111 protein-coding genes, 2 tRNA genes and 1 pseudogene (1 of these 114 running past the window's edge) are annotated in these 112,004 nt (G+C 57.5%); 50 read left to right on the top strand and 64 right to left on the bottom strand.

All coding sequences use genetic code 11. From position 1 onward, the window contains the following. The 3 genes from ACTRW9_RS13575 to ACTRW9_RS13565 all read right to left on the bottom strand — a co-directional run. Window positions 1–581 carry the 5' portion of a hypothetical protein gene (locus ACTRW9_RS13575; protein ID WP_442429758.1) on the bottom strand. The gene continues 451 nt to the left of window position 1, outside the view, so the window shows 581 of its 1,032 coding nt (coding positions 1–581); the start codon lies at window positions 579–581; its stop codon lies off the left edge, out of view. A 227-nt stretch (window positions 582–808) separates the two neighbouring features. Beyond that, window positions 809–1,009, bottom strand: coding sequence for a hypothetical protein (locus ACTRW9_RS13570; protein WP_442429757.1), 201 nt, complete (start codon window positions 1,007–1,009; stop codon window positions 809–811). 181 nt (window positions 1,010–1,190) lie between these two features. Beyond that, window positions 1,191–1,964, bottom strand: a complete 774-nt coding sequence (locus ACTRW9_RS13565) for a tetratricopeptide repeat protein (protein WP_442429756.1) — start codon at window positions 1,962–1,964, stop codon at window positions 1,191–1,193. A 581-nt stretch (window positions 1,965–2,545) separates the two neighbouring features. Here ACTRW9_RS13565 and ACTRW9_RS13560 point away from each other — a divergent pair. The 3 genes from ACTRW9_RS13560 to ACTRW9_RS13550 all read left to right on the top strand — a co-directional run bounded on the left by ACTRW9_RS13560 (window position 2,546) and on the right by ACTRW9_RS13550 (window position 6,161). Continuing rightward, window positions 2,546–3,961, top strand: coding sequence for a TerC/Alx family metal homeostasis membrane protein (locus ACTRW9_RS13560; protein ID WP_442429755.1), 1,416 nt, complete (start codon window positions 2,546–2,548; stop codon window positions 3,959–3,961). Between the two features lie 116 nt (window positions 3,962–4,077). Further along, window positions 4,078–5,328 (top strand): hypothetical protein, encoded by a 1,251-nt coding sequence (locus ACTRW9_RS13555; RefSeq protein WP_442429754.1) that lies wholly within the window; start codon window positions 4,078–4,080, stop codon window positions 5,326–5,328. Between the two features lie 8 nt (window positions 5,329–5,336). After that, on the top strand, window positions 5,337–6,161 hold the full coding sequence (locus ACTRW9_RS13550) for a mechanosensitive ion channel family protein (protein ID WP_442429753.1): 825 nt from the start codon (window positions 5,337–5,339) through the stop codon (window positions 6,159–6,161). Window positions 6,162–6,168: 7 nt separating this feature from the next. On the opposite strand, the gene ACTRW9_RS13545 is transcribed toward ACTRW9_RS13550, so the two are convergent. The 5 genes from ACTRW9_RS13545 to ACTRW9_RS13525 form a co-directional block, all read right to left on the bottom strand. Continuing rightward, on the bottom strand, window positions 6,169–7,017 hold the full coding sequence (locus ACTRW9_RS13545) for a pirin family protein (protein WP_442429780.1): 849 nt from the start codon (window positions 7,015–7,017) through the stop codon (window positions 6,169–6,171). 58 nt (window positions 7,018–7,075) lie between these two features. After that, entirely contained in the window at window positions 7,076–7,900 is an 825-nt protein-coding gene (locus ACTRW9_RS13540) for a dienelactone hydrolase family protein (RefSeq protein WP_442429752.1), read from the bottom strand. Between the two features lie 112 nt (window positions 7,901–8,012). After that, a tRNA-Glu gene (locus tag ACTRW9_RS13535) sits at window positions 8,013–8,084 on the bottom strand. Window positions 8,085–8,090: 6 nt separating this feature from the next. Then, window positions 8,091–8,582: a hypothetical protein gene (locus tag ACTRW9_RS13530; protein ID WP_442429751.1), complete on the bottom strand. Its 492-nt coding sequence runs from the start codon at window positions 8,580–8,582 to the stop codon at window positions 8,091–8,093. A gap of 27 nt (window positions 8,583–8,609) precedes the next feature. Next, window positions 8,610–8,683: transfer RNA gene (locus tag ACTRW9_RS13525), tRNA-Gln, on the bottom strand. A gap of 154 nt (window positions 8,684–8,837) precedes the next feature. Between ACTRW9_RS13525 and rsmD the strand changes: the two are divergent. The 3 genes and pseudogenes from rsmD to ACTRW9_RS13510 form a co-directional block, all read left to right on the top strand. Beyond that, window positions 8,838–9,416 (top strand): annotated as a pseudogene (rsmD, locus tag ACTRW9_RS13520) (16S rRNA (guanine(966)-N(2))-methyltransferase RsmD); the annotation flags it as partial. Between the two features lie 3 nt (window positions 9,417–9,419). Then, window positions 9,420–10,520 (top strand): tRNA 2-thiouridine(34) synthase MnmA, encoded by a 1,101-nt coding sequence (gene mnmA, locus ACTRW9_RS13515; protein ID WP_442429750.1) that lies wholly within the window; start codon window positions 9,420–9,422, stop codon window positions 10,518–10,520. Then, the gene (locus ACTRW9_RS13510; protein WP_442429749.1) at window positions 10,517–11,314 is read left to right on the top strand and encodes an inositol monophosphatase family protein; all 798 of its coding nucleotides are present in this window, start codon (window positions 10,517–10,519) and stop codon (window positions 11,312–11,314) included. Before mnmA ends, ACTRW9_RS13510 begins: the two co-directional genes overlap by 4 nt. Window positions 11,315–11,320: 6 nt before the next feature. On the opposite strand, the gene speA is transcribed toward ACTRW9_RS13510, so the two are convergent. Beyond that, complete coding sequence (speA, locus tag ACTRW9_RS13505; RefSeq protein WP_442429748.1) at window positions 11,321–13,225, bottom strand: biosynthetic arginine decarboxylase; 1,905 nt, start codon at window positions 13,223–13,225, stop codon at window positions 11,321–11,323. A 205-nt stretch (window positions 13,226–13,430) separates the two neighbouring features. On the opposite strand from speA, the gene lysA reads away from it, so the two are divergent. Further along, entirely contained in the window at window positions 13,431–14,672 is a 1,242-nt protein-coding gene (lysA, locus tag ACTRW9_RS13500; RefSeq protein ID WP_442429747.1) for a diaminopimelate decarboxylase, read from the top strand. Window positions 14,673–14,702: 30 nt separating this feature from the next. Here the strand turns inward: lysA and ACTRW9_RS13495 are convergent, their stop codons facing one another. From ACTRW9_RS13495 to ACTRW9_RS13465, 7 genes are all read right to left on the bottom strand, one after another. Next, complete coding sequence (locus tag ACTRW9_RS13495) at window positions 14,703–15,017, bottom strand: 4a-hydroxytetrahydrobiopterin dehydratase (RefSeq protein ID WP_442427659.1); 315 nt, start codon at window positions 15,015–15,017, stop codon at window positions 14,703–14,705. Window positions 15,018–15,326: 309 nt separating this feature from the next. Continuing rightward, on the bottom strand, window positions 15,327–15,578 hold the full coding sequence (locus ACTRW9_RS13490; protein ID WP_442429746.1) for a glutaredoxin family protein: 252 nt from the start codon (window positions 15,576–15,578) through the stop codon (window positions 15,327–15,329). Between the two features lie 19 nt (window positions 15,579–15,597). Further along, window positions 15,598–16,659: a cytochrome b gene (locus ACTRW9_RS13485; RefSeq protein ID WP_442429745.1), complete on the bottom strand. Its 1,062-nt coding sequence runs from the start codon at window positions 16,657–16,659 to the stop codon at window positions 15,598–15,600. A 38-nt stretch (window positions 16,660–16,697) separates the two neighbouring features. Further along, window positions 16,698–17,216, bottom strand: coding sequence for a hypothetical protein (locus tag ACTRW9_RS13480; RefSeq protein WP_442429744.1), 519 nt, complete (start codon window positions 17,214–17,216; stop codon window positions 16,698–16,700). A gap of 14 nt (window positions 17,217–17,230) precedes the next feature. Then, a complete protein-coding gene (locus tag ACTRW9_RS13475; protein ID WP_442427663.1) occupies window positions 17,231–17,821 on the bottom strand; it encodes a peroxiredoxin family protein in 591 nt (196 codons plus the stop codon). Next, window positions 17,822–18,292, bottom strand: a complete 471-nt coding sequence (locus ACTRW9_RS13470; protein ID WP_442429743.1) for a CYCXC family (seleno)protein — start codon at window positions 18,290–18,292, stop codon at window positions 17,822–17,824. Window positions 18,293–18,380: 88 nt separating this feature from the next. Continuing rightward, entirely contained in the window at window positions 18,381–19,058 is a 678-nt protein-coding gene (locus tag ACTRW9_RS13465; RefSeq protein WP_442429742.1) for a TIGR04283 family arsenosugar biosynthesis glycosyltransferase, read from the bottom strand. A 307-nt stretch (window positions 19,059–19,365) separates the two neighbouring features. On the opposite strand from ACTRW9_RS13465, the gene ACTRW9_RS13460 reads away from it, so the two are divergent. Further along, entirely contained in the window at window positions 19,366–20,160 is a 795-nt protein-coding gene (locus ACTRW9_RS13460) for an arginyltransferase (protein ID WP_442429741.1), read from the top strand. Between the two features lie 155 nt (window positions 20,161–20,315). Here ACTRW9_RS13460 and ACTRW9_RS13455 read toward each other — a convergent pair whose 3' ends face one another. Continuing rightward, window positions 20,316–21,110 (bottom strand): hypothetical protein, encoded by a 795-nt coding sequence (locus tag ACTRW9_RS13455; protein ID WP_442429740.1) that lies wholly within the window; start codon window positions 21,108–21,110, stop codon window positions 20,316–20,318. Between the two features lie 176 nt (window positions 21,111–21,286). On the opposite strand from ACTRW9_RS13455, the gene ald reads away from it, so the two are divergent. Continuing rightward, a complete protein-coding gene (gene ald, locus ACTRW9_RS13450; RefSeq protein ID WP_442429739.1) occupies window positions 21,287–22,399 on the top strand; it encodes an alanine dehydrogenase in 1,113 nt (370 codons plus the stop codon). A 45-nt stretch (window positions 22,400–22,444) separates the two neighbouring features. After that, window positions 22,445–25,909, top strand: coding sequence for a DNA polymerase III subunit alpha (gene dnaE, locus ACTRW9_RS13445; protein ID WP_442429738.1), 3,465 nt, complete (start codon window positions 22,445–22,447; stop codon window positions 25,907–25,909). Here dnaE and ACTRW9_RS13440 read toward each other — a convergent pair. Beyond that, window positions 25,896–26,552, bottom strand: coding sequence for a hypothetical protein (locus ACTRW9_RS13440; RefSeq protein ID WP_442429737.1), 657 nt, complete (start codon window positions 26,550–26,552; stop codon window positions 25,896–25,898). The genes dnaE and ACTRW9_RS13440 overlap by 14 nt on opposite strands. Window positions 26,553–26,632: 80 nt before the next feature. Here ACTRW9_RS13440 and ACTRW9_RS13435 point away from each other — a divergent pair, with 80 nt between their 5' ends. After that, entirely contained in the window at window positions 26,633–27,946 is a 1,314-nt protein-coding gene (locus tag ACTRW9_RS13435; protein WP_442429736.1) for a M16 family metallopeptidase, read from the top strand. Between the two features lie 112 nt (window positions 27,947–28,058). After that, the gene (locus tag ACTRW9_RS13430) at window positions 28,059–28,769 is read left to right on the top strand and encodes an ethylbenzene dehydrogenase-related protein (protein WP_442429735.1); all 711 of its coding nucleotides are present in this window, start codon (window positions 28,059–28,061) and stop codon (window positions 28,767–28,769) included. 9 nt (window positions 28,770–28,778) lie between these two features. On the opposite strand, the gene ACTRW9_RS13425 is transcribed toward ACTRW9_RS13430, so the two are convergent. The 10 genes from ACTRW9_RS13425 to ACTRW9_RS13380 form a co-directional block, all read right to left on the bottom strand. Continuing rightward, window positions 28,779–29,705, bottom strand: coding sequence for a hypothetical protein (locus tag ACTRW9_RS13425; RefSeq protein WP_442427673.1), 927 nt, complete (start codon window positions 29,703–29,705; stop codon window positions 28,779–28,781). A 175-nt stretch (window positions 29,706–29,880) separates the two neighbouring features. Continuing rightward, a complete protein-coding gene (gene ilvD, locus ACTRW9_RS13420) occupies window positions 29,881–31,572 on the bottom strand; it encodes a dihydroxy-acid dehydratase (RefSeq protein ID WP_442427674.1) in 1,692 nt (563 codons plus the stop codon). 100 nt (window positions 31,573–31,672) lie between these two features. Beyond that, entirely contained in the window at window positions 31,673–33,313 is a 1,641-nt protein-coding gene (locus ACTRW9_RS13415) for a DUF4080 domain-containing protein (protein ID WP_442429734.1), read from the bottom strand. Window positions 33,314–33,352: 39 nt separating this feature from the next. After that, entirely contained in the window at window positions 33,353–34,171 is an 819-nt protein-coding gene (mutM, locus tag ACTRW9_RS13410) for a bifunctional DNA-formamidopyrimidine glycosylase/DNA-(apurinic or apyrimidinic site) lyase (RefSeq protein ID WP_442429733.1), read from the bottom strand. A gap of 16 nt (window positions 34,172–34,187) precedes the next feature. After that, complete coding sequence (gene grpE, locus ACTRW9_RS13405) at window positions 34,188–34,793, bottom strand: nucleotide exchange factor GrpE (RefSeq protein ID WP_442429732.1); 606 nt, start codon at window positions 34,791–34,793, stop codon at window positions 34,188–34,190. 16 nt (window positions 34,794–34,809) lie between these two features. After that, a complete protein-coding gene (gene hrcA, locus ACTRW9_RS13400; protein ID WP_442429731.1) occupies window positions 34,810–35,844 on the bottom strand; it encodes a heat-inducible transcriptional repressor HrcA in 1,035 nt (344 codons plus the stop codon). 154 nt (window positions 35,845–35,998) lie between these two features. Further along, complete coding sequence (gene argB, locus ACTRW9_RS13395) at window positions 35,999–36,883, bottom strand: acetylglutamate kinase (RefSeq protein ID WP_442429730.1); 885 nt, start codon at window positions 36,881–36,883, stop codon at window positions 35,999–36,001. An 11-nt stretch (window positions 36,884–36,894) separates the two neighbouring features. Next, window positions 36,895–38,310, bottom strand: a complete 1,416-nt coding sequence (gene hslU / locus ACTRW9_RS13390) for an ATP-dependent protease ATPase subunit HslU (RefSeq protein ID WP_442427680.1) — start codon at window positions 38,308–38,310, stop codon at window positions 36,895–36,897. Between the two features lie 3 nt (window positions 38,311–38,313). Next, complete coding sequence (hslV, locus tag ACTRW9_RS13385) at window positions 38,314–38,853, bottom strand: ATP-dependent protease subunit HslV (protein ID WP_442429779.1); 540 nt, start codon at window positions 38,851–38,853, stop codon at window positions 38,314–38,316. 73 nt (window positions 38,854–38,926) lie between these two features. Further along, window positions 38,927–39,871 carry a tyrosine recombinase XerC gene (locus tag ACTRW9_RS13380; protein WP_442429729.1) on the bottom strand — a complete coding sequence of 315 codons (945 nt, stop codon included), beginning with the start codon at window positions 39,869–39,871 and terminating at the stop codon, window positions 38,927–38,929. 200 nt (window positions 39,872–40,071) lie between these two features. On the opposite strand from ACTRW9_RS13380, the gene ACTRW9_RS13375 reads away from it, so the two are divergent. After that, window positions 40,072–40,620, top strand: a complete 549-nt coding sequence (locus ACTRW9_RS13375; protein ID WP_442429728.1) for a hypothetical protein — start codon at window positions 40,072–40,074, stop codon at window positions 40,618–40,620. A 7-nt stretch (window positions 40,621–40,627) separates the two neighbouring features. Here ACTRW9_RS13375 and ACTRW9_RS13370 read toward each other — a convergent pair whose 3' ends face one another. From ACTRW9_RS13370 to ACTRW9_RS13345, 6 genes are all read right to left on the bottom strand, one after another. After that, on the bottom strand, window positions 40,628–40,789 hold the full coding sequence (locus ACTRW9_RS13370) for a hypothetical protein (protein WP_442427683.1): 162 nt from the start codon (window positions 40,787–40,789) through the stop codon (window positions 40,628–40,630). Between the two features lie 70 nt (window positions 40,790–40,859). Beyond that, window positions 40,860–41,369 (bottom strand): hypothetical protein, encoded by a 510-nt coding sequence (locus ACTRW9_RS13365; RefSeq protein WP_442427684.1) that lies wholly within the window; start codon window positions 41,367–41,369, stop codon window positions 40,860–40,862. Between the two features lie 185 nt (window positions 41,370–41,554). After that, window positions 41,555–41,893 (bottom strand): hypothetical protein, encoded by a 339-nt coding sequence (locus tag ACTRW9_RS13360; RefSeq protein WP_442427685.1) that lies wholly within the window; start codon window positions 41,891–41,893, stop codon window positions 41,555–41,557. Between the two features lie 281 nt (window positions 41,894–42,174). After that, window positions 42,175–42,699, bottom strand: a complete 525-nt coding sequence (locus ACTRW9_RS13355; protein ID WP_442429727.1) for a hypothetical protein — start codon at window positions 42,697–42,699, stop codon at window positions 42,175–42,177. 249 nt (window positions 42,700–42,948) lie between these two features. After that, window positions 42,949–43,590: a VWA domain-containing protein gene (locus ACTRW9_RS13350; protein ID WP_005009410.1), complete on the bottom strand. Its 642-nt coding sequence runs from the start codon at window positions 43,588–43,590 to the stop codon at window positions 42,949–42,951. Beyond that, window positions 43,587–45,095 (bottom strand): hypothetical protein, encoded by a 1,509-nt coding sequence (locus tag ACTRW9_RS13345; protein WP_442427687.1) that lies wholly within the window; start codon window positions 45,093–45,095, stop codon window positions 43,587–43,589. Before ACTRW9_RS13345 ends, ACTRW9_RS13350 begins: the two co-directional genes overlap by 4 nt. On the opposite strand from ACTRW9_RS13345, the gene ACTRW9_RS13340 reads away from it, so the two are divergent. Next, entirely contained in the window at window positions 45,094–45,384 is a 291-nt protein-coding gene (locus ACTRW9_RS13340) for a hypothetical protein (RefSeq protein ID WP_442429726.1), read from the top strand. The genes ACTRW9_RS13345 and ACTRW9_RS13340 overlap by 2 nt on opposite strands. Window positions 45,385–45,501: 117 nt before the next feature. Here ACTRW9_RS13340 and ACTRW9_RS13335 read toward each other — a convergent pair whose 3' ends face one another. Both ACTRW9_RS13335 and ACTRW9_RS13330 read right to left on the bottom strand, forming a co-directional pair. Then, on the bottom strand, window positions 45,502–47,034 hold the full coding sequence (locus tag ACTRW9_RS13335; protein WP_442429725.1) for a YifB family Mg chelatase-like AAA ATPase: 1,533 nt from the start codon (window positions 47,032–47,034) through the stop codon (window positions 45,502–45,504). A 209-nt stretch (window positions 47,035–47,243) separates the two neighbouring features. Further along, window positions 47,244–48,257, bottom strand: a complete 1,014-nt coding sequence (locus ACTRW9_RS13330) for a Vgb family protein (protein WP_442429724.1) — start codon at window positions 48,255–48,257, stop codon at window positions 47,244–47,246. A 193-nt stretch (window positions 48,258–48,450) separates the two neighbouring features. Here ACTRW9_RS13330 and ACTRW9_RS13325 point away from each other — a divergent pair, with 193 nt between their 5' ends. From ACTRW9_RS13325 to ACTRW9_RS13265, 13 genes are all read left to right on the top strand, one after another. Beyond that, window positions 48,451–48,642: a hypothetical protein gene (locus tag ACTRW9_RS13325; protein ID WP_442429723.1), complete on the top strand. Its 192-nt coding sequence runs from the start codon at window positions 48,451–48,453 to the stop codon at window positions 48,640–48,642. A gap of 23 nt (window positions 48,643–48,665) precedes the next feature. After that, on the top strand, window positions 48,666–48,869 hold the full coding sequence (locus ACTRW9_RS13320) for a YgaP family membrane protein (RefSeq protein ID WP_442429722.1): 204 nt from the start codon (window positions 48,666–48,668) through the stop codon (window positions 48,867–48,869). A gap of 32 nt (window positions 48,870–48,901) precedes the next feature. Beyond that, window positions 48,902–49,219, top strand: coding sequence for a quaternary ammonium compound efflux SMR transporter SugE (gene sugE / locus ACTRW9_RS13315; RefSeq protein ID WP_005009418.1), 318 nt, complete (start codon window positions 48,902–48,904; stop codon window positions 49,217–49,219). Between the two features lie 41 nt (window positions 49,220–49,260). Further along, window positions 49,261–49,734 carry a DUF2269 family protein gene (locus ACTRW9_RS13310; RefSeq protein WP_442429721.1) on the top strand — a complete coding sequence of 158 codons (474 nt, stop codon included), beginning with the start codon at window positions 49,261–49,263 and terminating at the stop codon, window positions 49,732–49,734. A 3-nt stretch (window positions 49,735–49,737) separates the two neighbouring features. Next, window positions 49,738–50,244, top strand: coding sequence for a pentapeptide repeat-containing protein (locus ACTRW9_RS13305; RefSeq protein ID WP_442429720.1), 507 nt, complete (start codon window positions 49,738–49,740; stop codon window positions 50,242–50,244). Next, window positions 50,244–50,657, top strand: a complete 414-nt coding sequence (locus tag ACTRW9_RS13300; protein ID WP_442429719.1) for a pentapeptide repeat-containing protein — start codon at window positions 50,244–50,246, stop codon at window positions 50,655–50,657. The genes ACTRW9_RS13305 and ACTRW9_RS13300 overlap by 1 nt, the downstream gene beginning before the upstream one ends. Window positions 50,658–50,928: 271 nt before the next feature. After that, window positions 50,929–51,213, top strand: a complete 285-nt coding sequence (locus ACTRW9_RS13295; protein ID WP_442429718.1) for a hypothetical protein — start codon at window positions 50,929–50,931, stop codon at window positions 51,211–51,213. 333 nt (window positions 51,214–51,546) lie between these two features. Beyond that, a complete protein-coding gene (locus tag ACTRW9_RS13290; protein WP_442429717.1) occupies window positions 51,547–51,807 on the top strand; it encodes a hypothetical protein in 261 nt (86 codons plus the stop codon). A 339-nt stretch (window positions 51,808–52,146) separates the two neighbouring features. After that, window positions 52,147–52,485 (top strand): hypothetical protein, encoded by a 339-nt coding sequence (locus tag ACTRW9_RS13285; RefSeq protein ID WP_442429716.1) that lies wholly within the window; start codon window positions 52,147–52,149, stop codon window positions 52,483–52,485. Window positions 52,486–52,599: 114 nt separating this feature from the next. Then, window positions 52,600–52,890, top strand: coding sequence for a hypothetical protein (locus ACTRW9_RS13280; RefSeq protein WP_442429715.1), 291 nt, complete (start codon window positions 52,600–52,602; stop codon window positions 52,888–52,890). 129 nt (window positions 52,891–53,019) lie between these two features. Next, window positions 53,020–54,426 (top strand): glycosyltransferase family 87 protein, encoded by a 1,407-nt coding sequence (locus ACTRW9_RS13275; RefSeq protein ID WP_442429714.1) that lies wholly within the window; start codon window positions 53,020–53,022, stop codon window positions 54,424–54,426. 377 nt (window positions 54,427–54,803) lie between these two features. Further along, window positions 54,804–56,072: an ATP citrate lyase citrate-binding domain-containing protein gene (locus tag ACTRW9_RS13270; RefSeq protein ID WP_442429713.1), complete on the top strand. Its 1,269-nt coding sequence runs from the start codon at window positions 54,804–54,806 to the stop codon at window positions 56,070–56,072. A gap of 31 nt (window positions 56,073–56,103) precedes the next feature. Further along, window positions 56,104–58,818, top strand: a complete 2,715-nt coding sequence (locus ACTRW9_RS13265) for a CoA-binding protein (protein ID WP_442429712.1) — start codon at window positions 56,104–56,106, stop codon at window positions 58,816–58,818. A 74-nt stretch (window positions 58,819–58,892) separates the two neighbouring features. Here ACTRW9_RS13265 and amrA read toward each other — a convergent pair whose 3' ends face one another. Continuing rightward, the gene (amrA, locus tag ACTRW9_RS13260; RefSeq protein ID WP_442429711.1) at window positions 58,893–59,411 is read right to left on the bottom strand and encodes an AmmeMemoRadiSam system protein A; all 519 of its coding nucleotides are present in this window, start codon (window positions 59,409–59,411) and stop codon (window positions 58,893–58,895) included. An 81-nt stretch (window positions 59,412–59,492) separates the two neighbouring features. Continuing rightward, entirely contained in the window at window positions 59,493–60,506 is a 1,014-nt protein-coding gene (locus tag ACTRW9_RS13255; RefSeq protein ID WP_442429710.1) for a polyprenyl synthetase family protein, read from the bottom strand. Between the two features lie 263 nt (window positions 60,507–60,769). On the opposite strand from ACTRW9_RS13255, the gene ACTRW9_RS13250 reads away from it, so the two are divergent. The 5 genes from ACTRW9_RS13250 (at window position 60,770) to ACTRW9_RS13230 (ending at window position 67,242) form a co-directional block, all read left to right on the top strand. Further along, window positions 60,770–61,678, top strand: coding sequence for a glycosyltransferase family 2 protein (locus ACTRW9_RS13250; protein ID WP_442429709.1), 909 nt, complete (start codon window positions 60,770–60,772; stop codon window positions 61,676–61,678). Further along, the gene (locus ACTRW9_RS13245; RefSeq protein WP_442429708.1) at window positions 61,662–62,822 is read left to right on the top strand and encodes a HEAT repeat domain-containing protein; all 1,161 of its coding nucleotides are present in this window, start codon (window positions 61,662–61,664) and stop codon (window positions 62,820–62,822) included. Before ACTRW9_RS13250 ends, ACTRW9_RS13245 begins: the two co-directional genes overlap by 17 nt. Before the next feature lie 100 nt (window positions 62,823–62,922). Further along, on the top strand, window positions 62,923–63,645 hold the full coding sequence (locus ACTRW9_RS13240) for a ZIP family metal transporter (RefSeq protein ID WP_237100676.1): 723 nt from the start codon (window positions 62,923–62,925) through the stop codon (window positions 63,643–63,645). A 73-nt stretch (window positions 63,646–63,718) separates the two neighbouring features. After that, window positions 63,719–65,470: an ABC transporter ATP-binding protein gene (locus ACTRW9_RS13235; protein ID WP_442429707.1), complete on the top strand. Its 1,752-nt coding sequence runs from the start codon at window positions 63,719–63,721 to the stop codon at window positions 65,468–65,470. Then, window positions 65,467–67,242 carry an ABC transporter ATP-binding protein gene (locus tag ACTRW9_RS13230; RefSeq protein WP_442429706.1) on the top strand — a complete coding sequence of 592 codons (1,776 nt, stop codon included), beginning with the start codon at window positions 65,467–65,469 and terminating at the stop codon, window positions 67,240–67,242. Before ACTRW9_RS13235 ends, ACTRW9_RS13230 begins: the two co-directional genes overlap by 4 nt. Window positions 67,243–67,273: 31 nt before the next feature. Here ACTRW9_RS13230 and ACTRW9_RS13225 read toward each other — a convergent pair whose 3' ends face one another. Continuing rightward, on the bottom strand, window positions 67,274–69,034 hold the full coding sequence (locus tag ACTRW9_RS13225; RefSeq protein ID WP_442429705.1) for a DUF2339 domain-containing protein: 1,761 nt from the start codon (window positions 69,032–69,034) through the stop codon (window positions 67,274–67,276). A gap of 156 nt (window positions 69,035–69,190) precedes the next feature. Here ACTRW9_RS13225 and ACTRW9_RS13220 point away from each other — a divergent pair, with 156 nt between their 5' ends. Then, window positions 69,191–69,871, top strand: coding sequence for a septal ring lytic transglycosylase RlpA family protein (locus tag ACTRW9_RS13220; RefSeq protein WP_442427736.1), 681 nt, complete (start codon window positions 69,191–69,193; stop codon window positions 69,869–69,871). A 15-nt stretch (window positions 69,872–69,886) separates the two neighbouring features. Here the strand turns inward: ACTRW9_RS13220 and ACTRW9_RS13215 are convergent, their stop codons facing one another. From ACTRW9_RS13215 to cysK, 6 genes are all read right to left on the bottom strand, one after another. Continuing rightward, window positions 69,887–70,777 carry an SDR family oxidoreductase gene (locus ACTRW9_RS13215; protein WP_442429704.1) on the bottom strand — a complete coding sequence of 297 codons (891 nt, stop codon included), beginning with the start codon at window positions 70,775–70,777 and terminating at the stop codon, window positions 69,887–69,889. A gap of 43 nt (window positions 70,778–70,820) precedes the next feature. Then, a complete protein-coding gene (locus ACTRW9_RS13210) occupies window positions 70,821–71,144 on the bottom strand; it encodes a (2Fe-2S) ferredoxin domain-containing protein (protein WP_005009439.1) in 324 nt (107 codons plus the stop codon). 23 nt (window positions 71,145–71,167) lie between these two features. Next, window positions 71,168–72,163: a PLP-dependent cysteine synthase family protein gene (locus tag ACTRW9_RS13205; protein WP_442429703.1), complete on the bottom strand. Its 996-nt coding sequence runs from the start codon at window positions 72,161–72,163 to the stop codon at window positions 71,168–71,170. A 313-nt stretch (window positions 72,164–72,476) separates the two neighbouring features. Next, entirely contained in the window at window positions 72,477–72,755 is a 279-nt protein-coding gene (locus ACTRW9_RS13200; RefSeq protein WP_442427733.1) for a MoaD/ThiS family protein, read from the bottom strand. A 16-nt stretch (window positions 72,756–72,771) separates the two neighbouring features. Further along, window positions 72,772–74,010, bottom strand: coding sequence for a threonine synthase (gene thrC / locus ACTRW9_RS13195; protein ID WP_442429702.1), 1,239 nt, complete (start codon window positions 74,008–74,010; stop codon window positions 72,772–72,774). Between the two features lie 13 nt (window positions 74,011–74,023). Further along, the gene (gene cysK, locus ACTRW9_RS13190) at window positions 74,024–74,959 is read right to left on the bottom strand and encodes a cysteine synthase A (RefSeq protein ID WP_442429701.1); all 936 of its coding nucleotides are present in this window, start codon (window positions 74,957–74,959) and stop codon (window positions 74,024–74,026) included. 278 nt (window positions 74,960–75,237) lie between these two features. Here cysK and ACTRW9_RS13185 point away from each other — a divergent pair, with 278 nt between their 5' ends. From ACTRW9_RS13185 to ACTRW9_RS13165, 5 genes are all read left to right on the top strand, one after another. Further along, a complete protein-coding gene (locus ACTRW9_RS13185) occupies window positions 75,238–75,597 on the top strand; it encodes a hypothetical protein (RefSeq protein ID WP_442427730.1) in 360 nt (119 codons plus the stop codon). Window positions 75,598–76,210: 613 nt separating this feature from the next. Further along, window positions 76,211–76,651, top strand: a complete 441-nt coding sequence (locus ACTRW9_RS13180; protein WP_442429700.1) for a hypothetical protein — start codon at window positions 76,211–76,213, stop codon at window positions 76,649–76,651. 79 nt (window positions 76,652–76,730) lie between these two features. Beyond that, the gene (locus tag ACTRW9_RS13175) at window positions 76,731–77,918 is read left to right on the top strand and encodes a hypothetical protein (RefSeq protein ID WP_442429699.1); all 1,188 of its coding nucleotides are present in this window, start codon (window positions 76,731–76,733) and stop codon (window positions 77,916–77,918) included. Beyond that, window positions 77,915–78,640: an OmpA/MotB family protein gene (locus ACTRW9_RS13170; RefSeq protein WP_442429698.1), complete on the top strand. Its 726-nt coding sequence runs from the start codon at window positions 77,915–77,917 to the stop codon at window positions 78,638–78,640. Before ACTRW9_RS13175 ends, ACTRW9_RS13170 begins: the two co-directional genes overlap by 4 nt. Then, window positions 78,637–79,473 (top strand): hypothetical protein, encoded by an 837-nt coding sequence (locus ACTRW9_RS13165; RefSeq protein WP_442429697.1) that lies wholly within the window; start codon window positions 78,637–78,639, stop codon window positions 79,471–79,473. The genes ACTRW9_RS13170 and ACTRW9_RS13165 overlap by 4 nt, the downstream gene beginning before the upstream one ends. A gap of 32 nt (window positions 79,474–79,505) precedes the next feature. Here the strand turns inward: ACTRW9_RS13165 and ACTRW9_RS13160 are convergent, their stop codons facing one another. After that, window positions 79,506–80,849 carry a radical SAM protein gene (locus tag ACTRW9_RS13160; RefSeq protein WP_442429696.1) on the bottom strand — a complete coding sequence of 448 codons (1,344 nt, stop codon included), beginning with the start codon at window positions 80,847–80,849 and terminating at the stop codon, window positions 79,506–79,508. A 130-nt stretch (window positions 80,850–80,979) separates the two neighbouring features. On the opposite strand from ACTRW9_RS13160, the gene ACTRW9_RS13155 reads away from it, so the two are divergent. The 4 genes from ACTRW9_RS13155 to ACTRW9_RS13140 all read left to right on the top strand — a co-directional run bounded on the left by ACTRW9_RS13155 (window position 80,980) and on the right by ACTRW9_RS13140 (window position 84,376). Then, a complete protein-coding gene (locus ACTRW9_RS13155; RefSeq protein WP_442429695.1) occupies window positions 80,980–81,753 on the top strand; it encodes a hypothetical protein in 774 nt (257 codons plus the stop codon). A gap of 162 nt (window positions 81,754–81,915) precedes the next feature. Then, window positions 81,916–82,326 carry an FxsA family protein gene (locus ACTRW9_RS13150; RefSeq protein WP_442429694.1) on the top strand — a complete coding sequence of 137 codons (411 nt, stop codon included), beginning with the start codon at window positions 81,916–81,918 and terminating at the stop codon, window positions 82,324–82,326. A gap of 19 nt (window positions 82,327–82,345) precedes the next feature. Then, entirely contained in the window at window positions 82,346–83,065 is a 720-nt protein-coding gene (locus ACTRW9_RS13145; protein ID WP_442429693.1) for a methyltransferase domain-containing protein, read from the top strand. Further along, window positions 83,066–84,376, top strand: a complete 1,311-nt coding sequence (locus ACTRW9_RS13140; protein WP_442429692.1) for an NAD(P)/FAD-dependent oxidoreductase — start codon at window positions 83,066–83,068, stop codon at window positions 84,374–84,376. A gap of 13 nt (window positions 84,377–84,389) precedes the next feature. Here ACTRW9_RS13140 and ACTRW9_RS13135 read toward each other — a convergent pair whose 3' ends face one another. Next, complete coding sequence (locus tag ACTRW9_RS13135; RefSeq protein ID WP_442427721.1) at window positions 84,390–84,617, bottom strand: YdcH family protein; 228 nt, start codon at window positions 84,615–84,617, stop codon at window positions 84,390–84,392. Between the two features lie 33 nt (window positions 84,618–84,650). Then, window positions 84,651–85,334, bottom strand: a complete 684-nt coding sequence (tsaB, locus tag ACTRW9_RS13130) for a tRNA (adenosine(37)-N6)-threonylcarbamoyltransferase complex dimerization subunit type 1 TsaB (RefSeq protein ID WP_442429691.1) — start codon at window positions 85,332–85,334, stop codon at window positions 84,651–84,653. Window positions 85,335–85,810: 476 nt separating this feature from the next. Between tsaB and ACTRW9_RS13125 the strand changes: the two genes are divergently transcribed. Together ACTRW9_RS13125 and rnd are read left to right on the top strand one after the other, a co-directional pair. Next, window positions 85,811–86,023, top strand: a complete 213-nt coding sequence (locus tag ACTRW9_RS13125) for a hypothetical protein (RefSeq protein WP_005009460.1) — start codon at window positions 85,811–85,813, stop codon at window positions 86,021–86,023. 156 nt (window positions 86,024–86,179) lie between these two features. Next, the gene (gene rnd, locus ACTRW9_RS13120) at window positions 86,180–87,361 is read left to right on the top strand and encodes a ribonuclease D (protein WP_442429690.1); all 1,182 of its coding nucleotides are present in this window, start codon (window positions 86,180–86,182) and stop codon (window positions 87,359–87,361) included. Window positions 87,362–87,394: 33 nt separating this feature from the next. Here rnd and ACTRW9_RS13115 read toward each other — a convergent pair whose 3' ends face one another. Then, a complete protein-coding gene (locus ACTRW9_RS13115; protein ID WP_442429689.1) occupies window positions 87,395–88,000 on the bottom strand; it encodes a TPR end-of-group domain-containing protein in 606 nt (201 codons plus the stop codon). A gap of 110 nt (window positions 88,001–88,110) precedes the next feature. On the opposite strand from ACTRW9_RS13115, the gene mutL reads away from it, so the two are divergent. Continuing rightward, window positions 88,111–90,042, top strand: coding sequence for a DNA mismatch repair endonuclease MutL (gene mutL / locus ACTRW9_RS13110; RefSeq protein ID WP_442429688.1), 1,932 nt, complete (start codon window positions 88,111–88,113; stop codon window positions 90,040–90,042). Window positions 90,043–90,100: 58 nt separating this feature from the next. On the opposite strand, the gene ACTRW9_RS13105 is transcribed toward mutL, so the two are convergent. The 10 genes from ACTRW9_RS13105 to ACTRW9_RS13060 all read right to left on the bottom strand — a co-directional run bounded on the left by ACTRW9_RS13105 (window position 90,101) and on the right by ACTRW9_RS13060 (window position 99,534). Further along, on the bottom strand, window positions 90,101–90,622 hold the full coding sequence (locus ACTRW9_RS13105; RefSeq protein ID WP_442427716.1) for a helix-turn-helix domain-containing protein: 522 nt from the start codon (window positions 90,620–90,622) through the stop codon (window positions 90,101–90,103). Window positions 90,623–90,827: 205 nt separating this feature from the next. Beyond that, on the bottom strand, window positions 90,828–91,613 hold the full coding sequence (locus ACTRW9_RS13100) for a tetratricopeptide repeat protein (protein WP_442427715.1): 786 nt from the start codon (window positions 91,611–91,613) through the stop codon (window positions 90,828–90,830). Further along, a complete protein-coding gene (panD, locus tag ACTRW9_RS13095) occupies window positions 91,610–91,999 on the bottom strand; it encodes an aspartate 1-decarboxylase (protein WP_005009469.1) in 390 nt (129 codons plus the stop codon). The genes ACTRW9_RS13100 and panD overlap by 4 nt, the downstream gene beginning before the upstream one ends. After that, entirely contained in the window at window positions 91,981–92,847 is an 867-nt protein-coding gene (gene panC / locus ACTRW9_RS13090) for a pantoate--beta-alanine ligase (RefSeq protein ID WP_442429687.1), read from the bottom strand. The genes panD and panC overlap by 19 nt, the downstream gene beginning before the upstream one ends. A gap of 19 nt (window positions 92,848–92,866) precedes the next feature. After that, window positions 92,867–93,718, bottom strand: a complete 852-nt coding sequence (panB, locus tag ACTRW9_RS13085) for a 3-methyl-2-oxobutanoate hydroxymethyltransferase (protein ID WP_442429686.1) — start codon at window positions 93,716–93,718, stop codon at window positions 92,867–92,869. 246 nt (window positions 93,719–93,964) lie between these two features. Further along, on the bottom strand, window positions 93,965–94,603 hold the full coding sequence (locus tag ACTRW9_RS13080; RefSeq protein ID WP_442429685.1) for a deoxynucleoside kinase: 639 nt from the start codon (window positions 94,601–94,603) through the stop codon (window positions 93,965–93,967). A gap of 57 nt (window positions 94,604–94,660) precedes the next feature. Then, window positions 94,661–95,026, bottom strand: a complete 366-nt coding sequence (locus ACTRW9_RS13075) for a response regulator (RefSeq protein ID WP_442427711.1) — start codon at window positions 95,024–95,026, stop codon at window positions 94,661–94,663. A 63-nt stretch (window positions 95,027–95,089) separates the two neighbouring features. Then, the gene (locus tag ACTRW9_RS13070; protein WP_442429684.1) at window positions 95,090–97,033 is read right to left on the bottom strand and encodes a GAF domain-containing protein; all 1,944 of its coding nucleotides are present in this window, start codon (window positions 97,031–97,033) and stop codon (window positions 95,090–95,092) included. A 25-nt stretch (window positions 97,034–97,058) separates the two neighbouring features. Further along, window positions 97,059–98,528, bottom strand: a complete 1,470-nt coding sequence (gene glgA / locus ACTRW9_RS13065) for a glycogen synthase GlgA (protein WP_442429683.1) — start codon at window positions 98,526–98,528, stop codon at window positions 97,059–97,061. A 1-nt stretch (window position 98,529) separates the two neighbouring features. Beyond that, window positions 98,530–99,534: a galactose-1-phosphate uridylyltransferase gene (locus ACTRW9_RS13060; protein ID WP_442429682.1), complete on the bottom strand. Its 1,005-nt coding sequence runs from the start codon at window positions 99,532–99,534 to the stop codon at window positions 98,530–98,532. A 193-nt stretch (window positions 99,535–99,727) separates the two neighbouring features. On the opposite strand from ACTRW9_RS13060, the gene coaBC reads away from it, so the two are divergent. Next, complete coding sequence (gene coaBC / locus ACTRW9_RS13055; protein ID WP_442429681.1) at window positions 99,728–100,933, top strand: bifunctional phosphopantothenoylcysteine decarboxylase/phosphopantothenate--cysteine ligase CoaBC; 1,206 nt, start codon at window positions 99,728–99,730, stop codon at window positions 100,931–100,933. A 31-nt stretch (window positions 100,934–100,964) separates the two neighbouring features. Here coaBC and ACTRW9_RS13050 read toward each other — a convergent pair whose 3' ends face one another. Further along, on the bottom strand, window positions 100,965–101,720 hold the full coding sequence (locus ACTRW9_RS13050; protein ID WP_442429680.1) for a formylglycine-generating enzyme family protein: 756 nt from the start codon (window positions 101,718–101,720) through the stop codon (window positions 100,965–100,967). Between the two features lie 287 nt (window positions 101,721–102,007). Here ACTRW9_RS13050 and ACTRW9_RS13045 point away from each other — a divergent pair, with 287 nt between their 5' ends. Next, entirely contained in the window at window positions 102,008–102,415 is a 408-nt protein-coding gene (locus ACTRW9_RS13045) for a hypothetical protein (RefSeq protein ID WP_442427705.1), read from the top strand. A gap of 12 nt (window positions 102,416–102,427) precedes the next feature. Here the strand turns inward: ACTRW9_RS13045 and ACTRW9_RS13040 are convergent, their stop codons facing one another. Next, window positions 102,428–103,228 (bottom strand): cyclase family protein, encoded by an 801-nt coding sequence (locus ACTRW9_RS13040; RefSeq protein ID WP_442429679.1) that lies wholly within the window; start codon window positions 103,226–103,228, stop codon window positions 102,428–102,430. A 110-nt stretch (window positions 103,229–103,338) separates the two neighbouring features. Here ACTRW9_RS13040 and ACTRW9_RS13035 point away from each other — a divergent pair, with 110 nt between their 5' ends. Continuing rightward, window positions 103,339–105,825 (top strand): heavy metal translocating P-type ATPase, encoded by a 2,487-nt coding sequence (locus ACTRW9_RS13035; RefSeq protein WP_442429678.1) that lies wholly within the window; start codon window positions 103,339–103,341, stop codon window positions 105,823–105,825. Here ACTRW9_RS13035 and ACTRW9_RS13030 read toward each other — a convergent pair whose 3' ends face one another. Both ACTRW9_RS13030 and ACTRW9_RS13025 read right to left on the bottom strand, forming a co-directional pair. Next, window positions 105,826–106,848, bottom strand: coding sequence for an FAD:protein FMN transferase (locus ACTRW9_RS13030; protein ID WP_442429677.1), 1,023 nt, complete (start codon window positions 106,846–106,848; stop codon window positions 105,826–105,828). A 1-nt stretch (window position 106,849) separates the two neighbouring features. Further along, entirely contained in the window at window positions 106,850–108,610 is a 1,761-nt protein-coding gene (locus ACTRW9_RS13025) for a chloride channel protein (protein ID WP_442429676.1), read from the bottom strand. 243 nt (window positions 108,611–108,853) lie between these two features. Between ACTRW9_RS13025 and rpe the strand changes: the two genes are divergently transcribed. After that, window positions 108,854–109,501: a ribulose-phosphate 3-epimerase gene (rpe, locus tag ACTRW9_RS13020; RefSeq protein WP_442427700.1), complete on the top strand. Its 648-nt coding sequence runs from the start codon at window positions 108,854–108,856 to the stop codon at window positions 109,499–109,501. 28 nt (window positions 109,502–109,529) lie between these two features. On the opposite strand, the gene ACTRW9_RS13015 is transcribed toward rpe, so the two are convergent. Next, window positions 109,530–111,512, bottom strand: a complete 1,983-nt coding sequence (locus ACTRW9_RS13015) for a tetratricopeptide repeat protein (protein ID WP_442429675.1) — start codon at window positions 111,510–111,512, stop codon at window positions 109,530–109,532. A 357-nt stretch (window positions 111,513–111,869) separates the two neighbouring features. Between ACTRW9_RS13015 and tatA the strand changes: the two genes are divergently transcribed. Beyond that, on the top strand, window positions 111,870–112,004 hold a 135-nt coding region (gene tatA, locus ACTRW9_RS13010; protein ID WP_442427768.1), incomplete at its 3' end, for a twin-arginine translocase TatA/TatE family subunit.

Raw genomic sequence — 112,004 nt, 5'->3', positions numbered from 1 at the left:
GTCACCCGGTATTTGCCGGAGGTGCTGTCTGCGTCGTCCGTATCGAATTTTTTAAGTTCCTTTTTATTTTCGGCAACGGCCTGTTTGAAGCGCTGGCGCACCTCGTCGCGCAGGTAGCGGTCCAGATGCTGAACAAATCCCTTTCCCTTCTGGATGATCTGCGCGCCTTCGGCGAACACCAGCGCATTGGCGCCACTGCCGTCTTCCACATAGAATCCCTCGTCGGAATGAAGAGTGTCGATGGTCACCCAACGGGAGGAGTTGCGACTCCGCACCAGTTTTTCGATTTCCAGCGCGTAGAACACGCAGGCATCGCCGCTCATCGGGGCGGTCAGCAGGCGGTCGTCATCACATACGATTTTCCCGGAAATCTCGACGTCCGTTCCTACTGCGCCGGTGGCGATGCGGGAGGTGGGGATGTCTTCCACCGTCCTTTTGGTTTTGAGGTCGCGGAATCCCTTGAAGAAAAAATAAATCCCCGCGAAAAACCCCATCACCGTGTACATCACCAGTTCCAGGTCCACCCGGACCTCGCTGGATGTGGCGGACATAATGATGTGGGCCACATACCCCGAATTCATCAAAAGCGCTCCGGTTCGTTAACTCATTAATAAGGATAACGGCTTGATCGAAAATTTGAACTGTTTTGTGAGTTGGGGTCCGCCGGGAAAACCGGTATGACGGGAACGAGGAATCATACGAAGTCGAGAACAATTTGAAATTCCGCAGGTAAGGTCAAATTGGAGGCCCGGCCCGGAAGGTCGGACACGGTCCGCCTTCGCGGGCCGCCGTGGGAGATGGAATTCGATCAGGAATAATATGCGCCGTAGCGGTAGATCCGGAGTTCGCGGCGAATTTCTTCCTGGTCCGGCTGGGAAGCGGGTGCGGGTTGTTTGGACTGTGCATCGGTGAAACCGCGGGTATCGGGAACGTGTTGGCGGCCGGGGTCCGGGGTGTCCACCGAATACCGGTTGTTGGCAAACTTTTCGTTTTCAATGGTTGCGGTCATAGGCAAAAACCTCCTGAATTTTTTTTGGTCGATCATGCCAGGGTTTATTTGACCCGGTATCAGGCAATGGATTGAGCCTTGGGAGAGGGGCTCTCCCATCCGGGTAGGAAAAAATAAAATCGCTGGGGGAGGGAGGCAAGTTTTGCCTCAAAAAATTATATGTAAAGTGGGACCCGTGGGCTCAGGAGGTGGGTTTCCAACTGGCCACCCAGGCATCGGCTTTTTGTTTCTTGGAGGTTTTGATGCGCGGGGTGATGAATTCCAGGCTTCTTTGGGCGTCCTTGTTGCCCCTGGTGGCAGCCAGCGAATACCACTGGTACGCCTGCACAATGTCCTTTTTCACCACGTCGCCGTTTTCGTACATCATGGCGAGGTTCATCTGGGCCAGCGGATGCCCCCTCTCGGCGGCGGGTTTCAGGTAAGTGTGCGCCTTTTTATCATCGATGACCACGCTGGTGCCGTGATAATACATGTCCCCCAGAATCGCCTGCGAATCCAGGTGACCCTGGTCCGCCGCCAGGATAAGCCACTCGCGGGCCTTGTTGAGGTCCTTATCGGTACCGGTGCCTTCCATGTAAGCTAGTGCGGCATGATATTGACCCATCACATACCCGCCCTTACCGGATTCTTCGAACCACTTGAGGGCGGTGGGCGCGCTGCGTTTGAATCCACCGGTTCCGTTTTTGTAATACCAGCCAATTTCAAAAAGGGCCCACGGTTGTTTCTCCTGGGCGGCTTTCTTGAACCATTCCACCGCCGTTGCGACATCGCGCTCCACGCCCCGGCCGTTTTGATACATGTTGGCGACGTACCACATGGCCTCCGGGTTGCCGCGTTTGGCGAGAACCATGAAGTGGGCCATGGCGGTTTTGAAATCGCCCCGCATGAAGGCCTGTTCTCCCAATCCGTAATCCACCTTGGCCCTGAACGGATTCGGTATGTAATCGAGAAACATGGCCGCACCGGTGACCACGACGAGAAACAGTGTGGCGAGGGCCAGGGTCGTTTTCCTGTTCCGGGTCTTGTCAGGTGAAGAAGGTTGGGGTGTCTCTCGAGTTGCAGAGGAAACAGAACGCGTGGGTTTGCCGGAAGGGGAGGGACCTGCTTGGGAACCCTGTGTCGGGGGCCGGGGGGCCGGACGTTTCTGTGGCGACGGTTTTTGGGGAGTTCCTTTGGGTTCCGGTTTGGGGACACCCCCCGCTCGGGGGGCATTGGCCGGAGCCGACGCCGGCGGAGGACGCCGGGGTGGCGGTTTGGGTTTTTTGTTTTTCTCGGGTTCCTTGGGCATGGCTCCCCTTCTCCCCTCAGATTTTCAGGAAACACATTCCTGGAAAAAATCCTCATCAATTATATCGGATTGCTGGAACATTGCAAAAAAAGTCATAAAAAACAAGGGGGATTTCCCCTCTGAACCCTGTCGATGGGATAAAAAAAGAAACCCCGGCCGGGAAATCACTTTGAATTTTGCCGGATAAAAAAGCGAAGGAGGGAAGGGGGGAGTGACTGAAAAATTTTAAGCCATCGAGTGGTCCGGAGATGGAATCCAGCAGAAAAAACTTCACTTACCGCTACTTTTCCTTTCCCGGTTTCCTTATCCTGATTGTTGAAGAGCGGGTGTCTTTCCTGAAAACGGATTCGATCGTTTCGTACCGCCGAATTCGAATTGAAAAATTGCTACTGAAGATTGGGAGTCTGTTCGTGGTCTGGGTCTATTTGCTTTTCCTGCTGTTTGTGCTTTTGATGTTGGCGCTGGATCTTGGCGTGTTTCACCGGGATGCGCATGAGATCAATATCCAGGAAGCTTTGTTCTGGACCGGAGTCTGGGTGGCCTGTGCCCTGGTGTTCAACATGCTGGTTTATTTTTTGTACGAATACCAGTGGCTGGGTGTGGGTGTTGATCCGCGATACCAGAAATCCGGAGCGCAGGCGACGCTTCAGTTTTTTGTCGGGTACCTGTTGGAAAAATCGCTCAGCCTGGATAACGTGTTCGTCATCGCGCTCGTCTTCACCTATTTCAAAGTGCCACTGCGTTACCAGCACCGGGTTTTGTACTGGGGTATCCTGGGGGCCCTGGTGCTTCGCGGTCTGATGATCGGTCTGGGCACGGTTCTGATTCAGCGGTTCGACTGGATCGTGTATGTATTCGGCCTGCTGTTGCTGTGGACCGCGGTCAAGATGTTGATCGAGCGTCACGACAACCTCGATCCGGAAAAAAATCCGCTGATCCGCTGGGTCAAAAAGAAACTGCCGCTGACCGATGATTTTGAAGGCGACCGGTTTCTGGTGAAGCGCGAAGGCCGATGGATGGCCACGCCGCTGTTCCTCGCGCTGGTGCTGGTGGAAAGCTCCGATTTGCTGTTTGCGGTGGATTCCATTCCCGCCATCTTTGCAGTGACGCACGATCCGTTCATCGTGTTCACGTCCAACATTTTCGCCATCCTGGGACTGCGTTCGTTGTATTTCGCACTGGCGGAGTTGCTGGAGAAATTCCGCTACATGAAAATGAGCCTCACCTTCCTGCTGGCGTTCATTGGAGTGAAGATGATGCTGTCGCACACGCATCCGATTCCGAACCTGGTGTCGCTGGCGGTGATCATCGGCATCCTTGGCGTGGGGGTGGTGGCCTCGATACTGGGGGCCCATCGCGACACCGCGCCCCTGGTTTCCCCAGTCGCCAAAAACCTGAAACAACTGGTGGGCTGGACGTACGACGGGGTGCTTCGACTGTTCATCATCCTGGTGGGCATCACGGTTCTGCTGACGGGGATAGTGATGATCATCCTGCCGGGCCCGGCAATCCTCGTCATTCCCGCCGGACTCGCCATCCTGGCGACGGAGTTCGCATGGGCGCGCTGGTTGTTGAAAAAATTCCGCAACAAGTCGAGCGCCCTGATGGAAAAGCTGCCGCGAATGCTGAAACGGAATGTGGAGAAGGACGAAGGATTGCGTTAGTGCGGAACCCACTCTAAAGCGGTCGATGAAAATGGAAATGGTTTCAAATCCACCAAGCCTGGGCTAAGATGAATCGTCCACAAGTGCAGTCCCTTATTCACCGACAGGCGGTGATCATGACAGAGGACAATCCGGTATCCGTGCCCACCGACAGTCAGGCGGACCCCACCCCGCTCTGGCAGTTCGTGCGTCCGGATGAATATAACTTGCCTGTCACCGCTGTTGCGAGCACAGCCCTCCGCAAATGGACCGCGTTCAAACAGCTTTTCATCAAAAACGGGGAAAACGGCGACAGCCCGTTCAGGGCCGAAGTCGAACTGAAAACACTTCCGGAAGTGCGCCTGCGCCATTTGGTCCCACCCATCGACTGGAATGAGGTGGCAGGAGTCCTCGACGCAGAACTGGAGGATTGGCTTGATGAGCATTCGCCGGACGTTCCGGTTCAGTTTGTTTTGTTCCAGCCCCATACCGGACAGGAGGCCCTGTTGCGCCATTGGGCCGATCTCCATGATGCGCTTTGGCTCGAGCCGCCGACACCGGAACAAATTCTGAAAGCCGATCCCCACTGGTTGGGAAAATGGCCCAACACCGACCGGGTTTGGGTCCTGCCGCACCTCGAACACTGTTTCCTGCGGCATGCGAACGGACTGGAACTGGCCCGCCGGTTTCTGGAGTGGACTGCATCCGGCAGGCTGGGTCGCGGTCTCATCGGTTGTGACAGCTGGGGCTGGGCCTACCTGCAACGCGTCGGGCCGCCTTCACAGGTGAATCCCCTTATCCTGCAGGCATTCGATGGCGAACGGCTGTCGCGGCTGTTTTCAAAAAAGAGAGACACAGGGGGCCGCAACAACCGGGTGCGTTTCCTGAATGCCAAAACAGGAAAAACAATTTTGTGTTCGCAATCCGGTCAGGATTACGAAATCAGTTCGGAATTGAACCAGCTGGCCGCCCGGTGCCGGGGTAATTTTGGAACGGCCCTCGCTTTCTGGAGCCGCCGGTTGCGGGCCGAACCGGATGAAGAAGAAGCGCCTGCTGTGGAAGACGAGAATGGCCCGGATGCCCCTGGGAGTGCGAAGGAAGAGTCCGTCTGGGTTGCCCAGATGCCAGAGGAGTTGACCCTTCCCACGGAAAAAGACGAAAGCGTTGCCTTTGTATTGCACACCCTGCTTCTTCACAACGGATTGACAGCGGCGCTTCTCAGCGATTTGTTGTCCATTCCGGATTTTCGCATTGCATCTTTGTTGCGCCGCCTGCAGGCATTGGGTGCGGTGGATGAAGAAGCGGGACACTGGAAAGTGACCCCCCTGGGTTATTCCACCGTCCGGGAGTATCTGAGTGCACGGGATTATCTGCTGGATGGGTTTTGAGGGCGGTTATGGATAACGAAAAAATCTCTCAAGTGTTCAAGACGCTCGATACGGTCGCGATGATTGAGCTGGTTCTGATTGTAATCGGAGCGGTTGTACTCATCCTGATCACTCAGAGCCTGCTGCCCTGGGTGGCCAACCGCCTGCATGGCAGGTTGCGGTTGTTCCTGCTGGCCATGACCCCGCTGTTGCGGCTGGTATTCATACTGGCTGCATTCGTCCTGAGCGTGCCCCTGGTCATAGAACCGTCCCTGCAGAACATGGTGGCGGTGCTGGGTTCGGTCGGACTGGTGCTGGGGTTTGCACTCAAGGATTACGCGAGCAGCCTGGTTGCCGGGGTGGTTGCGGTGGGCGAACGGTTGTACCGCAACGGCGACTGGATCGAGGTGAACGGGGTGTATGGCGAAGTGACGCACGTGGGGGTGCGCACGGTGCAGATCGTCACGGCGGACGACACGGCGGTGTACATTCCGCATCACAAACTTTGGACCGAGCTGATCTCCAACGCCAACAACGGCACGCCGCACCTGCAATGCGTGGCGCATTTTTACCTGCATCCTCAACACGATGCCGCGGAGATCCGGCAGGTACTGCATGACGTGGCGCTAACCAGTCCTTACCTGTACTTCGATTTGCCCGTTTCGGTGGTGGTGGTGGAAAAACCGTGGGGCACGCATTATCGCCTGAAGGCATATGCGGTCGATCCCCGCCATCAGTTTCGGTTCATCACCGACCTCACCGTGCGCGGCAAAACCGCGCTGATCGAACGCAATATCAAGTTTGCGCTGACTGCCGGGCAGGCCGGGCAGGATGCCCCCACGGCCACCGGTTGAGCGCGACTCACCCCATCAAACCCTTGCGGTAATCGTCGAACGCCTGCACCAGTTCCGCTTCCGTATTCATCACAAACGGACCTTCCCCGGCGATGGGCTCGGCAATGGGTTCTCCGGAAAGCAGCAGCAACCGGGTTTCTTCCTGAGCGGATAAATGAATGGCCTCGACTTCGCGGGAGAACCGCACCAGTTGCGCGGCACGGGCGGTCTCGCTCTGATTGGCCTTCACCGTGCCCGTCACCGGCACCACGGCGGTGGTGTGTCCGGCGGGCAGGGACAGTTCCATCTCTCCCCCCGCCCGCAGGGTGATGTCCCAGATATTGATTGGCGTGAATGTGAGTGCGGGGCCGCGTGTTCCGTTGTACTCCCCGGCAATGACGCGAAGCTGGCTGCCGTTCACCTCAACAGTGGGAATGCGCGAGGAAGCGATGTCCTGGTAGCGCGGCGGCGACATCTTGTCTCTCGCGGGCAGGTTGACCCACAACTGCACGGCATGGAACGTACCGCCTTTTTCCGTGAAGGACTGGGAGTGGAATTCCTGGTGGACGATACCGGAGGCGGCGGTCATCCATTGCACGTCGCCGGGCTCAAGGTGGCCGCTGTTGCCCGCGAGGTCCTTGTGCTCCACCTCGCCTTCATAGACGATGGTGACCGTTTCGAACCCGCGGTGCGGATGCTGGCCCACGCCGCGCGGTTTGGACGCAGGCGGGAACTCCGCGGGACCGGCGAAGTCGAACAGCAGGAACGGGCTCAGCGCTTCGCCGTGGGTGTCGTATGTGAACAGGGTGCGAACGGGAAACCCGTCGCCCACCCAGTGTTGGCCGGGTGTGTTTAAAATTTCCTCGATCTGTTTCAATTGGGCCATGATGCCTCCTTCGGATGGATGAAAGCCAGCCCCCCTCGTAATCAGACTATCATTGAAACACCCGGTCGAAAAACGCCTGCATGGATTTCCACGCGCGTTCGTCCGCCTGCTTGTCGTACACCAGGCTGTCGATGTTGAATTTCTGGCGGAACTCGTCGGCCTGCGGGTTGGTGTAGCTGTGTTTGACGCCTTGCAGGTTGATGTAGGTCAAATCGACATTGGCCTCGAACATTTCCTTCATGAACCCGGCCACCCGGTCGGCGGGCAGGAAGCCGTCTTCCGAGCCGTTGATGACGAGGATCGACGCCTTGACGTCGCCCTTGCTCACCGGCGGCTGGTCCGGCAGGGCGCTGTGGAACGCCACCACGGCGTCGAGGTCCGCGCCGCTCCGCGCCATGCGGATGGACACCGCACCGCCGAAACAGAACCCGATGGCGCCGATGCGGTCCGCGTCCACCGTCGGCTCCGACTTCAGGATTTCCAGGGCGCGGTTGAACTTCGCCTGGCTGCCTTCCCAGTCCTTGAACGCCGCGTTCATGAACTCACCCGCTTTTTTCGGGTGATCGGCCAGCTTGCCGTCGCCGTACATGTCGAGCGCCAGCGCGGTGTAGCCCAGCTCCGCCAGCATGTGCGCGCGGTTCCGCGCGTGTTCGTTGTGCCCCCACCACTCGTGCACGACGAGGATGCCGGGGCGTTTGCCCTCGACTGCGTCGTTCCAGGCGACGAAGGCTTTCAGTTCGACGCCGTCCAGCTTATGGGTGATCTCCTTGGTCTGGACACCCGCATGAGCGGGCAGGGCGATCAGCACGCAGGCCAGCGCCAGCGCGGTGAAGGAAATCGTTTTCAGGAAACGTTGAGTTTGGAATCGGAACACGTTATCTTGCCTCCAGAAGAGATGATTGAAGGCCCCCTTCCCCGAAGACCGTGGGGAACGAAAAGGGATGGCTTGGTGCAAACCGGGTTCCTTCCCTGTGGAAGGGAAAGAGTAGCCCCAAGGGGAATCGAACCCCTGTTTCCGGCGTGAGAGGCCGGCGTCCTAACCGCTAGACGATGGGGCCGCGCTGTCAGATACCGCCGCCGTCCCTGTTGATCAGGGGCGGACCACTGCTTTTTCGCTGCTTCTTTTTCTCCTGCCGGATGCGCTCTTCGGCTTCCAGGTCGCGCTTGTTGAGGCGGCTGACCAGGTACACCATCAGGAAGTACGAAGGCACGCCCATCACCACCCAGGTGATGAAAAACTTTCCGGCGGGGGAGACCGGGGCGGAATCCGCCTCGGTGGTCGGGGCTGCGAACAGCATGTTGATGGCCCACATGATGAGGCCGAACACGATGCCGAGAAGCGACGCCACCGCCGTTTTGTGCATCAGCTCGTTGGGGTACAGGCCGGACAGGATGTGGAAGTCCGTCACATACGCGCCCAGGATGCCGAGCGTGGCGAAAATGAACATGGTGAACAGAAGGAAGTCGCTGACCACGGCCACGGTCCCCACCAGGTTGTAGGCGGGGGCGCACAATCCAAGCAGAAACGGGTTGCGGTAAATACTGGCGGCCGGCATTCACTCCTCCTGTGAAAAACAAAAAAATGGCTCGGGTACAAGGATTCGAACCTCAACCTTCAGAGCCAGAATCTGACGTCCTACCATTAGACGATACCCGAGCGTTGAACCTATTGTATGAATTAAACCTTCCGGTTTCAAGGTGATTTGACAAAAGGGGTAGAGAATAATAAAACACCCGCGGTTGCCGGGTCAATGGGGGAATGAATTGATTTTTCATGATTTTATTACAGACGGAATCCTGCCGGGGCGGCTGCTGTGCGGGTGATCGGCGGGAGCCTGAGGGGCACGCGGCTGAATCCGCTGAAAGGGCTCGATATCCGGCCCACGCTGGACCGGGTGCGCGAGTCCCTGTTCAACATTGCGGGCAGCGGCATCGAAGGCGCGCGGGTGCTGGACCTGTTCGCAGGCAGCGGTGCGGTGGGCATCGAAGCCCTCAGCCGGGGAGCAAAACGGGTGGTGTTCGTGGAGGCCAGAGCCAAAGTCCGCGATCTCCTGCAGGGCAACCTGAAAAAATGCCGCCTGCTGGAGCCGAACGCCGATTCAGCGGACTGGACCCTGCTTTCCGCCACAGCCCGGCAGGCCATCGACCGGCTCGCCCGCCAGGGGGAGGTGTTCGACTGGGTGTACGTGGATCCGCCGTTCGAGGCCGATCTGTACACGGAAACCCTGACGGCGCTGGCGGAATCCGGCATCCTCGCCCCGGAGGCGGAGGTGGTGGCCGAGCATTTTCACAAAACCGCCCTCGCTGAAAACTATGTTAGACTGAAAAAACGTGAAACCCGGCGGACAGGCGACACCTGTTTGTCTTTTTTTTATTTGGAAAACGGTTGATCCATGACGGAACTCCAGACAGTTGAGATCGGCACCGACTGCAAGGTCGTCGTCGCCATGAGCGGCGGGGTGGACAGCTCCGTCGCCGCCGCCCTGCTGAAGGAACAGGGATTCGACCTGGTCGGCATCTCGCTCCAGTTGTGGAACTACAGCTGGGATACGGACAACCGTTTTGGCACCTGCTGTTCGCTCGATGACCTGGGCGACGCCCGCCGCGTGGCGGAGCGGGTCGGCATCCCGTTCTACATCCTCAACCTGGAAAAAGAATTCCGCGAGGGCGTGGTCGATTACTTCGTCGACGAATACCTGAAGGGCCGCACGCCCATCCCCTGCACCGCCTGCAACAAGAAGCTCAAGTTCGACGAGCTCATGCACAAGGCAGAGGTTTACGGTTACGACTACATCGCCACCGGCCACTACGCTTCGGTAGTGAAGGACGCAAGCGGACGCTACACCGTGCGGCGCGGTCGCGACGCCTCCAAGGACCAGAGTTATTTCCTGTTCAACCTGTCGCAGGAGCAGTTGTCGCGCCTCGTGTTCCCGCTGGGCGACATGGAAAAGAAGGAAGTGCGTGGCCTCGCCGAGAAGTACCGCCTGAACGTCGCGGGCAAGGCGGAATCGCACGAAATCTGTTTCATCCCCGATAACGATTACGCCAAGTTCATTGAAAACGAAGTGGACGCGGCGCTGTTTCGTCCGGGCAACATCGTCAATGCCGACGGCGACGTGCTGGGCACACACAAGGGCTATCCGGCCTACACCATCGGCCAGCGCAAGGGACTCAACCTGGGCGGCCTGCCGGAACCGTACTACGTGACCGCCATCGATACGGTCAATAACGAAGTCGTCGTGGGACCGAAGAACGACCTGTTCCGCGAAGAGTTCACGGTGAGCGACGTGACGTGGCAGTTGGATCACTGCGAGGCGTTCGAGGCGGAAGTGCAGATCCGTTACCGTCACCAGCCGGTGGCCTGTGTGGTGACGCCGCTTCCGGGCGAGCGCGCGCGCATCCAGCTGGAACATCCCCAGCCCGCCATCACGCCGGGTCAGTCCGCTGTGCTTTACACGGACGACTGCATTGTCGGCGGGGGGTGGATTGAATGACCGCTCCCCTGCAGGTGGCCGTGGAGGCGGCGCGGGCGGCGGGTCGCATCCAGAAAGAACGCGCCGACTGCATCGGTGAAATCCGCTACAAGGGCGACATCAACCCCGTCACCGAAGTCGACCTTCTCTGCGAAAAAGAAATCATCGACCGCATCCAGAAAACGTTTCCCGATCACGCTGTGCTGGCCGAGGAATCCGGCGAGACCGTCGGCCACGCCGATCACCTGTGGGTGATCGATCCGCTGGACGGCACCATCAACTACGCGCACGGCTACCCCTGCTACTGCGTGTCCATCGCTTACCGTCACGAAAACGAAACTGTGGTCGGGGTGGTGTACAATCCCAGCCTCGACGAGTTGTTTGTCGCCGAAAAGGGAAAGGGCGCGACGATGAACGGCAAACCCATCGCCGTCTCGCCTCTCGCCAACCTGAAGGAAAGCCTGCTGGTGACGGGTTTCGCCTACGACATCCATACCGCGACGCACAACAACCTGGACCACTTCATCAACTTCATCAGCGCCTGCCAGGCGGTACGCCGCGCCGGGTCGGCCGCCCTCGATCTGTGCTACACGGCGATGGGGCGGTTCGAAGGGTTCTGGGAATTGAAGTTGAATACCTGGGACTACGCGGCGGGTGTGCTGATCCTCGAAGAAGCGGGTGGCCGGGTGACGCGGTTCGACGGCACGCCGTTTCAGTATGGTGACCGCGAGATTCTGACGTCGAACGGACTCATCCACGACGCCATGATCGCCGTCCTCGAAAAAGGCAGCAGCCGCGGTACGTTGATGAAATGACCCCGTTTATTTGTCCGGTTTGATGAGGTAGGTGTAGCCGGACAGGCCTTCCTTGTACAGGTTGAGAAACTGGTCGGCTTCTTCCTGCGAAAGCCGGCCGTTCTGCACGCTGTGGAACAGGAATCCCGCCATGCGTCCCGCCAGCTCTTCCGCGCGGAACTGCACGTAGTCGAGCACGTCCGTGACGTCCTCCCCCTCGATGATCTGCTCGTACTTGAGCGTCCCGTCCTTTTTCAATGACACGTGAACGGTGTTGGTGTCGCCGAACAGGTTGTGCAGGTCGCCCAGGATTTCCTGGTATGCGCCGGTGAGGAAGATGCCGATTCGGTACGGCTCGCTGTTCACCGGATGCAGGGGCAGGGTGCGTTCCATGTTGTGGTTGCCGATGAATGTGTCGATCATCCCGTCGGAGTCGCAGGTCAGGTCCATCAGCGTTGCCTCGCGCGACGGATGTTCGTTCAGCCGTTGCAGGGGAACGATGGGAAACACCTGGTCGATGGCCCACGAGTCGGGGAGCGACTGGAACACGGAGAAGTTGCAGAAGTACTTGTCGGCGAGACGCTGGTTGAGCGTTTTGAGTTCGTCCGGCATGTACTTGAGGCGTGACGCCAGGTCCTGAATTTTCCGGCAGATGCCCCAGAACAGCTTGTCGGCAATGGCCTTGTCCTTGAGCGATATCATGCCCAGTGAAAACTGGTTCTGCGACTGGTCCTTGAGGTCCAGCGCGTCGTGCCAGGATTCGGTGATGTTCTTGTTCGACGCCTGTTCGAGGACGTAGTGCAACTCCTGCACCACGCTCGGTGCGTCGTCGTCGATATCGAAATCGTGATCCGAGTCCGGGAACGAGGCCACCTCCAGCACGTTGAACACGAGAATGGAGTGGTACGCCGTCATGGCCCGGCCGGATTCCGAGATGATGTTCGGGTGCGGCAGGTTTTCCTCCTCGCAGATTTCCGAGAGGTGGTAGATGACGTCGTTGGCGTATTCCTGCACCGTATAGTTGGTGCTGGAGGCGAAGGTGGACTTCGATCCGTCGTAATCCACGCCCAGCCCGCCGCCGACGTCGATGAATTTCAGGTTGCACCCCATCTTCATGAGTTCGGAGTAATACCGGCCGACTTCCTTCAGGCTGTTCTTGATGCGGCGGATGTTGGTGATCTGGCTGCCTAGGTGGAAGTGAATGAGCTGGATGCAGTCCAGCGCCCCCTCCTTGCGGGCGATCTCCACCGCCTCCACGGTTTCCATCGGGCTCAGTCCGAACTTCGAGTATTCGCCGCCGGAAGACGCCCAGCGTCCGGCTCCCGCGGAGAACAGCTTGATGCGCAGGCCGATGTTCGGCGTGACACCGATTTCCTCCGCCACACGGAGGGTCATGGAAAGTTCCGACAGGCGTTCGACCACGATGAACACACGCTTGCCCAGCTTCTGGCCCATCAGCGCGAGGCGGATGAACGACTCGTCCTTGTAGCCGTTGCAGATGAGCAGGGCCTCCGGGTTGTCCATGATGGCGAGGATGGCGTGGAGCTCGGGCTTCGACCCGGCTTCGAGGCCGATGTTGTGGTCCCGGCCGAACTTCACGATCTCTTCCACCACCTGTCTCTGCTGGTTGACCTTGATCGGGTACACGCCGTGGTACTCGCCGGTGTAGTTGTGGTCCACCGCGGCTTTCCGGAACGCATGGGCCAGTTTGGCGATGCTGGATTTGAGGATGTCGGAGAAACGGATCAGGACCGGCAGGGAATAGCCCTTGGCCTTGATGTCGTCCACCAGCAGTTTCAGGTCGACCGTGTGCTCGTTGGTCTGGTCCGGGCGGACGATGATGTGCCCTTTTTCGTTGATGCCGAAGTAGCCGCACCCCCAGCCGTCGATGTTGTACAATTCCCTCGATTTTTCAATGGTCCATTTCTGCATTCCGGATCGGTGTCCTCTGGTGCGGGTTCTTTGGAAAATGAGTGTATTCGTTCAGTTTTAAAAGACACCCCCGGACGATGTCAAACAGAAAACAGGGGTGGGGGTGGCGGGCGGTTCAAAAGCGGTTTTTGCCGGTCGGCGATTTGTGTTATAAAGGCCGGACCTCGTTTCCCAATCCCATGGTAACACCCTTTCAGGAGAGAGCATGAAAATCGAAGATGTGGACGTCCGCGACATCGCCCGGCAATACGGCACCCCGGTGTACGTGTACAGCCTGAAAACCCTGCGCGCCGCCATCGCGGAGATCAAAACCCTCGCGCCGGTGGTGCGTTACGCCATGAAGGCGGAATCGAACCGCGTCATCCTGCAGGAAATGAAGAAGCAGGGGATTCACATTGACGCCGTCAGCGTGCTGGAAGTCCAGCGGGCCCTGCGTGCGGGTTTCGACGCCTCGGAGGTCTGCTTCACCAGCGACGTGTTCTTTCACGCTTCGGACGCGGAGTACTGCATCGAGAACAACGTGTACACCAACTGCGGCACGCTGGGGATGCTTCGCGAGTACGGGCAGACACTGAAACGGCTCGGCAAGGGATCGAACAAGGTCTCCATCCGCATCAACCCGGGAGAGGGCGCGGGCCATTCCAAGAAGACCAACACCGGCGGCCCCTACAGCAAACACGGCATCTGGCACCAGAGCCTCGACGAGGCACGCGCCATCGCGAAGGAATACGGCCTCATCATCAACGGCGTGCACATCCACATCGGTTCCGGCGGCGACATGGAGCACCTGAAACGGCTGACCGGCAAGCTGGTCGAGTTCGCCAGGCAGTTCGACGATGTGGAGGTGATCAATTTCGGCGGGGGCCTGCCATACCAGTACCGTGAAGGTCAGCCGGAGGCCGATGTCTCCGCCTACAAACCGATCCTGGAGGAACGCCTCGCCATCCTGGAAAAACATTTCGGCCGCAAGATCCGCTGTGAGATCGAGCCCGGCAGGCGTTTCGTCGCCGGGTGCGGGTACCTGCTGGGTGAGGTGCGGGCACTCAACCACACGCTAGACGAAAACGGCAGGCGCCTCGACTACGTGCTGGGCAACATCGGTTTCTGTCATCTACTCAGACCGATGGCCTACGGCTCGTACCACGCCATTCAGTTTGTGGGTGACAATCTGGGCCCGGAGCAGGACGTGATCGTCGCCGGGCCGGTGTGCGAGTCGGGAGACGTGCTCACTCAGGAAAATGAGGAACCCGTAACGCGCAAACTGCCCTTGCCCAATCCGGGCGACATCATGGTGGTGGGGGGCGCCGGGGCGTACGGCTTTGTCATGTCGTCGAACTACAACACCCAGCCCTTGCTGCCGGAAGTGATGGTGGACGGCGGTAAGTGCATCCTCGCCCGCCGACGCCAGACCCTCGACGACATCCTGAAGGAAGAGGAAGAGGTTTAAGAAGTCCGCTTCCGCCCTGCGGCCGTCACTTTATTCTTTCTCGAACAGCGGGTCGATTTGCTGGGCCATCTCCACGTCGGCCAGGGTGACGCCGCTCACGGTGTGCGTCCAGTAACGCACGGTGATGCGTTTGTAGTGGATCAGGATGTCGGGGTGGTGGTTTTCCTTCTCCGCTTCCTCGGCCACCTGCCGGACGAAGTCGATCCCTTTCAAATACTCTTTGGCGCGGTACACGCGGTAGATGAAGGGCAGGCCCTTCTCGTTTTTATCGACCTTCCATTCCGGCGCCATCTCTTTCAGTTTCTGCTGAAGCTCGTCGTCGCTCAATGCGGTTTTCTGTACCATGATTCGTCCCCCATCTATTCAAGAAGACCGTGAGGTCTTGGTTTTAAATTAACACATAGATTCTTCGTCGCCTGCGGCTTCTCAGAATGACAGGGTTGAGTTTGAATTGTCATTCTGAGCGAAGCGAAGAATCTATGTTTTCTCTGTATTTCAAAGTGTCATCCATCGCTGACGCTTTGGATGACAAACCGAAAAGGAAAAAGCCCCCCAGCCCCCTTCGGAGAAGGGGGAGCCGAATTACTTCCAAACCGGCATTTTCTACTTCCCTTCCTTGGAAAGGGGAGGGGAAATTAATGATTAGAGCAAGATTCATTTCCTGCCGTCGAGTTCCTCCAGCCGTTTGCGCAGGGTGACGGGGTGGACTTTGTAGATGAAACTGTCCTCGCCGTTCAACCGCACCACGGGAATCTTTTCCTTGTATGCCTCGAACAGGGCGGCGTCGGATTCGATGTCCGTGAGCCTAAGCGTCGCCGGGTAACCGGCGAGCACCGCCTCCACCACCTCTTTCGCCTCGTCGCACAGGCAGCAGTCGGACTTGGTCAGGATTTCGATCTCAATCATATCGCCATCCGCCGTCCCTTTACATCGAGTGGGTCATGGTGGTGACCTTGCCCCAGATGATGAGCGCCAAAGACAGCACGATGCAGAACACGAGGACGGCCGTGGCCACCGGACGTTTTCGCCAGTCGCGTTCCGGACCCCGGTCGATGAACGGCACCGCGACGAGAAACAGCACGATGAGCGCGGGCGCGACAATCAGAAACGGCACCCACAGGTTTTCCAGCGCGTAGATCCAGACAAACTGCCACGGCGGTTTGGTGACCTCCATCCCGAACACCGGTTCGTCGCCCAACGGCGGCGCGATGGTGAGTGCCAGAATGCAGACGATGAAGAACACTCCCGCCCCCGCCATATTCAGGTATTGCAGGTGGCGGGTGAACGGCATGTGCCGCTGGACCACCGGCGGCGTGTCCATCTCGCTCGAAGTCCTGTGCGTCTCACCCACTTCAGGCTGACCCGGCAGGGGCGAAAGCCTGTGGTACTTGATATAGAACAGGTGCAGGCCGAGCAGCGGAATCGTGATGACGGGCAGCAGGCTGATGTGCGCCATGTACACGCGGTTGAGGATCGGCACCCCCTGCGCGAATTTTTCCGTCAGCGGGTAGCCAAGGATGCCCAGGTTGTCCGCCACCCAGTTGAAATGCATGAGCGCTTCATACCCTTCCTGATCCCACTTGAGCACCGTTCCCGTGAACAGGAAACCGATCATCATCAGCAGGAGGCCCACACCGATCAGCCAGTTCACTTCCCGCGGTGCCTTGTACGCCGCCGTGTGCGCGACGCGGATCATGTGCAGGAGCAGGGTGACGGTCAACGCCTCCGCCGCCCAGAAATGGAGTCCGCGCAGGAACCATCCCAGATAAACCTGGTCCATCAGGTAATGCACGCTGGCGTTGGCGCGTTCCGGATTCGGCACGTAAAACTGTGCGAGCAGGATGCCGGTGATGACGAGGATGGAAAAGGACGACAGCGTCATTCCGCCCAATGAGTAACGGATGGTGTTGGCGTGTTCGGGGATGGGGTACTCCAGCTCCTTGTAGCCGAGCCGGTCTTTCACTGTCTCAACGATTCCATTCGCCATGAGCGGCCTCCGGGGTTTGCCGGTGTGGGAGCCGGGGATTAAGAATCGGTCGGGCGCTTGAGAAACAAGATGCCGGCCACCAGACCGGATAAGACGGTGATGCCTACGGCGAGGCCGTAGCCCTTGCTGGACGAAGCGACCATTTCATGCGTCGCCTGTTCGATGTGCTGTTTTTCTTTCATGCCGGCCATGTCGTGTCCGGAATGATCCATCATCTCCCCCGGCATCGTGGAATCCATGGATCCCGGACCGAGACCCAGGGGGTCGTCCTCCAGTCCGAGGGAAGGAGAACTGCTGTGCTCCATGCCTGGCATCCCGGACCCCGTGCCGTAATCGACCGAATCGGCCGAACCCATTCCGTACTCGACGGGTTCGGTCGAATGTCCGGCATGCGAATTCATCGGCAGGTCCTCGATCAGTTTGACGGGGGAGCCGACGGCGGGTTCTTCCTCGATGGAGGTTTTGTGATCGTCGTGTTTTTCGCCGCCGTGAGCGAAGGCCAAAGCGGGCAGGCAGAACAGGCAAAGCATAAGAACCAGTATGCGTAAAGGAATCATATCCGGGTCACTCCTCAGGATTGCTCCACGAGTTGCTGGAATGCGGCCATCGCGTCTTCCGTCGCCCAGTCCCTCGGTCCGATGGCCTTGTGCACGATGACGCCGTTTTTGCTGACGATGAACGTCTCCGGCACGCCGGTGGTCTTGTACACCTGCTTGGCGATTTCCTCATCCGGGTCGAGCAGGACCGGGAACGTGAGGTTGTATTCTTCCATGAACGGCTGGATCAGTTTCTGATCCTTGTCCACGCTGATGGTCAGCATTTCGAATCCCCGGTCCTTGAACTTGTCGTACACCTTCTGCATGGAGGGCATCTCCACCTTGCAGGTGGCGCACCACGTGGCCCAGAAGTTGATGAACACCACTTTGCCGCGGTAGTCCTTGAGGGAGATCTTGCCGCCGTTCAGGGTGGGCAGTTCGAAGTTGGGTGCCAGGAACGCCTCCGCCGGGTACTCCGTCTCGAAGGGTTTCGGCGGCACGTTGTCCAGCGCCTTCAAAAAAATAAACAAAAGGGCCGCCGCAAGCAGGGAGTAGGGGATATAGACGCTGACAGGTTTCTTTTCCAGGACGTGTTCCATTTTCTTTTTCTGGGTCCGATCGTTCAATTACAGGTGCCGTTTGTAGGGGCGGTAAAACCGGTCATCCACCGCTTTCACGATTTCATCGAGAGTCTTGCCGGATTTGTACAGTTCGTACGCGTAGATCACTTCGTCGATGCACACTCCGCACTTGGAGCCGTGCATGGTGGTGAAGCAGGTCAGGAGCGTTTTGTGGCCGTGGTCCCGTTTGCAGTAACAATAGCAGAACTGGCTGTCGATCACTTTCGGGATTTCCGCCGCGTACCGGTAGGCGAGTGCCGCCTTGCCGGTGAACAGGGCCGGGGTCAATACCGGACGTGTCTCAATCAGGTTGCCCGTGGCCGGGGCCACCGGTGTGGGAGCCGGTTGGAGGTACAGGTATCCGCCGAACAGGATCGCTCCCACCACGGCACCGAACACCCCCGGGAGCGTGTATTTTTTGCTGGGTTTGGCAGACGCCAGCGGCTTCTGGTTCTTTTTGGACTTTTTCTTTCCCATGATTATCCGGTAGTGAAAGGGTGGGATTGAGGATGTATGTTTTCAGACATTATATAATTTAGGCTTTCGGCCTTTCAAGGGTTTTGGGTCACCGTTTGGGCGGGTACCATTTGCTCAGCCGGGCCGGAGAAAACCCCATCAAAAAAAGGGAAGCGATCAGAATATTGCGCGAAGTGGTCCAAATCAGTCCCTCGGCATGCCAGCGGCGCGCAGAGGTGGAAACAGCCTCCCGCAGGATCACCGTCCGGCCGCGTTTTTTAAGGCGGCGAAAGAAATCCAGGTCCTCGCAGATGGGCAAGGGAGAAAAACCTCCCAGTTCGTGAAACACCTCCGGCCGAACGAAAATGCCCTGGTCCCCGTACACCAGGTTCAGGTAGCGTGAACGCAGGGTGGCCAGGCGCGAAATGGTCTGCAAAGCGGGCTTTTCGGAGTCGATCGCCAGGCTGAAAGCGCCGCCGATGTGGTGGCCTCGTTTCATCACGGCAACCATGCGCTGGAATCCCGCCTCTTCCAGGTGGCTGTCGGCATGCAGAAACAGCAGGAGATCGCCTTTTGCGTGCCCGGCGGCGGCGTTCATCTGTGGCGCCCGGCCGCGCTGGGATTCGATAAAGCGCACCCCGCGCCGCTCGGCGATGGACCGGGTGTCGTCGTCACTGCCGCCGTCGCCGATCAGGATTTCGTATGGCGCGATCCGGGTCAGCCGCTCCAGCGTATCCGGGAGCAGGCGGGATTCGTTCCAGGTCGGTATGATGACCGATACGTTCAAGGCCGGTTCCCTTTTTCCGGTGGGTTCACCGGGCGGGGTTATCGAAATATGGATAGATTGTGTTGCGCCCCTGTCGCCGGAAGTAAAGCACAAAACTCCCTGCGTTACAACGGTTTGACCCTGAAGGGCGGGATTTGTGCAAAACGCAGCTCCATACAGGGTGGGATCAGACCCCGGCAATTTCAAAGCTGGGTGGCAAATCCGGCCTTCACCCTACATTTCGCCGCCAAAATGGTATAAAATTCATTTTAGTTGTTATGACGACCTGTTAATCCGAACTGTCCCATAGGTGTCTGGGGCTTTATTTATGCTCGCCCATTTTATTGATTCCAAACCGTTTCAGTGCGGCTACTTCAAGGACCGTCAGTCCTTGTTCGAAGAGTACCTGCTGGAGGATATCTCAGAAGTCGAATTCGACTACATGCTGGCGCACGGCATGCGTCATTTCGGGGAGTACTATTTCCGCCCCCGTTGCGGAAACTGCCACCAATGTGTGCCCATTCGTGTGCGTGTGGAGGAATTCCGCATGACGAGGAGCCAGAAACGGGCGCTCAAGGCCTGCGAGGGCATTGAAATCCGCATGGGGCTGCCCCAGTTCACCAAGGAAAAATTCCGCCTCTACCTCGAGCACAAGAAACGGTTCCACGCCCTTCAGGACGATGTGGAGGACGAGCAGAACTTCCGCCTGTCGTTTTACGTGAACACTCCGTTCGGAATCGAGTTTGAGTATTATTACAACGGCGAACTGGTGGGGGTGGCGCTGGCGGATGTGACCCAGCGGTCTTTCTCTGCAATCTATACCTTTTACAGCAATCCGGTATCGCAGATGAGTCTGGGCACCTTCAGCGTGCTCAAGCAAATCCAACTTTGCCAGAGGCGGGGCATTCCTTACTATTACATGGGCTACTTCATTTCACACAACCACTCGCTGGCATACAAGGCCAACTTTCGACCCAACGAAATTTACATCAACAATGAGTGGCGGCCCTTCCGCAATGCTCAGGGCGACTTCCTGGTGCCGGAAAGTCAGGTGTACTGGGTGAACAACGACGCTCTGGTCAAGGCCGCATCCCATTCCGCCAGGGTGGTGCAGTCGCTCTGATCCGGGCGCAAGCCCGTTTGATGTTCTTCCCTAAATAATTTTGAAGAAAACCAGGTAGAGCCAGATCACCAGCAGGACGTTGAAGATCACGCCGATGTGAAACAAAACGTTGAACAGCTTGCTGTAGGTGTATTTGTAGTCCACGTCTAACCCTCCTAATCCATGACCAGCGTGACCAGGCGCTGTGCCAGCGCCGAATTGCGGATTTCCTGAATCACCGGCGGATCCATCAGGTTCAGGCTCATGTAAAGCCGCTCCAGCCTGTCGAATGTGCTGGAGGCGATCATGGCCTGCCCGCCCGCGTCGCGGATTTCGTTTCGCCAGATACTGAGCACGCGCAGGGTTTTGAGGTTTTCCGACTGCGAAAGCGCCAGAGCCCCTTCATTTCCGATGCGGTTGGAACAAAGGTAGAGGCGCTCGATGCCGGTCAGGGTTTTGGAATTGGCCAGGGCCACCGCCCCCTCGTCGCCCATCTGGGTGCTGTCCAGGTGAAGTGCCTTGAGATTCGGGAAATTGGGGGATTCGGCAATGGCCTTCACGCCCTCCGGACCGATGGGATTGAAATCGAGAAACAACTCTTCCAGGTTTTGAAAGTGGGTCGAATTCGCCAGTGCCTTCGCGCCTTCAGCGGTGATGGCGTTGGCCTCCAGCATCAGGCATTTGAGCGGCTTGACCCACTCCGACCGGGCAAGGCTCCTGGCCGCACCGTCTCCCAGCAAATTGTGGTTCAGGTACAGAGACTGGAGGTTCCCGGAGACCTGTTCGAGGGTTTCGATCGCCGCATCGGTCAGCTGGTTGTTGCTGATGTACAGCTTTTCCACCTCAGGAAAGATTTCCCATTCCGCAAGGTGTTTCAATTCCTCGAGACCCAGGTCCTTTTCATCGAGATCCAGCATTTTTTCCGGCGCGAAATACTGGACCTGAAACATCTGGTCGAATTTGGTGTTCACTGCCTCATCCAATTCCAATTCCTCCGGGTGTCTCTTAATTTAGATGTTGCGGGAGTGCATTTTGATGTAATAATTTATAGGATTTCCGGGTAAATAGCAATCGGCCGGAAATCGCGTTTCCTCATCAGCTTTAGGACCGTTTTCCTGGTCCACAATCCATTCCCCAAAGCTTACATATGATTATTGGTGTCCCAAAAGAAATCAAGGAAGATGAATACCGCGTGTCCATGACCCCGGCGGGGGTGACGGAGCTCATCGCCGATGGCCACACCGTACTGGTGGAGGAGTCCGCAGGAGAGGGGAGCGGCATCTCCGACGACGATTACGGCTGCACGGGAGCGAAAATCCTTTCCTGCAAGGAGGTGTTCGAGCAGGCGGACATGATCATCAAGGTCAAGGAGCCCCTGCCGGAGGAGTTTCCACGCCTGCGCGAAAACCAGATCCTGTACACTTACCTGCATCTGGCGCCGGCTCCGGAACTCACCCAGGGCCTGCTCGACCGCAAGGTGGCGGGCATTGCCTATGAGACCGTCCAGTTGGAGGACGGTTCCCTGCCGCTTCTGGTCCCAATGAGCGAGGTGGCGGGCCGCATGTCCGTGCACGAAGGCGCGAAGTACCTGGAGCGCGAAAACGGCGGACGCGGCATCCTGCTGGGGGGGGTGCCGGGAGTCGATCCGGGACACATCGTCATCATCGGCGGCGGCATCGTCGGAATCAACGCGGCGAAGATGGCGATCGGCACCAGTGCGCGGGTGACCCTGCTGGACATCGATCTCGAACGCCTGCGTTTCGTTGACGACATTTTCGGCGGACGCGTGAAGACCATCATGTCGAACAAACTCAATTTGCGTGAGTACACGGCTATGGCGGATTTGGTCATTGGCGCGGTGTTGCTCACGGGAGCGCGGTCGCCGCGGCTCATCACGCGCGATATGCTGAAGAACATGCGGACGGGATCGGTCGTGGTGGATGTGGGCATCGACCAGGGCGGCATCCTGGAAACCTCACGCCCGACCACGCACTCAAACCCGATTTTTGAAGTGGAGGGGGTCATCCATTACTGCGTGGCCAACATGCCGGGGGCGGTGGCGCGGACCTCCACCTACGCGTTGACCAACGCCACTCTGCCGTATGCCCGGGAACTGGCGCGCAAGGGATTCAAGACGGCGCTGATGGAAAGCCAGCCGCTCCGCCACGGACTCAACGTGTACAAGGGGCACGTCACGCACCCAGCCGTGGCCGAGGCACTGGGAATGGAATACCTGCCGTTTGAAAAACTGCTGGACTGACCGGCCACTCCGGTTCGATCAACTTTTGTAAGGACAGGACGCCCCATGCGTCATTCCAATTTTGTGCACCTGCACGTGCACACGCATTTCAGCTTGCTGGACTCGTCGCTTCGCCACGAGGCATTGTTCAAGCGCGCCGAAGAGTTCAAGATGCCGGCGGTGGCGATGACCGACCACGGCAACCTGTTCGGGGCGATGGAGTTCTACCAGGGCGCACGCAAGCACGGTCTCAAACCCATCATCGGGTGTGAGGTGTATGTCGCTCCGGAAAGCCGGTTGAAGAAAGACGACAATTTCCGGCTGCGCGACGCCGCCCACCACCTCATCCTGCTCGCCCGCAACCAGACCGGCTACCAGAACCTGGTCAAGCTGGTGACCTCCGGTTACCTGGAAGGTTTCTATTACAAGCCGCGCATCGACAAGGAGCTGCTTGCCCAGCATGCCGAAGGCCTGATCGCCCTCAGCTCCTGCAACCGCGGCGAGCTCGCCCATTACATCAACAAGGAAAACCTGCCGCGCGCGCTCAAGATGGCTGAGCAGTACAAGGACATCATGGGCGAGGACAACTTCTATCTGGAACTGCAGAACCACAAGCTGGACTGGCAGGAACCGATCAACAAGGGTCTGATTGAGATCGGCAGGAAACTCGACCTCCCCGTCGTCGCCACCAACAACTGCCATTACCTCGACCAGGAAGATTTCCGTTCGCACGAAATCCTCCTCTGCCTGCAAACCGGCAAGACGATGGACGATCCCTATCGCATGAAGTACCACTCGGACGAGTATTACTTCAAGTCGCCGCAGGAAATGGAGGCGATGTTCCGTGAGATCCCGGAGGCGATCGAGAACACCATCAAGATCGCCGAGCGGTGCAACCTGGACCTTGAAACCGGAAGGGACAACCTGCCGGAATACCCGGTGCCCGAAGCGCACACGCTGTACTCGTATCTGGAAGAACAATCGCGGCTGGGACTGCAGGAGCGGTATGAGGAAATGGACAGGGCGGGGCAGGAGTACGACCGCGCGGTGTACGAGGACCGGCTGGACGAGGAACTTGCCATCATCAGGAAGATGGGCTATCCGGGTTATTTTCTCATCGTGTGGGACTTCATACGGTACGCGCGGGAGAACGGCATTCCCGTCGGACCCGGCCGCGGTTCGGCGGCGGGAAGCCTGGTCGCCTACTCGCTTCGCATCACCAACCTCGATCCCATCCACTACGGCCTCCTGTTCGAGCGCTTTCTGAACCCGGAACGCGTCAGCATGCCGGATATCGACATCGACTTCTGCATGGAAAAGCGCGACGACGTCATCAAATACGTCACGGAAAAATACGGCGGCCACGATTTCGTCACACAGATCATCACCTTCGGCAGTATGAACGCGAAGGGCGTCATCCGCGACGTCGGCCGCGTGCTGGGCCTGACCTACGGCGAAGTGGACAAGATCGCCAAGCTGGTGCCCAACCGGCTGAACATCACGCTCACCGACGCGATGAACGAGGAGCCGCGTTTCAAGGAGATGTCGAAGGAAAACGAAAATATAAAGGAATTGCTCGACATCGCCCTCAAGCTGGAAGGCCTGCCGCGTCACTGCTCCACCCACGCGGCGGGCGTGGTGATTTCGCCCAAACCGCTCACCGAGTTCCTGCCGTTGTACAAGGGCAACAACGATGAAATCGTGACCCAGTTTTCGATGAACAACATCGAAAAGCTGGGGTTGCTGAAGATGGACTTCCTCGGCCTGCGGACGCTCACCGTCATCCACAACGCGCTTCGGTTGATCCGCGAGTCGGAGGGCACGGAGCTCGACTTCGACGCCATCCCGAAAGACGATTCCGAAACCTACAAGCTGTTGAGCGAGGCCCGGACGCGCGGCGTGTTCCAGCTGGAAAGCTCCGGCATGCGCGACCTTCTGCTCAAGATGAAGCCGGACAGCTTTGAGGACATCATCGCGCTCCTCGCGCTGTTCCGTCCGGGTCCGCTGGAGAGCGGCATGGTGGACGACTACGTCAAGCGCAAGCACGGCACGCTCGAGGAGAAATACGAACTGCCGCAGTTGAAGGACATCCTGAAAGAGACGCACGGCGTCATCCTGTACCAGGAGCAGGTCATGAAGATCGCCAACGTGCTGGCGGGCTTCACGCTGGGCGATGCCGACCTCCTGCGCCGCGCCATGGGCAAGAAAAAACCGGAGGAGATGGCGCAGCAGCGTGAGAAGTTCTACCAGGGCAGTCACAAGAACAAGATTCCGGACAAAAAGTCCGAACGTATCTTCGACCTGATGGAAAAATTCGCGGGTTACGGATTCAACAAGTCGCACAGCGCCGCGTACGCCCTCATCTCCTACCAGACCGCGTATCTCAAGGCGCATTACCCGCTCCAGTTTTTCGGTGCGCTGATCACCAGCGAAATGGACAACACCGACAAGGTGATCCGTTACATCAACGACTGCCGCGAGATGGGCATCCAGATGATGCCGCCGGACGTCAACCGCAGTTTCCGCGACTTCTCGATCCACGAAGACAAGCTGGTGTTCGGGCTGGGAGCGATCAAGAACGTCGGCGCGTCGGCCATCGACATCATCATCGATACGCGCAACCAGGTGGGTGAGTTCACCTCGCTCAAGCAGTTCTGCGAATCGGTGGACCTCAACAAGGTGAACAAGCGTGTCATCGAAAGCCTGATCAAAAGCGGCGCGTTCGACTCCGTAGGTGAAAGCCGGGCGGGGATGATGAAGCACCTGCAGGCGTACATGGATATCGGACAGTCTCGCCAGCGCGACCGGCAGTTGGGTCAGTCCAGCATGTTCGATCTCCTGGGCGAAGAGGAAGAGGACATTGCGGTGTCGTCGGAACCCGCGGAGGAATGGAGCGACCACGACCGCCTGAAATTCGAGAAAGAGACCATCGGCTTTTACGTGTCCGGGCACCCGTTAATGAAGTACCAGAAAGACATCGCGTGGTTCACCGACGCCAATTCCGCCAACCTGTCCGAGCGACCGAACGGAAAGGAAGTCAGCATCGCGGGGGTGCCGTTCAAGATCATCACCAAGACCACGAAGAAGGGCGACAAGATGGCGCTCATGACGCTCGAGGATTTGCAGGGCACGGTGGAGGTGACGGTGTGGCCGGAGACGTACAGGAACTCACTGGAGATTCTGGATCAGGACGGTCCGATTCTCGTCAAGGGCACGGTGGAAGCCGACGACAACTGGCCGAAGGTGATCGCGAACGAGATTCGTCCGCTCGCCGAAGCGAAGGATCACTGGAAGGGAACGGTGCATGTCCACATCCGCACCCCGGGCCTGGAGAAGACCACCCTGCATTCGGTCAAGGACGTGCTGGCGCGGCATCCCGGCAACAACCAACTGCTTGTGCATTTCCTGTTTCCAGAAGGGGGGCCGGCGAGACAACGCACGGTCCAGAGCGAACTCAAGGTGAAGCCCTGCGACGAGATCATCGAGCAGATCGAGGAGTTGCTTGGCGAAAACTCGATCAACTTCGAATAGCGTTGCGCCATTCGAGGTTGTCGCGGATGAGGTTCTGCACCGCCTCCATCTGTTCCGCCTGCCGGGCGCGGGACAAGCGGAATGGAAGGTCCACCTCCACGCCGTTCTCTCCCTGCACTTTGGGATAAGTGATGAACGGCAGGCCGATCAAAAACGCGGGCAGGAAGAGTCCGCTGCCCGGCTCCACCGACTTGACGTCGTGCCACGTCAGCCATGCGCGCGGGTTGTGAAACGGAAAGTGCTTGCGCGAGTAGTGCATGGCGATGCCGTTTTTGCCGAGGGTGACGAAATAGTTGCGTGGAAACAGCGCGCGGTTTTGCAGGATGAGGTGCATCACACGCACGAGGCCGACGATCAACACCACCGAGATGGCAAACACTCCCAGGGTGGTTGCGTTCAGCGAGACGTCATCTTTGAATCCAAACAGCACCAGGACGACGACGCTGGCAAGGAGCACCGGCAGGGGCGCCAGCATGAACAGGCCGTAAAACCGGATTCCCAGCGCGGGGAGGCCGCGCGGAATCACCGCGTACAACCCGTCGCCGCAGTCGAAAAGAGCGGTATCCGGTTGATCTCCTTCGTGTTCCTCGAGAAAGACCTCCGCTTTTCGGAAATCCGTTTCGCACCATTCCGGTCGGCTCATGAATTTTCCAATTCCATCTCGGACGCGTTAAAATTGTGTGAGATAATAACGGTTTTTCCACCACCCCTTCAACAGGCTTTATGAACACCACCCATACGCTTGAAAATCGAACTCACTTCGATACCCTGGAAAACGGACTGACCGTCGTCACGGTCGAGATGCCGCACCTGCACACGCTGGACATCGGCATGTACATCCGTTCGGGCGTTCGTTTTGAAACACCGGCGAACAACGGCATTTCGCATTTCCTGGAGCACATGCTGTTCCGCGGCAACCGCAGGTATCCGGACTCGATCCTGCTCAACACCGAGTTCGAGAAAATCGGTCGCGGCCTGCGCGCTTCCACCTACACCGAACACACGCATTACGACTTCAGCCCGCATTATGAACAGTTGGAGCGGGGAATGGAACTGTTTTCCGATTTCTTCACCGATCCCCTGTTCCCCAGCATCGAAGTCGAGCGCGAGATCATCCTGGAAGAATGTCTTGAAGATTTCAACGCGGAAGGTGTGAACGTGGATATCGACTACCACGCATGCAAACTGCTTTACGGCGACGATCCACTGGGCTATCCCATTATAGGTACGGAGGAGTCGATCAAGGCTATCGATACGGATCAACTCCGCGAGTTTTTTGAAACCTATTACTGTCCCGGCAACATGGTGCTGGCTGGGGCCGGCGCACTGAGTCACGACCGCTTTCTGGAATTGGCCCGGCGCCACTTCGGCGGGTTTCCCAGGTGCGGGCGGGTGATCCCGAAAAACCATTTCGTCGGTTCCGTGAAAGAAAACCAGGAGAAGCCGGTCCTGTTCATCCAGAAGCATGACGACAGCCAGGCCCAGTTGCAGATCTGTTTTCGCTCGGTTTCCTTCAATGATCCCGACTACTACATTGTTTCGTTGATCGCGCTGATTTTTGACGACGGGACGGCGTCCCGTTTGCAAAAAACCCTGCGCGAGGACCGCGGGCTTGTGTACTCCGTGCAGGCGCGGGAGACCGCGCTTTCTGACTGCGGTACGTTCGACTTCGACGTCAACGCGCGTCCGGAAAAAGTGCTGGAAATTGCCGATATCATTTTCCGCGAGATCAAAACCCTGCTTGCCGAAGGGCCGAGTGCCGAAGAACTGGGTTTTGTGAAAAAGCGATATGCTTACGAACTGGAGCTGGAATACGATTCGCCCTACAAGCAGTTGGTGCGGTACGGTCAGGCCCCCCTCTACTCCACCGCGATTTCAGTTGAAGACGAACGGATGTTGATAGAAGGCATCACCCTTGATGATGTCCGCCGCGTCGCCCGTCGTTTGTTTGTGGCGAACGGACTCAACGTCGTGCTGGTGGGGCCGCATACTCCTCAGATCACACAGGGTTTGAATGAACTCGTTAACCGTTTTTAATTCTCTACCGAAAAATTTTTTCATGAAACAATACCTGTTTGGATTACGTTGGTTTCCTGCCGTGCTTACGGTTTTGATCACTGGCCTGGGTTGGGGATGTGGTTCTTCTTCAGTGAATTATGAGTCCTGTCTGAATGATGGATACTGCACCGGCAAGGTGAAAGTGACCCGCTATTCGGGATCCCTGCCGCTGTCCCCTCTATCTGGCTTCTGGACGGCGGCGCAGGGGCCGGAGCGCAAGGTGATCGAACTCGGCCCGCAGTTGATCACCAATCCACAGTGGCCCGATCCCTCGATCAAGAAAGTCACTCTCAGTGCGGCGCGTACGGATACCGAATTTGCCGTACGGCTGGAGTGGGAGGACTCGACCCGCGACGATGGACTGGACAATTCCCGGCTCTATACGGACCAGGCAGCGGTGATGTTTCCGCTGAAGGCAACCGGCACGCCGCCTCCCGTCACCATGGGAGCGGAAGGGGAGATGGTGAATATCTGGCAATGGAAAGCCGCGCGGCAGGTGGAGGTCGATGCGCTCAGGCAGACAGTGAAAGATCCGTCCACCATCAAATCGCCGGTGGAGGATTTGAATGCCGAGGGCTTCAGCACTCTCACCCGCCAGGCCCAGCAGGATGTGCAGGGGCATGGTGTGCGAACCGAGACCGGGTGGGTCGTGGTGTTCAAACGCCCTTTGACGACCGGAGACGAACTGGACCGGCCACTGGATGCGGCCACGGCGTTGGCCATTGCCATCTGGGACGGAGGCAACCGCGAGACCAACGGGCAGAAGGGACTCGCGGGTTGGATCGTGCTGGAGTATGTATAAGGGGTTTGTTCAGGCCTGCTGAACCGCAAGGTTGCGGCTGAACTTTTCGAACGTGCCTTCGAGATGAGGCACCAGCTTTTCCTTCAATTCATCCGGTACGAAATTGATTTTATCCACCGGCCAGTTTTCCACCTGGAAAATGTCCAACCCTTCCTTCTTGTAAGGTCCCTCCAACGCCTCCTCGTAGCCGTAGGCCAGCGCATTGGCGTAGACCTTTTGGTATTGCTCCTCCACGTCGGAACGGTCGCTCATGCCCGTCACAAACTTTCCGTAAAGTTCCTTGATGATGGGATGGGCATGCTCCTCGAAGTCCGGAGTGAGTGCCGGCCTCAGCGTGAAGTAGGTGATGAGGATGTCCTGCAGCAGGAATTTGAGTTCATCGACACCCGCGATTCGCGGGCGGTGATCGATGTCCAGAAGCTCGCGCAGCTGGCGTACGTTGCGGATCATGTCGAAGATGATGGATTCCGCCCAGGTGGCCGAGTTGGGAACGAAGAACACGCGGGCGAATTGGATGCGCCGTGAAGTGTCCACCATCTGCATCGCGGTGGTCGGACGCCTGCGGTTGGAGTAGGGGATCACGTCGCCCCACGTCGGCTGGTCCAGTCGAATCCGGTATTCGCGAAACTGTTCTTTCAAGCAGTCGCGGTAATACCGCATCAGCATCTCGAACACTTCCGGTTTGTCCAGCGGGGTCCCCTGAGGGAAATTGACGATGGAATAGAGACGTTTGACATTGGTGCGCGACACACCCGTGGGGTCGGCAACGAGGTAGGAGCCGCCCCACATACCCGCGGTTAGCGGGATGTCGGCCCCCAGGTCGGACCCAATACGTTCGCTGACTTCCGAAGCGATTTCCTGAAATAAATCGTGCAGGTAGTACAGGTTGATACGGGTCGCGCTCACCAATAATTTATTGGGTGCTTCTGGTGCCATGATCTCCATTTGCCTTGCTCCCTTCCTTGTTGGACAAGAAAGAAGCAAGAATTAGCATGAGCGGTTCGCAAAAGAAATCGAGCCATCTCCTACACAGCGTGCGGGAGAGGCTCAGTTTCTTTCCAACGAGAGCAAGAACGAGAACTTTTTACAGTGGGTATCGAATTAATACCGACTAATCCGTTACCGCACCTTTGGAGGACGAAGCAACCAATTTGGCGTACTTGGCAAGCACACCGGTCTGATATTTGACAGGTGGAGCCTTCCATTCAGCCTGCCGGGCTTGCATTTCCTCACTGCTCAAACTCACCTCAATGAGGTTGCGGTCGACGTCGAGCGTGATCGAGTCGCCTTCGCGGACCAGCGCAATCGGTCCGCCTTCCTGCGCTTCGGGTGCAATGTGTCCGACAACCAGTCCGAAAGTGCCTCCTGAAAACCGGCCGTCGGTGATCAAACCGACCTTATCACCCAAGCCTTTTCCGACAATCGCTGATGTCGGTGCCAGCATTTCACGCATGCCGGGTCCGCCTTTTGGCCCTTCATAGCGGATGACAATGATGTCTCCTTCTTTGATTTTATTTTCAATTATTGCATCCAGACACGCCTCTTCGCTGTCAAAAATGCGAGCCGGTCCGGTGAGGACGTGCGTCTTGATGCCCGAAACCTTGGCGACGGCTCCCTCCGGTGCGAGGTTGCCTTTCAAGATAACGAGGTGTCCTTCCTTCGCTTTGGGTTGGTCCAGGGGAAGGATGACATCCTGGTTCGCCGCCGGCTGGTCCGGTACGTCTTTCAGGTTTTCCGCGATCGTTTTGCCGGTGCAGGTCATGCAGTCGCCGTGAAGCAACCCTGCATTCAACAACATCTTCATGACCTGCGGAATGCCTCCGGCCCGATGAAGGTCAACCGTAACATACCGGCCGGATGGCTTCAAATCACAGAACAACGGCACGCGCTTGCGGATGGTTTCGAAGTCGTCGATTGAAAGCTTGAGGCCCGCGCTGTGCGCGATCGCCAGCAAATGGAGGACGGCGTTGGTCGAGCCGCCGACGGCCATGACCACGGTGATGGCGTTCTCCAGCGACTTCCGCGTGATGATATCGCGCGGCAGGATGTTGTTCCGGATCAGGTTCATCAACGCGATGCTGCTTTCGCGCGTGCTGTTTTCCTTTTCCTTGTCCTCATTGGACATGGTCGAACTGTACGGCATGCTCATGCCCATCGCCTCGAATGCCGACGACATCGTGTTGGCGGTGAACATGCCGCCGCACGACCCGTAACCGGGACACGCATTCTTTTCGATGTCGGTCAATTCGTCCTGGTCGATGGCCCCGGCGCTGAACTTGCCGACGGCTTCGAACGCGCTGACGACAGTCAGGTCCTGGTCACCGAGGTGGCCGGGTTTGATGGTGCCGCCATACACGAAGACCGCGGGGATGTTCAGGCGCGCCATGGCGATCATCGCGCCGGGCATGTTCTTGTCACAGCCGCCGATAGCGAGCACGCCGTCCATGGACGATCCCCGGCAGACGGTCTCGATGGAGTCGGCGATGACTTCGCGGCTGACCAGCGAGCATTTCATGCCTTCGGTGCCCATACTGATGCCGTCGCTGATGGTGATGGTGCCGAACATCTGCGCCATGCCGCCGTTGTTGTAAATCTCTGCAGAGGCAATGTCCGCCAGCTTGCCCAGTCCCGCATTGCAGGGGGTGATGTTGCTCTGCCCGTTGGCAATGCCCACGATCGGCTTCTCGAAATCTTCGTCCTTGAAGCCCACCGCGCGCAACATGGCGCGGTTGGGCGCACGGCGGTCGCCCTGGGTGATCGTTCGGCTGCGGGGATTGAGCGGGGTTTCACTGGCGTCTGACATGATCTTCTCCTTAGAGTCTCTCCAATTTGTTTATGAATAGGGTGAATTGACCGTCCATCATATAACGGCCGGGCTGGATTTGAAAACAAAAATGGCGGAATCAGCCTTCCACGCGGTGCACGGCGGGGCGGGTGAAGTAGCCCGCGCCCCTGGGCGCGTGCGCCACGGCGTAATACAAGGGGCTGCGGGAGGGCGAAAGACGGGCCTGCCAGCGGTCCACTTCGATCTCGTGCGAGAAGGGCACAAGCGGCGTCTTGCGGTCGCCGGACCAGGTGCGGAGCTTCGTCGATCCGTTTTCCGGCAAGCGCGCACGCAGAAATTCGGGAAGGTGAAACGTGCGCTGATGGTACAGGTAATCGAGTTTGAGCAAATCGAGCGCAAGGGGATCGTCCAGCAGACCGAAACACTCGGCGAGGAACAAATACTGCCGGTCGAGCGAGATGCCGCCGTGAAACCCGGTGTGCTTTTCGACGTGGGCCAGCAGGCGGTCGAACACGTCTATGGGTGAACGGTCGCGCAGGATGTGTTCCAGCGTGAAGCGGAAGCGTTGCGAGTTGTAGAACAGGTCGAACATCTCGGTGAAACGTTTCAGATAACTGAACTGTTCGGCGGATACAAGCCGGTTGGCGATCACTTCATACGGCGGCGTGGAGAGATACCGGTAGCCTTCTTTTTCTATCTGGTCCTTCACCGGCGCGCCGGGAAGGAACTTGAGGAATCCCAACTGCACCTCGTGCGGGCGCAGGGCGAACACTTCCTCGAACGATTCCATCATCTGTTCGTACGTCTCGCCGGGCAGGCCGAAGATCAGGTCGCAGTGCACGTGGACGCGGTCCTGCGCGATCAACTGTTTGATTGTGCCGAACAGTTTGTCGTTGTTCTGTTTTCTCTGGATGGTCTGCTGGACCGGGTCGGTGGCGGTCTGGATTCCGATCTCGAACTGGAACATGCCCGGCGGCACGGTGTCGAGAAACTCCAGCATGCCGTCGTTCAGGAGATCGCCCACCACTTCGAAATGAAACTCGACGTCGGGGAACTGTGTCAGCCACTGCATGAGGTCGCGCATCCGGCGCGGTTGCAGGTTGAAGGTTCGGTCGACAAACTTCACCTTGCCGACGCCCGCCTTCACGATGTCCTCGATCTGCTGGCGCACCGCGTTGTCGTCGAAATAGCGCACCGTCTTGTCCAAGGCCGACAGGCAGAACGAGCACAGGTACGGGCAACCGCGCGAAGTCTCGACATACGCGTAACGGTTCTGGAGGTGCGGCCAGTCTTCCTGCGTGTACGGTACGTGCAGATCCGGCAGGTCGCCGCCGTAAACCAGCCACCGATCCAGCACGTCCGGCGGCGGCGATTCGTTTTTCACGGCATAGCCGAGATACTCGACGAAACGCGCCTCACCTTCGCCGGAAAGGATGGTGTAGTCGTCACCGTGTGGCATCTCGAACGACACCTCCGGCCCGCCCAGAACAATTTTCAAATCGGGATTCTGTTTTTTCAGAACCTCAACCAGCTCGAAACATTGCCTGCGGTTCCAGATGTACACGCCGATGCCGAGGATGTCCGGTTTGTGTTTCTGGATCTCGGCGGCGATTTTCCAGGTGGGGTGGTGGATGGTGAACTCCTCGATCCACACGTTGGTGTAACCCGCACGGCGGGCGGCGTTCCGCAGGTAGCGCAGGCTGACCGCAGTGTGGATGAACTTCGCGTTGAGCGTGATGAGTCCGATCGAGGGTTGCATGGCCCCAAGGATAGCACCGAAGCCCGGGCGGGTTAAGCGTTATCTCCTTTGGCACGTTTTGCAGAAAAAGGTGGAGCGGCCGGAGTGGACGGTGCGCACGATGGGGGTGCCGCACTGCTTGCACGGCTGGCTTTCGCGTCCGTACACGGCGAGGTCCAGCGTGTAATAGCCCGGCGATCCATCGGTGCTGAAAAAATCGCGCAAGGTCGTCCCTCCGGAAGCGATGCTTTTCTCCAGTGTGATCCGCAGGGTGGCGAGCAGTGTTTCCCATTGTGGCAGGGTGAGTTTGTTGGCGGCGCGGTTGGGGTGGATCCCCGCGGCGTGCAGGGACTCGCAGGCGTAGATGTTGCCGATGCCCGCGAGGCGCGAGGCGTTCATGAGGAATCCCTTGATCGGCCCCTTGCAGGTGCGGGCACGTGCTTTCAGGTCCTTTGCTGTGGTGCCGGGGGCAAGGGGGTCGGGGCCGAGATGATCGATCAGCGGATGGCCCTTGCCGTCGGGCACCCACAGGATGCATCCGAAGCGGCGCGGATCGACGAAATGCAGGTAGATGTCCGGCTCGAAATGAAACACGGCGTGGTCGTGTTTGTGAATGGGGGTGAGCGACGGACCCTGCTCGACGCGCCCGCTCATGCCGAGGTGCCACAGCATGGCGCCGCCGGAAAAATGCAGTAACAGGTATTTGCCGATGCGGGTGATGTCACCCAGCACGGCGCCGGGGAGGTTTTTTGTCAGGAGTTCCGTCGGGATGGGAAAGCGCAGGTCCGGCCGGTAGAATTTCAGCGCGGCCAGGCGTTTTCCGGGGATGAGGGGCAACAGCGCCCGGCGCAGGGTTTCGACCTCCGGCAACTCGGGCATGGGATGGGGTCGCGCCTCAGGCGGGGGGGTCGGCGGGTTTGTCCCCGCTCGGTTTTTTGGCGGTGGCGACTTTCGCCGGAAGCAGGACGCGTCCGTTCATCTTGTAGCCGCGCACGTATTCCTCGATGACCGTATTCTCCTCGTGTTCGTGCGACTCGATCTGCGCCAGCACTTCGTGCACGGCGGGATCGAATTTTTCGCCGACGGCGGTGATGGGTTCGACTCTTTCCTTCTCGAAAATCGCTTCGAACTGCTTGGCGGTCATGCGCACGCCTTCCTTCAGGCTTTCCACGTTGGTGTCCGGCGCCTTGAGCGCGCGGTCGAGGTTGTCGAACACGGGAAGGAGGTCCTTGATGAGCCGCTGGTTGGCGAAGGCGATGGCGTCTTCCTTCTCCTTGGTCAGGCGGCGGCGGATGTTTTCCACGTCGGCGCGCATGCGGAGCACTTCGTTCCGCATCTCGGCGAGTTCCTCGTCCTTCCTTTTAAGAAGCGTCTCCGCGGAGTCTTCGTTCACCACTTCCGGTTCCGCCGGATCATTCGCGGCATCCGTTTGCGCGGCGTCTTCAGGGTCAATTTTGTTTTCCTCTTCAGATTTTTCGTAGGTGTCGCTTTTCTTGCTCATATTGCGGTTGGCACTCCTATTTATTTGTCAAAAACTCCGACACGTTGTCTGCGGTCGAGTTCACGATACCGATCATTTTCCGATAATCCATGCGCTTGGGACCGAACACGGCGAGCGTGCCCAGTTTTTCGTTGCCCATGCGGTAGTTCTGCGCGATGAGGCTGAACCCTTCCAGCTCCTCGTCCGGGTTTTCCTCGCCGATCAACACGGTGAGGCCGTCTTCCAGCATGCACTGGTCGAGCAGTTTGATGAGCTTTGCCTTCTCCTCGACGGTTTTCATGAGGCGCTTCATTTTCTCAACGTTTTCCGAGAACTCCGGCTGGTCGAGCAGGTTGATGAGGCCGTCGATCAGCAGTTCCGCGTTCTTCTCGTCGGGGAACATTTGCATCCACAGCTCGCTCGCCCTTTTCACCAGTTCGTTGTAGTGCTCCTTTTCGTTTTTCCTGCGGTGCTGGAGTTCCTGACGGATGGCTTTCAGCGATCGACCGCCGAACTCGCGGTTCAGGTAGTTGGACACCGCGTTCAACCGGTCCTGAGACAGGGCGTCACCGGTTTCGATGATCTTGTTCTGCAGCATGCCCATCTGCGACTCGAACACCGCCAGCAGTTTGCCGGAAGTGAGGTGGATGAACTGGATGTTCTTGAGCGCGAGGTCCCAGAAGCTGGGCACCATCACCAGCCCCGCCTGGTGCGAACAGGTGGACAGAAACGAACATGTCGACTCCAGAATCTGGTCCAGCGACTGGTTCTGGAGATCACGTGGGAACGCCGCCAACGGCGCGGAATTCTGGATCTGGATCTGCAACAGCTCGTTGACAAAAAACCGGTAGCCCTGGTCGGTGGGGACGCGTCCAGCAGACGTGTAAGGCTGGTGCAGGAACCCCATTTCCTCCAGATCCGCCATCACGTGGCGCACGGTGGCGGGGCTCAGGCGTTGCTCCAGGTTGCGCGAGATGGTGCCGGAGCCCACGGGTTCCGCGGTGGTGATGTAGTTGCTCACCGTCTCCATCAGAATGGTGCGCGATCTGTCGTCTATCCGGGTTGAGGGCATGGTTGCGATAAGGGCCTGATTTTTAGACTTTCAAATATTTAAAACTAGCAATGTCCACGGGGGATGTCAACCTTCCACAAGCAGGCGGGGATCGCGGAAACGCTTGCGGAATAGGAATTTACGGCGCCGAAGGGCGAAAGGAGCGGGGAGGGGCTTATTTGTCCACAATCTGGGTGCCGACGCCCTCTTTCGTGAAGATTTCGAGCAGAAGGGAGTGGCGCACGCGGCCGTCGATGATGTGGGTTTTTCCGACGCCCGCTTTCAATGCGTCGAGACAGCAGTTCACCTTGGGCAGCATGCCGTCCTTGATGACCTTGGACTTGATGAGGTCCTGCGCTTTTCTCCGGGTGAGATTGGGGATCAGTTTGCCGTTTTTGCCCTTCACCCCTTCGATGTCGGTCATGAGCAGGAGCTTTTCCGCTTTCAGCGCGGAGGCGACTTTCGACGCGACGATGTCCGCGTTGATGTTGAGCGTCTCGCCCTTGTCGCCCTGTCCGATCGGTGCGATGACGGGAATGAACCCGGCTTCGTCAATTTCCTGAAGAATGCGCACGTTCACCTGCGTGATCTCGCCCACCAGGCCGAGGTCGATGATCTCCGATTGATTGGTCTCAGGCGACTTTTTGACGTGCTTGTACCGTTTCGCCTGGATGAGGTTGCCATCCTTGCCGGTGATGCCCACCGCGTTGCCGTCGTGACTGTTGATGAGCGTCACGATGTCCTGGTTCACCTTGCCGCCCAGCACCATTTCCACCACGTCGATCATTTCCTTTGAAGTGATGCGGTGGCCGTCAATGAACTGCGACTCGATGCCGAACATCTCGAGGGTCTTGCCGATCTGCGGGCCGCCACCGTGCACGATGACGGGATTGATGCCGATGTATTTCATCATCACCACGTCCAGCGCGAACGTGTTCTTCAACTCCTCGGAGACCATGGCGTTGCCGCCGTACTTGATGACGAACGTTTTCCTGTAAAAATTTTTTATGTAAGGCAGGGCCTCGATCAGCATCTCGGCTTTGTTGATCAATGCTTCCATGTTTCGGTCCATTACAGGATGTAGCGGCTCAGGTCCTGGTCCTCGATGATGCCGCCCAGTTTATCTTTCACGCGAGAGCCTTCAATGGTCACGGTCTGTGCTTCCATTGTCGAGGCGTCGAACAACAGGTCTTCCAGCAGTTTTTCCATGACGGTCTGCAAACGCCGCGCGCCGATGTTCTCGGTGCGCTCGTTGACCTGCGCCGCCATCGATGCGATTTCCTGGATGGCGTCGTCGGTGAATTTGAGGTCGATGCCTTCGGTATTGAGCAACGCCGAGTACTGCTTGATGAGCGCATTGCCCGGTTCCGTGAGGATGAGCACGAAGTCCTTCTGCGTGAGCGACTCGAGCTCGACGCGGATGGGAAAGCGTCCCTGGAATTCCGGGATCAGGTCCGAAGGTTTCGACGAATGGAACGCGCCGGCTGAGATGAACAGGATGTGATCGGTCTTGACGATGCCGTACTTGGTGGACACCGATGCACCTTCAACGATGGGCAGCAGGTCGCGTTGAACCCCTTCCCGGGAAACGTCGGGACCGCCGCTCATGCCGGAACGTGCGGTGATCTTGTCGATTTCGTCGATGAACACGATGCCGCTCTGCTGGGCGCGCTCCACCGCTTCCTGGTTCACCTTGTCCTGATCGACTAATTTTTCTGCTTCTTCCTGCGTCAGTACCTTCAGTGCCTCCGGTACTTTCATTTTCTTGTGCGAGGATTTTTTCGGCATCAGGTTGCCCAGCATGTCCTTGATGTTGGAATCCATATCCTCCATGCCGGGCGGCGACATGATATCGACCATGTACGGCGACTTGGCCTGCACCTCGATCTCCACATCGCGATCATCGAATTTACCTTCATGCAGGTACCCGCGGAACTTCTCACGCGTCTGCTGGTACTGTTGCTGGCCGAGGTCGTCCAGTTCGTATTCCTTCTGGCCCGGGTGCCGCTGGCTGGGGTGCGGCGGCAATAGGATGTCGAGCAGGCGCTCTTCCGCCGCCTTCCGGGCTTCCTTTTGCACGTCCTCTTCCTGCTCCTGCCGCACCATGCTGCGGGTCAGTTCCACCAGGTCGCGTATCATCGATTCCACGTCACGGCCGACGTAGCCGACTTCGGTGTACTTCGACGCCTCGACTTTGATGAAGGGCGACTTCGACAGCTTCGCCAGCCGTCTTGCGATTTCCGTCTTGCCGACGCCGGTGGGGCCGATCATGAGGATGTTTTTCGGGGCGACTTCCTCGCGCAGTTCCGGGTCCAACTGCTGACGCCGCCAGCGGTTGCGGAGCGCCACGGCGACGGCGCGCTTGGCTTTTTCCTGGCCGACGATGAACCGGTTGAGTTCGTGCACGATGGCTTTCGGCGTGAGTGCCGCCATAAACGTTTCCCGTTCTTTAACGGTTTTCGGGGTCTGGGTCGAGAGATCCGCCATCGTTCACAACTCCTCGATGGTGAGATGATCGTTGGTGTAGATGCAGACATCCTGCGCAATTTTCATGGCCTCTTCCACGATCTGCCGGGCATTCAGGCCGGAGTGACGCGCCAGCGCTTTCGCGGCCGACTGCGCAAACATGCCCCCGGAACCGATGGCGATGATGCCGTCGTCCGGCTCAATCACGTCGCCCGTGCCGGAAATGAGGAAGCTGTTGTTCTGGTCCGCAACCAGCAACATCGCTTCCAACCGCCGCAGGAGTTTGTCCGTGCGCCAGTCCTTGGCCAGTTCCACCGCAGCGCGCGACAGATTGCCGTTGTATTTTTCCAGTTTTTCCTCGAAACGCGCGAACAGGGCGAACGCATCGGCTGTGCCCCCGGCAAACCCGGCGATGATCTTGTTGTTATACATCCGGCGGACCTTTTGTGCCGAGTGCTTCATCACCGTCGGGCCAAGAGTCACCTGCCCGTCGCCGCCCATCGCCACCTGTCCCTGGTGGCGGACGGATAATATTGTCGTTCCGTGTGGAGTGTGGGATTCCATGTTGACCGGGTATTGAAAACGGGTTGGCAATGCGGTTTCCAACGGTTTCCTGAGAAACCGTCCTGCATTTTTATCATGGTTTGGGCGAATTGGCATCCAATTGTTGAGCCCGTGGGTGGGATTTGTCGTACGTCTCCATGAGCCGGTCGATGGTCAGGTGTGTGTATTTCTGTGTGGTGGAGAGACTGGCATGCCCCAGCATTTCCTGAATGGAACGCAGATCCGCCCCGCCTTCGAGCAAATGTGTGGCGAAGGAATGGCGCAGGGAATGGGGTGACACCCCTTTCGAAAAGGCCGGTCCCAGGTAGCGGTGGAGGATCTTGCGCACCCCGCGAACCGTCACCGCTCCACCGCGGGTGTTGAGGAACAGTTGCGCGGGAGGCAGCTCCGGTTTTTTCTTTGCAAGCAGCATCTGCCGTTCTTTCATGTAGGAGCGGACCGCCTCTATGGCTTTCCGTCCGAGCGGCAGAACGCGTTCTTTTTTTCCCTTGCCAAGCACGTTCACCCGGCGCTCGTCGAGGTGAATGGAGTCGAGTGTGAGCCCGGTCAACTCGCTGATGCGCATGCCGGTGCTGTAGAACAACTCCAGCATGGCGCGGTCGCGTATGCCGAGAAACCCTTCCTTTGCGGGAAGCTCCAGCAGGCGAAACATCTCGTCCACCGTGAGGTAGGTGGGAAGCGCATTCTTTTTTCGGGGCGCCGGGATGGTTTTCACGACGTTGGTTTTGATATGATTCTCCCGGCACAGAAACTGGAAAAAGCTGCGGAGCGATGACAGTTTGCGGTTCATGGTGCTGCCGGTGCAGGATTGCTCATAAAGGTAAGCGAGGTACGAACGCACCGCCAGCCGGTCGATCTGGTGGATGTCGATCGCCCCGTCTGCGGTGCAGGCATGCCCAGTTTGGCGCAAGAACCCCGCGAACTGGTCGAGGTCTTTCAGGTAGCCCGTAACGGTATTGGGCGAGGCATTTTTCTCCGCCACCAGGTGGGTGCGGAAGGATTGGATCAGGTTGTCCATGGTTTGGTCATAGTTTTCAATAGTATACACTGTATCCCCGGAGACGGGGGAAGTCAAGGCGGCGGTCTTCGTCCTTGCAGGGAGACATCATGTGGGGTCGTTTGCGCGGGTGTGTGCAGGAAATTTTTAAAAACATTCAGAAAAAAACTCATCTAATATGTAATTCGCAATCCAACCAAGAAAAGGCAATCGGTATGCTTATGAGTCCAGAAGAAGAACAGAAGGCACGCGAGAACCTGCGCATCCTCTCCGAGTTGCGGGAGAAAACGGAACTGCTTTCCGAGCACGTGGAGAACCGCAAGCGGGCGTTGGAAGAAGAGATCGAAGAAAGCCTCCATGAAGCCATTTCCAACGCACGCGACAGCCTGGAGAAGATTTCCGAAAACATCGAACCCAAATTGCAGAACACCATTCAACAGCGGCTGGATGTTTTGCGCCAGCAAATGGATGAGTGGAAGTACGATGCGCGTGAAATGGTTAAAGACGAGGTTGGCAAGCAGGCCGACGCGTTGAACCAGAAACTGTTGGACGCACAGGACGCCCGTATTCAGCAAAAGGTGGATGCCATCCGTGAAGACATGCAGGCGAAGATGGAAGAAACCTTGAAAGCCGAGGTCGCCTCCCAAATCGATGCCGTGAAGAAGGAAACGGACGATAAGCTGGCGGGCCTCAAGACGCTTGCGCTGACCGGGGTCGGCCTGGGGGCGGCGGCTCTCGTTGCGGCGGCAGCGGCGTGGCTGGTGCGTTGACGACGGATCAGGTGATCAGCCAGAACAACAGGAACAGGGCCAGTGACGTCAGGATCACCTGATAGGTGAAGCTGAAACCGGGCCCTGTGAACAGAATTCCCACAGTCATTACGCACAGAATGACAAAGCCCAGGATCAACCGGGTTTTTTCGGATAACTTTTGTTTCATGAAAACGGATTGTAGCGGAGTGTGGTCTGGAAGGAAAGAAAAACGGTGCAAGGGAGCCTTGCTTTCCTCCTCAATAAAATAGCTTCTTGATTTCCTCAACCAGAAAGATGTCGTCGATTTCCGACATCACGTCCTTGTATTCGATCGGTTGATCGTCTTCCTTCAGCGATATGCCGAGCTCGGATTCGTTGCCACCAAACCGTGGATACGATTCCAGGTATTCGCGGATGTCATCCAGCTCAAACGCTTCCTTGATTTCCTCAACAAAGTCGTTGCGCAAATGGCTGAGATCCTCAATTTTTTCGAGAGCTTTCTGGTAATTGTTCTGGATGGCGAGCAGATATCCCTGATGGATTTCCGTGTTTCCGGAAAGGGGTGATTCGACTGCCTCGTCCTCACCGGTTTCCCCGGCGTTGTAAAGAAACTCGACTTTCGCTTCCGCCTGTTTGAGGGCCAGTATCAGCGAATAAAACTTTTCACCGATGAGGAAAGAAAGCCCGTCGTACGCGCCCAGTTCTTCCGCCATGTCCACGGCGGTTCGGCAGTAATCCCGAATCTGATGATAGTCCAGCGATTCCATCGCAAATCCTCCCCGGGAAGGGGTTAAATCCTCTACTTATATTTTCGGCAATATTTCCGGAAAACTCAACAATTATTGTGGGACGGGTGCCATCGTCTGAAAAGAGGTTTCCGGCCGATGCGGATAAAAAAAGCGCCCCCGGCCTTCCGCCGGGAGCGCTGCAATAGGGCGATTTCCTACACTTTTCAAAACTTGGAATTGCACTGTTTCTCCAGGTCGGCATTCACGATAAAGCCACACTGGCTTTGTTCCTTGTTCACCACGGCGTAGCAATAAGCCTGCTTGTCCCGGCTTCTGATGAGCGAACAATAATAGGAACTGTGATTTTTATTCTGGTAACGGTTTTCCTTTTCTTCCGCTGTGAGCTTTTTCTCGATTTCAAAGGCCCGGCAGAGGTTCTTTTCGTCCAAATCATTGACAGCGGCACAGGGGTCGGGTTCCGCTTTCGGGTCGGCAAAGGCCACGGAGGGAACCCCCACCGCCAGAGCCGCTACAAGCATCCACAGCCAGAGTTTCTGGTTCATTCTCATCGTTGTCTCCTCGTCAGTTGAATCCACAAAGATGAATATCACTGGGCGGATAACCCCCCAGGTGAAAGCTATGGAACGGGGCTCTGGTTTGCATCAATGCCCCCGGCCAGACCCACCAAAATGATTTGGAAAATCCATTGAAAGGCCTTCTGCCGTTACGCCAAAAACCTACCACGGTTAGGTGGTTTATGCAATATGCAGGGCTCGTGGTTGTGTGCCGGCCTCCTTCTGCGTTTCGGCTGTGAAATGAAACCCTGGCCGGTTTCCCGGTCGTTTTATCGGCTTGACGGCGGGCGGCCACCGGGCACGGGTTGATTGCCTGGAGTTTCGATGGATTGTGTGCCAGCCGATTCCTCCTTGCCGGGGAGCGGGGTGTTTCCCAGGTGGATGGGTTCGGGCACCGTTTCCTCATCTTCACGATGGACTGCAATGACGCGGTTCCCCGGCCCGTACACCACCGACATTTCATGGTCGTCGCCCATCATGAGTTCGCGCGGAGTGGCGATGATTTCCCACAGCAGAATGGAATAGACGTCGAGCGCGAAGTTGGCCAGGGCGCGGTCGCCATTCGGCGCGTTGCCCAGTTCGTAACGATACCAGTCCGTGCGCTGGCCGCTTTGCTGGTCCGTGTGAAAAGGGGTTCCCAGTTCCTTCTCCACCATGGACCGGGAGGCGCCGGGTTGGATGACGGCAAAGTTGGGTTCCGGGTCGCCGGATAAAGCCATGATGACGGAACAGCCGGAAGTCATAAACAGGATTGCGAGAAAAGCGATGCCGTGAAGGGCGTGGCGTTTAAACATGGCGGGTTTCTCCATAATTCAGCGGAATGAATTCGTACCGAAAGTCCGAAAAGAATTGTCACCGATCTGCGGAATTTTTGAAAGTATTTTTGAAACCCGGGGCATAAAGAGAATTGCCTTCTGCGCGAAAACCCGACCGGAGTTCAACAAGGCGGGCCGCACCGGCACCCTCCCGCCACCGGTGGGGGGTGGCGGGCGCCTGAGATGGGGATGCCAGTGCGGCGCCTGGTTGAAACATTCGTGAACCGGTTACAGCATCAGGGCGTCTTCGCGGTCGAGGTCGTTGACCACTTCCCAATTACCGCCTCCGGTCTCCACCTTCTGCTGCCAGATTTTCAACCGGTCCACGTACTCTTCCGGATTCACGTTGTCGGCGCGCAGTTTGGTCACGTTCAGCGCGCGCACCTTGAATCCGTCGAGGGTGAACTTGAGGTTGCGGTTGTAACCCTCCGGGAGTTCCTCCTTGAGATCGGAGTAGATGAGGATGTGCTTGTTCGAGGCCTCGACTTCATTCAGGTACTCGATGGCCTGGAACAACCCGCCGGAGATGTCGGTGTACTGGCTGCCTTTCACTTTCTCAACGAAGTCGTTGACGATCTCCGCGAACTTGCGTTTCTGCGCGTTGGCCACAGACGGCCGCGAGTCGAACGTCACCTTGGCGACGATGTCCTTCTCGCTGAAGCTGGCGCTGTCGATGCGCGCCACGGCCATGGTGTCACCGGGACCGAGCGTCCCCAGCAGGTAGTTGATGATCTGCTGGGCCTTCCTCAACTCCTTCGTGTAGGTACCGGATGTGTCGAGCAGAAGGTACACGCCCCGGCTGTTTGAGGCCTGCTCGGCGCATCCGTAGAAAAACAGGATGCATAACAGAACTGAAATCATTCGTTTCATTTTGCCACCTGTTCGATTCGGGTTTTAGAATCCATCAGCATCTCCGCGGTGGGCGGGGTTCCACTGCCCGCTTCGCCGGAGGATTTTTGACGGGTTTTCAACATCTGCTCCAGCCACAAAGGCAGGAAGATGAAGATGTCGTATACATGGGTCATCAACAGACCCAGGTTTTTGAAGCCGCTCCCAAGAATGCGGAACAGCACCGCGAGACTGCGGATGGTCAACGCCAGCAGGTCGCCGAACACACTGCGGCAGGAGTGCATGAGCGTCTCCAGCGGAATGGCGACGAAGGTCAGGGCGAAGGGCAGGATGAAGCCCATCACCATCTGGCCGAGCATCGGAATCCACGAATTGACGCCGCTCACCGGCACCGCTTCCAGCTCACCGCCGGTGGCCGTCAGCGAATGACGGAGCGCGCTCAGGTCCATGGCGATCTGGTCGCGCATGAACGCCAGCGCGGCTTCCACACACGCCAGCGTGAAAAGGATGCCGAAGGTGACCCAGATCATGCGGATGCGCAGGCGGTCGTCCATGGTGCCAATCACCGGGAACAGGCGCGTGAAGCGCAAGGCTTCCATTAAAAACAGGCCCATCGACATCTCGACGAAGATGATGACGAGCGCCGCGATGTCCGACACCTTCATGCCGCCGATCTGCGCCGTGGAGCCGACCATCTCGGACATGGGCAAAGCGATCAGGTTGAAGTTGATGATGGCGCCGCCGGTGGCGATGAGTACGACGAGCAACGATACAGCAAACTGCACCGCCGCCGAGGCGCGCAAAGTCCGTTCCGCCTTGTCGGTCTTGTTGATGATCTCGACGTAGCGGTCCATGTGCTGGTCAATGTCGCGGGCGCGGTCGAGCAGGCCGCGCAGGGTTTTACCGACTTCGTCCACGGAGTTGACGAGTTTTCTCCAGTACGGACGCAGGGTCTGCAACAGGGCGTGACGTTTGGCCACACTGTCGCGGTATTCGCGCACCACTTCGCGGTGGTGTTTCTCCGACGCTTCATGGATGCTCTTCAGAATGTTGGCGGTCAGCGGGTTGTTCTTGTGGTCGACTTTCAGCTTCGCCACCACCTCGACGGCCTCGATCCATTCCGGCGTCGGCGGCACTTCCTGCCCGCACTGCTTGTAGTCCTCCTCGATCTGCGTGATCTGGTCGGCGATGACCTTTTGCAGTTCGGGGTAGCGGGCGAGGTCGCGTTCGACCACTGCGTTCACGCGGAAGAACTCGCGTTCGATCTTGCGTTCCATGTGGTCCTGCCCCAACTCCAGCAGGACTTCCTTGTTGCGTTCGCACAGGCGTTTCTCGGCTTTGAACAGCGAGCGGGACGCCAGGCGGAAGCCGGAGTACACCGTCGCCACCATACGCTGGAGTCCGGCGTGCACGGGCTTGCGTCCCATGTACAGGGCCATCATCGCCACAAGTATCAACATCGCGGACCATCCGGGCTGGTTGGCCAGCAGGGTCCATAACGTGTTTTGGTTTTCGGGCTGGTTCATGATTTCCTCTCAGGTCATGGTTGTGAAAAACCAATCCATGGAAAACGGATTCCCTTTCCATTCGGTTTCATGCCTGTTAAATGTGGCAATTCGCGTACCAAACAGGAGGGAAACGCTAATCTTTTGGAAAGGGATTGGTTTTCGCCGTGCAAGGGGAATGTTGATTTTAAGAATCAACTGGCGGGGAGAGGAAAGCGTCAAAAACGGTAACAAAAATGGTCACAGGAGTTATGATTTTCTGCCCAATAATCAGAAAATCAGAGCCATTGCCGCAGCGCCCGGATTTTGACGGGGAAAGTGAGTGTGTTGGATTGTTGGTGGTGGTGCAGACGAAAAACCGAAACCGATTCGAGTTGCCAAAAGAAATTTTTGCAGGAGTATGCGGGGCGTTGATTGCGCGTTTACGTTACTGCCAGTTTTCTTTGTCGAGGGTGCGGTACTGGATGGCTTCGGCGATGTGTTCGGCGGCGACGGCGTCGTCGCCGGCCAGGTCGGCAATCGTCCGCGCGACTTTTAAAATGCGGTCGTGAGCGCGGGCGCTCATGCCCATCTTGTCGATGGCCGTGGACATGATCTTCTGCGATGCGGCGTCCAGCGGGCAGTGCGTCTTGATCTGTTTCGAACTCATCGATGCGTTGGAAAAAATCTTCGATCCGGAAAACCGTTGCAATTGCCGCGCACGCGCCTGCTGCACGCGCTCGCGCAGGATGGCCGACGGTTCGCCCACCGTGTTCGACGCGAGGTCCTTGTACTCGACGGCGGGCACCTGGATGTGGATGTCGATGCGGTCCATCATCGGCCCGGAAATGCGCGACACGTATTTCTTGATCTGCGGCGGCGTGCACTGGCATTCGCGTTTGGGATCGGTGCGGTAACCGCAGGGGCAGGGATTCATCGCCGCCACCAGCATGAAGCCGGTGGGGAAGGTCAGCGACCCCGACGCGCGCGAGATGCACACCTGCCGGTCCTCCATTGGTTGCCGCAACACCTCCAGCGCGTTGCGTTTGAACTCCGGCAGTTCGTCGAGAAACAAGACGCCGTTGTGCGCCAGCGAGACCTCACCCGGCATCGGCACCTTGCCACCGCCGATCAGTCCCGCATCCGAAATCGTGTGGTGCGGCGACCGAAACGGCCGCGTGGCGAGAAGCCCCTTACCGTTGTTCATGAGGCCGAGCACGCTGTGGATTTTCGTCGTTTCGATGGCTTCGTCCAGCGTGAGCGGCGGCAGGATGGTGGGCAGGCGCTTGGCCAGCATGGATTTGCCCGATCCCGGTGGCCCGATGAGGATGATGTTGTGGCCGCCCGCGGCGGCGATCTCCAGCGCGCGCTTCACGTGGTACTGGCCCTTGACGTCGGTGAAATCGAGGTCGTACGCCGAATGCTCGCGGTACTCGCCTTCCGGGTCCTTGGTCACCGGCTCCAGTTCCAGCTCGCCGTTCAAAAACGCCAGCGCTTCCGGCAACGTTTCCAGCGGATAAACTTTGAGACCCGACACCACCGCCGCTTCGGCGGCGTTGGCTTTGGGGAGCAGGATGCCTTCGACTCCCGCCTTCTTCGCCTGTGCGGCGATCGACAGCGTGCCCTTGATCGGTTTCACCCGTCCGTCGAGCGAAAGTTCTCCCAGGATCAGGTAGCGGTGCAGGTGGTCGGGTTTGACGATGCCGTCGGCGGCGAGAATGCCCAGCGCGATGGGCAGGTCGAAGGCGGAGCCTTCTTTTTTGATGTCGGCGGGCGCGAGGTTGACGGTGATGCGCCTGACCGGAAACTCCAGCCGCGTGTTGCGGATGGCGGCGGCGACGCGATCCGAGCTTTCCTTCACCGCCGCGTCGGGCAGGCCGACGATGGACATCCCCGGCAGTCCGGGTGACAGGTGAACCTCGACTTCGACGACGTAGCCATCGATGCCCAGCACTGCGCCGCTCTGCACCCGGGAGATCATGCTGTGCCCCTCGCACGTGAAGGAAGTTGGAAAATAATCGGTATGTCAATTTAATGCAAAAGCGCGCGCGATGGAACCAAAAAGCGGCCTGCCGTGGAAACGCGGGATGGTTTGCTTAGGGAGTTTTCAACCGGGTGCTGGGGAAGTTCCCAATTTCCTCCCCTCCTTACCAGGGAGGGGATTGAGGGGGAGGTTCTGGAGCGTTTCCCTTATTCCTGTTTTCCAATACGGGCGCGTCCTATGAAATTCGTGTCCTCTCCGAACCAGATGGTTTTTTCACTGGCATCGAACACCATGTGACGCACCGATCCCCCGCGTTCCGGGATCTCCGTGATGTTGATAAATTTCTTTGTGGACGTATCGAATCCCACCAGCCGGTTGGGCATGTTGCCGGTTTCGACCACCCATACCCTGTCTTCATGGTCTACGGTCATGGCATAGGGTCCGGAATCGTCACCACCGGGCAGGGGCCATTCCCTGAATTCCCCGTTTTGAGGATCAAATCGTCCCAGCCTTCCCTGGGCGTAATCCCCATACCAGATCATCCCGTTTGATGTGATTGCAAGCCGTCTCGGGCGGGCGTCCTTGCGGGGCAGTTCGTATTCTTTCAGTTCCATCGTTTCCGGGTTCACGCTGGCGATTTTATTGCTCCCGAACAGCGCAACCCAGGGCCGGTTGTGGGAATCCATCCAGATCCCGTAAGGGAGGGCATTGCGGGTAGGAACCTTTATAAGCCGGACCTCACCCGTTTGGGTGAACAGCTTGCCGATGAAATTGCTTCTCTGGACGGTGAACCAGATATCGCCTGCACCATCAAATACCAGTGTGTGTGGATCCCGGGCCTCCTTGTGCGGCATTTCGAATCGGGTGATGCCGCCGGTATCCGGATCCAGCTTGCCAATGTAAGCGTTGCGGTTTCCTGCAAACCAGATGAATCCAGCCGCATCCACAATCAGATTGTGTGGCCCTGCGCCAGGCCCTAAATCGAACTTTTTGAATGTTCCGGAAGCGGGTTCCAGGTACGCGATGTAACCGCCTTTTTGTCCGCAGAACCAGACACGGCCTTTCGGATCGACAAAAGGGTCTCGCGGCCGGGAATCGTCCCAGGGCACTTCCCACTCTGTAATGGAAACCGTTTCCGCCTGCGCGATGCCACCGGCCGGCACGAACCCGGCCAGCAGGGCAAAGATGGAAAGAATTGCGATGCGCTTCAGTCGATTCATGAGGATTCCGCTCGTAGAAGGTTGATTAAAATAAGTCCCCCTCACATGAATGAAATCGTTTCAAACGAAGCAGCCATCAATGCCCCGCGCTGCGCCCCTCGCACGTGTTTAAAATGGTAGAATAATCCGCATGTCAATTTAATGCAAATGTGCCAGGGATCGAGGCAAAAAGCATTGGTTCGCGGGGGAACGCATGACGAAGCGGGGAGAAGCGAAGTCGAAAAAGAAAAAGACAGGTGCCGGGCATCCCACGAAGGCAATGGGGCAGGGTAAGGAAAAGGATTCGGCGGAGTTGAAGGCCAAACATCCGCAGTCCATGCCTCCGCGCGCGAAAGAAAAAGCAGACGAACTGGCGCGCATCTGGGATGAAGACTTGTGTGAATGATTTTATTTATGGAGGGCATTGCCATGAATACAAAACGCAAACTGCATGACGGGATCGTCGGCGCGGTGCTGACGGCGGGCTCGGCGCTGGCGTACTGGGTGGATCCGTTGTGGATTCTGGTGCCGGGCGTGCTGGGAGTGACGCTGTTGCAAAGCGGGCTCACCGGTTTCTGCCCGCTCTACTTCATCCTCGATAAAACGTGCCGGGAAACGGAGACGGCGGTTTAGGTTTAGCATTCCATTTAAAGAAAGGATTTGGCATGGCGTGGGTGGTGTTGTTTGTGGCGGGATTGTTTGAGGTGGGCTGGGCCGTGGGCCTGAAGTACACGGAAGGGTTCACGAAATTGTGGCCGACGGTGTGGACGGTGGCGAGTATTGTCATCAGCATGGGCCTCTTGGGCCTCGCCCTCAAGCACCTGCCGGTGGGCACGGCGTATGCGGTGTGGACGGGCATCGGCACGCTCGGTACGGCGATCCTGGGCATCTATCTGTTTGGCGAACCCGCAACGGCGTTGCGACTCCTCTGCATTGGCCTCATCACTGTAGGAATCCTCGGATTGCGGTTTGTACCTTCCTGATTTAAACTTGGCCATCGTTTCTCTTTCTGGATTGCTTCGACATGGATTTCACGACTATCAAATTCCTGCACGTGATGAGTGCGGTGGTGCTGTTGGGGACGGGGCTGGGCCTCGCCTTCATGCTGTTCCGCGCCCAGCAGAGCAAGGACACGCAGACGCTCCTGTTCGCGCTCAACAACATTCTCATTGGCGACATCGTGTTCATCGGCCCGGCGCTGTTCGTGCTGTTCGGCTCCGGCCACTGGATGCTTAGAAACGGCGGGCATTCCGTGCGCGAGCCGTGGATGATTGCGTCGCTGGCGCTCATCATGCTGGTCGGGCTGTGCTGGATGATCTCCGTGTTCCTGGAATGGCGCATGCGCAACAACCTGCGCAAGGTGATCGCCGACGGCATCGAGCTGCCGCCGCGCCACACCCTGTTTCACCGCCTGTGGATGGGCCTGGGCGCGGTGGGGTTTTCCTCCGCCGTAGCCATCCTGGTCATGATGGTGACCAAACCCTCGTTCTCCGGGTGACGCATGACGGAAGCGTGGACGCGGGAGACGATTGAAGCGTCGAAGGGGGCGTTGCAGAAGGCGAACCTGTTCGGGCAGAAGCTGGAAGGGGCGGACCTCAAAAACGGTGATTTCACCGAAGCCAACCTGCGCAAAGCCAAACTCATGCAGGCGCACCTGGAAAACGCCAAACTCGTTCGCGCCAGTTTGAGCACCGTCGATTTCACCGGCGCGCATTTAAAGGGGGCCGACCTCTCCCGAGCCGAATGCATCGGCACCAACTTTTCGCAGGCCGACCTCACCGGCGTCAACTTCGACCGGGCCTCAGTCAGCAAGGCGAAGTTCGACGGCGCCAACCTGTCCGGCGCCGAAATGACGAACATCATCAACCTCACCAGCCAGCAGGTGCAGTCGGCGAAAATCGACAAAGCCACGAACCTGCCGCACTACCTCCGCGTGAAATGGATCTCCGAAACCGAATTCGAGTGCCACGACTCGGTCCGCCGCATCGATGAAGACAGGGGGGCGTGATGCTGGAGAAGATGCTGGAAGACCACGCGCTCTGGTTCGAGACCCGCGGCGGTGCCGGCGAACGCGCGGTGCTGAAGGGGGTCGATCTCAGCCACGCCGTGTTGTCCGGCGCGAAGCTGATCGAAGCCGACCTCATGGGCGCGAAACTCGTTAAGGCGGATTTGCGCAAGGCGGACCTGCGCGGCTCCAACCTGCAGGACGCGGATTTGAGGGAGGCGCTTCTGCAGGACGCCAACCTGGAGGAAGCCGACCTCATGATGGCCGACCTGCGCGGCGCGCATCTGGAAAACGTCCGCCTCGGGGGAGCCTACCTGCACGGCGCGGACCTCACCGGCGCGCTGGGCCTGACACCCGAGCAGGTGGACTGCGCATTCCAGGACGCCTCCACCCGCCTCCCCGATTTCCGCAAATGAAAATCGGTATCGATTGAACCACCGGTGGCTTTCCCCCGGTTTTCCACTTTTCCCGCCCGCCGCTCCATTAAAAAAAATTAATGGTGTTTTTCCAACCAGGCCCCATTTTACTTTCAGACGGTGGATGCAAAGCAGCCATTCGACCCGGTACCGTCGGGGTTGGGTGGCGTTTTAGTATCCAGCTTAGGGCGAACCGTAAAGAACAACATTTTCAGTTTCCCCCCGGGGAGCCCCGGGCGGCGAAAACAATTGGAAAGGAAAAGGAAGAGGTATGAAAAGGTTAATCACTGCAGCGAGCATCATGTTTTTGACCCTTGCCGGGTCGGGAATGGCCTTTGCAGAGGAACCGGCTGAAACCGATGCGTTGGATCGTCATTCTGTGTGGTCGTACCAGTTTGAGGGCGGTGAGCAACAGCTCTTGACGGAAGGTTCCAACGAACAGGACAGTCAAAAATCGACCCAGAAAGAATCGGACAACGTGAAGTTGGTGGATTCGATCGACACCAAGATGTACGACAGTTCCAGGAACGTACGCGCCGTGTCCGAGATTGACTGACCATTAGCATGAGTTCGATGATGCCTCTGGCCCTCGATACTCATAATTGAAAACGGCTCCCAATCCGGGGGCCGTTTTCTTTTTTGCGGGTAGGTGCGTAACTCTCTTCTTTTCCCTTTCCCAAAAAAAATCGCGCGTGAGCTTGCCTCCGCAAAATTCCCGTTTTAATAAAATACAGAATCCGGAGTCTTCGCCGGAGAACATCCTGTCCCCCCTGCGTGGGCCCGGACTTCCCAACACTTTGTGTGTTTCTTTCTTTTGATTGTTTTTGTGTGGCTGTCCGTAGTGGGACCGCCGACGGCATGCATTTGAATTTTTGAAAGGAGGATTCTCATGAAGAAGACGATCGCTGTCCTGAGTATGACTTTGCTGCTGGCCGCCTGGTCCGGCGTCGCAATTGCGAATGAGCCGATCGACCTGGACGTTCTGGACCGCAACGCGGTATGGACCAAGAAGTTTGAAGAAAAGGACCAGGGGTCTCAATCCGCTTCCGCTGAAGATGCCGGCGAAATCCGTGCCGAGGCAAAGGATGAAAATGACGCTCCCGTCATGAACGTCCGCCTGGAGGACCGCCCCTGGGCGCGTGTCGGTTGATCTTTTGTTTTCACGGCAAGCATTTTCAAAATACGAAAACGGCTCCCATCACCGGGAGCCGTTTTTTTATAGGAAACTTTGGGGCGTAAACTCGAAAAATTGATTTTCAATTTCAGTGCTTCAATTTTGTGCAGGGGGTTGCGGGCGAGGAAAACCGGGTTTTATGTTGAAAGTGAGAAGGGAATGAGGCCCAACCCGGTGAGCAGGGGACAGGCAGAGCCTGCTTTCACAGTCGCCGGATTGGTTGGGCTTCCCGGGCTGACAGCATCAAGCCGGCCTGTCGGTCTGAGTTCATGAAAGATTGCCGGCATCATTTTGAATACACTCAGGAGGCTATTCATGCGTAAGATCGTTGCCACGACTTCTGCAATTCTATTGACCCTCACGATGGGCGCGTCCATCGGGCTGGCGGATAACCATGTTTCGAATGAAGCCGCCACGAAGATGAAGGGTGATGAATTAATGAAACCCGTGCCGATCAGCAGAGACATCCTGGACCGCCATTCCACGTGGCAGAATGTGCTGGATGACCGCAAGGGCATCGTAAGGGGTCCGGGAGACATTGAGGAAGACAGGCGCGCCCGCGGGGAAAGCGCGGAGGATTTCGACATCCAGGTCAAGGACCTGCATCCCCGCTACCAGAAAAGCGGGTTGAAGTTTGACAACCAGCGCTCGTAACCGACAGCGCTTGCATTTATAAGGAACGGCGGCCCGGAATTTTCCGGGCCGTTTCCTGATCCTGGATTTTGCGATATGCGTTCCTGAATTTTTGAACTGCCAAGGAGGCGTATCATGAAAACCATCATTACCTGGATCATAGCCCTGATTTTGAGTGTCGCCATGGCCGCGCCCGCCGGGGCGGTCAAGCAGACCGAGCCCGAAACGGTCGACCCTGAAAACGTCATCAATCGCCATGCGGTGTGGATGAAGTGGTTCCGTGGGGACCGGGACGTGATCGACAAGGATGATTATGCCGAGACCCTGGTCAAGCAGGGTGCCTCGAAATCCGGGAACGACCTGGAAAAGAGGCAGGCCGAAGGTGGAAGGACTTCCGCACAGGTTGAGGAAGAGGATTCCGCCTGAGGTTGGACCTGGTGGAGGCATAAAAAAGCGGTCCGGCTTTCATGGCCGGGCCGTTTTTTTGTCCGCCGGAACGGGATGAGCTCCCAGCGCGCAATTGAATCGGTCCCGCCACTCTAGTACCATGCGCCAATGGAATCGACCTGGCCACCCTCCCTGCACCGCCGTTTTGTGATTTTCGTTTTCCTCGCGCTCCTCATCTGGGGCGTGACGGATGTGCGTTACCGCGCCAGCCTGCACCCCGACCAGCCGCACAAGCACCGCACCGACTTCACCGTTTACAGTGAAGCGGGTGCGGCGTTCTTCGACGGGCGCGACCCGTACGAAGTGACCAACCCGCGCGGTTGGAAATACCTGTATCCGCCCATGCTCGCGCTTGTGGTGGCGCCTGTGCATGGATTGCCGACGCACTGGCAGGGATTGATCTGGTTCGCCCTGAGCGTCGCTATGCTGTGGGGCTGTTATAAGGAATCCGTGCGCCTTTTGGGACTGGCCTTCCAGGACCGCAGTCTGCATCTTGAAAAACTGAAACCGTATTTACTGCTGGTCGGCGGTTGCGCGTCGGTGGCGGTGTTGTTCCCCATGCTGAATTGCATGCAGAGGGGGCAGATCGGAATCGCCAAAACGTACTTTCTTCTTCTCGGATTCCGGCTGGTGATGGAAAACCGCGGCTGGGTGCGTCCGTTTTTGGGCGGCGTGGCGATGACGGTGGCGGTGGTGCTGAAGATCACCCCCATCGTGCCGGTGAGTTTTGTCGCCTTTCAGGCGGGAGTGGCGTGGTTGCGGAAGGAATCGCGTACCGCCGCCCGGCCGGGATTCTTCGGCGTGATGGCGGGCACCGTGGCGGGGCTCCTGCTGTTATTTCTGATCCTGCCTGCCGGCCTCGTGGGCTGGAATGCCAATCTCAAACACCTGAACACATGGTATTCGAAGGTGGGCAACCAGTCGGTGGAGTTCGACGCCGCCAACAACCTCGACAACCCCTACACCATGCGCAACCAGAGTTTCAGCAACGCCGTGTACCGACTGGGCAACTGGACGGCGCACGTGTTTTTCGGCGGGCCGCCGGATAAAAACGTGCACCTGAAAAAATCCGGTCCCATGCCGATGGACGCCGGCTGGGTTCAAACGACGGTGTTGATCGTAAGAGTGGGGCTGGTTCTGGCCCTGTTTCCATTGGCAATTCGGCTGACAGAATCCGACAGCGTTCTGAATCGTTCGCTGCTGTTCGGGCTCGCCTGCGTGGCGGCCTTGATCGTCTCCCCCGTCGCCCGCGGGCACTATTACATGCTGCAACTGCCGGCGTTGGTCTTCGTTCCGTTATGGCTGTACCAGCGGGGTGAAATCCAATGGGCGAAGCGGATGGCGGTGATTCCCGTAGCACTGTCGCTCCTGCATTATGCCCTGCTTCCGGTGACGGGGAGGCTGGGAGTGTTGGGCATCGGCACCACCGTCTGGTATGTGCTCGCCGTCGCCCGCCTGGTGTCACCTCGCCTCCCGGCAGCCGTAATGGTGGATTCCGGACGCCCCACGGGATAAAACCCCCTGCCGGCAGGCCCTGTGGGCCCCGGTTTCTCGCAAAACATAAATATTTCAAGCAATTCTAGAAGGGGTGGGAAGGCCGGTGGGGAAGGTGGGCCGAGGCCCCCGTCGTCCCGCCGGGGAGGGAACCCGAAGTTTTGAAAAAATAAAGGGTTAAAGGAGCTTCGAGGGATTGACAAAATGATTAATTTTTTTACAATATGATGCTCCAATTTTGAGTTCCCACTCCTTATTCCAAAATCGTTGATAAAGCGAGCGGAACTACCTGAAATTGTTCCTTAAAAACCCAATCTGTGTTTGAAAACGAACCCAATATAAGTTTGTCAATTTTTGAATACGACCAAACCGTAATCCTGACGCAGGAGAAATAAAAAATGCAAATCACCGGAATGCTTTGGGGCCGTAAGTTGCTGGACCTGGTGGAATTCCCCCGGTCCGATGTGCGGGGCCCTGAAATCAGCGTTGATGAAATCAAGGAAATGATCAGCAAGCACGGGCAGGTGTTCATCAAGCCCGTGTTCAAAGGTGGTGTCGGCAAAAAAGGGAAATCCGGCCTCCTCGGCCGCGTCAACAACATTCACGACGCGTTGAAAGAAAAAGAACGTCTCTACTTCGCGACGCACCAGGATGGCAATGCCGTGACGAAAGCCAACGGCGTCACCTTCGAAGGCGGCGTTCCGGCGGACATCGAGGTTTACTTTTCCATCTCCGACAACACCATCTACCGCGCGCCGACGATGACCATCACTCATCACGGTGGTGTGGACATCGAAGAGTTGCCCGAGGACAAGATCGCAGTGGTGCCGTTCGATCCGCTTACCGGGTTGAAAGCCTTTCACGTATCGAATGCCCTGATGAGTCTCGGCGCTCCGCCGCAGATCATCAGCCCCCTGGTTCAGCACCTGCCTAAGTTGTGGGATCTGTACAACAACTACGGCATGCTGATGCTGGAACTGAACCCGATCCGCATGAGCACCGCGGGTGGACGCCTCACCCCGGTGGCGTGCGACTTCAAATGCGCGTTCGATCAGGACGATCCTGCGTGGAAGCGCCTGCATCTGCCGACCGACCTGTTCGCCTCGGACGACTCGGATTTCGAGCAGGAGATCAACCAGCTCCGCACCTACCAGGGGCAGAGCGATGTTTACGTTATCAATGACAAAGGGTCCATCACCGCGCCCACCTTCGGCGGCGGCGCCAATGCGATGGTCACCGAACTGCTGGGCGAAGACGCGACGATTTCTTCCGACTTCGGCGGCAACCCGCCTTACGAGAAGATGCACGACATTTCCCGGATCACGTTCAAATACTGGATGGATCAGTCGAACGTGCTCTTCATCATCGGCGGCAAAGCCAACAACACGGACATTTACGAAACGTTCCGGGCGATGGCCGACGGCATCAAGTGGTATTTCCAGAACTACGGTCCCAAGCCCCTGTTCGTCGTGGTGGGCCGGGGCGGTCCCAACCTCATCAAGGGAATGGGCTACCTGCGGGACACGCTGGATTCGCTGGGCCTGCCGTACCGTTTCTTCGGTCACGACAGCGCCATGTCCGAGGTCATCAATTATGCCAGAGCCGTCAACGACTGGATGAAGAACGGTGGCAAGGAAGAAATCAAAAAAGCTCTGAATATCAAGTAAACGAGTTATCCAACCGGGAGGTTTAAGACTCATGCATAAGCAAGGAATAGGCGATTTTCCCTATTACGTCGGGATCAATTCTCTGGCGGATTTGGCGACCAAGGATGACCGGGTCGTTGTTTTGAATATATTGGGTAAGGAAAGCACCGGGGTCACCCCCATCAGCCACGTGTACTCCGGAGGCAACGTGGTGTTCGGCACCGGTCCGGGCAAGTCCGGCAAGGCCCTGCCCACGAAGGAAGGGAACATTCCCGTTTACAACTCCATCAAGGAAGGCATGGCGGCGGGCCACAAGTTCAACACCGCGGTCGTGTACCTGCCTCCGTCCGGTGTGAAAGACGGCGTGGCCGAAGCGGTGCGCCAGAACCCGGACCTCAAAAAAGTCATCGTCCTCACCGAGAAGGTGTCGGTAAAAGACTCGCGCATCATGCGCGCCATCTGCCAGGCCAACGGCGTGGACCTGTTCGGCGCCAACTGCCTGGGTCTGGCCGATTCCTGGAACCATGTGCGCATCGGCGGCGCGCTGGGCGGCAGTCATCCGGAGGAATCGCTCATCAAGGGATCGGTGGCGATTTTTTCCAACTCCGGCAACTTCACCACCACCATCGCCGTTTACCTGTCCACTGCGGGCTGGGGCACGACGACGTCGGTGTCCAGCGGCAAGGACGTGTACATCCATTTCGGCCCGCATGAGTTCATTCACGGCTTCAACAACGACGATCGTTCCAAGGCGGCCATCATCTACTGCGAGCCGGGCGGGTATTATGAGAAGGGCGTGGAATCCGACAAGCCGATCATCGCCTGCGTGGTGGGTCGCTGGAAAGCGAAACTCACCAAGTCCTGCGGCCATGCGGGTTCGCTGGCCGGTTCGGGCGACGATGCCGTGGCCAAGGAGAATTGGTTCATGGACTACTTCGGAGTGGACGGCATCTACACGCCGGAAAACCCGAAGTTCTCCAAAAAAGGCGCGCTGGTGACCAACATCGCCCACATTCCGGAAGCCTTGACCAAGGTCATGGAACTGCGCGGCGAAAAGCCGGATTTCGAGCCGAAGGGCAGTCTCTCCCTCAAGTGCTGGTTCGGCAACAACAACAGCGCCAAACTGCCGAAAGAGCTGGACGTGCCGGTGGTCGAGGCGATCGATCCGTACAACAAACAGATCGAGGCGCTTCGCGTGCAGGTCGGTGCGATGATCCGCCGCGAGACGTTGAAAGACGCCAGCGGCGCGTCGCGCATGGATCCGAAAACGCAGGTCTCGCAGATTCACGGGGTGTCCATCCTGGATGCATCCACGAAGTCCCTGGAAGAGAACCTTGCGTTTGCGTTGACCAAGAACTACCCGTCCGAGTACGGTCGCGCGCTCGCCAACCTGGCGCTCAATGCCCACGTCGGGCATCACAACCATCCGGCGCTGGCGGCGGCGCAGGCGTCTCGTGACGCGGGCAACTCCCCCAACACGGTGTTGTCGGCGGCGGTGTCGATCATCGGCAGGAAGACCGTGCAGAAATCGCTGGACGCGGCTTCCGGCCTGCTGGAGTTGTTCAAGCTGACTGATATGAACGATCCGGAACAGTCCTTCGACTACAGCGCGCAGTTGAAAGAAGCGGGCAAGTTCAAGGATGCGTTCCTGGGCACCGGAGATGATTGTTCCGACAAGATCATGGATGCGGTGGCCAAGCTTCAGGGCCAGTCCGTGTTCCTGAACTTCCTGCAGGATTTCGCCAAACAGGAAAATGGCAAGGTCAGCGTCGATGCCATCGTCGCAGGCATCTGGGCCACTCTCGCGTGGCGCAGTCTGCGGTCGAAAAAGCTGACGCGCCACACCCTGCAGACGCTTCCGTGGTACAACCGCATCTTCAGCACCATGGTCGGCTGCACCGCCGGTACCGACAAGCACACGGCGGACAGCTTCTGCGGCGTCAAGCTGGACGACATCGTCACCAAGACCAGCTTCACCAAAACCGCGTTCCTGGCGCTCATGGGCCGGGAGCCGGCGGACGGCGAGCTGTTCGAGTTCCAGGTTCTGCTGGGCCTCATCATCACCAACGGCCCGGGCACCATCTCCGCCCAGGGATCGAAGGGGGCGGTGAGCGCGGACGGGCCGGAACAGCCGGACCGGGTGCAGGTCAACAAGAGCATGGTCGGTTTCCTGACGCACACCGGGTTCGCCCACGGCGGCAACGGGTACGAAGCGGCGGCGTTCCTGATCGAGCAGTTCAAGGGCTCCGGCCTCAAGGACCCGGCCGACGCCAACCACGGCATCGACCTCGCCAAGCTGGCGACGGACTATGCTGCGGGGTACGGCAAGTACAAAAAGGAACAGAAGGAACTGGGCAATCTCGAGTACGCCAAGATCCCGTGCGTCAATCACCCGGTGTTCAAGGGCAAGGACGTGAACGTGGACCCGCGTGAGGAATACGTGCAGAAGCTGTTCAAGGACAAGGGCCTGAACAACGTGTTCCTCGACTTCTACCATCACCTGGTGGAAGGGCTGTTCAAGGCCAAGGTCACGAACAACGTCTACTGCGTGAACATCGACGCGGTGATCGCGGTGATCCTGCTCAAGATGGTCTGGGCGGATTACCAGAAAGGCACGATCAAGGAGTCGGACATCGAGACCGCCAGTTTCGCGGCCTTCCTGTTCGGCCGCATGATCGGCTGTGCCGCCGAAGTGGACGACCACACCAACCGGGGACGCAACATGGATACCCGTACCCCGGCCAGTCAGGTCGCATACGTCGGCTGACGGCGTTTCTACCAGCTACAACAATTCAGGGCAGTCCGGATTTCCGGGCTGCCCTGTTTTTTTGGTAAACGGATTCAGCGGAACCGCTGAACGCGGAACCGGAAGCATTCCTGATCATCCTCATCGGTGAAGCCGCCTTTTATTCGGCAAAGGCGGACCTGCTCTGCCACCGTCGGAACGCCATCCAGGTCGGGTAACAGCACCCCCTGTTTTTTATCGTTACGGATCACGAGGCCGTACTGTTTCGGGTCCAGCATGGAAAAGTCGGTCACCCGCTCGAGCGGCGACAGCACGTCGATGGAAAACGTGAGGTGGTCCATTTCTTCCTGGGTGACGGGATCGAACCTTGGGTCCTTGGTGGCCGCTTTTACGGCGTTTTCAATAATTTCCGCCGCCAGGGTGCCTTGTTGGGGTTCCAGGGTGCCGATGCAACCCCGCAGGGTTCCGTTTTTCTTTATGGATACAAAAGCGCCGGCTCGCCGGGTCAGGGAATCCGGTAAGGAGTTGGGGCAAGGAAGAGGTTCCTGATGACGCAGGTAGTGAGACACGGCTTTACGCGCAAGATAAGGGAGCCCCCGCTTCATGGTTTCCATAGGGAACCTCAGGAAAGGAAACAGTTATAACATCAATGTAGGGACGGCCTCTCGATTACGCAACCGGGACGTTGGCCCCTGTCAGGAAATCGGCGTGAGTGACGGATTGGAGGGAGTGTAACGGTCAATGATGTGGTCGGCAATCGCGACCATCAGTTCCAGGTATTCGGGACAGGGAAACTTGAGGGAGAAGAGGATTTTTTTGGCTTCGGCCATGTGGGAATGCGCCTTGTCCATAGTGTATTCGAGGGATTTTGTCTCGCGCATTCGTTCCAGGACGTAATCCAGCTCCTTGTGCGTAAGGCTTTCGTTTTGAATGAAATCCTCGATCTCGCGCTTGAGGCTTTTATCGGAATGCTGGTACAGGTGCAGGAGGGGCAGGGTGACATGCCCTTCCTTGAAATCCGTTCCCTGCGGTTTGCCCAGCACCTCCGGCGGTGCGTCATAATCCATGGCATCGTCCATCAATTGGAAAGCGATGCCGAAATGGTTGCCGAAATCCACCATGGCTTCTTCGTTGGATTTGCCTGCCTCGGCCAGAAGCGCCCCGATCTGGCAGCTGAGTGACATGATCGATGCGGTTTTTTTGTGCGCCACTTCCAGAATGTGTTCTTCGGTGACCAGAATGTCGCGGGCATTGGAGTATTCGAGCAGCCCACCCTCAACCAGAAGTTTCGAACCCTGGCCGAATGCCCGGAAGATGTCGGCCTGAATGTCGTCGGAAAGCAGAACCAGAGCCCGGGCGATCATGTAGTCTCCCACCAGGATGCTTGCGTCGCTGCCCCACTTGGAATTGACCGTTTCGTTGCCGCGCCGCACGGTGGTTTCGTCCACCACGTCGTCATGGAGCAGGGTGGCGGCGTGAATGTATTCGATCACGCAGCAGTGTTTGATCACCCGTTCATTGGAGGGCATGCCACACAGGCGCGAACTCAACAGCAACAGCAAGGGGCGGATGCGCTTGCCCCCCGCGTTCATGATGTAGTCGCCGATATCGGTCACAATCGGAAGCGAAGACTCAAAATTGTCCCGCAAACATTGCTCGACTTTCAACAGGTCTTCTCTGAAAAATTCCGTAACTTCGCGAAAGCCCATGGCGCTGGATCAACTCAGATGATTTGTAATATTAAACCGATTGTACTGTGAACCGCTGCAGCGGCACCACCAAATAATGGCCGCAAAAACATTTCGAAAAATGGTTCGCAAAGCCCGTAGTAATATGGGAAAATCCCTGATTTGTCAAGGTTTTTATGGGTATCCGCAATCCCGTAAAATTCCATTATTTGCACAGGCATCTCAAAATTTGGAGAATGCTTTTTTAAGCAACAGGTTAACGAAAAAGTTTTGTTTAGGTTTTCATGAATGAAAGAGACCCGCAGATTTCCGTCATCGTTCCCACCTTCAATCGCGCCTGGTGTCTGGAAGAAACCCTGGCTTCGGTGCGTCGGCAGAAATTTTCAAGCTACGAACTGATTGTTGTGGACGATGCTTCCACCGACGGCACGGAACAGCTGGTTAAAATGTTCGAAGGTGCCCAATACATTCGACTGGAGAGAAACCGGGGGGTGTCCGTCGCCCGCAATGCGGGGCTTCGCCGGGCAAAGGGGCAATACATCTGCTTTCTGGATTCGGACGACCACTGGGTGGAAACCAAGCTGGAGCGGCAGTGGGAATGGATGCAGACCCATCCCGGCTGCCCGGCATGCTATACCGATGAAATCTGGATCCGCAAAGGCGTGCGGGTGAACCCGGCTAAAAAACACCGTAAATATTCCGGGTATATCTTCCAACACTGCCTGCCATTATGTATTATCAGCCCCTCATCGATCATGCTGAAACGGGAGGTGTTGAGCCGTATTGGCGGTTTCGACGAGGCCATGCCGGCCTGCGAGGATTATGATCTGTGGCTTCGGCTCACGTATCTGTACCCGGTGCAGTTTCTTGAGGAAGCTCTCATTGTGAAATTCGGCGGCCATGAGGACCAGCTTTCGGCGCGTCACTGGGGCATGGACCGGTTTCGCGTGTACGCGCTGGAAAAACTGCTGGTCCGGCAGAAACCGCAGGGGGAAACCCGCCGCGGCGTGCTGGAAATGCTGATCGAAAAATGCGGCATCCTGGAGGCGGGGTACCGGAACCGTGAAAAGCCGGATGAGGCCGAAACCTTTCTGGCGGCGAAGCAGCACTATGTCGCCTGGCTGGGTGAGGAAGGCAATGCCGCGCAACCGTTCTTTGACCCGGAATTTTTACTGAATGTGGAATCGAATTAATATTTTTGCGATGTTGCCCCTGCTCATTGGCATGGCCTTCCTCCCGTTGGCTTTCGCTGCGGGAGATGGAGATGTCGCGCCAAAAGCGCTGGTGGATAAACTGCGCGAAGAATGCCGCAAGATCCTCCGCATGACCTATCAAAGCGAGGAGGCATTCGTACGCAGTGGCACCATCCGTGCTGCGGGGGAATCGCTCGATGCAGACCTGACGGACCTCGTGGTTGAAGGGACCAGGGACTTTTACCCGACCACGCGGCAGTTTGCCCTGCAGGCACTGGAAAAGATGTCGACAGAAGCCGCTCTTCCTGCAGCCCGGCGACTGTTGGGGGATTCCAACATATGGGTTCGGTCGGAGGCGCTTAAAATGGTCGCAGAACTGGGAGACAAAGCATCGCTTCCCGTTATCCGCAAACAATTGAACGCACCCGATCGAATGGTGCGCCTGGCTGCGGCCTACGCGTTGTACAGGCTGGGAGAACCGGAATACTACGCACATCTCGTAGATGCACTTGGTGCGGGTGACGCGGTTCAGCGTTACCAGGCCATCAGCTACCTGGGCCAGATCGGCGATGAAAAATCCCTGCAACATCTCGCGGCGCTCCTGGATTCGGAGGAACCGGACGTCGTGGTCAACGCGCTTAAAGCGATCGGGGACAAGGCGGACATTGTCCTGCTGCGTCCGCTCATTCGCCTCAGTCTCAGCCCGCACGCGTCGGTGCGGAGCCGGGCGTTGCTGGCCATGGGGTATCTGCCTCCCGTGGCGGTGTTGAAGGAATTGAAACCGTTCTGCAATGATGCCGACCCGGTGGTGCGGTTGTCCGCCGCATTGTCCCTGTTCCGCCTGGACAGCAAGGACTGCCGTCGGGTATTTTCGGACCTTTTGTCCAGCCCCGATTTCGGCATGCGCAGCATGACCGCGCGGGTCCTGGGAAAGACCGCTCTCCCCGAACGCGTCCGGTTATTGAAGCAGGTTTTGAATGATCCCGTCGTCCGCGTGCGAACCGCCGCCGTCCGTGCCACCGGCATGATGGGTGGGGCGGAGGCGTTCCAATTGCTCCTGCCCATGCTCAACGATCCGCAGGCGGTGATCCGCGCCTACGCCGCCGGTAACCTGATCCGCGTTATAGGAGAAAAACACGGATAATATGGAAATAATCCGGATCGTGCCGCCGTTTTTGACATCCAAGACTGTATACCTTTGAAACCCTCTTGAAATTCCGGCATGCCGGACCATGAGCTAAAATATGGACAATTCGGGCCTGTATTTGTTTCTGCTGTTCATCTTCGCTGTAACCATGATCGGCGGCTGGATTCCCACCATCAAGGAATGGTCGCAAAAGACTTTCCGCATGCTGATCAGTTTTTGCGCGGGAATCCTGCTGGGCGCGGTCTTCTTCCATATGATTCCGGAAATCACGGAAGTTCTGGGACGCCAGATCGGGTTTCCGGTGATTCTCGGATTTCTTGCCATCTACGTGATGGAAAAGTTCATCATGGTGCACCCGTGTGAGGAAGGTCACTGCGACTACCATAAAATCGGGCTCGCGGCATATGTGGGAATCGGTTTCCACAGCATTCTTGACGGGGTGGCCATCGGCGCGGCCAGCATGCTGAACATGAGCGTGGTCATCCTGCTTGCGGTAACGATTCATAAATTCCCGGCTGCACTGGCCTTGAGCAGTATTTTGATGAAGGGTGGCGAATTTTCCAGCCGTAAAGTTCTGGCCTACATGGTGGTCTTTGCTTTGATCACTCCGGCGGCCGCCATCCTGTCCACGTTTGTGCTGGAGGAATTCAATCCCTATCCCATTGGGTTTGCCCTGGGTGTCTCCGCGGGCACATTTTTGTATATCAGCATCGGCGACCTGCTTCCTACCGTTCACGAAGGAGATGAAAAAAAGCTGAATAATCTGATCTGCCTTTCTCTGGGTCTTGTCGCCATGTTTCTTTCCATGGGTACCGCCTGAATTTTCGATGAGGCGGCGGAATCCGCATTCCTCACCATTCCAGCCCGGCCGGCTTTGACCGGATTGCGATTCTATGGAACACGTCCGCACATTCATTCAATACATGAAGCCATACAAGCGGGAAATGCTGATCGGCATTTTCGCACTGTTGGTGACGGACCTGGTCGGGATGGTGATCCCATGGCTCCTCAAGCAGGTGATCGACCTCCTGCCGAACGACCCGGCGCAGAGCCAGCTCATCGGGTACGCCGGATGGTTGCTCCTCGCGGCGGCGGTGCAGGCGGTGGCGCGTTACGGCTGGCGGCGCTACCTGTTCGGTCCCTCGCGCAAGATGGAAATCGACATCCTCAACCACCTGTTCGCGCACTTCCTCACCCTCGACCGCACGTTCTTCCAGAAACATGAAGTGGGCGACCTCATGTCCCGTGCCACCAATGACCTGCGCGCGGTGAAGGACTTCCTCGGCCTTGGCCTGCTGGTGGTGCTGGACGCGGTGGTGGTCATCATCGGTTGCCTCGCGCTCATGATCTACATCAACCCGAAACTCACGCTTTACGCGCTACTGCCCCTGCCTCTCATCTCGATTTTGTTTTTCACGTTCATCCGCGCCATCAGCATCCGCCACCAGAGCATCCAGGAAAACCTGTCGCGCATCACCAGCATGGTGCAGGAGAACCTGGCGGGCATCCGCGTGCTCCACGCGTTCGTGCAGGAACAGAACGAGATCAACCGGTTCGACCGTCTGAACCGGGACCACATCGACAAGAACATGAGCCTGGCCAAAATGTTCGGTCTGTTCACGCCGTCCCTGGTGTTCGTTATCGGCGTCGCGGCGATGATCACGCTGTGGATCGGCGGCAAGGAGGTGATCGACGGCACCCTCACCCTGGGGTCCTTCGTTGCGTTCAACGGCTATCTCATGATGCTTTCGTGGCCGATGATGGCCATCGGCTACGTCATCAACCTGTGGCAGAAGGGCGTCACCGCCATGCGCCGCATCCAGCACATTCTCGATTCGCGCTCGGCTCTCGTGCAGTCGGAAAAGGAAGAGGGACTGTTCGACATTCGCGGCAGTATTGAGGTGCGTCGTCTGGCGTTCTCGTATCCGGACAGCGAGGCAAAGGCCCTGGACGGCATCGACCTGAAAATCGAGGCGGGCACCAGCGTTGCGTTCATCGGAATGATCGGTGCCGGGAAATCGACCTTCATGCAACTGCTCCCGAGGGTCTTCGACGCGCCGCAGGGAAGTATTTTTCTGGACGGCAAACCACTCTCCGAAATCCCTGCATCCGTTCTGCGCCGCCAAATCGGTTACGTCGAGCAGGAACCGTTTCTGTTTTCCACCACCATCCGTAACAACATCGCGCTGGCCCGGCCGGAGGCGTCGGAAGAGGAAATCGAAGCCATGGTGCATTGCGTCCACCTGACCCCGGACCTCGAACGGTTTCCCCAGGGACTCGACACCGTGGTGGGCGAACGGGGCGTGTCGGTTTCCGGCGGGCAGAAACAACGCATCGCGCTTGCGAGGGCACTGATCCGCAAGCCGCGCATCCTGATTCTAGATGACGCCTTCTCCAGCCTCGATGTGGAAACTGAATCCATCATTCTTAATAACATTCGTTCGGTTATTGAGGGTACGACGACGTTGATCGTCACGCACCGCCTGTCTCTCGCACGGCAGGTGGACCGCGTGGTGGTGCTGGGCGAAGGGAAGATTCTTGAAGAAGGTGTGCACGCCCAGTTGATGCAGAAACAGGACGGTGTGTACCGCCGCATTTACAGCAACCAGGCGCTGGCGCGCGAAATGGAGATCCTTCTGAAATGAACGAATGGGAAGAGAGTCTCGACGACCGCTATTACGACTGGCCGCTGTTCACGCGGATTCTGGGCTACCTGCGCCCCTACCGCATGCTGGTCTTGGTGTCGGTGGGCCTACTGCTTTCCGTATCGCTTCTCAACCTGGCCGGACCCTACCTCACCAAGATCGCCATCGACGAACACATCAGGGTCGGCGATTATTCCGGCCTCGACCAGATCGCGCTCATCTACCTGGTGGTCCTCCTTGCCGCGTTCGTCTGCCAGTTTTTCCAGTACTACACCATCCAGTTCATCGGACAGCAGGTGATGTATGACCTGCGCACGCAGGTGTTCGGTCACCTCCACAAAATGTCGTTCCGCTTTTTCGACCGCAATCCCATCGGCAAAATGATCACCCGTACCGTGAACGACATTGAAGTGCTGAATGAAATGCTGACATCCGGCCTCATCCTCGTGTTCAGCGACCTGTTCACGCTGGTCGGCATCTTCTTCATGCTGGCGTACCTCGACTGGCGGCTGATGCTGGTGGTGTGCGTGGTGTTTCCGTTCCTGTACCTGGCGACCAACGCCTACCGGACCCGCGCCCGTGACGCGCTTCGCAAGAACCGCGCGCACCAGACGACCCTCAATACGCTTCTGGAAGAAAATCTTTCGGGAATGAACACGGTGCAGATGTTCAACCAGGAAGAAAATCGCAGAAAGCAATTCACCGATGTCAGCGGGTCGAAGCTGAGGGAAGACCTGCGGTCGCTGTTTTACAATTCTGTGTACCTGCCGTCGATCGACGTGTTCAGCGCCATTGGCATGGGCCTCGTCATCTGGTACGGCGGCGGCCGCTTCGTGCAGAACGAGGTGGAACTCGGCGTGCTGGTGGCGTTCCTTCAGTACCTGCACAAATTTTTCGAGCCGATTCGCGACCTCGCTGAAAAATTCAACATCATCCAGACGGCGATGGCGTCCTCCGAGCGTATTTTCGAGTTGCTCGATACCGAAGAAGACCTGCCCAATCCCGCGCAACCGAAACCTCTAAAAAAAATAGAGGGCCGGGTGGAGTTCGAGAACGTGTGGTTCGCGTACAAAAAGGAGGACTACGTATTGCAGGACGTGTCGTTTTCCCTGGAGCCGGGGGAGAGCCTCGCTATCGTCGGGGCGACCGGGTCCGGCAAGACCACCATCGTCAACACACTCTACCGTTTTTATGACATTCAGAAAGGGGCTATCAAGGTCGATGGCACGCCGCTCACCGAAGTGGACAAGTACGCACTTCGCAGCCAGATGGCACTGGTGCAACAGGACGTGTTCCTGTTCGCCCGGAACGTGATGGACAACATCCGCCTGGGCAACACCGAGCTGGGTGTTGAGGAAATTGAATCCATCGCCCACGCCGTGCACTCGCACCACTTCATCGACAACCTGCCGCACAAGTACGAGCAGGCACTGATGGAGGGCGGCAACAGTCTGTCGCTGGGGCAGAAGCAACTGCTGTCGTTTGCGCGGGCGCTGGCGTTCAATCCGCGCATTTTGATTTTGGACGAGGCCACCTCCAACGTCGATACCGAGACTGAAAAGAAAATCCAGGACGCCATCCGGAAGCTCATCCATGGACGGACCTCGATCGTCATCGCACACCGTCTGTCCACGTTGCAGCACGTGGACAAGGTGCTGGTGCTGCGTCATGGAAGGGTCGTCGAGTTCGGCACGCGGCGGGAATTGATCCAGCAGAAGGGCACCTACTACAACCTGCTTAAACTGCAATCCGACCTGACCAAAAGCGCGTGAGGGGATTGGGGTGCGCGTCGCCAAATTGCGGTCACGCCGCTTTGCCGGAAGGGGGCCGGCTCCACGGCGATTTCATCCAGTAACTGATCCACAGAAACGCCGCGCCGAATCCCATGAAAATCAGGATGCGCCACAAAGCGGAAAGGTGGGACAGGTCGAACAGGGTGAGCTTCACCGCCACCAGCACCAGCGTGCCCAGTCCCACGCGGAAAGCGTTGATCTGTTTCGTGCGCACCCCGGTGAGCAATAAAATCGCGCCGGTCAAGCCCCAGCCGATCGACACCCAGGCGCTTCCGTGCGGCAGGACATTCAACTCCCGCCATAACCAGCCGATCCAGCCCACGTAGGCCACCAGCAGGTAGGCCTGCGATTCTTCTTTCTTGGGCAAGAGGGTGGACCAGTACGCCGCGAGAAGGAGGAAAGTGAGGTCCGCCCCGGCGCGCCAGTTCAGGACGGCCGTCTCCGGAGCCCGGCCCAGAATACGGGTGCACAGCCAGACGGTGAGGAGCATCAGAAATACCGTGCCGGTGTAAGTCACCACGTGTTCGCGTGTGCGTTTGCCGAACCAGTGCAAGGCAGTGGCCTCCACACCGAATGCGAAGAAGAGAAGGTTGTTGTCGAACAGGTGCCACAGGGCGAGCGTGAGTAGAAACACCCCCATCGTAGCGTGCAGGGCCACCGGCTCCAACGGGGGTCCCCGCCGCCACAAAGCAAACGCGACGCCGAAAAACGGCAGACAAAAAGCCAGAAGAATCTGTCCCCACCTTTCATCCGGCAGATCCCAGATCAGGTACGACACAAGCCAGGCCAGGATACCGGAAAACACCATGAGCGCGGTGACCGGTGCATTGTGTTCGGCGAACGTGTTTTCGAACACGGTTTTGGGCGCGGCGGGTTTTTCGGTGGTGGACGGATACCACTGCCGTTGTTTGGTGAGTAGCGGGACGATCCAGAACAACGCGAAGGCGAACAGCACGCCGCCTTCCACACTCCAGAACTGGAAACCGCGTTCCACCTTGAAGGCCGGAAGTTCTCCCTCCGCAATACCGAGCACCACCCATCCTCCGGCCCAGCTGTACCAGAGGAGCGACCGCCACGGCCGGAAATAATAAACCGCCATCGACCCGGCAAGCACGACGCAGGTGTAGAGCACGAGGCCTGGCAGGCTGCCTGCCTCTTGGTGCAGAAGGAACGGCGTGCTCAACCCCCCCGTCACCGCAACCAGTGCCAGTGCGAATTCATACTGCCTGACCGCCAGAGTGAAGGCGAACAGGGTGATGCCCACCATGACGGAAAACGCGTACAGGTGCGGGATCAACGCATACAGTTGAAACGCGGCGAACACCGTCATGTAAAACGTCGCCAGCCCGCCGCCCTGCAAAACGGGACTCAGGATTTTTCGGTCGTTGTGCAATTTGACTCCGAGCGCCAGCAGAACGGCTCCCAGAACGGCCCCCATCAGAATGCGCACCGGCGGCGTCATCCAGTCCTGGTCGAGTGAATACTTGAACAGAAACGCGAGGCCCATCAGGAGCAGGGCGATGCCGATTTTGTTCAGCCAGAACTCGCCCTGCGAGACCTCGTCCTTCCTGGGCAGCGTGGGGGGAGGTGGGGTTCCGGTTTGTGAGGAAGTGAAAGGGGGAGGGGTCTCTTCAGAACCCAGATCCTCAGGTCGGAACCACGGATCGTCCAGTTGCGCTTCCAGCTTCTGCACGCGCCGGTTGAGGTCCGCGACCCGCTGATCCAGCCGTTTGATGATATCCAGCAGCTTCTTCTGATTGTCTTCGGCCATGGATGATGCCTGTTAATTGTCCTGATTCCAAGTTAAGGGATGGTCCCGTTATTGTCAATTTGGGCGCGGCGGGGTGAAAGGGACCGCCGGGAGGTTGCGCGACTAAGGTAATTAAACTATAATTTTCAATCAGTTATGAATTATTGAGGACGCGGCATGAAGCGCATGGGGCGGTTTTGGGTGATGGGGGCGGTGCTGATGGGGTTGTCCGCCTGCACGGTCATCGAGGGCACCTACCAGGTGGTGAAGGGGACGGTCAAGGGCGTCTATTACATCGGCAAGAACGCGGTGAAGGTGGTGTACTACACCGGCAAGGCGACGTACAAGATCGGCGAGTTCACCTTCGACGTTGTCACCGCGCCGCTCGACTGGCCGCTGATGAATGACGAGATCGACACCATCGACGGCCTGCCGGTGAAAGAGGCCATCCGCCTGGGCCGCGTCAAAAACGCGCCGTACACGGTGAAGGGCAAGAAGTATTATCCCATGAGCGTCGAGCAGGCGAAGACGTACACCGAGGTCGGCATCGCGTCCTGGTACGGGCAGGAGACGTACGACCAGGACGACGGCCACATGACCGCCAACGGCGAGGCATTCAATCCCGACGGCCTCTCCGCCGCGCACAAGTTCCTGCCGCTGCCCACCAACGTGCGCGTGACCAATCTCGAAAACGGACGGTCTATCATCGTGCGCGTCAACGACCGCGGTCCCTTTCCCAGCGCCCACAATCCCCGGTCGGGTTCGCGCATCATCGACCTCAGTCACGGCGCGGCAAAGCGGCTTGGATTCGACGGTAAGGGAACTGTCCGCGTGAAGGTGGAAACGGTCGACCTGTAACGGCCTTGCGGAAACTCACCCTTCCACAGGTTCTCCCCGCCGTTCCGCCTTTCGTTTTTCGCACCATTGCTCCAGGGTAAGGGTGGGGGCGCCGAGCAGACGGTTGGCCTCGATGGGGTTGCCGTTTTCCCCGGCCTGGCCCAGAAACTCCATCAACTCCGCGACGAAGCGGATACGGCGGTCGAACAGCAGATAACCCATGATCTTCATCGCCCAGATGGGAATGCGGGTGATATCCTGCTTCCCGTGCATGGCGGTGCAGTATCGGAGGAGCGCTTCCTCCATGGTCATCGCTTCCGGGCCGAAGATGTCGAACTGCCGCCCAATCGCTTCCTCCAGTCGGTACGCGTTGAACACCATGCGGGCGTAGTCGTCCGCCGCCACCCAGTGGTAGTGGTGCGGTTGATCGCCGATGAGGCACGGCGTGTGATCGCGAAAGTACAGTGGCAGGGATTCCATGAAGTGGGTGGCACGGAAGATAGTGTGCGGGATGGAGCATTCCGCAATTGCGTTTTCCACGCGACGCTTGATCGTTGCATAGGGGATGTGCGGGTAGTTTTCCAGGTCCACCGCGAAGGAAATGGTGGAGAGCCGCTTCACTCCGGCTTTTTCGGCCACTTTGAGGATGTTGAGCGTTCCCCGGTACTCAATGGCTTCCAGTTGACGATCGTTGTTGCCGCCCTGCAGGTTGATGTGGACGCCGTCGCAACCTTCCATGACGCGGTCGAGCGTTGCCGGGGCTTCCACGTCGCCCTGGCGCAGGTCGAACCCGTCCCCCAGCACCTCGCGCGCCCGTTCCAGGTTGCGGGTGAGGACGCGGACGTTGCAGCCTTCTTTCAGGAATTTATGTGCAACCGGGCGGCCGAGCGTTCCCGTTCCGCCGACGATGAGGAGGTTGGAAACCATGCCCCAAGTATAAGTCAACCGGGGACGGGCACAAGCCCAATCGTTATTTGCGGGAGAAGTCGATGACCAGCCGCTCGACAACGCGGCCGTTCTGCAGGTGCTCGGTGAAGATTTCTTCCATGTCTTCCACCGTTTGAGGGGAGTACCAGACGTCGTCCGGGTAGACCACCATGGACGGGCCGTACTGGCAGGCGTCCAGGCACCCGGCCTTGTTGATGCGGATCTTGCCTTTCAGGCCGCTGTCATGAACGCGTTTCTTGATGTGGTCGAGGAGATCCATCGCACCGCGTGACTGGCAACAGCCGCGCGGGTCGTCTTCCTTGCGCTGGTTGTTGCAGATGAATACGTGGCGGGTGAATCGGCCCATGGATTATTCCGGGGAAAAGGGGATCAACTGTCCGGCTTGGTGGTGGAATGGGTTTCGGAGTGTTCCTTGAATTTGCCGAAGTTGATGTAATTGGTGTCGCAACTGTCGGGGAAAACGGTGACGATGACGCCCTTCTTGATCTGCGCGGCGAGTTTGAGCGCCCCCACCATGGCCCCCGCAGAGGAGTGGCCGACCAGAATGCCCTCCTCTTTTTCCAGCGTTTCGACCATGTCGTAGGCTTCTTCCGTGGCGACGCTGATCTTGCTGTCGAGTTCTTCTTCTTTATATATGCCGGGCACGATGGACGAGGCCATGTGCTTGAGGCCCTCGATGCCGTGCAGTTCCTCCGCCGGTTCGATGGGGTGGCATTTGATCTCCGGGTTCAGTTCGCGCAGGCGGCGGGTGTTGCCCATGATGGTGCCACCGGTGCCGATGCCCGCGCAGAAGTGCGTGATGCGGCCGTCGGTCTGTTTCCAGATTTCGTTGGCCGTGTGCAGGTAATGCGCGCGCCAGTTGGAATCGTTGTTGTACTGGTCCGGCATGAAGTAGGCGTCGGGATCGCGTTCGAGAATTTCCCGCGCCAGAAGAATCGCGCCGTCGGAGCCTTCGAACGGGCTGGAGGTGACGATCTCCGCGCCGTAGAAGTCGGCCATCATGCCCTTGCGTTCCTTGCTGACGTTGGCGGGCATGACCAGCTTCACGCGGTAGCCCTTGATCTTGCCGATGAGGGCGTAAGCGATACCGGTGTTGCCGGAAGTGGAGTCGAGGATGACCTTGCCCTTGGTCAGCTTGCCGGAGGCCTCGCCGTCCTGAATCATCTGCAGGGCGGGGCGCGATTTCACGGAACCGCCGGCGTTCCGCCATTCGGCCTTAGCGTAGATTTCCACGTCAGGGAAGTCCCGCGTCAGGTTCTGAATGGGGATCAGGGGGGTGTTGCCGATCTTCTTCAAGACCGACTCGTCCATGATCACCGGACAGGAAGGGGCCAGCACTTCCTCGGATAGCTTGAGCTTAGACATAACAATTTAATTGTATATCAAAACCCGGTTGGACCGGGAACCCGGTCCGGGTTTTTTGTATAAACGGGGTTGTTAAAATACCAGGTGCCAAAAAACCGTTGGGAATCAAAGAACTCATATTGAACAGGCCGTTCACCAGGTACAGAGTGGTGGACAACCCGTTTCCCCCTTCGTTCCGCAACACCCGGTTTCCAACACGTTTTCCGCGGGACACCCTGCCCGGTTGCCGGGGCCGGTGTCCTTCACCACTTTGATGCTCTTTCCAACCCGAAAGTTGCCGGCCATTTGAACCGGACTCCAACTTTCGAACGGTTCAGTTGCCTCCGGCGATGGCGGGGATGATCGACACCTCGTCACCATCCTTGATCTGGGTGTTTTCCCCGTCCAGGAACCGGATATCTTCCTCATTCAGGTAAATATTGATGAAGCGGCGCGGCGTTCCGTTCTCCTCGCAGATGCGCTCCTTGATCCCGCCGAACTGGGACTCCAGGTCGTTGAACAGCTCCGCGATGGTTCCCCCGGTGGCCGAAACCTCACTCTGGTTGTTGGTGAGTTTCATGAGGGGGGTGGGAATCCTTACTTTTACCGCCATGGTTCGTTTCTCCTTGTTATACCGTTATACCGTTGGAATAGACTTCTTCGAAACTGTGGATGTTGGGTTCGATGGCCGCCGGCTCTGCGAACTTGTTGTCCAGCGCCTCGAGCGTTTTGAGCCCGTTGCCGGTGACACAGATCACGGTCAGTTCGTCGGGCTTGATGCGTCCCTGCTCGACCAGCTTTTTGGTGACCGCCACGGTAACGCCGCCCGCGGTTTCCGTGAACACCCCTTCGGTTTCCGCCAGCAGTCTCATGCCTTCGATGACTTCCTCGTCGGTCACGTCCTCGCCCCAGCCGCCGCTGTCGCGCACGGTCTTGATGCCGTAAAACCCGTCGGCCGGATTGCCGATGGCGATGGACTTGGCGATGGTGTCGGGTTTCACCGGTTTGTGCGTGTCCCAGCCGTTTTTGATGGCCGTCGATACCGGCGAGCATCCCGTCGCCTGCGCGGCGAACACCTTGGTGTTGACCTTGTCGATGAGGCCCAGGTCCTTGAACTCGTGGAAGGCTTTCCAGATCTTGGTGATCAGCGAACTGCCCGCCACCGGCACCACCACGTTGTCCGGCGTGCGCCAGCCGAGCTGTTCGGCGATCTCGTAGCCGTAGGATTTCGACCCGTCGCCGTAGTAGGCGCGGATGTTGATGTTGACGAACGCCCACTGGTGCGACACGGCAATCTCGCTGCACAGGCGGTTGACGTCGTCGTAACTGCCGCGCACGGAGATGAGCTGGGTGCCGTACACCTGCGTGCACAGAACCTTGCCCTGTTCGAGTCCCACCGGAATGAAGATGCAGCTTTTCATACCCGCTTCCGCCGCATGCGCGGAAACCGAGTTGGCGAGGTTGCCGGTGGAAGCGCAGGACACGGTGTCGAACCCGAACTCCTTCGCTTTGGTCACCGCCACGGACACCACCCTGTCTTTAAAGGAAAAGGTGGGGTGGTTCACCGAGTCGTTCTTCACGTACACTTTCTTGAGGCCCAGCGCCCTGGCCAGGTTCTTCGCCTCGATCAGCGGGGTGAAGCCGGTGTAGCGGCCGACCTGCGGGTCGCCATCGATCGGCAACAGCGGCTGGTACCGCCACATGGAGGGCGGGCCGTCCTGAATCGATTTTCGGCTGATGACCTTGCTGATGCCTTCGTAATCGTAATCCACCTCCAACGGGCCGAAACAGTATTCGCACACGTGGACCGGCAGTTTTTCGTAACCTTTACCGCATTCTTTGCAACGTAAACCTTTGACGTATCCCATAGAGAACTTTTGACTAGAAGTATTGATAAAAACTGAAATAGCGTTCGCCCGTATCGGGGAGAATGACCACCACGTTCTTGTCCGGTCCCAGGTCTTCCGCCACCTGGTACGCCGCGCACAACGCCGCGCCGGAGGAGATGCCCGTCAGCAGGCCTTCTTCCTTCGCCAGCCGCTGAACATAATGGAACGCATCGTCGTCCGAAATGGGGCGGATGTCGTCCACGATGTCGAGGTTCAGCACCTTGGGCTTGAATCCCGCGCCGATGCCCTGGATCTTGTGCGGACCCGCCGCCCTTCCGGACAGCACCGCGCTGGTGGCGGGCTCGACGCCGATGACCTTGGTGTCGCTGTAATGCGCTTTCAGCGCTTCGCCGGCGCCGGTGATGGTGCCGCCGGTGCCGATGCCCGCGACGAAGGCATCCACTTTATCCCCTTCCATGGCGGAGATGATCTCCGGTCCGGTGGTCTGCCGGTGGATCTCCGGGTTGGCCGGGTTGTTGAACTGTTGCGGCATGAAGTAATCCGGGTGCTCCGCCACCAGTTCCTCCGCGCGCTCGATGGTGCCCTGCATGCCGAACTCGGCACGGCTGAGTTCCAGCTTCGCGCCGAAGCTTTCCAGCAACAGCCGCCGCTCGGTGCTCATGTTCTCGGACATGACCAGCATGACGTTGTAGCCCTTGAACGCGCCGACCAGCGACAGGCCGATGCCCGTGTTGCCGCTGGTGGGTTCGACGATCGTCGCGCCGGGCTGGATGAGCCCTTTCTTTTCCGCGTCTTCGATCATCGCCAGCGCAATGCGGTCCTTCACACTGCCGCCGGGATTGTTCGACTCCACCTTGGCCCAGATGGCCGCGCCGTTGGCGGGCACCACGCGGTTGAGCTTAACGAGGGGCGTGCCGCCTATCAAATCCAGCGTATTTTCTGACCTGATCTTGAATTTTTCCAGCATGCTGGGGGATGGTCACCTAAAAATAAGCAAAAGGGAAATTATAGGCTATCCGGCCGCGAAGTCAACACCTCGAAAGCGTCCTTAAACCGTCTCCTTACAATAGCTTTTGGGTGATGAAACCTGCACGATTATAACACGCCGCCCGGCCCCTTCCACCCAGTATCCATAAAATTGTGAGAATATTATGCGGGCGGGGTGATGACCCCCGGAAAGCTGTGCTAAAATTCCCAGAACGGGCGTTGATGCCCCACTTCCACCCCATTGATTTTTAAGAAGCTATGAGCGCACAGAGTCTTTTGACGGAAATCAAGAAGCACCTGCCCCTTCGGGCCTACGGCAACGGACCGGTGCTGGAGCTGATGCGGGCCATGGGCCTGCAAGCCAACAAGAAGACGCCGCTCGTCCTCTCCGGCGTGTACCGCGACAGCGAGTCCGGCGAGATCGTCTGCGAGGTGTCGGTGGAGGGGAGCGAAAAATTCAGCGCGGCGCTCGCCAACCTGAAGCTCGACATCACCCACCCCCTCTACCGCCAGGTGAAGAACTACCGCGACGAAGTCGCCAATGCCCTCGCCGAACAGGACAACCCCAACGTCAACAGCCAGTCCTTCTCCATGCGCAACCTCTACGGCAAGAAATAACCAGCGGGGCGCTGGACCCAAAAAATAGCAATCCACGGTTGAGCTGAATATCTATTGTTCGGCGGGAGAACTATGGTTTCCCGTAGGTTCTAAATACAAAGCGTTGCCTCCGGACGCAGTCCGGCGGGCGTGGCCCGGAGCAAACGGGCTAATACGTTGCGGGCGGACGATGATCCGTGGGCGCAACTCGGTCCCTTTTCCCCCGGCGGGAGCACTCACGGAGTGACAGGCTGGGATGAGGGGGAATAATCCCTCCCTTTTTCAAGGGGCACTCACGGAGTGACGGGCAGGGCGGGGTTACCAATGACTTTTCCTCTTTTCGGGGCATAGCCCCGGGCTCCCCCTTTGTGAAGGGGGCTGGGGGGATTTTTTTCTTTGAATTCCTTCGCTCGGCGAAGGAAGGGTGAAGTGCGAGGGTTAAATGCACCCTCCCCTTTTCAAGGGGAGGATACAGGAGGGGTTACCAATGAATTTTCCTTATTTTTCCCGCTTTGCCCGATCTGTGTCCATTTGTGTTCATCTGGGGTGAATCCGTATTTGCGGGGTTGTGCTAAAATTCGGGACGGTCGCGTGACGCACCATTTCACGCTGTAGCTCATCGTGGGAGGGGGCTGTGACCTGGCACCCGCGCCGACTCCATTCCATCGCCGTCCTCGGCCTCGCCCTGTTGTGGATGGGCCCGGCCGTGCCCTCCCTTCGCGCGCAAACCGGAACCGACCCCACCTTTGAAGAAGAGCCTGCGGGGGAGGTCCACCCCCTGCGGAAGGAAGCCCGCGCGCTGTACCACCGCGTGGTCGCCATCTACAAACAGAAAAAGCAGATGGAGTCGCCCGACACGGCGTGGTGGTACGAACTGGCCAAGGCTTGCGGCCTGCTCGCCTACCGCGACCCCGTCCCCCTCACCCAGGCCCTCACGAAATTTGAACAATTGTTGAAACAAAAACCGAATGTGGAAGAAGCGAAGGAAGGGCTGAAGTTGGCGGAAAATTCATTCCTAATAAAAAATAGAATAAAAATAAAAACACCACCAAATTTAGGTAATCCAAATTTATGACCCCTGAATATTCAGCTATTCCTAGGAAAAAATGAACTGCTGATATATATTTCGATAATTCAAAAGTTAGGAGGGGGTCATGGTGGGAGACAACTTGTTCGCAATCGTAATTTCGATTTTTTGGAATCTTACTGCAACGGGTAAATTTTTTGTGACAGCCATTTTAGGTCTGACGGTGGTCTCATTATTTATGCCTGGAAAATATAAAGATTTAAAGAGCTCGGTGCTTCCAAATTTCTTAATCAGCCTTGGAATATTGGGAACTTTTATCGGAATTTGTAACGGCTTGATGGAATTTGACCCAAACGAAATTCGAGCTAGTGTTCCAAAATTGCTGGAAGGAATGAAAACAGCATTTATTTCTTCCATCGCAGGCATAATTGGAGGTTTGCTTGTAAAAGTAAGCCATTACTACACTGAAAGAAAAGATTACAAAAAAGAAGATAGATTGCCTGAAAGCATAACAATCGCTGACCTTTATAAAAAATTAAATGGTATCCATCATTCAATGGTTGGCAACGAGGAGTCCTCATTAATTACTCAAGTCAAAAACTTCAGGACAGATACTCGTGACGAACTTCAAAAGCTTAATAATTCGGTTGAAAAATTCTTAAAAGATATGGCTGAAAATAATTCCAAAGCTTTAATACAGGCTTTGGAAGAGGTAATGCGGGATTTTAACGCCAAGATAAATGAGCAGTTTGGCGAAAATTTCAAACAACTCAATGAAGCAGTTGGAAAAATTTTAGAATGGCAGGAACGCTACAGAATCCAAATGGAAGAAATGATTCAGCAACAAACCCAGACCACAACTAATATGAGCGAGGCTGTGGAGCACTTTAGGCAAACAATGAAGAATGGTGAGAATTTACATTTGATTTCTGAAAGCATGCGGGAACTATTGCAGGGGTTGGAGGCCCAGCGAAATGATTTAAAAAAACATTTAAAAGCATTTGCGGAAGTTTCTGATAAGGCAGTCAATGGACTCCCAAAAATTGAAGAGGAAGTAGTTAGACTTACTAAAGGGTTTTCTGATTCTATAACCAAATCAAATCATGAAATAAATCAGCATGTTGAGCAGGTAATTAATAGGTGTGAGGAGCAGGTGCAAAATCTGGATCGAGCTCTAGCTGAAGAATTAAATAACGCCCTTAAAAGTTTGGGAAATAATATGGCCGCCATTTCAGAAAAATTTGCGGCGGATTATTTGCCTTTAGCTGAGAGGTTGCATACTGTTTTGCGAATTGCAGAGGGTAATGGCCGATGAGCGATTTTTTAATTTCTATGGCAAAGAAAAACCACGATGGAGAGGATCAGTGGATTTCTGTTAGTGATGTGATGGCTGGGCTCATGATGGTCTTCCTGCTGATTGCTATTATTTATATGCTGGAAACTAAAGGGCTGGCTGAAGAATACGCAAATGTTAGGGAAGTTATATATCATGAACTCAAAAAAGAGTTCTCAGAAGATGAGTTAAAGGAATGGAATGCGCGAATTTCCCGAGAAAGTTTGTCGGTCCAATTTTTAGCGCAAACCAGTTTTTTTGACCGGGGAGATAAGTATTTAAAAGATAGGTTTAAGAAAATTCTTAATGAATTTTTTCCTAGGTTTTTAAAGGTCCTTCACACAGAAAAACTTAGTGGGCATATTAGGGAGCTTAGAGTGGAAGGTCATACTTCGAGCGAATGGTATGAAATTAAAAACCCAAATGAAAAGTTCTTGAGAAATTTGGTTCTTTCCCAGGGGAGAGCTTTTCAGACCACTGAGCATATTTTATCCATAAGCCAAGGTTTAGATGTGATTCCTTATGGGACTCAGACCCATCGAGATTGGCTGCGGGCCAAAATTGCTACGATTGGGTTTTCTTCTTCCCATTTAATTAGAAATGAAAATGGGGCAGAGAATAAAGATGAATCAAGACGGGTTGAATTTAGAGTCCTGACCGATGCCGAAAAAGTAATCGAAGAAATTAGAAAGTTCTCATCATGAAGCTGGTGGACTTTTCAGAATTTCAACCCATTTTAAATTTAAAAAGGAAAATGGGGCTGGCCGAAGATCAGGTGGGAGCCTTTGAGCCCAACTCTGCTTGGGTTCCTCTTACGCCTAGTGAAAACGCCAAGCTCAGACGTTCTGGGATCGAAGTTGATCCTAATGAAATTAGGTTCCTCCCCGACGGTACTCTGGCTTACAGGAATAAACGCGTATTGGTTTATATACGGGACATTACATTCTTTAAAGAAACCGACAGGCTTCCAAAATTTCATATCGCCCACTGTAGTACTCTGGATGATATGATGCAAAAAGGAAAATTTGAAAAGTATGTTGTTTCTGTAAGGACCGACGGAATTTTTGAAATCAGAAAGCGGTTCAATGATTATAAACCGGAAACGATTAAGCTAGATGTTTGCAAAAATTGCCTAAGAAAATTGAATTTTAATAATTTCAGAAATGACAAACTAGCCGCATTTCAAAAGTTTTCTTTGGATGATTTTTTTACACGATATTCATGTAGCCCGTTGCAAGTTCTTCCTCGGCAAAATAATATTTCCGCACCATTAAATGAATATCCGGAAGATTGGAATACGCAAAGTAGAAACTATCGAGAATTAATTAAGTGGAAATGTGAGAGGTGTGGAAGGGATTTTTCTCAAAAAGGAAAAAGAAAGTTTTTAGATACTCATCACAAAAATGGAAATGTATATCAATGCCGGCAGGGAAACCTCAAGGCTTTATGTATAAAGTGCCATAGTGAAGAACACGATCACGGGCATATGAAAGACAGCCCAAGATATAAGGAATTTAAAAATTTAGGGTTGGGCTAGTTAGAAAATTTATGGATTTCCTGTATTTGTAATTATTGCTTCTCTGAATTTATAAATTTCTTCAGGAAGGGGAACATGGCGCCACGTTTTTCGATCATTTCCTCGCGGGACCTCTTCACGACGTGTTCGTCGATCAGCGCCACGCCGCGTTCGGCGGCGAACTTCTCGATGCCCTGCACCACCATGCCGCGCGCGAAAGAGGGAATGCGTTCCAGCCTCTGCTTCGCCTCCGGCGTCCATTTCTGACGGTACTCCACTTCCAGACCCAGCGTGTCTTCCACTTTCAGCTCGATGGCCTTGCCGCCGTGCTGGCCCGGTTCGTAATCGCAGGACGGGTCCTCCGCCATGTAGTTGCCGGTCTCGGCGAACGCCCGCGCCCGGCAGCCGGAACACATCGCCGAAAACTCGCACGAACCGCATTTGCCGTCGAGGCCTTTGCGGTCGCGAAGCTGGTTCATGAGCGGCGCGTTGTACCAAAGGTTCTGGAAGGTGTCGGACTTCAGGTTGCCCACGGATTCCGCGATGAACGGGCAGGGGGTGAGGTCGCCCTCCGGGCTGATGCGGCTGTAATGCGTGCCCGCCGGACAGCCGCCCGCGTAGGTGCGCTGGTAAACGGACTCCGGATCGTTCTCGTACACGACGCGTTTGTACTGCGGCGCGCACTTGGAATTGATCATGAGCCGCCCTTTGTACTTCATCTGTTCCTGGTACAGGATCTTGAGCGCTTCCTCGTAGGCGGCGTTGCTGATGTCGGTGTTGCCCTGGCCGCGTCCGGTGCACACGAGGAAGTAGAGGTTGAAGGCCACCGCGCCGATCTTCTCGGCGAAGGCGATGACGTCCGGGATCTCCTTGTAGTTCATGTCGGAGACCGACATCTGGATGAGGAAATCGACGCCGACGTCGTTCAGGATGTCGAACGCCTCCATCGACTTCTCCCACGCTTTCGACACGCCGCGGAACTGGTCGTGCTTGCCCGCGTCCATGGAATCGATGCTGATGCCCACACCGTGCGCGCCCGCGTCCTTGATCTTCTGCGCGTTCTCGCGGTTGATGATGGTGCCGTTGGTGCCGAGCACCACCATGAATTTGCGGTCGGCGGCGTAGCGGGTGATGTCGTAGATGTCCGGGCGCAACAGCGGCTCGCCGCCGGTGAGGATCAGGAACGCGTTGGGGTTGACCTCGGCGATCTGGTCGATCACGTTGTAGCATTCCTGCGTGGTCAATTCGTCCACGCGGAAACCGCCGCGGAAGTCGGCGTCCAGGTAGCAGTGCTCGCAATTGAGGTTGCACCGTTTGGTGATGTTCCAGGATATGGAGTAAGCCCGGTAGGGGCTGTTATTCGGCGTCGGTGAAAAATCGATCTGAGAGGATTCCATGATATAGTCGCAAAACGTGTGGTAAATGGCTCAAAAACCGGGCGGTGGCGGCAGAGTCGCCGAAGACGGCCCGGGAGCAAACTGAAATGTTAACACATTATTCCTGAAATGGAAGGGATACGCAAACCCCATGCGTCATTTCCGCCAAATTCTTTTAATACTGGCCGTTACCGCGCTTCCCCTGTTCGGGCTGGCCTGTGGAAAAGGCGCCCCGGCGGGAGGGATGGAATCGGCTGGCAGCGTGATGAAAAGCGACCTCGCGGGCATGGAGTCGCGCTGGATGCCGAGCGCCTACTTCGACCGCGGCATGGATTACACCGGCTCGCGCTTCCGGGTGGTGCCGATGACGAGGTTGATCGAACGGTTCGGCGACGCGGCCACCGACGCGGTTCTGCTCGACTGCTTCGACGACTACCAGGGTCTGCTTCCGGCAGAGCTCATCCGCGAGCACGACCTGCACCTGGCCCTGGAGCTGGAGATCGATCCTCAATACCCGCGGCTGGACTGGCTGGCACCGATGCTGGTGATCGTCCCCGACGGGCAGGACGCGCCGAAGCAGGAACGGTTCATGACGGCAAACATCCGCGCGCTTCGGTTCGTGAAGCTCAGCGACTACTACGCGCCGATCGCCAACAAACTGCCTGCGGATGAGGCGGTGCTGTCGGGTTTCTCCTTTTTCACCGACAACTGCCTGTTCTGCCACGCGCTGGAAGGGGTGGGCGGCAACAAGGGCGTGCGCCTGTTGAGCGCGTTCGACTACCAGAAAAGTTCCGACCGCGCAAAATTTCAAGCCGCGTTCAAGGGATTCCACTCGCCGGACAATCCGGACAAGCAGAACATGGAGCAGTTCGTGAGCGGCGGCGAACTGGAAAACGTAGCGGCGTTCCTCGCGGCGTTGCAGTGAGACGGCCTGCGCCGTGAGACGGCCGTGCCGTTGTTTTGCCTTTTAACCGGGCTTGTACTAGAATGAGCGCACAGTTTGGGCCGCACCCTGGCCGTAAAAAATATTGAAACGCAACCCGGACCCGCGCGCTGGGTTGGTATCCCGTTCACCGGAGTTTATATCGTGAGCTTTCCCGTCACCATCGTCATCCTGCTTTTTACCTCCGTCGTCGAGGTGTTTTCGCTGTCCTGGCTTGCCGGGTTGATCAGCACCATCAACACCATCTCCTGGGTCATGTTCACTCTGCTTCTGGGCGTGGTGATCGGCCGCGGTTACGGCGAGGAGTGGTGGGACAAGATGCAGTGGAACCTGAAGTCGCGCGAGATGCCCGCCGAGGAAGTGATCAACGGCGCGGTGATGCGATTCGGCAGTTACCTGCTACTGATGCCCGGTGCGGTGACGGATTTCTTCGGCCTGCTCATCATCATCCCCCAGACCCGCTTCATCGCCCGCGCCGTCGCGGCCAGCCTGTTCAAGCGCAAGCTGGCGAAAGGCGAGAAGTGGTTTTTCTTCAAGGAAGCCGAAGCCGGGTAGGCCGGTTTCGATCACCCGCATGTTCGCCCCGCCCCGCAACCTTCGTGATGAACTCCTGGACCTCGACCAGGCCCCGTTCGAGGAAGTCAAAGACAGTCTGAACGACGTGCGCCGAGTGAACCGGTACCTCAGCGGGTACAAGGTGCTCCTGCACCACATGCGTCCGTTTCTGGAATCCCAGCCCGAACGCGTGCCGTTGACCGTGCTCGACGTGGCGACGGGATCGGCGGACCAGCCCATCGAGCTGGTGCGCCTGGCAAGACGCATGCAGCGTCCCATCCGTGTGGTGGGACTGGACGTCAACGCCAAGATGCTGCGTTACGCGCAGGAAGAGACGCGGCGTTACCCGGAAATCCGTTTCGTGCAGGGCGACGCGAAGCACATGCCATTCCCCGACGGCGCGTTCGACGTGGTCATCAACAACCTCGCTTTGCATCATTTCTCGGAAGAGAACGCGGTGATCCTGCTCGAGCAGTTCACGCGTTTGTCGAGGCGGGGCGTGGTGGTCAATGACCTGCACCGGAGCCGCGTGGCGTGGGCGTCGATCTACATCCTCACGCGCCTGCTCACAAACAACCGGCTGACACGATACGATGCGCCGGTGTCGGTGATGAACGCGTTCACGCCGGGAGAGATCGCCGACCTCGCGCGCAAGGCGGGGTGGCGCGACTTCAAAGTGCACCGGCATTTTCCGTACCGCATCGCGCTGGTGGAAACCAAACCGCCGGAGCCTGCTTGAATGTCAAAGGAAAGTGTGATGTCGAAAACCTATGATGCGATCGTGATCGGAGCGGGACCTGCCGGCGCCGCCACGGCCCTGCTGTTGCAAGACAAAGGGTATGAAGTGTGCGTGGTCGAACGGGCGCGTTTCCCCCGCGACAAGGTGTGCGGCGAGTTCATCAGCCCCGCCGCCGATTCCATCCTCGAAAAACTCGGCGTGCTGTCGGCGATCGAGGCGACCCATCCTCTCCGGCTGCGGGGCGTTGCCATCTCCGCCTACGAAAGGGAGGAGCTTGCCATCGACTACCCGCCGCATGAAGGCCGCGTGATGACCAGCCTGTCGCTTCCGCGCCTGTCGTTCGACCACATCCTGTTTTCGAAAATGCAGGAGCGCGGCATCGCAATTTTGCAGGAGCACCAGGTGGACGACCTGGTGTTCGACGCCGGGGTTGTGACGGGTATCACCGGGCGCGATCCGGACAACAAACCGTTCACTTTGCATGCGCGGGTGGTGGTGGATGCGGGCGGCCGGAACTCGGTGTCGATTCGCCGGATGGGATTGAAGCGCGGACCCAGGCTGCGCCGCGGCAAGGTCGCGCTGGCGGCGCACTGGACGAACGCACGGCTTCCCGCCGACTACTGCTACATGCACATCAGCCGTCCCGGTTACACCGGCATGGCACCGGTCGGGGAGGGTACGGTCAATGTGGTGCTGGTGGTCGATTCCGACCGAGTCAAAGGAGAGGATGTCGGTGCCTTATACCGTAAAGTGGTACTGGGCAACGCCCGGCGTCGGGATATGCTTGAGGGTGCGGAACCGGCCGAAGGTGTGCGCACGGTGGATTCCCTGGCGTTCGAGGTCGATCCGCTTCCCTGCGGCGGGCTGGTGCTGGTGGGCGATGCGATGGGGTTCATCGATCCGTTCACCGGCGAAGGCATCTATCTCGGATTACGAAGTGCGGAACTGGCGGCGGCGACACTGGATGTTGCATTGCAAAGAGGGGATGTGTCGCGATGGATGCTGGAACGGTATGCCATCCGAAGGAAGCAGGAGTTCCACAAGAAGTTTGTGCTGAGCCGGATATTACAGAAGCTGATTTACCGGCCCGGCCCCTGCCGGAGCGTGGTGCGCCTGCTCGCCGGGAACCCGACTTTGGCGGCGACGCTGGTGGGGGTGATCGGCGATTATCTTCCCGCCGGGCGCGTGGTGTCCGTGCCCTTTTTGTTGAGATTGGTCTCAGCCTGGGTGCGGTCGCCTGCCGGAGCGCGGTCCCTCAAACTCTCCCCTCAGTCCACGCTCGACAAGCGTCCCCTCCCGGAGGAGGGGTGACAGTCGCTGTTTTTCAACTGGCTTCCGGTTCCAGTGTCTCCAGCATGCTTTCCAACTTGTCCTTGCAGATCAGTTTCTGTTTCTGAAAATTTTTCTTTTCCAGTTCTTCTTCCGGTGTCAGGTAGGGACGTTTGTTGAGTTCCTCGACCTGGTGTTTCAGACGGGTGTGTTCATCAAACAGGCGTTCGAATTCCGGGATTTCACTTTTGGCTTTTTCGAGGACTTCCGGATCGATGTCCATGGGTGGGTCTCCTTCCTCTAAATTATATGTGGGTCAACCTTTGTAATTGAGTTCGGCCTCGGATTTGCGGATGTATTGAATCTTTAAGGTATTGAGATCGTAAGAGCGCTCGCGTTCAAATCGCGTTGCCGCCCACAGGGCCGCACCGGCGGCGACGCTTCGGACCTGTGCCGTTTCTTCCGTGAGAAAACAGTCGCCCAGTTTTTCGCGGAATACATTCTGATAGACGGTCGCACCGGGGCCGACGAACAGGGTGGGCCGCTCGATACATCCACACAGTGCTTCCGGGGCCAGAACCCGGTCCTCCATGTCACGTGTCCATTGGTTTTGCCCGCGGGAAAAGCGGGCGGCGTACACTTCCTTTTTACGGGCGTCGAGCACGGCACAAAGGGCCTCCTTTTCCGTTTCTACGGTGGCGGCCCAGGCATCGAAGGTGCCGACACCCAGAAACGGTTTTTCCGTCGCCAGCACAAACCCTTTCAGCAGGCTGATGCCGACCCGCAGACCTGTGAACGATCCCGGTCCGGTGGTCACGGCAAAACCGTCCATCTCCTCAAGACGAACTTTGTTGTCGGTCAACACGCGGTTCACCAACTCCAAAAGCCGGTTGGAAAACGCGGGTTTCCCTTGTGAGGTCAATTCCTGAAGGATGTTTTGGTCTTGAAGGAGGGCAACGCTGCATTGCGGGGTCGATGAGTCGATTGCCAGAATTCTCATCGGACTCCCTCTTCAATGTAATTATGTTGAAACCTTTTCATGGTTCTGTCCGCCCATAAAAGGCATTCCGTATCACCTTCAACTTAGGCCATTCGCGGGCAAAAGTCAACGCTCCCCAAAAATGGCTTAATCCGCATAAATCAGGGGGTTTATGAGGAAGGGCGGGGCCAAATGGTTGATTCCATAATGGAAAAAATATCGTCTCTCACGTTGCCGGAAAAATCAAGACGCGGCGTCTAGGCCGTTTCCACAGGGGAACAGAAACGGGCCAGCAAGAGGTTCCGGGTCAGGTTTTGCATCCTTAATTATTGATTTTATTGGGTTTATTTTCTTGACAATAATCCGGCTTGCGGTTAATTTACAAGGCAGACTGCAAAATTGGTTATAACTAACTGAATTTATTATTTTTACATGATTAGTTTTGAATGTCGTGAGGGGATGGGGAACCAACGTTTCATTCAAAGGGGAGGACGATCATGTTCTACCAAGTCAAGATTCTGGATGCCCAGGGCAATGTCAAGAAGGTGATTTCTTCCAACAAACTCAGCCGCAACCACTGGAAGCAGAACGACCAGGCGCAGGACCACAAACTGACGGTGGAGTTTGAGGAACTGGAGGAGGAATCCCTCAACACGCAGACTGTAGGAAGCAGGGTTTCGGTGTTCAAGCTGGACGATTCGGTGGATTGAAAAGCAAGAGCTGAATGGCACTCTCCGTTCGCTGCCGTTATAATACCCTCATTCAGTTGGAATCAATGCTTCGTTGAAAATGGAACCGGGCTTGGCTAAGCCGGGTTTGCCGGGGCTGCCGGGGCCAGAGGGCCCTGGATAGAAATTCGAGATGCCATGTATGTAACCACCGAAAGCGGGTTGGCCGACCTCATCGCTCAACTTCAGGACTGTGACCAACTCGCCATCGATACGGAGTTTGTCCGCGAAAAAACCTATTTCCACCGCCTTGGGCTGGTGCAACTGGCGTGCGATGGAATCTGTGCCGCCATCGATCCCATTGCCGTTCCCAACCTCGATCCGTTGATCGACCTGCTTAAGCGCCGCGACATTTTAAAAGTGTTTCACGCAGGCAAGCAGGACCTGGAAATCCTGTACCGGCTGGCGGGGGAGGTCATCGAACCCGTGTTCGACACGCAGGTGGCGGCGGCGATGATAGGCTGGGGCGCGCAGATCTCGTTTGCCAAGCTTGTCAAACGTGCGACCGGCAAACGTCTCCACAAAAATGAAACCTACAGCGACTGGTGCCGGCGTCCCCTGAGCCCCAACCAGATCGAGTACGCCCTGGACGACGTGCGTTTCCTGGTCCCGGTGTACGAGAAGATCGTCGCCCAGTTGAAAAAACTCAACCGGCTGGATTGGGTGCAGGAGGAACTGAAATCGCTCACCGATCCCGAGCAGTTTGAGCTTCCCGATCCCCAGAACCAGTTCATGCGCGTCAAAAACGTGCGTACCCTGAAGCCGAAACAGATGGCGGTTCTGCGAGAGGTCGCGGCCTGGCGGGAAAAGGAAGCACGGCGCCGTGATTGCCTCGCCAAGTTCATCATCCGGGACGAGACGCTGTTGCAAATGGCCCGGCAGTGCCCGGAAACCCCCCGGCAATTGCAGGACCTGCGCGGCATGAACGGCAAGGAAATCCAGAACCACGGCGACACGCTGGTGAAACTGATCCAGAAGGGACGCTCCATCCCCGAAGACGAGTATCCCGAATTGCCGGAAGGCACCAGCTACGCCACCACCCGCGGCGTGGAGGAGTTGCTTGCGGCCTACGTGCAGATCCGTTCCGAGGAGTTGCGCATCGAACCCCATATCCTGGCCGACCGCAAATTGATTCATTCCTTCGTGCGCTTTCATGAACAGGAGGACAACCTGGACGAGCATCCGCTGTTTCATGGCTGGCGCAAGCACCTCATCGGCCGTGATCTGCATATGATTCTGGAAGGCGAACAGGGGCTCATCATCAACAAGAAGGGCCGCGTGGGCCTCATCAATCCCCAACCCAACCCCAATCCTTCCTGACCGCTTCAAACCTTCACATTTATCAACGACAGCTCAACCCAACGTGTTCATCCACATCTTGAACGCATCGGTCCGGCGCAGGGACGCGAGGTCGGGATCCTTCCGAATGGCGTCGAACTCCCGGTACCCCAGCTGAACCGATTGCTTGAGAGCGTCGAGCGCTTGTTCGTTGTGGTCCTGCAGGGCGTGGTAGCAGGCGAGGTTGTAATACAGGTGCGGGCTTTTCGGTTCCATTTCCTTCAGGGTGTTGAGTGTCTTCAAAGCCGCGTCGAACTGCCGGCCCTTCAGGTACGCACTGCTGAGGTTGATGTACACCGGGTGCAGGTGCTTGTCGTGGCGAAGAGCCATGTTGTAATTGCGGACCGCTTCTTGCCAGTCGCCGCGGCCCAGGAATCCGTTGCCTTCGTTGTAGTGGTGAATGGCCATACGGGTCTCGTCGCTGGCACGGTTTTTCGAACCTTCGGAAAAACCGCCTGGCTGGGCATCGCCCGGCGTCTTTGTGCCGGAGCCTTCGCGCGCAGTGTTTTCCCTGGGTGAAGGATCGTTGAACGAAGCCTGGTCGCTCCACAGGGCGAGTCCCATAAACACCACCACCAGCACGGGCAGGTAGCGCTGGACGATGTGAGGCGGAATCTTCATACCCCTAGAATACCTGAGTTGCGGGGCCGATTGCATCCCCAACAGGGCAGGGTTTCAGAGGGGGCCGGCGGGGGTTGCAATCGGCCGCGATTGGTTTAAAATCCGGGAAGTTGTCCGCTTCGCAGGCGGTACAGGCCGCCACACTGCTTGCCCGCCAACCGGGACCCGGTGCCATGACCATCCAGATATTGCCAGACAACCTCGCCAACCAGATCGCCGCCGGCGAGGTAGTGGAACGCCCCGCCTCCGTCGTCAAAGAGCTGGTCGAGAACGCCATCGACGCCGGGGCGACGCGAATCGCCATCGAGGTCGAGGGTGCGGGCAAGGAATCGATCACCGTCCGTGACAACGGATGCGGCATGAATCCGGATGACGCCAGGCTGGCGCTGGCGCGGCACGCCACGAGCAAGATCTCCCAGCCCGGGGACCTGGTGTCGATCCGCACCCTGGGGTTTCGCGGCGAAGCGCTTCCCAGCATTGCGTCTGTGGCGAGGGTGCGGCTCACCACCTGTCATGCGGAAGGGCAGGCCGGGACCGAGGTGACGGTCGAAGGCGGTGACGCTTCTACGGTCAAAGAAACCGCGTGTCCCAAGGGAACCACGGTGGAAGTACGGCAGTTGTTTTTCAACACGCCGGCGCGACATAAATTTTTGCGGCGCGACCAAACCGAGGCGGGGTACATCACGCAAGTGGTGCAGCAGCAGGCTCTGGCGCATCCCGGCATCCAGTTTTCGCTCTCACACAACGGACGCACAGTGGTCAACACCCTGCCGACGGACCAGGTGCTGTACCGCATCGCCGAGCTGTTCGGTCCGGAACTCACCCGCGAACTGCTCCGTGTGGAAAAACAAGAAGGACGCTACCGGATCGAGGGTTACATCTCGAGTCCCATTCTCACGCGGTCCAAGCGAGACGACCAGTTCAGCTTCATCAACCACCGTCACATCCGGGACAAAGTCATTCTGTCGGCGACGCAGAAGGGATACAGCCACCTCCTGCCGCGCGGCCAGCATCCGGTCCTGTTTTTGTATTTCACGATGGACCCGGACCTCCTTGACGTCAACGTGCATCCGGCGAAAGCGGAGGTGCGGTTCGCGTACCAGAGCGAGGTGTACCGGTTTGTGATGGAAGCCATCCAGGAATCGCTGGCCGGAAACGAAAAATCCGGCCTTCCGGAGCAAAAGCCCTTTGCGCCTTCCGAACCGGCAGGTCCAGGCGCAGTCCCCCATGTGGCCAACGGAGCGTCTACAGAGACCTACACCAGTGTGCCGCGTCCGCACCTGGAACGCGGCCCGGCGGGACCGCCGCCGCGTTACCAGCAGACGCATTCGTTTCAGGAGATGGGGCAGGCGCTCCAATCGTTTTACGGCAAAGGCGAGGGACACGGCTCCGTGCCACCCGGCAGCCTGCCGCCGGAGATCGACCTGTTCCGCACCAAACCACGTGCGGTGTCGGACATGATCTACTCCGACTTCGAACCTTTGGGTCAACTCAACAACTCGTTTATCGTCATGCAGGGGCGGCGCGGCGTGCTGGTGGTGGATCAGCACATCGCCCACGAGAGGGTTTTGTACGAACGGTTCAAGAAGGCGGCAATGGAACGCAAGGTGGAGATTCAGAACCTGCTGTTTCCGCTGGCCATCGAGTTCGCACCGGCAGAGGCTGAGGCGCTGGCGGGGGAGTTGCCGGAGTTGGCCAGGCTCGGCCTGGAGATGGAAGCGTTCGGCACCAACGGGTTTTTACTGCGGTCGGTGCCCGCCATACTCAAGTCCCACGACCACGAAGCCGTGGTCCGGGAGATCGCCGCGGCGCTGGCCCGCGACGAAGCCCAGCACAGCCTGCAGGACAAGTACGACGACGTCATCATCATGATGTCGTGCAGGAACGCGATCAAGGTCAACCACCCAATGGAGCTCGACCAGATCAGAAAACTCCTGCACGATCTCGAGATGACCGAGATGCCCTACACCTGTCCGCATGGACGCCCCATCGCGCTTCTCTTCGATATCGAAGACATCCTCAAGCAGTTTCACCGCAAATAAAAAAGGCGTCCCCTGTTGAAAGGAGACGCCCTGTTATCGTTCCGGAAAAGCCCGGCGGTCACTTGACCGTGATCTTTTTGATCGACTTGACCATCTTTTTGAGCTTCTGCGTGTTCTTGGCTTTCAGCACTTTTTTAGGCGTCTGCGCACCATTGCCCGCACGTTTGCGGCTGAGCGCCCAGTCCTGCACTTCCTTCAGGCATTTTTCCCTGGAACGCGGAGTCAGCTTGCGGTAATGGCCGAGCAGTTTTTTCTCGTTGGGCGTGGCGGTGATGTAGAAGTCTTCCTTGATGCCCTTGAACATCAGCCGGCCTTCGTTGAGCGACCCGCCTACAACCTCGATGTTGTCCGCTTTCACCGGCGGCAGTTCGCTGTCCGGACGGGTCAATTCCTGCATGCTGACCCGGGTGGTCAGCAGGCGGTCGAGAGAAATATCGGCCAGCCGGGCGAGCTTGATGAGCACCGCCACCGGGGCATCGCGTTCCCCGGATTCATATCGAACGTAGGTTCGAAAGCCAATGTCCATGATCTGGGCGAAAGCCATCTGCGTGCATTTCAGACTTTTCCGGATCGTTCGCATGTTCTCAGATAAAACCGTCATAGTACCTCTTTGGAAAAAATCCCGGGTTGGTAAACGGTTCCCATCGGTACGTTGATCCTGTTTTCAGTATAGAAAAAGGAAGGGGGGCTTTTCAAAAAAACATTCCCGTTTCGGCCCAGAAAATGAAGGGATGAAATATCTCCTGTTTTGGAGGGCAAACGGATGCGGAAACTGGAAAGGACCCTCAGGCCAGCTCGATGCCGTTTTTGCGCAGGAATTTGTAGGCCTCGTCGATCCAGCGGCGCTCTTTTTCCAGCTTGTAGTCCGGGAGATCTTTCGAGGAGCCGATGATGCTTTTCATGTAATCGATGGCTTCCTGCTTCTTGCCACGCTTGTCGAGCAGTTTGGCGTAGTGGTAGTACGCCTTGAAGAAATGGTAGGAATTGATGACCGCTTCGTAGGTTTCGAGGGCCTTGTCTTCCTGCCCGGAAAGGCGGTAACACTCGGCAAGTCCGAAGATGGCGTTGCCGTAATCGAACTTCTTGTCGATCTCCACCAGCTCCTCGAGCACCTCGGCGGCCTCGGAGAAGCGGCCCTGGCCGTAGTAGCACTTGGCGAGACCGTAGCGCGCCTCGTTCATTTCCGGATCGCGCTTGACCGCCTCCTGAAACGGCTCGATGGCCAGGTCGTATTTCTTCTGTTCGAGGTAAATCTGGCCGAGCTTTTCGTAGTGGTAAGCCTTGTCGTATTTGCCGATCAACTCCTTGAGTTGCAGGGTCTCTTCCGTGTCCAGTTCCTTGCGCGGTGCGCTGGGCTGGAAAAACGTGGACCTGCTTGTGCTTTGTTGGTCAGCTCCGTTGCCGGACGGCGCGGAAACCCGGTTTTTAACCGCAAAGAAGTAGGCAATGGCGCCCACCGGCATCAGCACGATCATTACGATGATCCAGACGAAGTGCTCCTTGCGGTTGATGCAGTCGATGCACATGTATGTGGTGAAGATCAGCGAGGCGATCCAGAATATTTCCGTCATGAAAAAGCTTTTTCAGAAAAGGCCAAGGCCCCCTGCCTTTCAACGACCTGATTGGATTCGTTCAGCAGAAGAACTTTGGGTTTGTAATCATTGCTCTTATTTACGCTCATCATACCATAAGCGGCAATTATAATGCGATCATTTCTCTCCACCATCCGGGCGGCGGCGCCGTTGACGGAAATCCGGCCCGAATTACGCGGTCCGGGGATGACGTAGGTCAGAAAGCGGTTGCCGTTGTTGATGTTGTAAATATGGACCTGTTCGTAGGCCAGGATGTCCACCTCGTCCATCAGGTTTTCATCGATCTCGATGCTTCCTTCGTACTCGATGTCGCGGTCGGTGACCGTGGCCCGGTGGAGCTTCGCGGTCAGCATGGTTCTTTGCATGGCACTCTCTCAATCAAACAGTTATCGATCAACCTGGCTTTCCCGACGAACACCGCCAGGGCCACCAGGGCCTTGTCATGAATGACTTCCAACTCCTCAAACGTGTCTGCATCGCAGACCGATACGTAATCGATGTGCGCATCGGGGTACGGGGCGAACACGGATTCCATTTCCCGGCGCAGGAGGGCGACGTCGGTTTCCCCCGCCTCGACGCGCTCCCTCGCCATCTGGAGAGCGCGGTTGAGGGACAGCGCGGTATCGCGCTGAGCCGCACTCAAATACTGGTTGCGCGAGCTTTTTGCCAGCCCGTCCGCCTCGCGCACAATGGGACACCCCACAATTTTCGTGTCCAGGTCCAGGTCCTTCACCATGCGGCGGATGACATGCAGCTGCTGGCGGTCCTTTTCGCCGAAATAAGCCGTGTCCGGCTGGACGATATGAAACAATTTCAACACCACCGTGGTCACCCCCTGGAAGAATCCGGGACGGCTTTTGCCGCAGAGGTGGCCGGTAATGCCCTCGACGGTCACCGTGGTCTGGAATCCTTTCGGGTACATGAGATCACGCGTGGGCAAGAACACCGCATCCACCCCCAGAGGCTCCAGCAGGTTGCGGTCAGCCTCCCAGTTGGCCGGGTAGGTGTCGAGGTCCTCGCCGGGACCGAACTGCTTCGGGTTGACGAAGATGCTGACCACGGTGAGATCCGAGTCGGCGAGCGACCGCTGGACCAGACTGAGGTGCCCTTCGTGCAGGGCCCCCATGGTGGGGACCAACCCGAGGGAGCGACCCGCGCTCCGGGCCCTTTGAGACCACGCTTTCATGTCCGCGATGGTGCGAAGGATTTCCATGATGCCGTCATCCGGGGATTCAGGAGGAACCCTGGTTGCCCGCCTCCCTGAGAGGTTTGCGTTTCAGGTTGTAGGTGTGTTCGGCGGTGGGGAAGGCGCCGGTCTGCACCTCGTCCACATAATCGCGGAGCGCGCCTTGTACCGCCTCCCCCAGTTCGGCGTAGCGCTTGACGAATTTGGGGGTGAACTCCTGGTTGAGGCCCAGGAGGTCGTTGAGCACCAGGATCTGTCCGTCGCAATCCTTGCCCGCTCCGATCCCGATGGTGGGAATGTCGACTTCACTGGTGATTTCGGCAGCCAGTTCCGCCGGAATGGCTTCCAGCACGATGGCGAACACCCCGGCCTTCTGCAAGGCCAGCGCGTCCTTTTTGATCTGGCGCGAGTCGTAGTAATTCTTGCCCTGCACGCGGTAGCCGCCGAACTGGTGGATTGACTGCGGCGTGAGGCCGATGTGGCCCATCACCGAGATACCCGCATCGACCACGGCACGGATGCGGTCGGCGAACTTCTGGCCGCCTTCCAGTTTCACCGCTTCGGCACCGCCTTCCTGGATGAAGCGGCCCGCGTTGCGGATGGTTTCCTCGTCGGAGACGTGGTACGACATGAACGGCATGTCCCCGACCACCAGCGCGCGGCCGGTGCCCCGGCGCACGGCACGGGTGTGGTGGATCATTTCGTCCATCGTTACCGGAAGCGTGGTGTCGTATCCCAGTGACACCATGCCGACGGAGTCACCCACCAGCACGAGATCGATGTCAACGTCATCCAGCAGGCGCGCCATGGAGTAATCGTAGGCGGTGACGGCGGTGATTTTGCGTCCGGTCTTTTTGCGTTCGATTAGGGCCGGCAGGGTCATGCGTTCGGTGTTCATGGGAACCCACTTCAAAAAAGCCGGGATTCCGGGGACCGGACAGGTCCCAGAGACAGGGAGGGAGGGGGCGCACCCGGTACACCGCTCCAAATTGAAACGCCCCAGGTCTTGTGGTGACCATGGGGACGATGAGGGCGTTCGGGTGTCGAAAGGTTGCAACGCTTTTTGGTTTAAAGCCCCCTCTCTCAGGGGGTCTCCGACCGCGTATGGCCTTTTGCTACTCGGTGTCGCTCCGTCCCGGTCTTGTCAGGATCCAAGCGGATTGTAATATTCTCGACCTATTCTATGACTATTGATCTTTTGAATCAACTCCTTGAGATCGATTTTTTTGTCAACGATATCGATTTTATTGGTGTTCACCACGAGAAGGGGCGTTTCCGTGTAATAAAAGAAGAAGTTATTGAATGCCCGATTGACCGAATCGAGGTACTCGTAGTCGATCAACTGCTCGTAGTCGCGGCCGCGTTTCTCCACACGGGTGAAGAGGATGTCGGTGTCCGCCTGAAGGAAAATGACCAGGTCCGGCTTCGGGATCTTGATACGCACCAGGTTGTAGATCTGCTGGTAAAGCGTGTATTCGTGGTCCTTGAGGTTCAACTGGGCGAAGATGTGGTCGCGCTGGAACAGGTAGTCGGTGACGACGACGCTGCTGAACAGGTCGCGCTGGGCGAGTTCCCGGTACTGGTTGAAGCGGCTCAGTAAAAAAAAAACCTGGGTCTGGAAGGCGTTGGCTTCGCGGTCCTGGTAGAACTTGTCGATGAAGGGGTTGTCCTCGTCCACCTCGAGCACCAGTTTGGCGTCGAATTCCTGGGCCAGCCTTCTGGCGAGCGTGGTTTTCCCCGCGCCGATGCCGCCTTCAATTGCGATGAACCTGGGTTCGTTCATGAGATTGGGGTTCGAGAGTGGGTTCCCGAAAGGCGCCGCGGGTGGACGCCGCCTGCCCTAGGAACCGAAACTGAGCACTTCCTTGATGGTCAACTTGAGTTCCCGTAAATCGGCCGATTTCACCACGTACGCTTCCGATGCCCACACCTGGAAATCCTGTTTGTACGTTCCGTACGCCGAGCAGAGGATAATGGGGATGTTTTTTTTCTGCTCTTTAAGGAGGCGAAGGAAATCGATGCCGTTCATCCCGGGCATCTTGATATCCAGCGTGATGAGATCGGGTTCCTGGCCCTCGATCATCTTCAATGCCTCTTCGGCACTCCGGGCACAGGCCACTTCATAGCCTTCATCCTGCAACTCTTCCTTATAGAGGAGGCGGATGTTGTCTTCGTCGTCGACGACGAGAATTTTCTTTTTGGACATGAGTTGCGACGGTTATGGAATGCGGGGAGCCCGGTGCGGGCCGCTTTCCGGGTTTTGGATCAATCAGGTTTTATTATAATTGCTGATTTTTTGCAACGGTAAATAAACGTAAACGGTGACACCCTTGTTGATGTTGTTATTGACATGCAGGGTACCGCCGTGCTCCTCAATGATGCGCCGGGAAATGGACAATCCCAGCCCGGTGCCGGTTTCCTTCGTGGTGAAAAAGGGATTGAAGATGTTTTCGAACAACTCCGGCGGAATGCCTCCGCCGGTGTCCTCGATGCACAGGGTCAACGAATCCTTGTCTCCCTCTGTTTGCCCGGCCCGGAGACCCCGGTAGGTGGACACAGTCAGGTGGCCGTCTTGCGGCATCGACTCGATGGCGTTGAACAGCAGGTTCATGATGACCTGCTTGATCTTCTTTTTGTCGATGTAAAGCTCCACGTCCGGGTCCATGAGGTTCTTTTTAAAGTCGATGCTTCTTTCCTCAATCCCGACTTCGAAAAAGTCGATCACCTCGCACACCAGTTCGTTGAACCGGCACGGCTCGACTTCGAGTTCCTCGGCTTTCGAGTACAGCAGAATATCCTGCAGCAACCGCTCCAGACGTTCGGTTTCATTGACGATGATGCTTGCATACCGGTACAACCCTCTCAGGTCGGAAAGGGGGGGCATCGTGCCGTTTTCCTGGTCCTTCAGGTCGCCGATGCGGTCACGCAGCCTGCGTGCAAATCCGCCAACGGAGACGAGTGGATTTTTGATCTCGTGCGCGACCTCCGCCGACAACTCCCCCAGAGCCGCCAGTTTTTCGGACTGGATCAGCTGTTCCTTGGTGCTCAACAGTTCGCGGTTGGATTCCAGAAGCTTGTTGACCAGCCGCGAGTTTTCGATGACCCATCCCAGGTGCGTGGCCAGCCGGCCGACCAGCTGCAAATTGGAATCGGTGATGGGTGCGTGGTTGTACAGATTGTCAACGAGCAGCACCCCCAGAACTTCCCGGTGGGGCATCAGCGGCACCGTTGCGAAACTCGGCGATCCGAGGGCCTCGGCCAGGTCTCCCGGCACCAGCTCGTCGTTCGACGTGTCGTTGACAATGTAGGGCCTTTTATTGAGAGCGGTTTCCGACAGCACATTACCCGAAGACAGCGGAAACTTGAGCGATCGCGCGTAATGGTTGAGTCGGGTGTCACGAAATCTTTCCCAGTGGGGATTTTCCAGCAGGCGGGTGAGGGTGAACTCCCCGTCCTCCGAGAGCTCGCGCCAGATGCGCCCGGCTTCTTCCGCGGAGTCGGGCCCCAGTCCCATGTACCCGACAAGGTGGCCCGTTTTATCATCCAGTAAAAACAGGATGGCGCGGTTGAATCCCCCGGCCCCGCCAAACGTGATGCCGGTCATGAGAATCCAGATGCGGTGGTCGAGCTTGGGGGTTTCCTGGACTGCGGTGTTGATGGTGTAGAGGAGGGTCTGTTCACCAAGGAGGGCCTGGCTCTTCTGGTATTCGAGGGCGTTGCGGATGCACCCGGTGATCTGTGCGGAGAGGGTTTCCAGAATGGACACTTCGGTCAATGTGAACTGGCGACGGTCGAGGGTGTGCACGTTGATGACGCCGATGCACTGGTCGTGATCGACGAGCGGCACTGACAGCATGGACGGAAATTTTTCTTCCTCGATCTCGGGAAAGTAAACGAAACGCGGGTCCTGCATGGCTTCGCTCAAAGCCAGCGCCGTCTTGTTCTGCGCCACCCAGCCGGTCACGCCGCGACCGGGTTCCAGGTAGATGCGCGTGGCGGCGGAGGGGGGCAGGCCGCTGGTCGCTTTCAGTTTCAACCGCACCTCACCGGAATACGATTGCTCCATGAGGTAAATGGAACAGGCGTCGATGCGCATTTTATTCTTGATGATTTCGATGGTCTGCCCGAGGATTTCGTCCAGATTGAGGGGGGAAGTGGAAATGCGGGCGATCTCGCGGAGAACTTCCAGTCCTACGATGCTGTCATCCACCATATGCATGTCCCCAGGACCGGCGTGGTCAGGTTTCTCGGAGTGTTTTCCGGTAAAGTCGGATGTATTCCGTGGCGGCGCGTTTCCAGCTCAGGTTCTGCGACATGCCATTCTGCATCAGGCGGCGCCATTGCGTCCGGTCGGCAAACAGTCCGGTCGCTTTGCGGAGGGATTGCAGGAGGTATTTTAATTCAAAGCGACGAAAATTGAAACCGGTACCGCGGCCGGATTCGGGATTGAAATTCTTCACCGTGTCCGCCAGTCCCCCCACCGAGCGGGCCACGGGTACGGTACCGTAACGGAGCGCGTACATCTGGGTCAAGCCGCAGGGCTCGTACACCGACGGCATGAGAAGCAGGTCGCTCCCGGCAATGATGCGGTGGGCCAGTCCCTCGTCAAAAGCCAGCCTGCAGGCGAACCGTCCGGCATGACGTTTGGCCTGTGCGGTGAAGAATGCCTCAAACGGCGGATCGCCGACGCCGAGCAGCACGAGGCCGACACCTTCTTTCATGATCTGGTCGAACCCCTCCTGGACGAGGTCGATTCCTTTCTGCCAGGACAGGCGGGTCACCATCGCCACGAGCGGTTGCCGGGCGGGAACCTTCAACGCCAGTTCTTTAAGCAAGGCCTCCCGGCACAGGGCTTTGCCTTTAAGGTTTCCCGAATCGAACGGCGCGGGGATCCATGGATCGTTTTCCGGGTTCCATTCTTCGTAATCCACGCCGTTCAAAACACCGTAAAGATCTTCCTTGCGGTCCCGAAGGATTCCGTCCATCTGAAACCCGTTTTCGGCCAGCAGGATCTCCTGCCGGTAACGTTTGCTCACCGTGGTCAACAGGTTGGAATAAACCAGCCCCGCTTTTAGAAAACTGAAGTGGCCGTGGAACTCCAGACCCTGCGAGTGAAACGCGTCGGCAGGCAGGTGAACCGTGGACAGAGCGGAAGCATCAAAGTTTCCCTGGTAACCCAGGTTGTGGATGGTGAACAGCGTGCGCGTGTTTTTGAAGAAAGGATCGTGCTGGTAAACGAGTTTCAAATAGGCCGGCACCAGCCCTGCCTGCCAGTCGTGACAGTGGATGATATCCGGCTGAAACCGCGTGGCCTTGCACCACTCGAGTGCCGCCCGGCAAAAAAAGGAGAAGCGCGACGCGTTGTCCGGGTAATCGGCTCCCCCTTCGCCGTACAATCCCTTGCGCCCGAAATAAAAGTCGTTTCCGATAAGGTAAAGCGGGACCCTGTTTTGCAGGTGCGCCAAATGAAGGGTGGCCTGGGGATTGGCGATGCCCACCGGTATGGAGAGGGTGCGTCCCATGTTCTCGATTCCATTCCGGTGAAGTGCCGGTGTGATCGAGGAATAGTGGGGAAGCACGCAGCGCACGTCATGTCCCAGCCGGTGGTGTGCCAGGGGCAGGGCGCCGCAGACGTCCCCCAATCCTCCGGTCTTGGCGAAGGGATGCGCCTCGGCGGCGACGGACAGGATCTTCAGTGGGCGCGCCATGTCACGGGTGCACGGTGCACGACCTCAGGATATCGGCGGCTTCCTCGGGGCTCACGGGGTTGATGTGAAACCCGGTTCCGGCCTCGAACCCCGCCAGCTTGGTGAGCTTCGGCATGATCTCGATGTGCCAGTGAAAGTACGTGCTGTGTTGACTCTGGACGGTCGAATTGTGCAGGACGAAGTTGTACGGCGGCTGATTGCAGACCATGCGCAATTTCAAAAGCACGTCCTTTAAAATGTTTGCCGCCCCTGCCAGCGCTTCCGTTGAATCGTGCTCAAAATGGGCGGAATGGTATTTGGGCAGAATCCAGGTTTCAAAAGGAAACCGCGGGGCATAAGGACAGACGGCGATGAAGTCGTGGTTCTCCATAACTACCCGGCGGCCGTCGCCCCGTTCCTGCGCGATGATGTCGCAGTAAATGCAGCGTTCCTTGTATTCATAATGCCGCCTTGCCCCGTCCAGTTCTTCCAGCACCAGCTCCGGCACGATGGGGAGCGCCACCAGCTGGCTGTGCGTGTGCTCGAGCGTCGCTCCCGCCGCCTCGCCGTGGTTTTTGAACACGAGAATGTAGCGGAACCGCGGGTCGCGTTTCAGGTCGATGATGCGTTGCTGGAACGCCCACAGCGTTTCCTGCACGGCGCGTTCCGGCAGTTCTTCGAGTGCCACTTCATGGCAGGGACCCTCAATGATGACTTCATGGGCGCCGATGCCGTTCATTTTGTCGTACATCCCTTCACCCACGCGGTCGATGCCGCCTTCGATGGTGAGGGCAGGGTACTTGTTGGGAACCACGCGGAGCGACCAGCCGGATTCGTTCGGCCCCGATCCATTCGGCCGAAGGGCCAGGATCTCCTGCGGGGTCTTGCCTTCGTTGCCAAGACAAAAGGGACAGAATCCGGCCTGGGAGTTGACCGTCGGGCTGGCAAAATCCGCAGGACGCTTGCCGCGTTCCTGGGCGATGATGACCCACCGGTCGACGATGGGGTCCTTTCTCAATTCAGGCATATCCGGTTTCGTTCTTTCTTTTTTCACCAGCCATGATAATGGTCTGAATACTAAGCAATGGCCCTTCAAAAGTCAATTTTAGCCGCCGGTTTTTCGTTGCTGTTGAGATTTCCGAAAACAATTGAATGACAAAGGCTTGCAAACTATAATCGAGGCACAACCAATCATCATAGCTTAAGGGCGGAATGCGGACATGAGTTCTCCCATGGCAGGCAAAAAAATCGTGCTGGGCGTCTCCGGCGGCATCGCCGCCTACAAGGCGGTGGAACTGTTGCGCCTTCTCACCAAAGCAGGAGCGGAGGTGTACGTGGTGATGACCGAAAACGCCAAGCAGTTCATCACGCCGCTCACCTTCGAGGCGCTTTCGGGCCGCCCGGTGTACCACAAGATTTTCGATTCGGAACGGTCGGCGTCGATGGAGCACATCCGTTCAGCGGAAAATGCGGATTTGATGGTCGTCGCCCCCGCCACCGCCAACACGATCGGAAAAATGGCCAACGGCCTGGCCGACGATCCGCTTTCTACTTTATACGCGGCGTTCCCGGGCACGGTGATCGTCGCGCCTGCCATGAACGATCAAATGTGGGCGAATCAAGCGGTGCAGGACAACCTGCTCAAATTAAAAGTGCGGGGCGTCGACGTGGTGGAACCGGACTCGGGCGAGCTGGCCTGCGGGGTCATCGGGCTGGGCCGTCTGGCCGAACCGCAGGTCATTTTCGATGCGGTGTGGAAACGGTTGGAGCAGAAACAGGACTGGGCGGGACGCCGCGTGCTGGTCACCGCCGGGCCCACGCGCGAGCCCATCGACCCGGTGCGCTTCATCACCAACCATTCTTCGGGCAAGATGGGGTATGCCATCGCGGAGGAAGCACAAAAGCGGGGCGCGGTGGTGACGCTCATCAGCGGCCCGACGTCGCTTGGCACTCCCGCCGGGGTGGAGGTGGTCCCCTGCCAGCGCGCCTCGGAGATGCGCGACCTGGTAATGGAACATTTGGAAAATTGTGATGTGCTGGTGATGACGGCGGCGGTGGGGGACTTCGCTCCCGCCGACATTCAAAAGGAAAAGATCAAAAAATCCGGCGACCAGCCTCTGTTGCTCAATCTACAACCGACTCCGGATATTTTAAAGGAAGTGGCCGCGAAGAAAACGCACCAGACTGTGGTGGGGTTCGCCGCAGAAAGTGAAAACGTGGTGCAGAGCGCGCTCGACAAACTCCAGCGCAAGCAACTCGACCTTATCGTGGCCAATGACATCAGCGCACCGGGAATCGGGTTTCAATCCGACTTCAACCAGGTCCAATTGATCCGTGGGGCGGACAACATCGAAACCCTGCCGCGCCTGCCCAAGCGCGAAATTGCGGGCATCCTGCTCGACCGCATTCGCGACCTTTCCAAATAGCCCGGCGCTTAGCCGTTGTTCACCGTTTTCTTCATTTTCCGGAATTGTCTTCTGTCGTCTGCGGGGATTCTTTCTGCGTCACGCTTTTCGCGCACCGGAAGCCTACGGAGTCCTGCCTGAGCGTGGGCACGGTCGCGTTTCTGTAACTGAGGCGCACGTCCTCCGCATTGTTGTGCCAATGTCCGCCACGAATGACCTTGTACATTCCCCGATCAGGCCCTTGCGGATCTTTCTTCGGTGAGAACAGATAGTATTCCGCAAAGTGCCAGTCCTTTACCCATTCGGCAACGTTGCCGGAAAGATCGTACACCCCGTAAACGGACTTGCCGGCTTCATACGAACCGACGGAGGCGGTTTTGCCAACGGTGTTGTTGAAGTTCAGTTTGTCGGGAGTCGGTGCCGAGTCTCCCCACGGATATTTGATCGTGCCGGTTCCCTTTCCCGCCTTTTCCCATTCCGCTTCGGTAGGCAGGCGTTTGCCCTTCCATTCGCAAAAGGCTTGCGCCTCTTTCCAGGTGATCCCCACCACCGGTTGCTTGGGCTGATTGAATTCGTGATCGTTCCAGTAGCGTGGGGGCTTCCCATGCTCTTTGGCTTTCATGAATTCAAAATACTCTTCATTTGTCACTTCGTGAATATCGATGTAATAAGCGCTCAGATAGACATCGTGCGCCGGGTCTTCCGGACCCAGCATATGGCGGTCACTCTGAAAAATACCGGTAGGATCGAGTTCCCTCAACGAGTGCATGCTCCCCATGACGAATTCGCCCTCGGGAATGAGCACCATGCCTTCTGGCGGCCGGGGTGCTTTGGTTTCAGCAAAAGCAGCAGCCACCGGGAGGGCAATCACTGAAATAAGGATAATGCATATTCTGGATACTGCGGTTGTTTTGAATTTCATAAGTTCGGGCAAATCAGTAAAGGTTGCGGGGTGTCGCGCCGGGGCTGGGGGTCGTCCGCCTATCAGGATTGACACGTAATTTTAATGGGTATAGAATCGCTTTACCTCATTATAAACAAAGATGCTTCCGGTGCCGACAGGTTTTCGGGCCGCAGGCGGATTGCGGGACCGGCGTGGACAAGCCCAAAAAAGAACCCATTGCACTGCATAACCGCCAGGATTACCGGTTGTGCCTCAATTGCGGCTTCCCCAACCGCCAGGCGGACACGGCCTGCATGTATTGCAGTGCCAGCCTGGTCGAGGACAACGGATTTTTCTCGTGGCTTCGCCAGAGTTACTACATCCTGCGCTGGCGTTACCAGTTGCGCCAGAAACGGGAAAACCTGAAGCGAGGTCACCGGGGCATGACCTGGGGCAAGGGGCTTGGCTATTTCAGCCTGGGCATCTTTTTGAGCTTCACCGGAGTCTACTTCTTCTCCCATTCCATCACGGAAAATTCCTTTTCCAACGGACTCATCGCCCTGCTTCTTCTTGGGTACGGCGTCTTCACCCTGCGCGGCCTGTTCCGCAACAAACAGTAAATTACAAAGCATTTACGGAATCTCTGCCACTATGCGGAGTGGCGCGCCACTGCCGCCGCCGATTTTCATCGGAAGCGCGATGACGCGGAAACCGCGTGCGGGCAGGGTGCCCAACCGCGCCAGGTTTTCAAATCCCGGCACGTTGGCCGCGCCGAACACACGGTGGGCCTTGAATTCCCTGGATTGGCCGAAATCGAGGCTCGCGGTGTCGAGTCCCACTGCCACCACGTTTCTTTCTTTGGTCAGAAACCGGGCGGCACCCTCGCTGTAACCGGGAAAATGCAGGTTGTCCGTGTCGCCCGGCTGGTCGGTTCCGAGGTACCGTTTTTTGTCCGGCCAGCGGGTGTCCCATCCAGTCCGCACGAGCACGATCGATCCTGCCTCGATGCGCCCGTGTTGGGCCTCCCACTGTAGCAGGTCTTCGCTGGAGATCAGGTAATCCGCATTGCCGTTGACCTGTGCACTCAGGTCCACCATCACACCGGGGGCGATCAACCGGTCCAGGGGAATGGCGTCGGCGGTCCAGCGTCCTTTTGCGAAATGCACCGGGGCGTCCATGTGCGTGCCGCCATGCTCCGCCGCTTCAAAATTGTTGGCCTCGTACCAGTAATGATCGTCCACCAGTCCCTTGTGCACCTCGGACAGCGCGAACGGCTTGCTGGTGGGCCAGTAGATGGTGGTCTCGTCGAATGGGTGGGTCAGGTCCGCCAGCCGGGAGGGGGTTCCGGGAGAGGAGGGCGTCTGCGCGCAGCCCGCAATCCATAGTACAATGAAAATGAGCACTCCGTACCATCGGCGTTTCAGATCAAGCATTTTGGGGTCTCCCAGACCGGGGCCAAAAAAATATTTGTGGACGGACCGTATCCAACCCACACGCGGCAACATCTCAAAGGAACCAACTTCCTTTCAAAGGATACGACAAAATGCCAGATACGAAAACTCAAGAGAGCAAGAGCCTTTCGTTACCGATACAGGGAATGAGCTGTGCCAGTTGTGCCGCACGCATCGAGAAAAAGGTGGGCGAGGTGCCGGGGGTCAGCAAGGTCAGCGTCAATTTCGGGGCGGAACGGGCGGCAGTGGATTACGACCCGGAAACCGCCACGCCCGACGCGATCATTTCCACTATTCAGAAAATCGGGTTCGACGTGCCGTCGGTGCAGAAAACGTTTCCCGTCGAGGGCATGACCTGCGCCTCGTGCGTCGGGCGCGTGGAGAAAAAACTGCGCGGACTCGACGGCGTCGTCGATGTGAGCGTCAACCTCGCCAGCGAACGCGCCACGGTGAATTACATGGAAGCCAGAGTGGGCCTGCCGGATTTCCGCACGGCGCTGGCGGACATCGGCTACTCCGTGCCCGATGTGGAATCGGAAGCAGAGACGGCAACGCAGGAAGCGGAAGAGGCCAGGCACCAGCGCGAGTACCGCGCGTTGCAGTTCAAGTTTGCATCGAGCCTGGGATTGGCTGTCGCCATCATGACACTGGGCATGACCGGTTGGGTTGAAAACACCTCGACTCTCCACTGGTTGTTGTTCGTGCTGGCGACGCCGGTGCAGTTCTGGGGAGGCTGGCAGTTTTACAAAGGCACATGGGCCGGACTCAAACACGGGTACGCCGACATGAACACGCTGATCGCCGTCGGCACCACGGTGGCCTATGCCTACAGCGTCGCGGTGACCGTTTTGCCTGAACTCGCCGCATCTTTCGGCACGGAACTGGCGGTGTATTACGATACGTCGGCGATGATCATCGCGCTCGTGCTGATGGGCCGCATGCTGGAGGCGCGGGCGAAAGGACGGACTTCCGATGCCATTCGCAAGCTCATGGGCATGCAGGCCAGGACGGCACGAGTCGAACGCAACGGTGAAGAGCATGATCTCCCCATCGACCAGGTGGAGGTGGGCGACATCGTTTCCGTGCGCCCCGGTGAACGGGTGCCGGTGGACGGCACCATCACCGAAGGGCAGACCGCGATCGACGAGTCGATGATCTCCGGAGAAAGCGTTCCGGTCGAAAAGAAGGAAGGCGACGATGTGATCGGCGCCAGCATCAACAAGACCGGCTACTTCAAAATGAAAGCGACGCGGCTGGGCAGGGACTCGGTTCTGGCCCACATCATCCGCATGGTGCAGGAAGCGCAGGGATCGAAGGCACCGGTGCAGAGGCTGGTGGACAAAGTTGCGGGCGTTTTCGTGCCGGTGGTCATCGGCATCGCGCTGGTGGCGTTCGGTTTCTGGTGGTGGGTGGGACCGTCGGTGGCGGCTTTGCCCACCGAACCCGGACTGTTCGCCATGATGATTTTCATCTCGGTCATGATCATCGCCTGCCCGTGCGCGTTGGGCCTGGCGACGCCGACGGCCATCATGGTTGGCACCGGAAAAGGGGCGGAGATGGGCGTGCTCATAAAGGGCGGCGAGACGCTGGAGCAGGCACAGAAACTCAACACCATCGTGTTCGATAAAACCGGCACGCTCACCGAAGGCAAACCGGTGGTGCGCGATGTGTGGGTTGCGGAAGGCGCCGGCCTGAACGAGGACACGCTGTTGATGTACGCGGCGTCCCTGGAGAAGGGGTCCGAGCATCCACTGGGTGTGGCCATCGTCGAGCACGCGAAAGAAAATAACGTGTCGTTGAAGTCGACGGAAGGATTCGAGGCCCTGCCGGGATTCGGTGTGAAGGCCAAAGTGGACGGACACGACGTCGCCCTCGGCAACCTGCGCATGATGCAGGATGCGGGACTCGGTGTGGAGTCCGTGCGCGAGAAAGCGGAGACGTTTGCGGGAGAAGGCAGGACCGCCATGCTGGTGCAGGTCGACGGCCGCATCGTGGGCATCATTGCCGCCGCCGACCGCGTCCGGCCGGAATCGAAATCCGCCATCCAGAGTTTGAAACAGCGCGGGCTGGAGATCGTGATGATCACCGGCGACAACCAGAAGACCGCCGAGGCGGTGGGCGGGGAACTCGGTATCGACCGTGTGCTGGCGGAGGTATTGCCCGCCGACAAGGCCCAGCAGGTGAAGCGGCTCCAGGATGAAGGCCGCTTCGTGGCGATGGTGGGTGACGGCATCAACGACGCGCCCGCACTTGCGCAGGCGAACATAGGCATCGCCATGGGATCGGGCACCGACGTTGCCATCGAGACCGCCGACATCACGCTCATGACGCACGACCTGAACGCGGTGGTGGACGCCATCGAGCTCAGCCGCCGGACCATGAGCAAGATTCGGCAGAACCTGTTCTGGGCGTTTTTCTACAACGTGCTTGGGATTCCCATTGCGGCGGGGGTGCTGTATCCCTTCAACGGTGTGTTGCTGCAACCGATGTTCGCGGCGGCGGCGATGTCGTTCAGCTCCGTTTCCGTGGTCAGCAATTCCTTGCTGTTGAAACGGTTCACCTCCAGCCGCAGTACGTGATCAAAACGCGTTCATCGCGAACTGAGGCAGTTTGCTGAAGCCGGAGCTGAAGTGCGCGGCTCCGGTTTCATCGATCACCATCACTTCCGCGTTGTCCATCGACTCGATCCACTCAATCCCTTTCTCTTTTCCCATGATGAACACCGCCGTGGACAAGGCGTCGGCGTCCATCACGGTGGGGGCCATCACCGTAACGGAGATGGGTCCCTCCGCAGGCAGGCCCGTTGCGGGATTGAGGATGTGGTGATACCGGGTCTCGCCTTTCATGAAATAGCGCTGGTAATCGCCGGAGGTTGCAACTCCCTGGTTAGCAAGCGCAAACGAAGCCAGCACGCCCTGCGGTTTGCGGGGATGCTGAAGGCCGATCACCCACGGCTTATTGCGCTCGCGCTGGCCGAAGGCATAGAGGTCGCCCCCGGCGTTGATGATGCCGCTCGGCACCAGTCCTTTCAGAATCGTTATGGCGCGGTCCACCGCATACCCCTTGGCAATGCCGCCCAGGTTGATCGCCATGCCTTCGCGCGCCAGCCGAACCGTATTTCCCTGGATGCGTATGTCGCGGAAGTTGACGAGGCGCGTTGCGGTTTTGAGTTGTGCTTGTGAGGGCACCGTCTCGCCGCCGCCGTCGAAATCCCAGGCCTCCACCAGCGGGTGGATGGTGATGTCGAAGGTACCCATGGTTTTATCGCCCCACGCGATGCCTGCCTGAATGATCTCCAGCACCTCCTCGGATACCGGAACGGCCTCTTTTCCTGCCGCGTCATTGATGCGCGAGATTTCCGAGTCGGCGATGTAGGTGCTCATCAGCTTCTCGATGCGACTCATTTCGTCGAATGCCTGGCTGGTCGCGGCCTGCACCACGTTTTCGTCGGCGTTAACGACGGTGATTTCCACCAGGGTGCCCATGATGAATTGGGTGCGGCGCACGGGTTCGGCCGTGCTGGACTGCGAGCAGGCAGCGCCTGACAAGGCGATGCACAACAAAATACATATGAAGAACAGGCGAGCAGGAATCATGACCATTTCAGTTTTCCATGTTTTGAATTAATTTTTCACGGTTGTACACCGCTTCCACGTCGACACGGTCGAGCATGCCGAGAATCTGGTTGGGATCGCTCACGCCGACAACGGGAATCTGATCGACGTCGAGTTCTGTGAACTTTTCCAGGGCTTCGTTCAAATTGTTGTGCGGCACCAGGGTCACCGGGTTGGGTGTTGCGAGGTCTTTTGCGGTGAGCGTGCCTTTGTTCACCGTGCCGTCGGGATTGAGAACGGCCTCGCGGATGTCACTGAACGCGAGGATTCCGGTCAGTTTTCCTTCGGCACTCAGCACCGGGTAATGCAGGTCGCGCACCTGTGCCACACGATCGACAATTTCCTTGAACGGTGTGTTTTCATTAAAAATAACCGCTTCCTTGTTCATGACATCACGAACATAGATGGCACGGAGAACCGACACCAGCCGGCCCTGCTTGAGATCCACGCCTTTGTTGAGCAGGGCCTGAACGTACAGCGAATGTTTGTTAAAACGGCGCGACGTGTAGGCGGCGACGATGCAACACACCATGCTGGGCAGTATGATGGTGTAGTCGTTGGTCATCTCGAACAGAATGAGGATGGCGGTCAGAGGTCCCTGGACCACGGCGCTCGCGGTCGCCCCCATGCCGACGAGGGCATAGGTTTCGCTGGTGGCGGTCCATTCCGGAAGCAGGCCGTGGACCGCGAAGCCGAACGTGGCGCCCGTCATGGCGCCAACAAACAGGCTGGGCGAAAAAATGCCGCCGATGCCTCCCGAACCCAAAGTGATCCCGGTCGCCAGAGTTTTGCCGAAAATGAGGAGAAAGGTCAAGTACCAGATCAATTCTCCATTCAGCGCCTGCTCGAGGATGTCGAATCCGTTTCCTTTGACCTGTGGCAGGGCAACGGCGAGAAGCCCGACCAGCAACCCGCCCAGTGCGGGTTTCAGGATGACCGGGATGTTTTTCTTTTCTTCAAAGCGTTTCTGGATTTTGAAATAGGTCCAGGTGAACAATTGCGCCGCCAGTCCGCACAGTACGCCGAGGATAAGATAAAAGAATATCTCCCAGGGCGTCACCACCTCATGCACCGGCGTCAGAAACGTCAGTTCGTTGCCGTGCAGTGCGCGGCCGGTTACCGTTCCCAATACGGCCGCGATGACAATGGGGCTGAAAGACTGGATGGCGTACTCACCAAGGATGATTTCCATGGAGAAAATCACGCCCGCGAGCGGCGCATTGAATGAGGCGGCGATGCCTGCCGCCGCGCCACAGCCGACGAACACGCGCAGGCGGTTGGTGGACATGCGGAATAACTGGCCTACGAGGGAACCGATAGCGGCGCAGATCTGAACCGTGGGCGCGACGCGTCCCGCCGAACCTCCGGAGCCGAGCGTGATCGACGATGCGGTGGCGCACATGACGATGGTGCTTCCCGGCACCTTGCCGTCACGGAGGGCCATCGCTTCGGTCACTTTATAGATGCCGTTTTCCTCCATCCTTTTAGGCAACCACTTCCAGCCGCAACCGATAATCAGTCCCCCCAGCATGGGCATGAGCGGAAGGAGCCACGGCACCACCGACTCGGGCACGCCGCTCAGCATGCCCGAAGAAGAAAACACGCGTTCAAAAAGTTCGATCATGCCGCGGAACAGTGTGGAGGCCGCCCCCGCCAGCACACCGATGACCGCCGCGAGGATGAGGAGGTTGTATTCCTTCGCAAAAAACTGCCGCGTGCGCTCGGTGAATGCCGTTGTTTCCGCTGCCATGCAATTGGGTAGTTGCACCGGTTACGTGTCAGCCGCCTGGGCCATCGCGAAATCGGTTGAATTAAGCGTGATCGCCCGGGAAAGGGCGTGGGGCGGGGGAAGCCGATTGCCCGGCCATGCACATTGTGCTATGCTCAAAACCGTTTTGGGACCCCCAAACCCGCCCGGTCATTCCTACTGGTCAGCCTGCCGTGGCATTCCACTATAACGTATGTTGAACGAATTGAATAGGTTGAGGTGACTATGGTGAAAATTGCACCTTCCATTCTGTCCGCCGACTTCAGCCGTCTTGGAGAAGAGGTGAAAGCGGTTGAGAAAGCGGGCGCGGACTGGATTCATGTCGATGTCATGGACGGCGCGTTCGTGCCGAACATCACCATCGGCCCCCCGGTGGTCGAATGCCTGCGCAAGGTCACCGATTTGCCGCTCGACTGCCATCTTATGATCGAAAATGCGGACAAGTACATTGCCGATTTCGTTTCCGCCGGAGCGGATATCATCTCCGTTCACGTGGAAGCGTGCCCGCATCTCCACCGCACCGTTCAAACGATCAAGGAACACGGAATCAAGGCGGGGGTGGTTCTCAATCCTGCGACAACGCTGTTCGCACTCGATGAAATCATCGAGGACGTGGATATGGTTCTATTGATGTCGGTGAATCCGGGATTCGGCGGGCAGAAATTCATCCAGCAGGTGCTGGGAAAAATCCAGCTGCTCCGCAACACGCTGGACCAGTCGGATGCGGACATCGATGTTCAGGTCGATGGGGGAGTGAATCCGGAAAACGTGAACATCGTGAAAAAAGCGGGAGCGAATGTGATTGTCGCCGGTTCCGCTATTTTCAACGCACCCGATTACAAAAAAGCCATCGACGCCCTGCGAAACAATTGAGTGGGGTGAGGGAGGGCTTTTTTCTTCCTTATCTTTTCAGAAACTGGAACAGCCGTTCGATGAAACCGCCGGATTTCTGGTGCTTGCGCGCCTGTTGCACGAGGGTGCGTGTCTCCGCCAGGGTGGGATCGAGCCGTGTCGCTTCCTGAAACTCATTTTCCGCTTCCTGGTTTTTCATGCGCGCTTCGTATACCAGTCCCAGGTTGAAGTGCGCGAGCGGATAGGTGGGATCCCGTTGCACCGCCTCCTTCAATGCCTCTTCCGCCTCCTGCAGGCGGTTGCGGGCGAAGCGGGCAAGACCGAGATTGTTCCAGATCTGCGCGTCGTCGGGGGAAACCTCCAGCGCGCGCCGGTAAACGGTCTCTGCCTCATCAAACCTTCCAATGCGGTCCAGCACCAGCCCCAGGTTGTACAGGGCGTTGATGTCCTCCGGCGCATGCAATAAAGCCTCGCGCAGCAGGCGTTCCGCCTCTTCGTAGCGTTCTTCTTGTGAATAAAGCAGGCCCAGGTTGTTGCAGACCGAGGCGTTGTCCGGCTGCAGGTGCAGGGCTTTGAGATACGCCGTCTCCGCGCTTCGCGGGTCGTCCAGGTCCTGATGGGTGACACCGAGATAAAAATAATGCACCGGCTCGTGCGGGTCGAGTTCGGACGCCTTGAGAAATGCCCTCAGCGCCGCCTGCGGGTTTCCAGATTCGAGATGAACGGACCCCAGCTTGCGCCAGGCGAACTGGTTGTCCGGTTCCTGGTCCAGCACGTTACGGAGATGTTGTTCCGCCTGCAGGAAATCTCCTTCGTCTTCCAGAATACAGGCCATCCCGAAATGGGCCTTGGCGTGTCTCGAATCCAGTTCCAGCGCCTGCCTCAAATAAGGAATGGCCTCCTCACTGCGTCCCAGGTTGGAGTACAGGTTGGCGATGTTGACAAGGGCTGAGAGGTGCTGTGGATTCAACCGCAAGGCATGCAGGTAATGGTCTTCCGCTTCCTGGAAGCGGTCCAGATCTTCATACACCAAACCCAGGTTGAACAGGGGAAGGGGATTGTCCGGCTCCAGAGCAAAGGCCTTCCGGTAGATTTCGATGGCCTCCTCGTACCGCTCCATTGACGAAAGACTGTTTCCAAGATTATTGTAAAAAGAAGCGTTATCAGGTTCCCGTTGCAGGCACGCGCGCCACTCTTTCTCGGCCTGCTCAAACAGACCGCTCTGGAAATGAATGAGGGCCAGGCTGTGGCGGGCGTCCACGGAGTTGGAATCAATGGCGAGGGCCTTGTTGATGGCGTTTTCCGCATCGTTCAAGCGATCGGTGTCGACATACAGGTTGCCCAGGCTCACATGGGCCGCTTCGAGTTTGGGATCGAGAAACAAAGACTCCTGAAATTCCTGCTCCGCTTCTTCAAAGCGGCCGAGATGATGATACAGGTTGCCCAGCTCATGGTGCGTGAACGCGGAATCCGGATTGAGACGCAGGGATTCCTTATAAGCTTTTTCGGCCAAATCATATTGCTGGTGATCAAAGTAAAGGTTGCCCAGGTTGTAATGGGCCTGGTCGTATTCCGGGTCCAACCGCATTGCGGTTTCAAAAGCGGTGCGAGCCAACTCGAAATCCTGCCGGCGGGCATGCAGCAGTCCGAGGTTGTTATGCGGCAGGGCGTAGTCCGGGTCGATCTCCAGCGCTTTCAAATATTCGCGTTCCGCTTCCTCCCAGCGTTCCTGGTCGTGGTACAGGCTACCCAGGTTGTTGAGCGTGCGCGAATTTTCCGTGTCCAGTTTCAGGCTGGCCCGGTAATATTTCTCGGCGTCCGGGTAGCGTTGCTGTCGGTGACGTACGATGCCGAGACCGAGCAACGCTTCTGCGCAATCGGCATCGTATCCGAGGGCCTGGTTGTAATGCGCCTCCGCTTCTTCGTACCGACTGAGTTCGACGTAATAATCACCGAGGTCGCAATGCGGGTCCGGGTCGCCGGGGTTCTGCCGGATGATTTGCTTTAAAGATTCTTCTTCCTGAAAGTTCATGGAAACAGGGCGTCCTGCGGCAGTGCGTGATTCATGTGTCGTTGTGACCTTAGCTTTCTACTTGAATTGTATCCAAACTTTCAACTTTTTATGAGTGCAGGGGGGCAAAAAAATGGCCCCGCCGGGAAACCGGGTGGGAATCCCGCTGTTTTCTTCTTGGGAAACACTCAGACGAAACCAGGAGAAAATTGCCGGGGGCCTTTCGGAACAATTCCTTACAGGGGTCATGGTTTGTCCTTGTCAGTATCAGTAAAAACAATGTAAACTGTGCTAACTCAACAGGTTCAACCCTCGCCCAGGTTCGGGAAGGGTGTGGCCGGTGCAGAACCATTAAATCTCCACGGGAGGAATCGAATCATGATGGGAATTGGGTTTCCGGAACTGATGATCATTCTGGTCATCATTATGATTATTTTTGGCGCGGGAAAACTGCCCGAAATTGGAAGCGCCTTCGGCCGGAGTATCAAAAATTTCAAGACGTCAATGAAGGAA

It is taken from the genome of Nitrospina sp. 32_T5 (assembly GCF_052156635.1).
GTDB lineage: Bacteria > Nitrospinota > Nitrospinia > Nitrospinales > Nitrospinaceae > Nitrospina.
Note: the sequence above shows the minus strand (reverse complement) of the source record. Positions and strands in the feature narration are given on the sequence as shown.

What these genes read in the sequence shown, in the direction of transcription:
- ACTRW9_RS13295 (WP_442429718.1), top strand. Translation starts at nt 50,929, where the DNA reads ATGAAAAGGTTAATCACTGCAGCGAGCATCATGTTTTTGACCCTTGCC.
- ald (WP_442429739.1), top strand. Translation starts at nt 21,287, where the DNA reads ATGATTATTGGTGTCCCAAAAGAAATCAAGGAAGATGAATACCGCGTG.
- ACTRW9_RS13145 (WP_442429693.1), top strand. Translation starts at nt 82,346, where the DNA reads ATGTTCGCCCCGCCCCGCAACCTTCGTGATGAACTCCTGGACCTCGAC.
- ACTRW9_RS13360 (WP_442427685.1), bottom strand. Translation starts at nt 41,893, where the DNA reads ATGAACCAGAAACTCTGGCTGTGGATGCTTGTAGCGGCTCTGGCGGTG.
- ACTRW9_RS13440 (WP_442429737.1), bottom strand. Translation starts at nt 26,552, where the DNA reads ATGAGCCGACCGGAATGGTGCGAAACGGATTTCCGAAAAGCGGAGGTC.
- ACTRW9_RS13560 (WP_442429755.1), top strand. Translation starts at nt 2,546, where the DNA reads ATGGAATCCAGCAGAAAAAACTTCACTTACCGCTACTTTTCCTTTCCC.
- ACTRW9_RS13380 (WP_442429729.1), bottom strand. Translation starts at nt 39,871, where the DNA reads ATGGACAACCTGATCCAATCCTTCCGCACCCACCTGGTGGCGGAGAAA.
- ACTRW9_RS13435 (WP_442429736.1), top strand. Translation starts at nt 26,633, where the DNA reads ATGAACACCACCCATACGCTTGAAAATCGAACTCACTTCGATACCCTG.
- ACTRW9_RS13135 (WP_442427721.1), bottom strand. Translation starts at nt 84,617, where the DNA reads ATGGACATCGATCCGGAAGTCCTCGAAAAAGCCAAAAGTGAAATCCCG.
- ACTRW9_RS13050 (WP_442429680.1), bottom strand. Translation starts at nt 101,720, where the DNA reads ATGGTGCTCATTCCCGAGGGCGAATTCGTCATGGGGAGCATGCACTCG.
- ACTRW9_RS13555 (WP_442429754.1), top strand. Translation starts at nt 4,078, where the DNA reads ATGACAGAGGACAATCCGGTATCCGTGCCCACCGACAGTCAGGCGGAC.
- cysK (WP_442429701.1), bottom strand. Translation starts at nt 74,959, where the DNA reads ATGCTGGAAAAATTCAAGATCAGGTCAGAAAATACGCTGGATTTGATA.
- ACTRW9_RS13290 (WP_442429717.1), top strand. Translation starts at nt 51,547, where the DNA reads ATGAAGAAGACGATCGCTGTCCTGAGTATGACTTTGCTGCTGGCCGCC.
- ACTRW9_RS13035 (WP_442429678.1), top strand. Translation starts at nt 103,339, where the DNA reads ATGCCAGATACGAAAACTCAAGAGAGCAAGAGCCTTTCGTTACCGATA.
- ACTRW9_RS13530 (WP_442429751.1), bottom strand. Translation starts at nt 8,582, where the DNA reads ATGCCGGCCGCCAGTATTTACCGCAACCCGTTTCTGCTTGGATTGTGC.
- ACTRW9_RS13025 (WP_442429676.1), bottom strand. Translation starts at nt 108,610, where the DNA reads ATGGCAGCGGAAACAACGGCATTCACCGAGCGCACGCGGCAGTTTTTT.
- ACTRW9_RS13510 (WP_442429749.1), top strand. Translation starts at nt 10,517, where the DNA reads ATGACCGCTCCCCTGCAGGTGGCCGTGGAGGCGGCGCGGGCGGCGGGT.
- ACTRW9_RS13220 (WP_442427736.1), top strand. Translation starts at nt 69,191, where the DNA reads ATGAAGCGCATGGGGCGGTTTTGGGTGATGGGGGCGGTGCTGATGGGG.
- ACTRW9_RS13255 (WP_442429710.1), bottom strand. Translation starts at nt 60,506, where the DNA reads ATGGGCTTTCGCGAAGTTACGGAATTTTTCAGAGAAGACCTGTTGAAA.
- ACTRW9_RS13175 (WP_442429699.1), top strand. Translation starts at nt 76,731, where the DNA reads ATGGTGGGAGACAACTTGTTCGCAATCGTAATTTCGATTTTTTGGAAT.
- ACTRW9_RS13325 (WP_442429723.1), top strand. Translation starts at nt 48,451, where the DNA reads ATGACGAAGCGGGGAGAAGCGAAGTCGAAAAAGAAAAAGACAGGTGCC.
- ACTRW9_RS13105 (WP_442427716.1), bottom strand. Translation starts at nt 90,622, where the DNA reads ATGCGAACGATCCGGAAAAGTCTGAAATGCACGCAGATGGCTTTCGCC.
- ACTRW9_RS13170 (WP_442429698.1), top strand. Translation starts at nt 77,915, where the DNA reads ATGAGCGATTTTTTAATTTCTATGGCAAAGAAAAACCACGATGGAGAG.
- ACTRW9_RS13350 (WP_005009410.1), bottom strand. Translation starts at nt 43,590, where the DNA reads ATGAAACGAATGATTTCAGTTCTGTTATGCATCCTGTTTTTCTACGGA.
- ACTRW9_RS13480 (WP_442429744.1), bottom strand. Translation starts at nt 17,216, where the DNA reads ATGATTCCTTTACGCATACTGGTTCTTATGCTTTGCCTGTTCTGCCTG.
- tsaB (WP_442429691.1), bottom strand. Translation starts at nt 85,334, where the DNA reads ATGAGAATTCTGGCAATCGACTCATCGACCCCGCAATGCAGCGTTGCC.
- ACTRW9_RS13490 (WP_442429746.1), bottom strand. Translation starts at nt 15,578, where the DNA reads ATGATTGAGATCGAAATCCTGACCAAGTCCGACTGCTGCCTGTGCGAC.
- ACTRW9_RS13200 (WP_442427733.1), bottom strand. Translation starts at nt 72,755, where the DNA reads ATGGCGGTAAAAGTAAGGATTCCCACCCCCCTCATGAAACTCACCAAC.
- ACTRW9_RS13240 (WP_237100676.1), top strand. Translation starts at nt 62,923, where the DNA reads ATGGACAATTCGGGCCTGTATTTGTTTCTGCTGTTCATCTTCGCTGTA.
- ACTRW9_RS13485 (WP_442429745.1), bottom strand. Translation starts at nt 16,659, where the DNA reads ATGGCGAATGGAATCGTTGAGACAGTGAAAGACCGGCTCGGCTACAAG.
- ACTRW9_RS13310 (WP_442429721.1), top strand. Translation starts at nt 49,261, where the DNA reads ATGGATTTCACGACTATCAAATTCCTGCACGTGATGAGTGCGGTGGTG.
- ACTRW9_RS13335 (WP_442429725.1), bottom strand. Translation starts at nt 47,034, where the DNA reads ATGATCTCCCGGGTGCAGAGCGGCGCAGTGCTGGGCATCGATGGCTAC.
- ACTRW9_RS13230 (WP_442429706.1), top strand. Translation starts at nt 65,467, where the DNA reads ATGAACGAATGGGAAGAGAGTCTCGACGACCGCTATTACGACTGGCCG.
- ACTRW9_RS13570 (WP_442429757.1), bottom strand. Translation starts at nt 1,009, where the DNA reads ATGACCGCAACCATTGAAAACGAAAAGTTTGCCAACAACCGGTATTCG.
- ACTRW9_RS13375 (WP_442429728.1), top strand. Translation starts at nt 40,072, where the DNA reads ATGAGTCCAGAAGAAGAACAGAAGGCACGCGAGAACCTGCGCATCCTC.
- ACTRW9_RS13495 (WP_442427659.1), bottom strand. Translation starts at nt 15,017, where the DNA reads ATGGTACAGAAAACCGCATTGAGCGACGACGAGCTTCAGCAGAAACTG.
- ACTRW9_RS13370 (WP_442427683.1), bottom strand. Translation starts at nt 40,789, where the DNA reads ATGAAACAAAAGTTATCCGAAAAAACCCGGTTGATCCTGGGCTTTGTC.
- panD (WP_005009469.1), bottom strand. Translation starts at nt 91,999, where the DNA reads ATGCAAAGAACCATGCTGACCGCGAAGCTCCACCGGGCCACGGTCACC.
- ACTRW9_RS13100 (WP_442427715.1), bottom strand. Translation starts at nt 91,613, where the DNA reads ATGACGGAAATATTCTGGATCGCCTCGCTGATCTTCACCACATACATG.
- ACTRW9_RS13460 (WP_442429741.1), top strand. Translation starts at nt 19,366, where the DNA reads ATGCTCGCCCATTTTATTGATTCCAAACCGTTTCAGTGCGGCTACTTC.
- lysA (WP_442429747.1), top strand. Translation starts at nt 13,431, where the DNA reads ATGAAAATCGAAGATGTGGACGTCCGCGACATCGCCCGGCAATACGGC.
- ACTRW9_RS13300 (WP_442429719.1), top strand. Translation starts at nt 50,244, where the DNA reads ATGCTGGAGAAGATGCTGGAAGACCACGCGCTCTGGTTCGAGACCCGC.
- ACTRW9_RS13015 (WP_442429675.1), bottom strand. Translation starts at nt 111,512, where the DNA reads ATGAACTTTCAGGAAGAAGAATCTTTAAAGCAAATCATCCGGCAGAAC.
- rnd (WP_442429690.1), top strand. Translation starts at nt 86,180, where the DNA reads ATGTATGTAACCACCGAAAGCGGGTTGGCCGACCTCATCGCTCAACTT.
- ACTRW9_RS13080 (WP_442429685.1), bottom strand. Translation starts at nt 94,603, where the DNA reads ATGAACGAACCCAGGTTCATCGCAATTGAAGGCGGCATCGGCGCGGGG.
- ACTRW9_RS13205 (WP_442429703.1), bottom strand. Translation starts at nt 72,163, where the DNA reads ATGTCTAAGCTCAAGCTATCCGAGGAAGTGCTGGCCCCTTCCTGTCCG.
- ACTRW9_RS13160 (WP_442429696.1), bottom strand. Translation starts at nt 80,849, where the DNA reads ATGGAATCCTCTCAGATCGATTTTTCACCGACGCCGAATAACAGCCCC.
- ACTRW9_RS13415 (WP_442429734.1), bottom strand. Translation starts at nt 33,313, where the DNA reads ATGCAACCCTCGATCGGACTCATCACGCTCAACGCGAAGTTCATCCAC.
- ACTRW9_RS13030 (WP_442429677.1), bottom strand. Translation starts at nt 106,848, where the DNA reads ATGGTCATGATTCCTGCTCGCCTGTTCTTCATATGTATTTTGTTGTGC.
- ACTRW9_RS13425 (WP_442427673.1), bottom strand. Translation starts at nt 29,705, where the DNA reads ATGGCACCAGAAGCACCCAATAAATTATTGGTGAGCGCGACCCGTATC.
- panC (WP_442429687.1), bottom strand. Translation starts at nt 92,847, where the DNA reads ATGGAAATCCTTCGCACCATCGCGGACATGAAAGCGTGGTCTCAAAGG.
- ACTRW9_RS13265 (WP_442429712.1), top strand. Translation starts at nt 56,104, where the DNA reads ATGCATAAGCAAGGAATAGGCGATTTTCCCTATTACGTCGGGATCAAT.
- ACTRW9_RS13125 (WP_005009460.1), top strand. Translation starts at nt 85,811, where the DNA reads ATGTTCTACCAAGTCAAGATTCTGGATGCCCAGGGCAATGTCAAGAAG.
- ACTRW9_RS13235 (WP_442429707.1), top strand. Translation starts at nt 63,719, where the DNA reads ATGGAACACGTCCGCACATTCATTCAATACATGAAGCCATACAAGCGG.
- ACTRW9_RS13075 (WP_442427711.1), bottom strand. Translation starts at nt 95,026, where the DNA reads ATGTCCAAAAAGAAAATTCTCGTCGTCGACGACGAAGACAACATCCGC.
- ACTRW9_RS13070 (WP_442429684.1), bottom strand. Translation starts at nt 97,033, where the DNA reads ATGGTGGATGACAGCATCGTAGGACTGGAAGTTCTCCGCGAGATCGCC.
- ACTRW9_RS13060 (WP_442429682.1), bottom strand. Translation starts at nt 99,534, where the DNA reads ATGCCTGAATTGAGAAAGGACCCCATCGTCGACCGGTGGGTCATCATC.
- ACTRW9_RS13320 (WP_442429722.1), top strand. Translation starts at nt 48,666, where the DNA reads ATGAATACAAAACGCAAACTGCATGACGGGATCGTCGGCGCGGTGCTG.
- hrcA (WP_442429731.1), bottom strand. Translation starts at nt 35,844, where the DNA reads ATGCCCTCAACCCGGATAGACGACAGATCGCGCACCATTCTGATGGAG.
- argB (WP_442429730.1), bottom strand. Translation starts at nt 36,883, where the DNA reads ATGGAAGCATTGATCAACAAAGCCGAGATGCTGATCGAGGCCCTGCCT.
- ACTRW9_RS13040 (WP_442429679.1), bottom strand. Translation starts at nt 103,228, where the DNA reads ATGCTTGATCTGAAACGCCGATGGTACGGAGTGCTCATTTTCATTGTA.
- thrC (WP_442429702.1), bottom strand. Translation starts at nt 74,010, where the DNA reads ATGGGATACGTCAAAGGTTTACGTTGCAAAGAATGCGGTAAAGGTTAC.
- ACTRW9_RS13275 (WP_442429714.1), top strand. Translation starts at nt 53,020, where the DNA reads ATGGAATCGACCTGGCCACCCTCCCTGCACCGCCGTTTTGTGATTTTC.
- ACTRW9_RS13165 (WP_442429697.1), top strand. Translation starts at nt 78,637, where the DNA reads ATGAAGCTGGTGGACTTTTCAGAATTTCAACCCATTTTAAATTTAAAA.
- ACTRW9_RS13185 (WP_442427730.1), top strand. Translation starts at nt 75,238, where the DNA reads ATGAGCGCACAGAGTCTTTTGACGGAAATCAAGAAGCACCTGCCCCTT.
- ACTRW9_RS13250 (WP_442429709.1), top strand. Translation starts at nt 60,770, where the DNA reads ATGAATGAAAGAGACCCGCAGATTTCCGTCATCGTTCCCACCTTCAAT.
- ACTRW9_RS13330 (WP_442429724.1), bottom strand. Translation starts at nt 48,257, where the DNA reads ATGAATCGACTGAAGCGCATCGCAATTCTTTCCATCTTTGCCCTGCTG.
- ACTRW9_RS13115 (WP_442429689.1), bottom strand. Translation starts at nt 88,000, where the DNA reads ATGAAGATTCCGCCTCACATCGTCCAGCGCTACCTGCCCGTGCTGGTG.
- ACTRW9_RS13470 (WP_442429743.1), bottom strand. Translation starts at nt 18,292, where the DNA reads ATGGGAAAGAAAAAGTCCAAAAAGAACCAGAAGCCGCTGGCGTCTGCC.
- mnmA (WP_442429750.1), top strand. Translation starts at nt 9,420, where the DNA reads ATGACGGAACTCCAGACAGTTGAGATCGGCACCGACTGCAAGGTCGTC.
- ACTRW9_RS13565 (WP_442429756.1), bottom strand. Translation starts at nt 1,964, where the DNA reads ATGTTTCTCGATTACATACCGAATCCGTTCAGGGCCAAGGTGGATTAC.
- ilvD (WP_442427674.1), bottom strand. Translation starts at nt 31,572, where the DNA reads ATGTCAGACGCCAGTGAAACCCCGCTCAATCCCCGCAGCCGAACGATC.
- panB (WP_442429686.1), bottom strand. Translation starts at nt 93,718, where the DNA reads ATGAACACCGAACGCATGACCCTGCCGGCCCTAATCGAACGCAAAAAG.
- ACTRW9_RS13155 (WP_442429695.1), top strand. Translation starts at nt 80,980, where the DNA reads ATGCGTCATTTCCGCCAAATTCTTTTAATACTGGCCGTTACCGCGCTT.
- coaBC (WP_442429681.1), top strand. Translation starts at nt 99,728, where the DNA reads ATGAGTTCTCCCATGGCAGGCAAAAAAATCGTGCTGGGCGTCTCCGGC.
- ACTRW9_RS13340 (WP_442429726.1), top strand. Translation starts at nt 45,094, where the DNA reads ATGATTTCCTCTCAGGTCATGGTTGTGAAAAACCAATCCATGGAAAAC.
- ACTRW9_RS13355 (WP_442429727.1), bottom strand. Translation starts at nt 42,699, where the DNA reads ATGTTTAAACGCCACGCCCTTCACGGCATCGCTTTTCTCGCAATCCTG.
- ACTRW9_RS13270 (WP_442429713.1), top strand. Translation starts at nt 54,804, where the DNA reads ATGCAAATCACCGGAATGCTTTGGGGCCGTAAGTTGCTGGACCTGGTG.
- amrA (WP_442429711.1), bottom strand. Translation starts at nt 59,411, where the DNA reads ATGGAAACCATGAAGCGGGGGCTCCCTTATCTTGCGCGTAAAGCCGTG.
- ACTRW9_RS13550 (WP_442429753.1), top strand. Translation starts at nt 5,337, where the DNA reads ATGGATAACGAAAAAATCTCTCAAGTGTTCAAGACGCTCGATACGGTC.
- ACTRW9_RS13245 (WP_442429708.1), top strand. Translation starts at nt 61,662, where the DNA reads ATGTGGAATCGAATTAATATTTTTGCGATGTTGCCCCTGCTCATTGGC.
- sugE (WP_005009418.1), top strand. Translation starts at nt 48,902, where the DNA reads ATGGCGTGGGTGGTGTTGTTTGTGGCGGGATTGTTTGAGGTGGGCTGG.
- ACTRW9_RS13305 (WP_442429720.1), top strand. Translation starts at nt 49,738, where the DNA reads ATGACGGAAGCGTGGACGCGGGAGACGATTGAAGCGTCGAAGGGGGCG.
- ACTRW9_RS13280 (WP_442429715.1), top strand. Translation starts at nt 52,600, where the DNA reads ATGAAAACCATCATTACCTGGATCATAGCCCTGATTTTGAGTGTCGCC.
- mutM (WP_442429733.1), bottom strand. Translation starts at nt 34,171, where the DNA reads ATGCCCGAGTTGCCGGAGGTCGAAACCCTGCGCCGGGCGCTGTTGCCC.
- ACTRW9_RS13365 (WP_442427684.1), bottom strand. Translation starts at nt 41,369, where the DNA reads ATGGAATCGCTGGACTATCATCAGATTCGGGATTACTGCCGAACCGCC.
- ACTRW9_RS13215 (WP_442429704.1), bottom strand. Translation starts at nt 70,777, where the DNA reads ATGGTTTCCAACCTCCTCATCGTCGGCGGAACGGGAACGCTCGGCCGC.
- speA (WP_442429748.1), bottom strand. Translation starts at nt 13,225, where the DNA reads ATGCAGAAATGGACCATTGAAAAATCGAGGGAATTGTACAACATCGAC.
- ACTRW9_RS13225 (WP_442429705.1), bottom strand. Translation starts at nt 69,034, where the DNA reads ATGGCCGAAGACAATCAGAAGAAGCTGCTGGATATCATCAAACGGCTG.
- hslV (WP_442429779.1), bottom strand. Translation starts at nt 38,853, where the DNA reads ATGGAATCCCACACTCCACACGGAACGACAATATTATCCGTCCGCCAC.
- ACTRW9_RS13210 (WP_005009439.1), bottom strand. Translation starts at nt 71,144, where the DNA reads ATGGGCCGATTCACCCGCCACGTATTCATCTGCAACAACCAGCGCAAG.
- hslU (WP_442427680.1), bottom strand. Translation starts at nt 38,310, where the DNA reads ATGGCGGATCTCTCGACCCAGACCCCGAAAACCGTTAAAGAACGGGAA.
- glgA (WP_442429683.1), bottom strand. Translation starts at nt 98,528, where the DNA reads ATGGCGCGCCCACTGAAGATCCTGTCCGTCGCCGCCGAGGCGCATCCC.
- dnaE (WP_442429738.1), top strand. Translation starts at nt 22,445, where the DNA reads ATGCGTCATTCCAATTTTGTGCACCTGCACGTGCACACGCATTTCAGC.
- ACTRW9_RS13345 (WP_442427687.1), bottom strand. Translation starts at nt 45,095, where the DNA reads ATGAACCAGCCCGAAAACCAAAACACGTTATGGACCCTGCTGGCCAAC.
- rpe (WP_442427700.1), top strand. Translation starts at nt 108,854, where the DNA reads ATGGTGAAAATTGCACCTTCCATTCTGTCCGCCGACTTCAGCCGTCTT.
- ACTRW9_RS13285 (WP_442429716.1), top strand. Translation starts at nt 52,147, where the DNA reads ATGCGTAAGATCGTTGCCACGACTTCTGCAATTCTATTGACCCTCACG.
- grpE (WP_442429732.1), bottom strand. Translation starts at nt 34,793, where the DNA reads ATGAGCAAGAAAAGCGACACCTACGAAAAATCTGAAGAGGAAAACAAA.
- ACTRW9_RS13140 (WP_442429692.1), top strand. Translation starts at nt 83,066, where the DNA reads ATGTCAAAGGAAAGTGTGATGTCGAAAACCTATGATGCGATCGTGATC.